The following is a 114,738-nucleotide window of genomic DNA, read 5'->3' as shown; positions in this document are numbered from 1 at the left end:
GGGTGGCTTCCACACTCTTCCCAAGTAGACGCTTCCTCTAACCCGATGTGATCGACTGATACTTCGTGGTGAGTATCAGGTGGTAGTGCAGGGAATACGTCGAGTGTGCTCCCGAGTCAAGGTCGTACTCCATTGGGTTCGGTTAATACTATGCTACCCTACTGCAAAAAAATTGCGACTGCGTGGGCCTGTGGGCCTGCCACCGAATCGTGTATGAGAACTGTGCGGCGCTGTATCCCCTCCCTGCTCGCGCCTCCCGTTCGGTCGGCGCTCGCTGAGGAAGGGGGCTTAGCGCCTACTTTCAGCTAACGCATCACAGACCGTTTTCTTGTTAATTCGCTTTCCAAACGAGATCGTGCTCTTTCCCGTCAGCGCATAGAAACCGAACGAGCGCCATGGGGCTGTCACCAGCGGTTTCTCGATTGTTACTGTTCGGTCGTACGACCACATCCGCTGAGAGTTATCAAACGGCTGTGGCCATGCCTCATCGAAAGAAGCCGAATACGATCGGCTCTTCCTCCTTTGTCTTTCCAGAAGTCTCCTCGCCAAGCGCTTGGTCGAGGCGCTCGGCGAGAATCTCGTCTGCCTCGTCAGGACTCCACGAATCCATCGGTCGTGGTTTGGCGTAATGCATCCCGCTCTCGCGCAACTTCCGGCTCAAGTGAGCTGGATCGTAGGTGACCCCGTAGCGGTTTTTGATGAGTGTGTGTATCTCCCGTGGCGTCCATGGTTGGCCCTCTTCGAGGATATCACACAACTCGGCGAACCGCGTATCTGAGAGTTTCGAGGGCCTGGCGCCAGCAGGGACGCAACCCATACGAGGAACTTACGCGGGTTGTCCACGACAACGAAATGATCTCACGAGAGCAGACTGTGCCGGTTGTTGAGACCTCGGGGTAAACACGTACCTTTTCGTTTAGAATCTGTTTAATACGGTACATCTTTCAGTAGTAGCTATATAACAATTCGGGGCAGGGACCACCCAACAGTCGATGAAGAAAGCACTCATCATCTCCGCTATTGGAGTTCTTGCCATAACGGCGGGATATAATGCTGCAGGTTTTGGAACAATCAATTCCGTGCCGACAACAACAGAGTCACCAACAGCAACTCCAGTATCCCAACCAACAGAGTCGCCAACAGCGGATTCGGCACCACCACCAACAGAGTCACCAACAGCTACCCCAACACCGGCGCCAACAGAAGCACCAACTGCGACCCCGACGCCGACTCCAACTCCAGATCCAGTAATCGTTGAAGTCGGCGAATGGGGGAAGATAGAGCAGAACGGTACAGTGGTTCGGTTTCGAGTGGTTAGCTATGACATCACGGAATCTGTTGAAGAAGCCGATGGAGAGACAGAAGAGCCATCTGAAGGGTATAAATTTGTAGTTGCAGACGTACATATCTCTACTGATCCCGGCAATGAAGTTACGATTCGAAGAGACCAGTGGTCGTTTACTGAACTTACCGATAAGAAGCGCGGCCCTGATGGCGTGACCAACGGAATTAGAGAGCCGTTCCCAAACAAGACTGCATTACAGGGTGATTCGGTTCGAGGAACTATTGTTTGGGAAGTAAAATATCCGTCTGATGGGCAGTTCGAGGTGGAGATACATAAAAACAAAACAGGCAGGGCTGGTAAAGTGTTAATATAACAGAGTAGCTTGATAAGAGTTTTACATATTATCGTGGATAATTTATGCTCGAGAGGGGTTCAAAAACAGTTCTGCTCGGAGATAATTTTTGAGGGCTGACTGTAGTTGTGGAAGTGGTCCATCGTGCCGGGTGATGCTCTGTATAATTATACCATGTAGCATCGCTAGGAGAAATTCAGCGGTTTCTTCGGGGTCAACTGTCTGGAACACCCCCTGTCTGATGCCGGCCTCGATGAGTGCTGCAACCTGCTCAACAAACTGTTGATCAGCTTCTGTGATTGGCTCTCTGTGTGTTGGATTGCGGATAGCCTGTGCTCGTAATTCGATATATGATGCCATAATCGCCGCTTCAGAGGATGGTTGTGGGGTTATATTCCCCTCAAGCACCTTGTCAACTATTTGTGATATTTTTCTTTTTGGATTATTAAAGTGGCTATACTGGCACTTTCCTTCCATCTTATTCAATAAGAACTGTAAAAACGAAAGAATGAGGTCATCTTTGTCGGTAAAATGGTGGTATAACGTGGACTTGCTGAGCTGGTGACGCGCTCGCCGTCGATACACCCATCTGGATGCTTGGAGACAGCGCATACGATATCCTCAATTGGCACGACCACCTGCTGGCCGCAGGGGTCGTGCCAATTGCCCCGTACAACCCGCGAAATACCGACGATCCGCTCGATATCGAGTATAGGGTCGAAGATCGTATCACCGAACACAGTGAGGAAGTTCTGCTCAAACAGTCCATCTTGGACGAGACATACAACCACCGGACAGGAGTCGAACGAACTAACGATGCCGTCAAGGACTGCGGCCTCGGGCACGTCCGCGCCCGAGGCCGCGTCCACGCTCGAACAGAAGTGTTCGTTGCGCTCTGCCTACGACTCGTCGTTGCAATCACCAACTACGAGCGAGGAAACGAGCCGGGCTGTGAGATGCTATGAGATGGATTCTATGACACGCTCCACGGAAGTACAATCACCGCCACACCGACCACGACGGCGAGAAAATCCGGTGGGCGCGCGGCTACTACGCCGGCACAGCCGGGCACGTCTCCAGCGAAACTGTCGAGAACTACATCGACCGACACAAGGAGGTCCAAGCGTGACCGAACTCACGAAAACGCTCGAACTGAAGCTTGTGGACCCGAACACCCACAAGCGACAGAAGCTTCGTGAGACACAGGACGCGTACCAGCAGGCACTTCAAGCCGCTTTCGCCGCTGGCTGTGACACACAGTCAGCGGCCAACGACGTGGTTGTTGAGTACGACCTGAGCGGCTACGCCAAAAACGCCCTCAAGCAGTACGTCCCACAACTCTGTGGGAACAGCTATGACGCCGACGAGCTTCACGACAACCACCCGGTGCGGTTCACCAACGAGGGATTGCAACTTGACCACCAGCCACAGAACGCCATCGAGTGGTACGTCAAAATCCCGCACCACGAAGATTACTACCTCTGGATTCCAGCACGCGCTAATCCCGAACAGCGGGAGTGGCTCGAAGCGTTAGACGCAGACGACGCCGAGATGGGTGAAAGTCGGCTGTTTGAGCGGGACGGAACGTGGTATCTCCACATCACCGTTACCCGCGACGTGGAGGACCAATCTGAGGCGTCCGCCGACGAGCGGAAGCCGATAGGTGTGGACATCGGAGAAGCGAGTCTTGTCACGGTGTGTTACCGCGACGAGAGCGGTTTTCCTACTCGCCCCGAACTGTGGGCCGACGACGGTAAGGCCGTTCGTCGGCTCCGCAAAACCTACTTCACCGCCAAGCGACGGCTTCAGCAGCGCGGCAGTGAGCGAATCGCAGACTCGTTCGGCGACTCGCTGTGGGACCAGATTGACGACGTGTTCCACCGTGTGACCCGCGAGGTCGTGGAGTACGCCGAGTCCGTCGAGAACCCAGTGCTGGTGCTGGAAGACCTGACGTACATCCGCGAGAACATGGACTACGGCGAGTACATGAACCGCCGGTTGCACGGGTGGGGCTTTGCGAAGCTCCACGCACAGATTCGCTACAAAGCCGCCGAGAAGGGGATTCCCGTCGAGACGGTGGATCCCCAGAACACGTCGAAGGCGTGCCACGCCTGTGGAGAACACGGCTCCCGGCCACGACAGGCGACGTTCAGCTGCTCGAACGGCAGCTGTTGGGTCGGTGAGTATCAAGCCGACGTAAACGGGGCGATAAACATTGCAGACCGCTACCGTAGTGGAGAGAGTCACCGCCGAAGCGACCGGAGTTCCCGGCAGAAGGCCGGTGACGATGACTCGGCTATGGATGGGGCCTCTTTGATCGGGTCACAAGACAGCCACGCTGATGCTGAACCCCAGCAGACGACGCGTGGAACGTATGCGTCTTGAAACCAACAGGCCGCTACACTCGGCCTGAAATCCCGTGGTGGGACTCCTCCACGTTCACGCGGAGGAGGAGGTCAATTTGCCGATCTTGTTTGCACGCATTCAGTGAGACAATGCGAGAAACCGCCCGGTTGCAGTCCAAACTACGAGAAGGTCGATACAATAGCGAGCGTATCCGGCGGTTGTACCGGAAACAGACTCGTCGTCACGACACACCCGAGGAGCACTGTGTCATGACCTGCTGGAACAACCTGTACGCCGAGGGTATCAACATCGTGTATATCGGTGACTTGACCGACGTGCTGGATACGCACTGGTCGGTCGAAAGCAACGCCAAGACCCAGAACTTTTGGGCGCTCAAGAAGTTTCAGTCGATCACATCGAAAGCTCACAAACCCTTCCAGTAGAAGTTGAATCTGTGTCTACGGTGCCTGGCCAGTTCTCGAAGTGAGACGGACAGTGAGTTTTGGCGGTGAGGAGTCGCTGTCGGCGGCGGATCGCCGCCGACGCGACAGTGTCGCCACTCACGCCCGCTGTCCTAGCTGGGACAACTACCTGAAGAACCGGTCGTCAAGTGGTTGGTTCGCTGGAACAGACCTGCGGACACCAAGTGCCGTCCAAGCTGCGCGAAGCGTCATTTCGCAGAACTCGGTGAACGACCACTGTAAGAGGCGGCGCCCCCCGCGGCGGGGCGCCGCCAGACTGCACATCCTCTCCAAGCAGACGCTTACTCTAACCCGATGTGATCGACTGAGTTTACAGCGGTAGCGAGGCGAAAGCCCATCGGCTTTAGCCGTGGGATGAAGCCGACAACTGGGAATCTATCCACGCTTGTAGCCACGACTGGGGTTAGATGTTTGCGTAACATCTTTAGCTGAGTGATATCTATATACTGACGATGCCTCGTGGGTTCGACAGGGAACGTACCAGCGTCCACAAACTCCAGTACCACTTCATCTGGTGTCCGAAATACCGTAAATCGGTGCTTGAGGGCGAGGTACGTACCCGCCTCGAGGAACTCATCGAAGAGAAAGCCGACGAGCTCGGGTTAGAGATACTGGAATTGGCGATTCGCCCCGACCACGTACACTTGTTCATCACAGGCGACCCGACGCTCGCCCCGAACAAGATAATGCAACAGGTCAAGGGCTACTCCTCACGCCGACTTCGGGACGAGTTCGACTTCGGTTTGCCGTCGCTGTGGACGCGCTCGTACTTCGTCTCAAGTGCGGGCGACGTATCCAGCGAAGTCATCGAGGAGTACATCGACGCCCAAGCAGGTGAGTAGCCATGAAACGGAACGTCTCAACCACGGTTCGGGCCAAACTCCACTCACTGACAAACAGAAAGACTGATCTGCTCGCCCGTGAGTATGAGGCGTTCCAGACTGAGGTACACGGTGGAGACGCTGACCTGTACTCTGCAACCGACCAGCAGGCGTCGAAAGTACAACGGCAGAAATACCCAAATCCCGGTACGGAACAACCTGTCGTCCTTCGCAACGACGTGTTCGACGTGGCCTACGACGAAGACACCGTTCTCTCGTCGTGGTGGGTGAAAGTCCCTGTCTACGACCCTGAGAAAGGACAAGGCAACTCCATCTGGTGTCCGGCCCACGTCCCACATAAGGACGAACAACTCGTCCGTGAGGGGAATCTTCGAGACAGCGAACTGGTGCGCAGTGACGGTGACTGGTACGTGCATCTCGTCGTCAAGCGGTCTGTGACCGTCCAAGACGAGTACGACGACGTGCTGGCTATCGACATGGGTGCACGGTGGGTCGCTACCTGCGCGTTCCTCTCTGACCGCAAAACCACGTTCTACGGCGAGGAAGTGCGCCGTATCCGCGAACACTACAAGCAACTGCGCAAGTCCATCGGGAAAGCCAAACCCCGACAGGGACAGCAGGTGGTTGAGCGTATTGGGGACGCCGAAGCACGGAAAGTAGACGACCGTCTCCACAAGATTGCTCGCTCGATTGTAGAGGATGCCGAGGAACGGAACGCGGTCATCGTCGTGGGCGACCTTGGCGGGATTCGCAAGGACAACGACAAGGGCCGATACGTCAACGACAAGACCCACAAGATGCCATTCGCTCGCTTGCTGAACTACATCGAGTACAAGGCCCACGGCGCGGGTATCGACGTGCAACTGGTCGAAGAATACGACACGTCGAAAACGTGCAACCGCTGTGCCTGCGAAGGTGTCCGAACAACGCAGGGGCGTTTCGAGTGTCCCGAATGTGGGCTTGATGACAACGCAGACAAGAACGGTGCGCTGAATATCGGCAAACGAGCCTTGGGCAAGTTCTTGAAACCGCTGTCCGAGGCGGGGGCTGTACTGGCACAGTCCGAAACGCAGGTCATCGTCCAACGCGACGACGAACCTGCGAACCTCTCTGTTTCCGTGGATTCAACCCCCAGCGGGGGAACCCCACGGCTTTAGCCGTGTGGAGGATGTCAGAAGCGGTCTAGGAGAATGCCCCGGGGCTTGACCCCGGGGTTGAATCCGATAAGCAGGAGTACAAATCATTAAGTGAACATATCCCGAATCAAGAGACAGCGATGGAGTACAGTCACCGCTACCCCGCGTACCCAACACAAGAGGTGGCGGCTGAACTGGAACGACACATCGACGCTCATCGCCAAGCGTACAACTACACCCTGTACAAGTACGAGAACGTGGACGCCGACAATATCGGTTCCGCGTACAAACACCACTACCGACTTCCCGACTGGAAAGATGAGTTCCCTATCTTCTCGGAAGTCAACTCGAAGGCTCTGCAACGAACCGTCACACGGTTCTACCAGAACCTCGACGGCCTCTCCGAGCAGAAACAGAACGGGAACAAGGTGGGGAAGCTCAAGCGGAAGTCACCGAGGGAGTTCCAGAGTATGACGTACTCGCAGTCCGGCTTCGAACTCAAAAACACGAGTGGCCGACACGCGATACTCTGGCTCTCCAAAATCGGGGACATCAAAATCCGCTACCACCGCGAAATCCCTGACGAAGCGGACATCAAAGAAGTCTCGGTCAAAAAAGAGACGACCGGTGACTGGTTCGTCTCGTTCGGTCTCGAAACCGACGACGCCGACTTACCCGAGAAACCCATGCTGGACGAGTTAGACTCAAGCAACAGTGTGGGTATCGACCTCGGAATCCTCAACTACGTCCACACCAGCGACGGCAAGACGGTGGATTGGCTCGACCTCGAAGACGAATACGACCGACTCCAACGCGAGCAACGCAAGCTCTCACGAAAGCAGAAAGGGTCGAACAACTACGAGAAACAGCGTCGGGAAGTGGCGAAGGTCAAGCGGCACATCAAGCGGAAGGTGCTGGACTATCAGCACAAGATTACGACGTGGCTAGTCCGTGAGTACGACGCGGTGTTTGTCGAGGATTTGGACGTGAAGGGAATGTTGGAACAGTCGCACAACGCTCGCAACAAGCAGGACGCGGCGTGGCGACAGTTCATCACCCTCCTCGAATACAAGGCCGACCTGTACGGTTGTCACGTAGTACAGGTCGAAGCGCGAGGCACTACCAAAGAATGTGCGTCGTGTGGTGTGGAGACAGCGAAGTCCATCTGGGTACGGGAACACTCCTGTCCGTCGTGCGGGTTTGAGACGAACAGGGACGCGAACGCGGCGATGAACGTCCTTCAACGCGGCTTTTCTGAACTAGGGCTGGGATGGCCCGAAGATACGCCCGTGGAGACTGCGCTCTCTACGGACACACCTGACTTTCAGCGTGTGTCTGCAAAGCGCGTCGTGGAAACGGGAAGCCTCGGGGCTTGACCCCGAGGCGATTCACGTGAACGGCAGGGAAGGTGGCAAAGCTGTTGCTGTAGCGTAGATCAGCACATAAAAAATTCGACGGTAGTGACTGGAGTGTATCCAGTTAGTTGTCGCGGCGGACAGCGAGGAGCGCAGCAGCAACGAGCGCGATGAGCGCGATAGCTGCCGTGAAGCCAGGACCACTTGCTTCGGTCGTGGCCTCTTCAGTTTCGGTGTCCGGCATTTCGGTTTCGGTGTCCGGAGCCTCAGTTTCCGTGTCAGGAGCGTCGGTCTCCGTCTCGGTTTCTGTGTCAGGAGCTTCGGTCTCCGTTTCTGGCGTCTCCGGCTGTTCTTCCTCTAGGGAACCGGCTTCAACAATCTGAATGCTTGCGCGATCAGTGTTGTCTCCATCATCGCTCTCGACAGTGTAATTGCCGGGTTCAACATCGGAATCAGATAGGTCGACACTAACGGACCACTGTCCATTGTTGCCCCATTCATCGGTGCTGTCAATAGTAACTGACTCGTCTTCCTGATCAAGCACCTCAACTGTAATGGTGTTATCGTCTGGGACACGGTTGGTCGTCCCTTCAACTTCAATTGTACCGTTGGTTTCCACCGGACTGGTGGCCGATTCGATCGTCGTCAGGCCATCAGAAAGGCGGAATTGCTCATTGACGATAAGATCGTCACTGGCAGTGTCGTCAACGGTATTTGCTAGGATCCGGTCACGGACTTGGTCGCCGGTACCGGCACCGCTTGCAAAGTCTTCACCGGAGCTGGCGGTGGAGCCAGTCCTGATTGCATCTGCTAGATCGTCGTCGTCAAGACTAGTATCACCGAAGACACCGTCTCGACCAGACGAAATGATGTGTGCTGTAACAGCTCCTTCGCTCAGGCTGGAGATGTCAATGTCCTCTTCGTCGAACGTGTCGTCATCATCAACAGAGAGGACGGTGGCAGCGGCATCACCACGGGAGTCGACGAAGGCAATGACAACGCTGTCCTTACCGGGCGCTTGCCCCTCAACATCGATTGTCGAGTCGTCACTGGCAACCTGGCCGTTATAAGTGACAAACGTTCCGTTTAGTGCAGTGTCAGTCACCCGAATCGAGCTGGTGCTGCTGACTCCACTATTGAACTCAGACGTAGTGAGAGTAGCGTCCGGATTTCCGTCGCCGGATAGGTCAGCATCCTGCTCATCAATGACGCCGAGTCGGTAAGTGCCTGGCAGCTGAAGCAGGCTGTTACCGTTGCTGAGCGTAATATCTTCCTCACTGAAGGTGTCGTCTCCATCGACGCTGATAGTGTCGTCGCCATCAATAGTGACAAGCTCGAAGTCATTGTTGTCACGAACGTAGATAGCGACCTCATCAACGCCTTCGTTAGCCGATCCGTTCACGTCAACCTGAGACCCAGTGACATACGTGCCATCCGGGCTATCCAAGGTGACGTCGCCTTCGGTGACCTCAAAGCTCTGGTCATCATCGGTGTCCAGCAGGTCCGGTAGGACAGGGCTGTTGCCACCGATATCTGCAGTCGTGTGCGCTTCATTGTCGAGGTAGCTGGGGACATCGCCGCTACTGCTTGCCGGGTATAGATCAACGTCGACTGAGCTGTCATCAAGATACTGAGTCTCAATGGAGCCGACGCCATTTCCACCATCTATCTCGACAATGGCGTACGCGTATTCAACGTTGTCCGCCACCGTTTCGTCGTCTGCAACATTCAGGTCTTCAGCGTCGACAGGACCGTCGCTGTTGACAAGGCCTCGATCCGAAACATCTCCAACACTACGGAAGATGTTTGCAGCCTGTGATGCAGTGATGCCGTCACGGAAGTCACTCGACTCAATCACTACAGCGTGGAAGTTGCCCTCAGGACTATTTTGGACCTCAAGTCCCAGGTTTTCGCCCTGCACAACTTCATCGCTGTCGAGGTCAAGTGATGCCTGCTGATCGCTCGTGATGTTGACCGTCACCGTTTCGGAGGCGTCTCCGAAGTCAAGGTCCTCGACACCTGCGACAGTAATGGTATACTCACCCTCGTCAACATCCTGCGTGTCAAGCACGTAGCCGACGTCAAAGTCACCTGGGCTACCAGCACCGGCATCACTCTCATCGTTGAGTTCAGTACTGCCAGTGACAATCTCTTCTGTCACATCTAGACCGTCTTCGTCCTCGACGGTAATTTCAAGATCCTCAGCATTCTGGTAGTTGTAGTCGACGCGAACGAACGCACTATCAGACGAAGCCTGTAGGACGCTACCAGTCACGTCGCCGCCGTCGTTATTCTGCACTTCGACGTCCGTGACACGTGGCGTCTGCAGGACCACGCCCGCAGACCCACTGTTGCCGTCAGCGGTATATGCACCAGTTGGCTGGTCCTGCGGAATCGGTTGCTCAAGGAGGATTCCCTCGTTGTCTCCAGAGGACTTCTGCAGTGCAGCAAGCTCAACATTGTCTGGTCCGAAAGTGCCGGTCAGGTCTTCCTCGCCCTGGAAGACCGTTGCACCGGGGCCAACCTCACCGACGCTGGTTGAGGTATCGTACTCGCCCGCACCTCGTGGGCCGTCTGGGTCAGGGGTTGGAGTCGGGGTCGGGGTCTGAGTGTCCTCCACGGTAATGGTGGTAGTACCGAGGTCAACCGTGCCATTACCCGTGAGGTCGCCTGTAATTGTGACATCCGAAGCACTGTCTGCTGCGGTCACTTCGTAGGTGACCTCAACATCAGCATTTGCTTCGGTGTCTCCAAGCGTGACGACCGCTCCGTTCGCGTCAGCGGCACTGACGGTCGGATTGGTACTTGCTCCGTTCACGCTCACGTCCGTGATTTGTGCACTGGCAACACCGCTGAATGATTCGCTCAGAGTCAGCGGGCCGCCGTTACTATCCATCGTAGCTGTAGCCGTTACCGTAGCCGTCTCGCCCGCTGCAACACTGTCCGGGGCAGTGCGGTCTCCAGTTGAGACCGCAGCTGCCGCCGGCCCAGCGGAGAGGGCGACGACGGAGCTAACCATGATCGCAGCTAGCAGCAAGCCGCGAATTTTGCCTTTGATTTCGTCTGTCATGTTCTGTATTTAAGTCTTGTTTGTTTAGCTAGAGTATGCCGTGGCAACGTCGCTGAGTTCAGTGATACTGATTTCATCGTTTGAGAAGTCGGTTGCGGCTGTGCCGAGTTCACCGATCGATATCTGACCATCCTGGTCGGCATCGTATTCAGCCGCAGCGCCGGACAGGCCGCTACCAGTGTCCGGTTCAACTCCGACAACGACGATATCGTTCGTCGTGGTTCCGGCCGGAACCTCTCCGTTCGTCGTTGCACTCCCGACGGTCTGATTGTCTGTCCCGACGTTGTCTGCCGTTGCAACCATCTGGTACTGTTCACCGGATCGGACGTTGGTGAACACGTACGAGCCTCCCGAGCCGATCTCAGAAGTGCGGTTGACCCCGTCAATTTGCACGGGTTCGAAGGTGCCGGAAGTATCGTTCTCAACGAACAGTTGAACCGTTGCCTGACCGGCAGCAAGCGGCTCATCATCTTCGTTCACAACGTCGCCGGTAATTTCAGCCGTGCCGAACACCGTCACTTTTGCTTCTTCAGAGCCAGATGCACTGAAGTTATCGCCATCACGATTCTCAGTCAGCGCCGTGATGTTCGTCGCACCGGTGTTCTCGGCACTGAACGTAACCTGCGCAGAGCCATTGTCATCAGTTGTGACGTTCGTCGTTTCCGGGCTCAGCGTACCGTTCTGCACGGTACTGACCGCAATTTCCTGATTTTCAGCAGCCACATAGCCCGTGGAACTGCCTTCTGGTCGCTGTTCCACAGAGACATCTGCGGTGACTTGGCCATCTTCAGGAACGTCAACCGCTTTGTTCCCATCATCAACGGTGACGTTAAGCCGGAACTCTTGTGCTGGCCCACCAGGGAAGATGGTGATGTCGTGGTTTTCCGTTTGTCCGCTGGTGACGGTTTCTGTTTCGTCGGCAGCGACGAAGTCAAGATCATCAGAGGTGCCTGTCAAGTTCACACCGTTAAATCCTGGTGCGTCCACGTAGATGTTAACAGGGTTTTGACTAGCGTCAATGCCTTCGATGGTGTACTTGCCCTCCGAATCAACGCCACTGACTAGGAATGGCGCAGACTCTTGTGCGTTAGCAAGCGTTTGATTCTCGCCATCATACGCAACCCACACGGTTGCATCTTGGACGATCTCACTTTCGTTAGTAGTCACTTCGCCGTTCAATCGCGCGTTACCACGCGCATTGCGGAAGTTTGGCTCAACGGACGTGTTGACGGAGGTATTGTCGTCAACACTGAATTCGATGCTCGGTTGTTCAGCCTCAGAGTCACTGATAGCAAACTCAACTGTACCGTTTGCTGTGCTCCCGTTAGGGAGGACTACCTCTTGAGTAGTGTCTGTGGTAGGAACAACATCAACACTACTCTCATTGGGGGCAGGGTCGGTTACAGCTGTGCTGACGTCAAAGCCATTCAGTGGCTGGTCAGTCTGCTGACCGAAGTCACCGGTAACCTGTGCATAGTAGGTTACGGTGTCAGTACCATTGGCGATAGCGGTCTCACTGTCAGGCTCTTCTGCAATGACAGTGATGTTCTTCGGAACTCCCTGAGGGGTGATCGTCACGTCCAGTTCAAGTGACTGACCCTCTGGGACTTGTGCAACACGCGAACTCGACTGCGTGAACCCGCCCTTCGTGGCCGTTGCAGTGAGGTCCACGTTCGGGGGGACGCGTACGGATGCCGTTGCACCACTGGTGTCAGTCGTATCCTCAGCAATGATCGTACCAGTTTCATCGTTTATGAACTGGACTGTTGCATCATTTACCGAGGACCCCTGCGCGCCAGTTCGTTTGACCTGCGCACTGGCGAATGTGTCTGTGACAACGACTGTCTGGCTACCGGCTGTATCGTATGGGCTGGTACCCTCGAAGGCAGTACCAGTCTGCGTGTCCCGAACGATAACGCCAGCATCAATGGCATCCCCGTCAGATGCACTGCCAGCGACCTCTGCGGTGACACGTAGGCCCTTGACATCGTCACCGTCTGTTGCGTTTCCGTCGAACGAGACGTTTACGTTGTCTGAGTCATATGTCACTTGATTGCTCTCTACCGCATTGTTGTTACTGTCCACCAGGGTGACATTCACCCTCCGAATGTCACTAGGGCTAATGCCCGTGGCATCAGTACCGTTACTGGCATTAACCTCGACATTGGTGACGTTTCCGGGGGATTGGAAGGTTATGTTAGCAATTTCTGTGTTCAATCCCTGTGTCGTGTCTGTCGTCTGTGTGTTGTCCCCAGGAGCGTTTCCTGCGTCAAACGCCTGATTATTACCAGGCGCATTTGCAGCGGCTGAGCCAGCAATTGCGATGGTTCCGCCGAAGACGGAGAGTACCATCATCATTGCTAGAATCAGGCTGCGGACCTTCTTTCCTGAACTTTTCGTTTTCATTAGCGTTTTTTGTTTATTATTTCGTCATGTTGGTTCCGAGTCTGTACACAGCAGTGATTAGCTGCTGGCGGGTAGGGGTATCACCGATTTCTGACCAGTGTTATAAATGCTTTGTGTATCGGGGCTACGGCATCGGTTCTAGTTTCGCTAGTTGTCCACTCTATCGATAGCGCCGATGACAAGAGTTCGGCTTAACACGGTGAGAAGGTCGAAACGAGACGAATCCTCCTCATGACACTGTACCGATTAGAGAGATATCAGATACTTGGCTGTTGTCTGCTGTGGTAGTTGTTTCGACGGCCGTCAAAAGATAGCTGTCGCTGTTCGCCAGCCTCGCTTCAGTAGTGGCTAAACTAACTTATTGAGATAGTTGTCAAGGTGATTCTCGATCCACGAGGAGGCGAAGCTAAGTTGATTAGTTAGATTCCCGAATAGTTCTGTGATTCGTCTTCGATACTCGTCGCCACCTTCGACAATGAACGGCGAAGACTCCCACTTGAGACTCTTCCAAACTGGTTCGATCGGATTGAGATCGGGCGACCCGACTGGGAGAAATATCAAATCTATCCCGAGCTCGTGTGCTCGCTTGCGCGTGTACTTACACACATGTGACGAGAAATTATCTAACACGAGCAGAATCCGCTTGGCGGGATTCTGCTCGCGGACCTTCTCGAAACACCCACAAATCTTCTCTTTCTCCTGATTCGGCGGAAACGACAGGACACTCTCACCATTGAGAGCGTAGAACCCGGCGGCTGGTGTGTCAATTTTCACCAGCTTCCGCTCAATGTGTGGCTCATCAACCGTATACATCCGCTGAAAATTGTCCCACGGTTGCGGGTGAGAGATATCGAAGAATCCGACGACAGTGCCTCCGTCTGTTCGGATATTCTCATCACGGTCCCAGTCTTCGTCGTCAGCGTCATCCTCACGTTTGTTGTGAGGTTGCTCAAGAGCCTCCTCGTCGAACGCGTACCTGACGCGTTCGTCGAGAATCTCTTCGGCGTTCTCTGGTCGCTTAGGGCGTTTTGTTCGAGGAATGGCGTAGTGGAGGCCGAGTTTATCCAGAAACGTTGGGAGGTAGTGTGGGTGATATTCAACATCGAACTCCTCGTTGAGAAGGTGCTGAATCTCTTGTTTCTTCCAGGGCTGTCCCTCACGGAGGCGTGCAATGAGTTGTTCTTGTTCTGCTTCGTCGAGCTTCGGGGGCCTGCCGCCCCCGAAGTTCGGTGTCAGTTTGCCAAGTCCACCTTCGTTCCACCGTGTCACCCAATTGCTTGCCGTGCCTTGCGAGACCCCTATGTCTTGGGCTGCTGCTGCCAGCGCTGCCCCGTCGTAGAGACGCTTGAGAAACGTGAGTCGTTTGTACTCTTTGATACTGTCTGTTTCAGACTGGAGTCGATCTAGTTCCTCCTCGCTTAGGTGCCTCACAATCTCTCTTTCACGTCCTACCACACGTACTATGACTAATGCCAGCCTCACAAAGGCTTCCCTGAGCCACTATGCGAAGCGAGGCGGCTCACCCGAGTCCGTGCTCGTATCCTGGTGGGAGTCCTTCACCGTTCGTCTGATGCTTCTCCTTCCAGCCGAGTTCATCGTCCAGTACCTCTTCGATTCCATGGAGAAACGCGTCGTTGAACGTGAAATCTGTCGGGAGTACTCGCCCGCCACGTCGTGGTCGGGCGAGTACTGCCCACTGAAATACGATCCACAGCCGTTACTTCCTGAACGAGCCGAGAGAGCGCTGTCTGAACGCCACGAAACAGTCACTTTCTGTATGATTTGACGGTCAGTCTCTGCTGCTACTGCGACCCAGACTGAAATAGCTCCAATTCACCGCTCTGAACAGGCGAGATCTACCGAACCACGAGACTATCTGCCGACAGCTGTCGCTTACCGCCGACCAGACAGGCCGTGGGCTGACCCCGGTCAGCCCGCGGCCGTTGCCTGTGACGTTGGCACACCGACCCCGTTTGCTTTGATCTTCCACTGGCGGCGTAATTGCTCTTCCAGTTCGTGTCGAATCCAGTCACGGAACATCTTGAACGTGAACTCATCGGGCAGGTCGCGCCCGCCCCGTCGCGGGCGGGCGACGACCGCCCACCTGAGAACGAGCCATAGGTTCTCCAGCAATGCTGCAACGAGCATGATCGCAAACCGCACGACGGGATCACGTGTCGTCGTGATCCCGCGTGCTTGCCGGAGCAAGCGATAGGTCGTTTCGATGCCTGAGCGTTTCCTGTAGAGCCGTTCGACTTGCTTGGCCGAGCGATCAGCAAGACCACACGCCACGTAGCCACGGACAACCTCACCGTGTTTGCCCCGATCACCGTTCTGGTAGGAGACAGCGACCGCGAGCGGGAAGCGCAGTTCCCGCTCGCTGTCCTTGTACATACGATAGGTCGTCATGTACGACTTGTGGACATCGAGTTTGTCCTTCATGCGTTCCCCTTTCTTGGGCACATGGACGACCGTTGCGCCGATATCACGAGCACGGCGGATGACGCGCTCATTGTAGAAGCCGCTATCGGCAAGTAGCAGGTCGATTTCGAAGGGGTAATTCTCGACGCGGGCGAGCACGCGCTCGACCGCGTCGGCCTCGTCTTCGTCGTTGCGGACATAGGTCATCGCCAGCGTCACCGGCTTCTCGTTGGAGACGACGTACGCCGTGCAATAGCGGTGGCAGGTAGTCGTCCCGTCCTTGGGAGCCATCGAACAGAGTTCGCCTTCGTCAGCGTAGTGCTCGCCGTGATAGGGGTTGTCGATGAAGTCGATGGAGACGATTCTCGACCGGTCAGGGTCGAGAATCGTCATAGCGAGGCGTCCGAGCAGAAGGTTGGCGACAACCTCAAGCCAGTGTCGATCAAGTGTATGGAGCCACGTGAAGACGGTGTCGTCACACGGCGTTCCGTTGGTGTCGTTGCAGGTTTCCCAAATCGATGTCTGGTTGACGCAGGCCAAAATGACGACGAGCCAGATGTCGCCGGGGTCGAGGGGACTCTCCTCGACACCCGGCAACGGGAGAGGGGCAATGACTTCTTCCGCTACGTCTTTGACGTCCGATGCCGAAAGATAACCGTCTGGATCGGGTAGGTTGAACATATCCAGATCCAGACACTTTCTCGTGGTTAATTCGGCGATTCAATTGCACCGATTACGTCGGTTGGGAAGTACCGACAGCTGCTCCAACAGGAAGCCAACGCCCACGTAAAAAAGCCGAATTGTCGTTGATGGTGTTGTTGTCAGGGCACGTGCCTCGCGAAATGTCTCGTAGCTCTTCTCAATCCGTGCTCTGTGGTTGTAGACCCGCGCTACTTGTCGCGGCGTGCGGTCCGTGACGGACGAGTTCGATTCCTCGTCCGCGATGATCTCAGAGACGTTGACGCAGACATTGCCGAGTACGGCGATGAGACCGTGATCCTTTGTACCGACCAGTACAGTATCTACGACGGAATCGACGAGTACGACGAGATTGATGGCCATTTAGCCATCAATCACGACGAACACTACGTCGTCGGTGATGCCCACACAAACAGCTGTGAGAATCGATACAGCTTCCTTCGCAACTGGTTGCGAAGGTTTCGAGGCGTCTCAAAACACCACTTACAGGGCTACTTGAACTTCTTAAGCTGGGTCCTCAACACCAATGACTGGTTCGAGCAACTCCTAAGTACTGACTTCTACAAATGAGCGGGATCGTTATTTCGGACTACACGCAACCACCGTCTAGATCCAGTTCCGTGAATGATCGCGAGACTGCAAGCGGATGGGAGTCAGAACAATCTACATTATGTACATTATGTATGAAACCTAGATAGTGAAGAAAATCGGACGAATCTGAGGTTAATCGTTCGCGGCCTGCTTGCTCAGCATCTCCACAACTTCCTGAACACGTTCCTCATCAGTTTCGATACCGCGCTCTCGGAGGATCTGGAGAGCGACCTCGTCACCGTGGTTCGCAATCACCCGGAGACACGCATCTTGAAACTCTCGTCCCTCGAACTTGGGGACGTCAAACATTGAGCATACGGCAGTCACCGAGGATCGCATTCGGGTGACACCATTCCACGTCTCCTCTCGGACATAGAAGCCGTGCATATCGGTCTCGTCAAAGGAGAAAGCCGGCCCACCGGTGGATTCGTCCAGATCCTCCTTATCTTGATCAGGTGCGGACTCAGTCTCCGACTCTGTGTCCTCAGTAGCTATCTCCTCATCCGGTTGCGGTTCATCCTCCGTGTCAGTACGTTCGTCGTCTGACGCCGTCTCTTCCTCCGTTTGTTTGAGCTGCTCGGCGACATCTCCGAAACGGTCGTCCTCATTAGGCATGACTGTGTTCCTCCACGAGGTCCGCCAAGTGATCGAAATTCGGGATCTGGTCGCAGTCTTCGTTGAACTCTGAGACGGGCATTCCTTGCTTGAACGCGCGGGAAATCGCAGTGCGTTCCCGGATTCCGGGCTTTGGAATACTCTCAACGGTCTGGTCAGAATCATCAAGAGTATCGAATATCTCTGGGTCGATACGAGCGTACTCAGGGACGAACGCACCGAACTCTCGATTGAGATTTTCAACGAGGGTCCGATGCTCGTTGTGTTGCCCCATCGTTTCGCGAATCATATTCGGAGTGACTGCGAGGATATCTAACCCGATATTCTCCCGGATTGGAGAAATTTGACGTTCAATCATCTTATTGAGGCCGTTAATCGAGCCAGCACGTGGGATCAGCGGGACTATGACACGTTGGACTGCGATGAGGGCGTTGTCAGAAAGTTTCCCTCGGCCACCTGCCGCATCAATTATCACGTAGTCGTATCCGTTTTGGATGAGCGGAGCAACGACATTCCGCCGAAGCTTCACGTCTGCGAACCGTTCGTCCTTCAGCCTCGTCTCAACGTTCTCAAGTTCGTTGCTCGACGGGAGGAGGTAAACGCCGAAGTCCGTCTCAATAAGCAGGTCTTCGGGGTCTTCACCATCGATAAGGGCGTCACCGAGGTCCGCATCCCGGTCGTACGCATCGTCGTACCCAAGCTGGGTCGTCATGTGCCCGTCCTTATCCAGATCCAGTAGTACCGTCTCATGGCCGCGGTAAGCGAGTCGATCAGCGATGTTGAGCGCGATCGTAGATTTTCCCACACCCCCCTTGAGCAACGAGACAGCTGCTCCAGGAAGTCCTTCAAACTTGTCAGCACTCATGGGTCAGCCCCCTCCGCGATAAATGAATTTTGTACATTTCATAGATAATCCACATTGTGTAGATTTTAGAGATTCTACACATTTCGTTGATAATGTGAGTTTTGCCTTGCTCATACGCGGCTAATGAAGTTCATCCATCTTAATTCTGCGTCAGACAAATTGGGCGCGCTATCTACGCAGTCTACATTTTAGACATTATTCAAATTTTGGACCCAATCCCAATTTCCCTGATCTCTACCATTTGAACATAATCCACGTAATCTACATTATCTACACTTAGCACACTTCCACCACAATTATCGCTACAAGCCTCGAGCGCCGAGGAGCGCAATGTGAGAAAACTACATTATTAACATTATCCACATTACTCTAATGATGTGCGATATCGACATTGTCCATCCATTCCGATATGAGAAACTAGAACGGTGGACTTCCTCGGATTCCCGCTAGACCGAGGCACGATGGTCGTTCGACTATCTACACGACCCTAGACAGGAACAGGAGGTGACCAGTGGGACAGTGACGACGACCGTCTGAGTAATCGATGGATCAGTACTCGTGGTAGTGAAGTTCCACGACAGCTACGAAACGGATTGCGGAGACATTCTGATGGTAGCAGAAGAGATCAATCCAATTCAGCAAACCGTGTTTGTTGGTTGGCGATATAAAGTGCTGAAACCCGGCAAAAGTTCCGGTGGGCATTGGGAACGACACGGACAGAGAACCCTACGACAGCTTACGAATAGGCGTCGTTGAACTCCCGTTCACGGCGCATCAACTCCTCGACACCGTGCTCGAGAATACCCCGCCCCATTGCTGTCGGCCGATAGTATGTGTAAAAACCCTGGCTGTCAGCGGTCCGTCGCTGGCGCTTGTCGACAAGCCCGACGTCGACCAGTTCGTCGAGATGATAGTGGAAATTGTGGGATTCGACATCGACCGCGGTCTTGAGATCGGCAGCACTCAGTTCGTCGTTGGCGACGAGCGTGCGGAGGATCCGGAACCGCGTCGGGTGGCCGATCGCCTGTTGCATAGCGAGGTACTCCTCGAGCGTCAGCCCGCTCTCTTCGGGAAGCGGTGGTTCCGGCTGACGAACCTCCTCTGTTGGCTGGCGACCGGTTTCAGACATTTGGGGTACCTCAGGTCCTACGTTGGGACGCCACATACTTAGTCGTTCTCGACTAGAATATTCTTGAGAATACCGGTGTTTATATACTACCGGTCCGAACCGACGAGTCGAATGCGGCAACGGATTATTGACAATCTCCCTCGTGCCACCGGTGATTCAGAGGCGCTCGCCCCAGTCCGGCGGGAACAGTTTCTCGTCTATCTGATGGGCCCATACAGGACGTTCGATGTAGATGCGCTGCTGCCGGCGGACGCTGATGTCGAAACCGATGCCCCGTCGTTTGCGACGTGGGACGAGACCAGCGGCGAGTACGCCGAAGACGAGGTCTTTCGGCTCCTGCAGGAGACGCGAGACTGCCTCCGTGACCGTGGCTTCAATGCCTTTCTCGCAATCGACGTCGGGATCCCGCTCAACGAGATGGATACCGCCACACAGAGTATCGACTTTGCGAAGGCGAGTAATGCAACGAACCATTCGTCTTTAGCTAAGACTCACACCTCGGTTGTGTAGCGGTAGCGAGCGTCTCTTGTAAGATCGGTCGTTGTTGGTGGATCTTCTGAGCATCCTCGATCAGCCGCTCCAGCAACGGCGGTGGCGAGTAGCCGAGGTACTCACCGAGTTCGTGGAGGATGAGCTGGGCGTGCGACCGGAAGGTCGCCGCCCAGCGTTCCGGCGGAAACACGATCTCATCGTCGGCCTGCTCGGTGACCAGATCCAACAACTCTCGGCTCACCAGCAGTGACAGCAACGCAGCGTATAGTAGAATTTTCACGACATCAGGGTTGTTCGTGTCGAATTCGTCCAGTTCGTACTGCGTTTTCAACTCACGGAACAACGTTTCTACCTCCCATCGACACCGATACAGCGTCGCTAGATCCGCCGGGAGAAACTCCTCTCTCGGCAGATTCGTGATGTACAGGTGGTAGTCGTCGGCGTCCTCGTTGCGGACGCCGACGACGCGAAACCGCTTCGTGTCCAGCGACCGAGTTCCCTCGTACTGGCCGCGCTTGAATTCTGCTTCCACCTCTACGTCGATGTACTTCCGCGAGAGATCATTGACCACGTCGTGGATCTGCTTGCCCTCCAAGGGAATGGCGCGGCCGCGCCATTCCCGTAATTCCGCCGTTATCACCGGATTTGCGTTCTGCTTCAGCCGACTCACAAAGTAGCCGTCGTTCTCGTCGATCAACGCAAAGCGGCGGTATTTGAAGTACGCCCGATCAAACAGAACCAGTCGTCCTTGCAGCCACGATCCCGTCTTGAACAGCGCGCTGTCGTGCGTTTTCTCATCAGTCACATCGATCCGTTCAATCGTCTGGTCGGTGGCGTTGTGGAGCAGGTGGAGCTTCGCTCCAGCCTGCTCCTCGTGGCGGGCTTGAAACTCATCAGAGAGGAACTCGTGCAACCGCAACACGGTTCCATCAGCGATCATCACGTCCCTGAATCGGTCGATATCAGCGTCAACAGCATCAGGGACAGCGACCTCGTCGAGCGCGGCCTCGACGAGGTCGCGGAGATACTCTGCAAGAGTAGGCGTCAACCGGTGATAGAAACCGCCAGAAGAGATCGGTTCGTCAGCTGTAGCGTTGTAGCAGCGTCTAAACCCAGCGAGTGTTCGGCTCTCGCCTGCGGCGAAGCCGAACACGAGCGCCCACACGAGGACAGGAATCTGAAGCTTGCCCTCTCGCTCGACCACGCCGAGTTCCTCGGCGTGCTCTTCGAGGAACTCGGAGGGAAACAGTGTAGTGAGCCGACGCATGATTCTCGACGAGGAGGTGTCAGTGTGCACAGCGGACTCCTCCTCATTCCTCTCGAAAAGTAGCCTCGATAAGCCGCTGCTGTCACGTGGTTCGTCTCTTGAGCGTGTCATAGAATCCTCCTCATAGTGTGAGCTTCTCACGACCCGGGTCGTCTCCTCGCTCGAAATTTGTGATTGCGACAACGATGCGGAGACACAGCGCAATGAACACCTCTGTTCGTGCGTGGACGCGGCCTCGGGCGCGAACGTGCCCGAGGCCGCAGTCCTTCACCGCATCGTTGGTGCGTTCGACTCCTGTACGGCGGTTGTACGTCTCATCCAAGACTGATTGCTTGAGCTGAACCTCCTCACTGTGTTCCTTGATACGGTCTTCGACCCTGTATTCGATATCGAGCGGGTCATCAGTGTTTCGTGGGTTGTACGGGGCGACTGGTACAATCCCTACTTCCAGCAGGAAGTCGTGCCACTCAAGAATGTCGTAGGCACTGTCTCCAAGCATCCAGATCGGTGTCCCGACGGCGAGCGCGTCTTTTGTGACGCGCATCGCCGTCTCAGCGTCTGCCTGCTTGCGTTGGGTGAATTCTGCTGCAATCGGGATCTTTGAACCGGTCGAAACGATCGTACAGCCGAACCCGTAGTAGTGCTCTTCGGCCGTTGAATCGTAGTTCCACGACGCATCGTCGTTGTACTGGATCGCTTCAACGTGCGTCGAATCGATAGAGTACGTTGAGTTGAGCAGGCCGCGGGCGGCGGCCTGCTCGACGAGCCTCTGGAAAACATCATCGATGACGTGTTCTAGGTCGGTGAGAAACCGGTCGATTGTGTCTCTGGATGGCGGTTTGTCGAGCCCGCAATAGTACCAGACGAGGCCGTGCTGAAGTTCTCGTGCAACCGGGCGTGTACCGTAGACATCCTCGTAGTAGCAGTGCAGAAAGCCGCGAAAGAGGTCTGGTGGCTGATGCACCCGTGTTCGCCCCCTCGAAGCGGGGGCGAACACGTCGTACTCTAGCAGAAACTCGAACTCAAGATGCTCAAACAGCGGTACTGTCTCGGTAGCCGCGACATTCAAGAAGGCGTCTACCGAATCCAAATCTTGCAGGGTTGCGGTTGTGCTGGACACACTTTCCGCACCCTGCTGCTTCGTATGTGACCCTTTCTATGACACGCTCCTCTTAGCTAAAGACAGATGGTACCACCCGTAATTAATTGGCTTGTTATCGGTGCGCAACCAATACCAGTTTGTCTACTGTACCTGAGATGCAAATTGATTCGTTGAAGGATGTCAAGTAGCGGTCCCAACAACATACCGGTCATCAGATGAGATGCTCGATGGACTCGCCGCCCCGGGCTAACTCAGACTGCTCGGACGAGGCATCTGTCTTACGCTCGGAGAGCGGCTCCAGTGAAACGGACTGTTGTATCGCCGTGAACTTCGACCGTAGTTGGCTGCTCGTCGAACGCACTAACTCTTCGTCTGGCCATGATTGACAGGAATGTGCTTAGTTCCACTTTATACTGATACTTATTTCAAATAAAAAGGTATCCAATGAATGCCCCGAGACCATGTATAAGAACGAGATCAGGCAGGAGAATGCCGCACACTCCGATCAGTTGGAGCACTAACGTAGGCCCAGACTGAACAGTCAGAGAGAGTACGCCATACTCAAGCAGGGACAAGACAAAAACCCCAGCTGTGACCGCTTTCAGACTCTGAATTCCGTCATACGCGATAGCCCGGGTACTATCCGCGCCACGGAGTGGAAGTCCATGATTTCGGATGTCGATGAAGGTGCGAATTAGTACCCATGCCGCCAGTACAATTACGCCAAGGGAGCCAGCAGCGACAATCATTATTCCGGCGCTGAGGATTGACGTATCGCCACCTAACGCGGTAAATGACCCAAAAATTACGACCGGCAGTGCGATCACCCAGACTGCAACCGATAGTGCTGTTAGTAGTATCTCAACTGGCAGGGTATTCGCCGACATCCATGCTTGAATCCGCTCCGTACGTGAGGGCGGGGCCGCTATTCCTGATTGTCGCGGTGCAGCTGTTGGACCGCTGGAGGGTTCGGAAGGCATATTCGGCGCCAATATCCCAACGCGAAAAATTCTTATCAAGTAGCCTGTAATAACCCCGTTCACACCGTAGTGGTTCTATTACTTCATCAAGAGAAAGAGACACGCCTGCAAGGGCTGAAAGACCAACTTGAGGCGACCGAGGGTGACGAAGCTGATGAGCTCCGTAACGAAACCGATAGGAGTTATGGAACCTGTCGAAAAACAATTTTGAGTCGAATCTTACGGTCTTAGCACCGGCTATAGCATTAATTGGCCCCATATACCGGCAAAAAAAAACATTTTTCGACAGGCTCTATGGTGACTTTATCTGAGTCTCTGTGGTAATTTCCTCGAAGTTCCCAATTGTTAATTGGCAGAATATCTGTGCGAAAGTGGTCCGCGCACTCCAAACGGCGGTTTCATCATCTGCTTTGCCGCCGCGAATACTAAGTAAAAACACGTCAAGGTCGACTATCAGAATCCGCTCAGCATACTCGTTACTTTGATTGACCTGGGAAGAATAAAATATGTCGATATTGTCATTATCGATCCACGAACTATCGATTGTCTGACCGCTCTTTGCAAGTAGTGTGACGCCGATACCACGCTCACACGCTGCTTCCAGTGCTGTTACCAAATCTGGGCTTGGGTCAACAAGGTCTGGGCTACCATATAGAATTGTTCGGTTCGCTTCGGAAGCTAGTTTCAGTCGATCACATCGACAGCCGCGTAACCCCGTTTGATGACGGTGAACCAAACCGAACTAGCTGTGGAGCATCTTCGAACCGCTAGTGAGCATGATTTTCGGGATGGACCGTCGCTGTCGGCGGCGGACTGCCGCCGACGCGACAGTGTCACCACTGACGACCGCTGTCCGGACAGATGGACAGCTACCGGAAGAACCGGTCGTCAAGTGGCTGGTTCGCTGGAACAGTCCTGCGGACACCAAGTGCTGTCCAAGCTGCGCGGAGCGTCATTTCGCAAAACTCCGTGAACGACCACTGCAAGAGGCGGCGGCCCCCACGGCGGGGCGCCGCCACGTACCTCCAGTGGAGATATCGCCAACTGTTCTGAAGCAGTAGGCTCACTACAAACATTACCAACCGCAGTCCAGCATCCTGAGAACTAGTGAAAGCGAGGCTCTGCTTGGCTAATCGGTAGCTTGATTCGATGCCGAAGCGCTTGCTGTAGTGCTCTCGTGCATCTCGTGGCGTGTCGATAAAGGGCGCGTCAGCGGCGTAGCCGTGACGCGCCACCCCGTGTTCGTCGTACCGTCCCTGCTGGTACACGCAGTCGATGAACACAGGGAACTCCACCTCGCCAGCGAGATCGTGTTCGATCTCGCGGCTCCAGCCTTCGCTGAGTTTGTTTTGAATCGTCTCACCCCACTTGACGATCGGCATCACATAGGCGTAATTGTGCGCGTACAGCAGCTTGAGACAGGTGCTGTTGTAGAAACCCCGATCAAGGTAGACGGCCTTGACGCCGAGGTCAAGGCCGTCAAGGAGTTCCAGGAACTCGGCGAGGACATCGCTGGTGGTTTCGCCAGCGACGAGCTGGCGAACCGCCAGCGTGTACCGCTTGTTGCGTACGCGCACGTAGAGCGTCGCATAGGCGTGAAACGTCGTTGTTCCACGCTTGGCCTGTGAGGAGTACAGAGCCTCAGTTTCGTCCTCATCACCGTAGTAGGGATCGAGGTGGAGGTCTGCGCAGACCTCCACCGGTCGATCTGGCAGTGTCGCAAGCGCATCTCGTTGTAACAGTGTGTCTCCAACCGCCTCAACCGAATCAAGCTCAAACTGATCGGTAAGATGTCCACGCACGGTATTGGCGTGCGGTGAGTCGTCAGTCGTTTCGCAGACGTGGTTGATTGAGGTCCCGCCGGCGCTGGCGCCGGCGAGGACCTCGCACAATGTCTCTGTCGTGACCTCTACGTTCTCGTCGAGGTCTACCGTGAGCTCCTCTTCGAGACTGTTGACGACAAAATTAAGCAGGTGCTCTTCCTCTATCTCGCTGTCTGCTTGGGTTGACTGCACATCCTCTCCAAGCAGACGCTTACTCTAACCCGATGTGATCGACTGAGTTTAGCAATCCTCTCGGTAATAGCTGTTTTTCCAGTAATTGACCAGACATCTTCGTTCTCTTCGGCTTCGTTTCCAGTAGCAGGTTCCAACGACTCAAGATAATCAAACACACTATCACGCTGAGTTTCAAACCGATTTTCAAGCTGTGCTTTTGCTTCATCCAGTGAAACAGGTTGGAATACCTGTGGATTCGACTGCTGGATGCTAATGAACCCGCGACTCTCTAAATCGTGTGCTGTCGTGTATACTTGCGGCCGGGGAACGTCGGTTACAGAAGCTATCTCACGGGCAGTCCCGCTCCCAATCTCAACGAGTGTAATGAACACGCGTGCCTCATACGTTGATAACCCTAGCTCTTTCAATGACTCAGTTGCTTCGTTATCGCTCATTCTATTGATTCTCCGAATGCTTTACTATCGTGTGTACTGTTATTATCCGATCTTTGAACATTGTGTATCCAATCATATTTGAATGGAGTTCGCTCATTGATTCACCCGAAAGTTGTTTCCAGACAGGAACCGAGTGATATCAGATTCAACGAATTGGGACCAGATCACAAGTGCAGAGGGGACAATAATTATCGATGCAAGATACGAGTAAAGAATTGTCAGCCCGGTCAATATGCCGAACTGTCCAAGCACTGGTGTGATTGCAATTACGAGCACCCCGATTCCTGATACTGTTGTTAACATCGAACCGGTAAGCGCTCCACCAGTACCGCGGACTGTAGTAGTGAGTGCGATAAAGACATCTGTACCTCGTTCATATTCTTCTGAGAACCGGTGGATCAGGTGCGCAGAATAGTCTGTTCCAAGCCCAAGCCCGATCGAGAGGATGGTTCCCGTTAGGACATTAAATGGAATCCCAAGGTAACGCATCGTTGCAGCGATGCCAGCAACAGTGATCGCAATAGGTAGGAGGTTAACTACCCCAAGAAGGGGCCGGCCTTCGAGCGCGGCATACGCGATAATAAGAAAGATACCAGACCCCACGAGAGCAAGAGCGAGACTAATCAACGCTGACTCACCAATCACGTCTGAAACTGCTTTGAGAACAATTACGCCGCCAGTTGCGGTTGCTTTAAACCGGAAGCGATCCGAAACAGTGCGAGTGTCAGAAGTCACTTCATCCTGTGTTGCGTCGGCTTCAACAGCGTACTCAATACGCGCTGACGTATAGTCGTCGGTGATATAATTCAGCGCCTGTCCTCGCGCTGGTGAATCAAGTAAGGCATCATAGATTGTTACCAAGTTATCATCTGGAATCCCGTTTGCATTCCGGTCATTTTGGGCGACAAGTGCAGCGAACTCGGGACTTCGATCAGCGTACGATCGTATAACGGTAATAATAGACGTTTCACGGGCATGACCGTCATCAACGATGAAGCTATCCGGTGGAGAGTCTCCTGCGCGGTACATAGATTCAAGCGCTCCATCATCTGTTAATGACCCTTCAACGTACACTGTTGTTGTATCTTCCTCGCCAGTTTGGAACCGATCCTCAAGGAAATTCGTTGTTTCTGTCACTGTGTACTCACTTGGCTGTACACTTGCTGGTAAGTATTCCAGATACTCTGGATTTTCTTCGGGTGGCAGAAAATCATCCTGCGAGAACCGCGACTCAACTCCAGAGCCATAGACACCAACCCACGCTGTGCTGAGTACCAGCACGATGACGAAGGTCTTTGGAGCTGCTCTACCGATGTGTACGCCAGCCAAAAGAACCCGTCCAAGTAGTGAGTCCTCCGAACCCATCGGTTGTGACCCAAACGTCGGAATCGGATATCGCTGGCATAATTGATCAGCATAGACCTTGCTTGCAGGAAGAAACACTCCAAAGATGAGGAATGTAAATACAATGCCGATGGCAGCGACGATGCCAAAGTCTTGAATCGATCCCAATGGGCTACTCATATTTGCAGCAAAGCCGACCACAGTAGTCCCAGTGACAATAGCAAATGCGACGAGCAACTGATCCGTAGTGGTCCGCATTGACTCTTGAATCCCGTATCCCTGGATCCGCTCTTCACGGTAGCGATTAATCGCATGAATGCCGAAATCAATCCCGACCGCAAGTAGCAGGGGAGGGACTGCAATTAACAGCTGTGAGAACGCGATGCCTGCCAGGCCCATAAAGCCGAACGTCCAGAGAATTGCCATCGCTAACGCTACCAGACCTAATAGAAGGTCGACAGGGTCGCGATAAGCGATGATAAGGAAAAACAGGATCAGTCCGACTGCAGCGGGTACTACTAGAGCTAGTGAATCGCTTATCACTGATGACAGCTCTTCAGATGTGAGGCCACTGCCGAAAACAGTGATGTCACCGCCGACGGAATCAACAATAAAGACTGCTTGTTGCTGTATACTAGTGAGTGGACTTGATCCGCTGCTACCTGGACCGCTGTCGGTTTCGGTTTGCAGTTGATGTGTAACAATCCCGATTGTTGCCGAAGCGCTGGCTGAACGAGCATTGAAGTCGTTACTGAGACTGGCCCGAAATTGTGGATTTCGCTCAGCGGCTGTTTGCACAGCTTGGTCAATCTCACTCGGTGCCGCGGTTTCAACGACACGGATCTGCTCTTCGAATGTTTCTGCAGACGGATCAAGGGTTCTGGCAACTGCCTGTGCGACGCTTGTGGTGGATTCGACCTGTATCTCAGGGTTCTTTGACAGCCGATGCTGCGCTCGAAGCATCCGCAGTAATTCTGGCTTCGACAAGACATTCTGGCCTGAGTGGATTAGCTGTGTCGTCCCTGTGTCACCCTCAAATGTGATTCGCTCAAAGTTGTTGTTTACTTCGTCCAACGCATCGGCTGCCGGAACATCGTCGACAAATTGACTGGTCCCAGACTCTGTGCCAGACTGCCCAAGGCCAGTCGCAAACACGCCTGACAGGATCAAAAAAACGAGGATAACCTGTTTTGGCCGATCCGCAATCCAGTGGTCTGCAATGTCGATATACCGCTGGTAGTTGAGCTCGAAATCCATGGATTAGCTTGACCACCGCCGCCAGCCACCGATTCCAGCGACCCCAATAATGACGAACACGCCCAAAATAAGAGGGAGTGGGAAGCCGCTGTCTTCAGGTTCTGTTACGACAATTGCGGTGGTATATGTTTTCGAGACTTCAGAGTCGCCATCTGGCATTTCGTACTGGAAGTCAAGTGAGACTGGGTATGTTTTCGGCAACGCACCACTTGCTGCAGAGAGTGCGATGGTAACTTCGGCTGTTTCATTTGCCGCCAGCGATGTGACAATCGCCTCATCGTTATCACTGGATAGGGGGCTTTCAACAAACGCCTTTGCTTCGACGTTTTGTAGTGGTTGCTCACCGTTATTCGTAATTTGTATCGTTACGGCTTGGTCACTCCCAGCCGCAATTTCATCTGTAGCAGTTTTAATAATGAATCTGTCGCGCTTGGGTTCAATTCTTGCTCTTGTCTCTAATCCATCACTTCTCTGCACATCGCCGCGGGTGTTCCGATAACGAGTTGTGAGATTGAATTGCTGAACGCTGGCACTTCCTGCGTCACTTACCGTTACGGTGTACTCAAAGTTAGCACGCTCACCTGGAGCAATGTCAGGAATCGCGTATTCTGAGGAGTCCACTACAATGTTTGGGTTGGATGGAGAGAACATCACGACTGGATTTGTAACCGCATCGGGCCCGTTGTTAACAACTGTTCCCGAAACTGTTCCTTCTTCACCGACGCGAAGATTTGTTGAGACGTTTGTAACTGAAAAAGACTGCTCAGCAGTCGGTCGCACTCCGGTAGTTAGCGGTCGAGAGGACCTGTCAATCCCGTCGATGTCGCGGTAGTTCACCGTGAGATCAACAGAGTATGCTCGAAGTGTAGCGTCGTCAACCATTTCAACGGTATATTCGATGACGCGTTGTTCGCCTGGCTCCCACGACCCGATATTTGCCGTTGAACTCTTCGATCCGGTCCCAAAGAGAAGTTCATCGCTGGAAGACGCTGCAGCAACGCTCGCGTCCCGTGCTGCTCGGTCACCAACATTCTCTATCGTTACAGTGAGATTTCCGCGGTCACCGACTTGTGAAGTAGTTGTTGAGTCGACAATATCGAATCGCGACTGACTGCGCACACGAATCGTCACATATTCTGTTCGACTCCGGTCGAAATCGTTGTATTCGGGTCCAAAGCTATCGTAATTGACACTCCGAGTAGATGCATAGCTGATTTTGACCGGAACTCGGTATGTCCCTGGTTCCGCACTATCTTTGATCGTGATGTTCACAGGTGGAGCTGATGCTGTCCCTGTTGGTACATTTCCGATGCTGACTGAGCCAGTATTTATTTCAATTGGTGCGGATCCAGATTTAACATCGGCTGTGACACCACGAGCGGTTGTGATGCGATTTTCATACTCTGCAGGGCCTCCTTTTCTAATTGAGCCTCTATTTACTATTTCAAGCCTAAGTTCTGCCTGAGTCCCTGGTTCAAACTCTTGGGTGGGGGCATTGAGATCAATATCTGGAGATCCAATTACTTGTCCAGAATTCCCCGCTGTTTGTGCAGTTACTGGAGCGATAGTTGAACCAAGAAGCACGGCAGAAAGAATAGCTGCAACCGCAATAGAACGTACGTGATTATAGATCACGGTTCACCTGAGTAACTTCATTCGGACACACTCGCGCTGAAAACATCTCCTGGGTTGGGGCCAAGTCGGCTTGTTTGTACATACCTACATACAGACTGTGTTAGGAACCTTAAGAATGTTTTCTCATTGTTTGATAGTGCTAGTGGCCCCACCATTCGTATTTATTTAATACGTATCCCCCCTGTTGCGTTGCAGTAGCGAGCCTCTCCTAGAGAATCGGTCGTTCTTGATGGATTTTCTGTGCGTCTTCAGCCATCCGTTCTATAGTAGTCATTAGAAATAATTGCTCACTTTTGGAAGCGACAGTTGGTCGAGAGCGGTATCGATCGCGGTGGTCAGTTGCTCAAGCGAGTCGAAGAACCAGTTGCTGAGAGCGTTTTGGAGTTGTCGCCAACACTCTTCGACAGGATTGAGTTCCGGCGAATACGCCGGCAACGTGACGAAGGCGAGGTCGTCACGGGCCGCCAGGTCCGTGACGTCCGACGCCTGAAAGTACGGCGCACCATCCAGCACGACGATCAAGTCTTCTTCGAATTCTTCGCATAACGCGAGAATGAAATGTTTCGCGTGATCGGCGGTGACGTATTCGGTAAATCGGGAGAAAAAGCAGTCGCCGTCTTCGGTGATCGCGCCGAGCAGACACGTCCAGTCGAGTTGACCGGACAGTTCGACGCTCGGCCGCGTGCCGCGCGGAAACCACGCGGCACGCGGCTCGACTTGCACGGATTTCTTGGTCTGGTCGATACAGACTCAGTCGATCACATCGACAGCCGCGTAACCCCGTTTGATGACGGTGAACTAAACCGAACTAGCTGTGGAGCATCTTCGAACCGTTGGTGAGCATGATTTTCGGGATGGACCGTCGCTGTCGGCGGCGGACTGCCGCCGACGCGACAGTGTCACCACTGACGACCGCTGTCCGGCCCGATGGACAGTTACCGGAAGAACCGGTCGTCAAGTGGTTGATTCGCTGGAACAGACCTGCGGACACCAAGTGCTGTCCAAACTGCGCGAAGCGTCATTTCGCAAAACTCCGTGAACGACCACTGCAAGAGGCGGCGCCCCCCACGGCGGGGCGCCGCCACGTACCTCCAGTGGAGATATCGCCAGCTGTTCTGAAGCAGTAGGCTCACTACAAACATTACCAACCGTAGTCCAGCATCCTGAGAACTAGTGAAAGCGAGGCTCTGCTTGGCTAATCGGTAGCTTGATTCGATGCCGAAGCGCTTGCTGTAGTGCTCTCGTGCATCTCGTGGCGTGTCGATAAAGGGCGCGTCAGCGGCGTAGCCGTGACGCGCCACCCCGTGTTCGTCGTACCGTCCCTGCTGGTACACGCAGTCGATGAACACAGGGAACTCCACCTCGCCAGCGAGATCGTGTTCGATCTCGCGGCTCCAGCCTTCGCTGAGTTTGTTTTGAATCGTCTCACCCCACTTGACGATCGCCATCACATAGGCGTAATTGTGCGCGTACAGCAGCTTGAGACAGGTGCTGTTGTAGAAACCTCGATCAAGGTAGACGGCCTTGACGCCGAGGTCAAGGCCGTCAAGGAGTTCAAGAAACTCACCGAGGACATCGCTGGTGGTTTCGCCAGCAACGAGCTGGCGAACCGCCAGCGTGTATCGCTTGTTGCGTACGCGCACGTAGAGCGTTGCATAGGCGTGAAACGTCGTTGTTCCACGCTTGGCCTGTGAGGAGTACAGAGCCTCGGTTTCGTCCTCATCACCGTAGTAGGGATCGAGGTGGAGGTCTGCGCAGACCTCCACCGGTCGATCTGGAAGTGTCTCAAGCGTATCTCGTTGAAGCAGCGTGTCTCCAACCGATTCAACCGAATCCAGTTCAAACTGATCGGTGAGATGCCCACGGACGGTATTAGCGTGTGGTGAGTCGTCAGTCGTTTCGCAGACGTGATTGATCGAGGTCCCGCCGGCGCTGGCGCCGGCGAGGACCTCATAGAGCGTCTCTGCTGTGACCTCGACGTTCTCGCCGAGATCTAACGAAAGTTCCTCGTCAAGACTATTGACGACAAAATTAAGGAGGTGCTCTCCTCTATCTCGCTGTCTGCTTGGGGAGGCTTCACACCGCATCCAAGCAGACGCTTCCTCTAACCCGATGTGATCGACTGATCTTCGTACTGCGATGGACCATGCTGGATAATCTGACCGTAATTAACAATCGAAACTGTGAGCTCATCGGCGGTGTCGGCTGATAACGGCTCAGGTGAAGTTGTAAAAGTGACATCTGGGTTTCCAACAACGTCCCCAGATTCTGATGCCTGAGCAGTTGCAATACTGGGGACCGCACTAACAACGAATCCCACGAGTAAAACGGCAGTCAGGACGGTGGTTAACGACGGCGGGTTAGGAAGTGTGTTCTGTGTCATTTTGCGTTTACTAAGTAATCAATCAAAAGGTGCGGGTGCATATTACCCTGTTGGTTTCGGTCACCGGACTGACCGACACATAAAACCGGATCAAGAGAGGCTCTATAAAAATCCACTGAACCCCCGGAGCCTGAAGTACGTCATGGAGTCGTGAAAGTCAGCCTACGACAGACACCTCCGAGTACGGGAGCGTCACAGGGTCAGATGAGAAGGAACAGTAAAATGCGAATCGCAACCCAACTGACCAACAACGGTGCCTCTCGCCGCACCGAATTACCTCAAAGGACAGGCTGTGGCCGTATCTCAGGGGCTCTAACTCCACAGGCGGACTCTTACAAATCTAGTCAAGACGCGTTCAAGAAAATCGTTCGATCTGTGCCTTGATTCACCAATAAGGTCTAGACGTAAGCGCCCCTATAATCTGGACAGGCGCAATGTCACGGCCACATAGAAGAGGATCCGACAGTCTCGTGCACTCCGATAGAACAGTGGTCAACAATATGCTTAAGTTAGCCGAATGAATAATCAATTATACAGCCATCTGCGGCTTGTACTCGCTATTCAGCACAATGATAAAAAACATAACTCAGTTTGACCCTGTGTCATACGCAGTGGGTAATAGAGCCGTGAGCAGTTTGAACCGTCCCAGACAACCAAAAAATAGTCGGGGTAAAGATGACTAACGAGATATCCTTCTTCCAGAATCCAGAGGGAACCCAAGAAGAGATTCTTGAAGCTACATTCTATGCATTACGTCAGCACGGGTACGCGGACCTAACTATTTCAAAAATAGGCGATGAATTCGAAAAAAGCCAGTCACTCATATATCACCACTACGATAATAAGGACGAATTGCTAGTAGATCTTCTGGACTATATGTTGGAGCAGGTCGAAAGCCAGGTCCCACTTCCCAACCAGTCGCCTGAAGAGTATATCGAAATAATCGTTGACGAGATGTTTGGCACCAACGGCAACAACAATCTCGAGTTTACCCAGGCTATAATTGAACTGCGAGCGCAAGCAGCACACGACGACAATTACGGCCGCCTCTTTCGTAGGAGTGATGATTTCATTCGGAAACAAATTGCACGTGCTATCCGGGCGGGCGTCGATGCAGGCGCATTCGATGTCGAGAATCCATCCCAAACAGCCGCGCTGTTCCACACCGTTTTAATCGGTATTCAGACAGAGCAGATTACAAGCGACGAGGAGCCCATCGACTACACCAGAGCCGAGTTCCAGCGCTACATCGAGAACTGTTTATTCCCTGAATGACCTCCTCCCCGCCGCGGGCTCCACCTGCTCCATAATGTCACTGGCCAGACGATTGATCGGTTCAGCATCACTGACGAGAAAGCGCACGACGGCACCGAGTTTTCTACGGGATCATGGCTAAAAGATCGGTTGGTACTGTTCGATCAAGCGTACTTCAAGTACCGCCGTTTTGCGCTGATTGACGAGAATAACGGATACTTCGTGAGTCGGCTGAAACCGAACGCAAACCCGAAAATAACAGCGGAATTACGGGAATGGCGTGGCGACGCCATTCCATTGGAAGGGGAGAAGATCCAGGATGTCGTGGACAACCTCTACCGAGAGCACATTGATGTAGAAGTGGAAGCGACGTTTCAGCGACGAGAGTACGCGGGCACACAATCATACGACAGCAAGACGTTTCGTGTCGTCGGCGTCCTCATCGCAGACGCCGACAACTACCATCTGTACATTACGAATCTCCCGAGAGAGGAGTTTCTGCCAGCAGATCTAGCAACGATCTATCGATGTCGGTGGGAGGTAGAACTGCTGTTTCGTGAGCTGAAGACGCAGTACAACTTGGATGAGTTCGATACGAGTAAGACGTATATCATGGAGATCCTGATATATGCGGCGTTGCTGTCGCTGTTAGTGAGCCGTGATCTGCTGGGTCTGGTCACCGAACAAGCCGACGACGAAATCGTGTTTCCGCCGGAACGCTGGGCGGCGACCTTTCGATCGCACGCCCAGCTCATCCTCTTTGAACTCGGTGAGTACCTCGGCTACTCGCCGCCATCGTTGTTAGAGCGGCTGATCGAGGATGCTCAGAAAATTCACCAGCAACGACCGATACTGCAAGAGACGCTCGCCACCGCTGCATAACCGAGGTGTGAGGCCTAACTAAAGACGAATAGCTTGCGGTGATCCGTCAACTGGGACAAGGATGGTTTCAATCATCGGTTTCTGATGGCACTATGTTTCGTGAAGCTGCTTTATCTGCGCGGACTGACTCAATCTTATCCGAGAGACGCCCAAGGGCTATAAGCGTCGGTGGTAGGGTTGCCAGAGAGGCAATGAGGGTGAGGAAGATGACACCCACAGTTAGCCACCCGAAGTCAGCTAGAATAGGGAATGGTGATAGCGTGAGTGCTGAGAACCCGAAAACAGTGGTCATCCCAGACACGGTAATCGCTTTGCCGACACGCGATCCGGCGGTTTCGACTGCATCAAGCCGGGAAATACCAGTCTGTTCGACCTCTTCGAAGTAACGTTCCATTACGATGATCGTGTATTCTGCGCCGATGCCGACACTCATTGCGCCAAGAGACGCACCAAGTGGCGACACCGATATTGACAGAGCTAACATATAGAGATTTTGCCAGCCGATGACAAATAGCATCGGGACAAGCGGGGCAACAGCCCGAAGCAGGTTTCGATAGTAGAGGAGTAATGCCCCAAAAACAAGGGCAAATCCAAGCCCAGTCGTTGCATTCCGATTTTCGATCTGCTCAACGATCGATGGTGTCGATACGGGTGATTGCCCTGTAAGCTTGGCATCGACTCCGGATGGAGGCTGACTTAATGCGATTGATGTCTCAATAGTGTCGAACAAGCCAAGTTCCTCGTCGGTGTTCATGTCTTGTTCAGCAGTTATCCGGATCTGTGCATGGCCGTTGCTGTAATACTGGGCTTTTTGATCGTCTGGGATGGCTGCTAAAGTCTGTCTAACCTCACGTTCTGTCTCTGGTAGTGTTCCGCCATTATGCTGTTTAATCAGCGTTGCTGGTGTCGAGACACTGGTAATTTGTTGCTTATCACTGGCGATGACGCGGAACCTCTCCATCCAGCGTAACACGTCTGGGTCGCGCAATTGTTCCCCACTAACAAGAATGCTGTACTGAACGGCATCACCACCCCCAGCGACAGATCGAAACTCCTGGAGATCGGTATAGGCCGGCAGGTCCTGTGGAATGAATTCCTCAGTATCCGCAGTCGTTTCTAGATCAGAACTGACCGCAAACCCACCAGCTGCGACAACAATCGCAATAGAGAGAACAATGAAAGGATTAGCTGCAAGAGTGCGTGATGTCCGCCCGAGTGCCTGTCCAAGACGGCCAATGTTACTGCTTCCGGTCTGTTCCTGTGGTGGGAACTCCGACTCATGGGAGGGACTGGCCTCCTCTTCAGATGTGCTACGGAAGCGGACCCAGAGTGTGAGGACTGGCAAGAGCACAAACAATCCAGTGATAAATGTTAGCACCACACCGAAAATAGACGTTTGTGCAAACCAGACAAACGCTGGTGATCCGATTGTGGAAACCCACGTTGCTCCGAATCCAAGTGCCGCTGAGAACATCGCAACTAGAACGGGTGGGCCAACACCACCCAATGCTAGTGGCAACGCTTCGCGTGGGCGGTGATTTTCAAGCTCTTCTTCGTACCGTTCATGAAACTGTATAGAATAGTCAATTCCCAATCCGATCAAAATTGGGAACACAGAACTGGTCAACGTTGAGTTTGGGATACCTGCGTACCCAATCGCTCCAAACGTCCAAATTACACCGACAAAGACCGCAACTATCGGGAGCAAGCGGAGTCGAACACCCCGGAACAAGAAGAATAGGGCGATAACCATTAGCCCTACAGCTAACCCGAGCAACTGCTGCGTGCTCTGCTGAATGAGTCCCGAAAGTTGCGACGAGAACGCTGCTGAACCAGTAATTGTAACGCTCACGCCGCTCGGAAATTCCCCCCATTCTTTGGCATTAATAGCATCTGTATAAATAGGCCGGGATTGTTGCTGTGTAAGCCCGGGTTCAAGAACGATGGTAACTACCGTTGAGTCTGGATTCCCAACAACCCGCTGTATTTTTTCTTGTGATCCAGGAATACGGCCATACTCTGCTCGCACTTGATCAGCAGGGCTGATTACTTGTTCAACGTCATCAACTTCGGACATTCGTCGATCATATCGATCGATAGCCCGCATTGTCGCGGGTTCTGTAACCTCTCCCCGCACAAGGGTAGCAATCGTCCCGCGGTCGAAATTATCATCATACGTATTTAATGTGGGATTTTCACCGACAAATGCGCGGTCCCCGGTGACACTTTCAATCTGTGCGGCACCGGAAAATGCGATCCCAGTGACAACAACTACGGCTGTGAGCATGATCAGTGGCCGACTCTGAATGAGTCGTCCAAGCCGTGCAAATATCGTTCGCAAGCTCATCATCGTATTATCTGAGATTAATTTTGCCGTCGGTATACAACGATAGCGCCACCGACAAGTGCAGCCATCCCAACCGCAACCGCCGGAATTAGTGGGAACCCACCGGAATCGGCTGCACGAACTGGGACGCCAATGGTAAGTGAGCCAGTAAAGCGTGTATCTCCGTCGGACTCATCGTACCGAATCTCAACTGATGAACTATACTCTTTTGTTAGGGCAGTATCGGAAGCACTCACTCGAAACGTTGCAGTTACAGTCTCACCGGGCTCAACAGTGCCGAGATAAGCACCATCGTCTGAAGACGATAGCGGGTCATTAGTGAATAATTTGATATTCGCGTTCGTTACTGTTTCATTTCCGGTGTACCTGATCGTAGTTGTCATCTCGCCGCTGCCACCCGGCGTTACTGTCGTATTTGTTCTGATAACTTGGAATCGGTCACGCTCCTCACCGATGACGACACGCTGCCGAAGTGGTGCCAACGGTCGAAGAACATCGCCAGCATCGTTTTCATATTCAAGATCTAATGGAACAGAAATTGAGCCCGGCTCTGCTTCCTCGGGGATATTAACTGTGAACGACACCTCAGCGGATTCACCAACAGCCAGATCACCGACTGCCGCTTCACCGCTAGTTACTGTGAGTGGAAGCTGCTCCTGTTGGCCGATGCGAACGACCATATTCTGTGCAGGTGCTGGCCCCTCGTTCGTAATGGTAGCTTGGAGTGTTGCTTCAGGTTCATCTACTCTGAAATCGGTTGCCTGAACCTCACTGATTTCAAATGATCGGTCTGCTTGGACAGTAAAATTCGCTCGCGCAGTATCAGCTGTCTCTGTTATGCCGTTTCCGTTTTCGAACTCAATTGTTGCTGTGACTGGATATGTGCCTAAGTCTACATTTTCATTGGCACCCATTCGAACACTCACCGTTGTGTCTTCCCCAGGTGCCAGTGAGCCAATCGAACGAGCGGTATTCTGTGAAGGGCTTGCTGCCTTTCCGAAGAACGTTCCTTCAGTGGTCGTAGTGAAAGTGACCTCAGCGTTCGTTGCGGCGCGTGTCCCGGTATTCTCAACGGTATAGCGAACCATACCGTTGTCACCTGCGATGATACTGTCTTTACCTACCCTTGTGACATTAAATCGGGGTTCATTTTCAACTTCAAGAGTTATGTCTTGGACAACCTCTCCTGAGCGCGTTTGCCGTTCCGTGTCGTCAAGTGGTCCGAAACTTACCGCTCGCGTGTGCGAATATTCGATTACGACTGGGACCTCATATATACCTGGTTTGGCGTTGCCGACCTCAATCCTGAAATCAAGCGGCACCCGCTGGCCGTCAGCAATGGTCCCAATTGTCTGTTTACCTGATTTTACTTCAATTGGTGCGTCGAGCTTATCATCCTGTATTTCAACCTGAACATTTTTTGCACGCTGTACTTCCTCTTCAAACGCTGCTTCGTTGCCCTTTCTGAGTTCACCATCATTGACAAGGACAACTTGCAATGATTGGGCTGATTCAGCGCTGACGACTGGTTCCGGTGTCGAAGCACTGATTCCCGGCTCGCCAATGACTACCGAATCCGCTGCTACCGGCGTCGCCATGCTGAGAAGTAAGCAAGCGCAAATAGCGATGCTTACCCATTTAGTCGAGTAGAACCGCGATAGACTCATGTATTATGCCCACTGCCTGCCAGATATAATCTTGGTGAAACTACATACCACGCAATAACTGTTTATGAGCTAGTTGCTATTCAACTCGTCAAAGAAGTCACATTTATTATACAGATGAACTTGAAATCAGTACCTAATGGACGATTTAGCAAGCCAGAGTTTTCCAGAACCTGAAAGGGCGATAATGAAGGCAACCTATCAGGTACTATGCGAGTATGGGTATGCAGATCTTACGATACAACAGATTGCAGACGAATATGGAAAGACTACGACTGCAGTACATTACCACTGCGATACAAAAAATAAACTCCTCACAGCGTTCCTTGATTACCTTCTGGAGGAACTTGCCGACTCAGTTCACAATATCAGGACAACTAATCCCGAAAACCGCCTCAAGTTTCTGCTTGATGAACTTCTTGTCAAATCAAAAAATTAGCCAGTTCTCTCGATTGCATTATTGGAAATGCAGAGCCAGACGCCATACAAGGAGCCCTTCCGTGAGCGTTTTAAACAGATGGCCGTGGTGAATCGCCAGACGGAGCTTGATTTCACTGTTTCAGAGCTGCTTGATATTGTGAACGACACACATCAAAACGAGTTCACGAAATTCACCGTACCAAGTTCGCGCACGCACGGCGTCGCCGAGCGTGCGCTTAACCGTGGAGAAGACGGTCTCACACATCGCTCGTTGGCGGTATCGAGGCCCATCGATCCGCGCGTTATGCGCGTGATCGATGGGCCGGAACTCACGATGTTTGATTAGCGGTCTTACCCCCTTTTCGCGGAGTTTTTCACGTAACTCCATCCAATCGTAGCCTTTGTCGGCAGCGAGGCTGGCGAGGTCGCCCGCGTTCGGCGGGCGACCTGCCAGCCGAGCTGTGTGTCGTGGCGTTTCTCAGTTGTACAGTGAACGTCCAGAATCGCTTGGCTTTCTGTGTCGACGAGAGCTGTCGCTTTGAGCGTCTGAACCCGGTAATTCGTCCGACGGCAGTAGTGTTTGCTAGCGTTTTCCCGGTCAAAAAACGTCGCGTCGATAGCGGTGTGACCGGATGGCTGTCTTGATTCTGTCAAACCACTTGACTAGCATGGAGTGGTCGGGGAGATCGGCCGCGTTGAGGCCGATCTCCCCGAGTATTTGTGGCATCTCGCTCAGCAAATCAAGTGCTTCTCGGTAGGATTTTTCCAGGTAAACCCGCAGACAGTGCAGCGACACTACCGCATACTCGGCGAAGCCGCCACCCCTTCGGGGGCGGCGACTTCGCTTCGCTCACCAACAGCATTTTTAGCTAACTGAACGACGTTGCTTGTGAAGCGGGAGATCTTAGACATGAATCATCGGCGGTTTCCCGCTTCATCTTCCTAGTTCTGACGGTCGAAGCCGACGCCGTCCAGTGATTCACCAGAGCCATGATCTCACAGGGACGGTGTTTGCCGAACATCAGCTCACCATTCCAGAGATGTTCCACATCATTCGAGGGATGGAAGAACATACGACGAACGAGATCTTTCAAGAACTCGACCGTACCTACAAGACGCGCTTGCCGAGGATCCTGAGTTTGACCTTTCTGGTGTCTGTGAGGCTGACGAAGTCTATGTCGTTGCTGGCGAGAAGGGACTCGAAGATAAGGATGGAAGTCCGCGCTGGCGGGCGTCGCCAGGTATTAGGCACACCTTCAGCAAGCAGACCTCTCAACTAACCGGCTTCGTGAAGTACTGATTTTTGCCTTCGGCGCAATTCAGGCAGGAACTTTATCAACTTGAAACGGGACAGCTCTGATCAAGATTGAGCATAGGACCACTCCTACACGTAGCCGGGTGGATTCACCGCGACCGTGTCGCTATAGTAGCCATTGCAAGTCATTACACACCCAATCGCAGGACGGCACTGCGATCGGTGTGTAAATCGTTCCAATTGTTACTATAGGACCACACACCCACCCCTATCGATTTGTTCTAACGAGAAAGGGTGGTGAGGGGAGTCAATCACGGGGGAGCCGAGGTGGATATGGTTCGTCAGAATAATATCCCTCAGCTAAATCCATCTTTATAAGCCCGATTCTTGTTATAATCGGTTTGCAGAAAGGGGATTGAACAAATCGATAGGAGTGGGTTCAGAGCAGTTAGCCGAAGAAACAAAAAGGACAACAAGACATCACTCACCACAGTGTACAAGAACCCCGATCCTGGTCTTCGTCCCTTGGTTTCTCGATTCCTTATTTAATACTCTATCAGGAAGAGAATAGAGCGACAAAGAGTGATTAGAACAAATCGATAGACGTGTGTTCTTCTAGCTAGCTAGTAGCTAAAACTAGAAAGAAGAAAAAGAAAAGGTGGAAGAGACTCTCAATTCCACCCTAATCGTGACGTAGATGAGACGTCAGTCCAATCGGGAATTCTGTCACCCCCCCTTCCTTGGAGGGTGGAACAAATCGATAGGGGTGAGAGGGTGTGTGGGTATTCTTTTGAATTGGTCGAGACGATAACCCCTAACAAATCGTCGGAGGTTACGGAGGGAAACAGTGTAAACCTCTAATACCGTGGATTTGCCTATCATACCGGTAGAAAAGAAATCGACAGGGGAATCTTTTAATATCCTCGTAGAGTGAGTCCCGGTATGCCCACGGATCCTGGTCCCGAGGAAACCTCCGAGTCCACGGGTTCTATCAAAGATATCATTCTTGAGCAGGAAGAAGCCGCGAGTCTCATCAAGAACCGGTCGCTCCTTGAGCCGAACGAGATCGTCGGCGAGGAACGTATCGTCGGTCGTGACACGCAGCTCACCGATATTACTCAGCACCTCCGCGTCGCAATAAGTAACGAACGACCGCCGAACCTTCACCTCTATGGTCCTTCTGGAACCGGGAAATCTCTTATCATCAACGCTGTCTGTCAGAACATCGTCGAACTCTGTGAAAGCCGCGATATCCGGTTCGGCGTCATCCAGATGAACTGCCAGAACGTGGGAACCCTCGGCGCAGCTGTCTACGAACTTTCGCGAAAGGTAGCGAACGACATCGGAACAACTGTCGATGTCCCGGAGCATGGAGTTCCAAACAAGAAAAAATGGCGCGAACTCTACCGTCTGATCAACGACCACTACGATACAGTTGTATTCATTCTTGATGAACTCGATATGCTCGTCGGTCGTCGAGATGAAGACGAGCCAGCCTTCTCCCGCCTTCTCTACCAGCTCTCTCGTGCTGGAAGCACCGACGAGATTACTGCCCAAGTCTCTGTCACTGCCATCACTAACGACACGAAGATGATGGAGAGTGTGGGAAGTCGCGCTCTCAGTTCCTTTACCCCCGAGGACGTTCACTTTAGTGACTACGACGCCAACCAGCTCCGGGAAATTCTCCGGGCTCGGGAGGACGCCTTCCACGAGGATACACTCAGCGGTGATGTCATCCCGCTTGCCGCTGCATTCGCTGCCCAAACCAATGGGGATGCACGGAAGGCGATCGACCTGATGCGAACAGCGGGGTCGATTGCAGAAAAAACAGGTGCAGACAAAGTCCGGGAGGAACATGTTCGACAAGCCCAGGATAAGGTTGAGAAGAACCGCGTGTTGGAGGTGACACGTGGGATTAGTACGCAGAAGAAGCTCTGTCTGTTCGCGACTGCAGCTGTGGCCCGTGAGGCCGGAACTGGTGCAGCAAAGAGCCCGATTGGATACCGGGTGTATCAGTACTTGACAGGAACCCTAGATTCTGATCAGTACCACCAGGAGACGTACGTGAATAAGATGAAAGAACTCACGACGTATTCGTTGGTCGAGACAGAGCGGAAGAGTCAGGGACCACACTCGGGTAGCTACCTCGAGTTCACGTTTGGTGAGAACCCGGAGACCATCATCGAGACGCTCCGAGAAGATTCGCGGCTAGACGACGTCCACAATGACGAACTCCGCACCGTCGTGAATGCACAGCTCAATCAGTAGGGTATTCATCGAACAAGTCGATAGGGGTGAGGGTGTTATCGATGACTCAGTTCCATCGGTGACAGGAACAAGTCGATAGAGGTGGGTCTACAGATTGTGGTGGTCGCTCACACAACAAATCGATAGGGGCGACTGTTTAGCACTTTGCGTCACCGATACTCTGAAGATCGTAGATGACGCTGGGATCTTTAGACAGGTCGACCTCCTCGAGGATGGCGACCGTTCGCGGGCCGTCGTGCTGCTGAAGACAATCGACGAGTTCATCGGGAGGTGTCGACTGGGTCCACACGTAGACGGCGTTGATCCGCGCAAACGCGAACGGCCAGTCACCGAACTGTGGGGCGACGTACCTCCTCGATAGAGGGTGCTGACGCTGGCGCTGGCAGCGACGAGCTCGCGGGCTGCGTCGCGTACGCGTTCTTCGACTACAGCGAGCCCGTCTCATAGGAAACGTAGCCTGCGTCTTCTAGCCGATTGAGGGCCTGTCTCACCGTCTCGTACGGTGTGTGGAGGTGTTGGGCGACACGGCGGATGGAGTTCACCACTCCGATGACGAGGACGATCTGCGTCGGCGAGACGGCGAATGCGGCGATAGCTGCCTCCAGCGCAATCTCGAATTCGCCCATGCTGCTAGCTCTATCACGGAGCCATTCGGCCAACTCCGCTTGCCCGCTGCTGTCGTCGAGGGTTAATCCGTGCTGGGCTATCTCCAGAGCGGCCTCCGACTGGTCGTGTTCCCGAAGGGCTTTGGCCAGCGTGAGTGCTTCTTTCGGGGAGTACAGGTTGCGTCGGCCGTACTCGATTGCCTCGTCGATCCGGTCCGCCTTGACGAGCATGGTGACGTAGTCGTCGATCAGGTCCGCAGTCTCCGCCAGGTTCAGGTACTCCTCGATGCGGTCCTGGCGTTTGAGAACGTTGAGTCGGGCCCTGACGAAGTCCTCAGCATACCACGGCGGATCGCCCTCCCAGAGGTCCGCGTAGCCGATGTCGCCCTGCATCGCCCGCTGGACTGGTTCGAAGTCCCAGTCCCGCTGTGCCGCTTCGAGGGCGACGCTGTACGGTGGCTGATGGGTATAGCTTCCCATCTCCTGTTCCCACGCCCAAAGGCGATCCTCCCAGTCGGCACGCTCGGCTTCCGAGAGGTCAGCCGTGAGCAATGCCTCGGCCAGTACTCGGTCGACCTCGTCGAAAAACTCGAAGATTGCGTTGGAATCGTCGTACGAGAGAGCGAGCCACTCCTCGTCCATGAGTTCGTCGGCCAGCGGTTCGAGGATATCCAGTGCCGTCTCGCCGTCGCCGGCCTCGACGGCTGTCCGTACCTGGTCGAGGAGGTTCCCCAACTTCTCGACGTCAGTTTCGACCGCCTCATACGGGTCGTACGCGTGGGCGCTCCGATCTTCGGTGGGACGGAGAATGTACTGCACCTGCTGGCGGATCGACTCCCGATTGATGTCGGGCCTACGGTCGCGAGCGTCGTCGCCCTCATCTCCCGAGTCTAGTGGTTCGAGCCGGGACTCAACCTGCTCTGCCAACTCCGGGCGACTCTCGACGAGGTCGACGAGAACGTCACGGAGACCCTCGGGGTCCGCGTCGGCGACCAGTTCGGAGACTGGCGGCCGCTCGTCGATTTCGTCGGAATCGCGGACGTATGTCAGGAGGACGGCGACACGGTGCTTGCAGATTCCACCGTGATTGTACGGGCAGGAACACGCCGTGTCGACGACCCCGGTTTCGTCGAGTTCAATTCGCACCTGGTAGGGCTCGTACTGGCTGCCTTCAACCGCCGCTCGGATCGTCTCACCGCGCCGGACGAGCTCGACGACGGCACCCTCGTCGTAGTAGTTTTCCCCTCGGTCGTATGACTGGGAACGTGCCAGATCCCGAACTGCTGCCTCCGTGAGTGTGGGGTCGAAATCCGCCATCCTTATAACGTATCTATGGCCTAAGTCCGTAGTGATACTGTAGGGGGTTGGGGGGTTGTAGGCCTACGAATATGGAACCCAGACGCCTTTCACCGGCCGGAAGACGACGTAGCGTCGATATCCGACGTGTCGGCCGGATGCGCGGTGTGGAGCGGAGTTGCCCCCTGCTCGTGTGTTCTCGGTTCTGTTCAGCCACCCACTCCTCTGCGTCCGCTTTCGAGCCGAACGCAATCTGACGATCTCCTTTGAAATCCGCCTCAGCGAGTAGTATCTCGCATATGACCGGGTTTTTCAGGTCCACGATATAGTCGGCTATGGCTGTTCGTTCACGAGAGCTCCCCTTCAGAATTCTCTAGGCCGGGAAGAAATTATCTCTCTCGTCCCGACACAACAGATATAGAACTGACGACCGAACATCTCCAGTCCGAGCACCTCGATCCGCTTCTCCTCTTTCAGTCCGAGGAAGCGACACTTTGGCATATTGACATCACACATCCGGACGTGGTCGCCGACGATTACGTCAGCGTCAGACTCGCCACAGCCACGATCTGGTCGCTAGACGATGATCGGACATACGCCCTGCTCGTGCTCCGGGAGAAGTATACGTGGAATGACAAAGCGCTCTCCGAACCACTGCGCTATCTCGCTACCCATCTTCACGGATCGGATACGGTCGTAACGGAGACGTTCTCCGTCGAAGTGTTCACGGCGACAGCGGTCAGGTCGCCTGCAGGCCGGACTGTCTGGTGGCGTGAAGACTATGTCGACGACCCGCGGGGTGAGGAATAGAGATTCTCTCGAAGCCCAATCCGAGGAATTACGCCGCCATCCGATCAAGAACGCGTATGGATCACACTCGTGAGGCGTTCGCCGACGCACTCTCCTCTGGCGATACCGAGCGCGTGAATCGGGCGATCGACGAAATCGAGAATACCGAACTCGAGGAACGAGCCGCCCTGTTCGACGAGTGTTTCGAGATGTGTCGCGACCTCTACGATGCCGACGGTGGATACCAGCGACAGTCCGTGATCCGCTTTGCGGCTGGTCTGTATCCGCGCCTAGCCTATCGAACGGTCGGTTCGGACCTCACCGACGGGCCGTTACCGGGTGAGTGGACGCTCGACGAGATTGCGACCCACCGCGAACGACTGCGGGACCTCTACGTGGACGCACTCCGCGACGACGACGGCCGTGTACGACGCGCAGCCGCCAAGGCGATCAAGGAACTAGCGCTGACCGCCGAGATGCTCGAAGCCGAGGACGAACTCCGATCGATGATGGACGAACTGGAAGCGCTCGCCGAGGAGTGTGTGGACTCGAAGCGAAAATACGTCGAGCAGGCCTACGAGAACGTTGCCTTTCACGCGGAGAAGCTGTTCCCCCTACTTCCGGACGGGCTTCGGGACGCGCTCGAAGGCGACGACCACAGCAGTGGACGGTAGCTCACGGAATATACTCGTCTGGAACGTGTATCGGGGGGAGAGCGTTAGTCGCGGAGTTTTGTGCTCCCGCGTCATGCATCCAGATATGCCATTCAGCGTGAGTTGGCGCACGCTTCTCGACGAGGCCGACGAACTCCCCTCGGACGCTACTCTCATCACACCACTCTCGCACAAGCGGTTTCGCATCACCGACACCTAGGAATACCGCGTGATCATCTAATTTAGAGAGTCGGGTGACTCTCGTAGCAGATCTGGCGAAGGGGCCTTCCCGGGCTGACCACGAGTCCGATCAGTCCAGACGATCAAGCGAGCCATAGAGTTCCTCGTTCTGAATGTGGGTACAGAACTGTGCGGAAAGCCGACAGCAGTCCGCGGCATCGGTGAACGTCCGGACACTAGCGTCCCAGCGCGCGTGGACGGCGCCAAGCATCGCACTACGAACCGATGGTTCGGTCGCAACCATGACTCGTCGCGTGCGCGTTGGTGGAGTCGCGTCAGTCGCCGGCCCTTGCATTTCCGCTGTTGACAGAAGATCTTCGAGGACGCTCCCAATCTCGATCCCAACACCGAGATTATCCCCGACCTGTGGAGCGATGAAGTTCGTTGCACATCTGTCTTTAGCTAAGAGACGAACCACGTGACAGCAGCGGCTTATCGAGGCTACTTTTCGAGAGGAATGAGGAGGAGTCCGCTGTGCACACTGACACCTCCTCGTCGAGAATCATGCGTCGGCTCACTACACTGTTTCCCTCCGAGTTCCTCGAAGAGCACGCCGAGGAACTCGGCGTGGTCGAGCGAGAGGGCAAGCTTCAGATTCCTGTCCTCGTGTGGGCGCTCGTGTTCGGCTTCGCCGCAGGCGAGAGCCGAACACTCGCTGGGTTTAGACGCTGCTACAACGCTACAGCTGACGAACCGATCTCTTCTGGCGGTTTCTATCACCGGTTGACGCCTACTCTTGCAGAGTATCTCCGCGACCTCGTCGAGGCCGCGCTCGACGAGGTCGCTGTCCCTGATGCTGTTGACGCTGATATCGACCGATTCAGGGACGTGATGATCGCTGATGGAACCGTGTTGCGGTTGCACGAGTTCCTCTCTGATGAGTTTCAAGCCCGCCACGAGGAGCAGGCTGGAGCGAAGCTCCACCTGCTCCACAACGCCACCGACCAGACGATTGAACGGATCGATGTGACTGATGAGAAAACGCACGACAGCGCGCTGTTCAAGACGGGATCGTGGCTGCAAGGACGACTGGTTCTGTTTGATCGGGCGTACTTCAAATACCGCCGCTTTGCGTTGATCGACGAGAACGACGGCTACTTTGTGAGTCGGCTGAAGCAGAACGCAAATCCGGTGATAACGGCGGAATTACGGGAATGGCGCGGCCGCGCCATTCCCTTGGAGGGCAAGCAGATCCACGACGTGGTCAATGATCTCTCGCGGAAGTACATCGACGTAGAGGTGGAAGCAGAATTCAAGCGCGGCCAGTACGAGGGAACTCGGTCGCTGGACACGAAGCGGTTTCGCGTCGTCGGCGTCCGCAACGAGGACGCCGACGACTACCACCTGTACATCACGAATCTGCCGAGAGAGGAGTTTCTCCCGGCGGATCTAGCGACGCTGTATCGGTGTCGATGGGAGGTAGAAACGTTGTTCCGTGAGTTGAAAACGCAGTACGAACTGGACGAATTCGACACGAACAACCCTGATGTCGTGAAAATTCTACTATACGCTGCGTTGCTGTCACTGCTGGTGAGCCGAGAGTTGTTGGATCTGGTCACCGAGCAGGCCGACGATGAGATCGTGTTTCCGCCGGAACGCTGGGCGGCGACCTTCCGGTCGCACGCCCAGCTCATCCTCCACGAACTCGGTGAGTACCTCGGCTACTCGCCACCGCCGTTGCTGGAGCGGCTGATCGAGGATGCTCAGAAGATCCACCAACAACGACCGATCTTACAAGAGACGCTCGCTACCGCTACACAACCGAGGTGTGAGTCTTAGCTAAAGACGAATGGTTCATATTGCATAGATATCGTGATGATAATCACAGCTCTTCTTAACGGCCGTGATAATAGTCATGACCCGCTCCTGTTGGGTGATTTTCGATGAAAACGAAAGAAGAACTTTTAGACGAGCACGATGGGGCGAATCAGGGGACTAAACGAGAAATTGTCAAATTTTTGTACGAGAATCCAGAGCAAGAGCACGACCCGGACTCGGTTTTCGAGGCGATCCGAAGCGACTGTCCAGCCGGCACGGAAGACACCGTCGCAAATTCACTCTCGGCTCTGTCAACAGGCCACGACCGTATTACATCGGAGCAACGCTCGTTCTATCAGTGGGAAGGAGAGGGGAGGCGACGGCCAAACCGGCGGCTTCAGCGGGTCAGACGAGCTGCTTTTCAGTGGCTTAATTCGCTAGATTTCTCTTTTGGAACGATACTTATCGCCTTCTCACTCTGGGCAGCTGGTGTTCTATGTGCCGCTGTGAGTCTGGTTCCGTTGTTTTTAGACGTGCAGCCGTTGGGGGCATCGTTCATTTCATGGTTCTTCGCAGCTGGATTATTGACTATCCTTGGATCAACGGCAGTGATGGCTTGGGTGCCGCTCTATCTGTTGGACATCTGGTTAGCGGAGTAGGGTCAGTACGGTAGTGGCATATACTCTGTCGATTCACACTGCCGAGAGCTATCGCTGTCGGTCGTCATCGCGCAGGTCCTGTTTGCCGTCATCGACCGTGCAAAATTGTACGAGCCCAGCGCTGAGGACCTGATCGGTTTCCACCTTGTCCTCGCGACGGCGCTGTCGACCGTCTCGACGGTGTCGTGGTGGTGCAGGGACTGATCAACAAGAATCGCGAACGGGCTACCCACGAATTATTAACCAACAAGAGCCGTCGATTGGCAGCAAGTGTTGGTTAACCACGCCGGGACTTCTTGCGTCCGGCGAGCGTACTCCAAAGCATGACCCACGACACTCCAGACGGCACCCACGAACGGCGTGTGTGGTGTGACACCTGCCAGCTCAGTGTGGTACCATCGGGTGGCGGTGAGAACCCAACCTGTCCGGGCTGTGGCAACGAATTGTAATCGCCTATAGGAATCTCTATATTCAAGTTTTGGCTCTTGTCTGACGCAGTTTTAAGCCTACAGAGTATCCTATAGGAACTACTATAGTCACATGACAGAGACACTACGCGCCGCCGCGTTCCTCGATAAGGGCGGCACCGGCAAGACAACCACAACGGCCCACCTCGGCGTCGCACTCAGCGAGCAGGGGCATGAAGTTCTCCTCATCGATCTCGCCGGGAAGCAAGGCGACCTCGCGAAGCACTTCGGGGTCTGGGGACAGTACCGAGACCAGATCGACGCTGATGAGGCATGGCCGAACATCAGCACAGTCTTCGACGATGCATGGGATACCATTGCTGGGAAGCTCGGTGACGACGCCGTCGCTGATTTGGTTATCGCAACCGATGAGGGACCGGACCTCATCCCCGCCCACCCGGGGCTGGATACGCTGGATGCCGAACTCGGGAATATCGACGACGCTCGCGAGCGGTACAGTCGGCTCGAACAGTTCCTCGACGAGTACGTCGATCCGCTCTCGTACGATGTCGTCCTCATCGACCTGCCGGGTATGACCAACAACGTCTCTTACAACGGTCTCTGGGCGGCACGGCACGTCATCACGCCGGTCGAAATGGGGCCGTTTGAAGCCGAGCAGGCAAACGCTCTTCGCGAGGATCTCGAAAAAATCGCGGAGAATTTTGAAGTCGATATTGACCTCTCGCTGGTACTTCCGAACAAGGTCGATACGCGGACCAATCTGGCCGAGGAGTATCTCGAATCGTTCCAATCGGCATATCCCGATGCGATTGCGCCCGCATACGTCCCGTACTCACAGGACATCCGCAATGCGGCCGAGAGCGGTGAGACTGCCTTCGCGATAGCTGAACCCTCGACCACGGCAGACCGAGCCCGTGAAGCCTATCTCGAAGCCGCAAGCGCCCTCGTCGAACAACTGGAGAGTGAGACCAATGAGTGACGATCCCGATCTTGAGGATCTCAAAGCACAGACCTCACAGGGTGACCGGCTGGACTCCGCAGCGAAAGAGATGGACCGACAGGACCTCGTCGACGATATCGTCGACGAACTCGAGGCGATCGACGCCGGCGACCAGCAGAAAACTGTCAGTGTGTGGGATGGCCAGCTCGCCGCGTTCATTCGTGCGCTCGAGGCCAACCCCGATCATCTGGATGCAGTCGGCAACGGCCTCCAGGAACAACTCGATATCGAGGAGACTGAAGCGGATCGAAGCTCCGTTCTTCGGCTGGCGCTGCGGGTGGGCTTCCAGGAGGCAGCCCCAGAGCAGTTCGAAGCCGTCCGCGAAGCGGTGCGAAAGCAAGCGACAAAAGGCCTATAGCTTTTCCTATAGGATTTGCTGTAGCATTCGCTGTATGATATCCTATAGGGATTGCTGTAGGCACTCGAGAGATTTCATATATCCAGATATGGTTTATCCGACGGAACGCCACAGCAGCAACCACGCCCCAGGGTCAGCGTTCGAGAGTGGCTTCCACCACACTCTCGAAGTCACAGTGTGGGCACGTGATCGACAGCCCGTCGACGGCACCCACAGCACTGCCTCGGAGAATTCCGTGACAGACCGACCGTGAACAGGACGGACAGGTGACATGGTCGAGTGGGACGGGTTCCTCGCGGCGCAGACAATCTTTGCAGCCAGCGTATGTAGGCCGAACAGTATTCGAGCGGACGATACGATATGTCGCGCTCTGATTGCTACCGCCACAAGCCGGTTGCGCTTCACCGAACGCGGCTGCCTGTGGGTCCGGGAAGTGGTACTTGTCTGCGCCACCGGTCACGACTACCCACGGGATGTCCTGCAAAAAGATGGTGACATCGTGGACCTCGAACACCTGGCCCTCCTCGGTCCAGTCCTCGGTCGCAAGCACATGCAGCGACGCCGTGTAGCGGTCCGGATACGTGACGAGTTCCAACCCGAACACCGACTCCCCACAAGACAGTCGGCACACGCGCTTGGACTCGCGAGCGTCACTCGGGTCTTCGATGGAGCGGTCGACGACATCAGTGACATCCCAGGTTCGGGAGTCGCCGCTGACGACAAGAAGGTCACCCTCCTCGATGGCCTGGATCGTGTCGACAAGCGCCGGATCGACACGAGCGTTGGCAGTCTCAGTTGTGTCGGTCACGCCCATCAGTCATCACCGGGCACCGTGTCCGGATGGGCATTCCAGAGCCGGCGGGCGGGGCCGTTCTTCAGCGGCGTTTCGTAGTCGATATTGTGGCGGTCCAGCACTCGGTAGATTGAGCGCTTCGAGACATCGTGTGCGGTGGCGAGGTCGACGACGGTGAAGCCAGCTTCAATGGCCGCTTCGAGATACGGTGCCGACGTGTAGGCGTCTGGCGAGAACTCATCCAGGTCGAGTGCGGCGACGAGGTCGGCTTGGCGTTCGTGCATCGTGGGCTGTAGGTCAGAGTTCGTCATTGACCTATATGTCAAGGTGACTAGCTACTGTTCCTAGAGTGTTTCGGGGGAGTGGTGTGAGTGGGCACCAGCGACAGGGCGAGAAGACAGGGATGTCTACCTCTTCTCACCCTGAATCTCAATTGACACCTGCGCGTGCAGGGGCACAATGGAGAGTTTGAATAGCGGTGATACCCCCTCTCGTTCTCAGACACCGGTTTTCCAAAACAGCTGAGGCGTGTAGAGGGTTTTATCACACCCAGAAGTGCTATACTATTTCAGTTACTCACTGTGTGTTTGGATGACATTGCAAATTCGGTCGGCTAAAAGTTCGTACTGTTCAGGAGACGCCTCCTTTTCCACATACTCCGTAATGAGCGTGTCATAGAATCCATCTCATAGCATCTCACAGCCCGGCTCGTTTCCTCGCTCGTAGTTGGTGATTGCAACGACGAGTCGTAGGCAGAGCGCAACGAACACTTCTGTTCGAGCGTGGACGCGGCCTCGGGCGCGGACGTGCCCGAGGCCGCAGTCCTTGACGGCATCGTTAGTTCGTTCGACTCCTATCCGGTGGTTGTACGTCTCGTCCAAGATGGACTGTTTGAGCAGAACTTCCTCACTGTGTTCGGTGATACGATCTTCGACCCTATACTCGATATCGAGCGGATCGTCGGTATTTCGCGGGTTGTACGGGGCAATTGGCACGACCCCTGCGGCCAGCAGGTGGTCGTGCCAATTGAGGATATCGTATGCGCTGTCTCCAAGCATCCAGATGGGTGTATCGACGGCGAGCGCGTCACACGTGACGCGCATCGCCGTCTCTTGATCCGCTTGTTTGCTCTGTGTGAACTCCGCTGCTATCGGAATCTTTGGACCGGTCGAGACGATCGTACAGCCGAAGCCGTAGTAGTGTTCCTCAGCTGTTGGGTCGTAGTTCCACGAGGCGGCGTCGTTGTACTGGACCGCTTCGATGTGGGTTGAGTCGATGGAGTACGTCGAGTCGAGCAGGCCCCGGCAGGCGGCTTGCTCGACGAGTCTCTTGAAGACATCATCGATGACGTGTTCGAGATCGGTAAGAAACCGGTCAACTGTGTCTCTGGATGGTGGTTTGTCGAGTCCGCAGTAGTACCAGACGAGGCTGTGCTGGAGTTCTCGTGTGACTGGACGTGTGCCGTATACATCCTTGTAGTAGCAGTGTAGAAAGCCGCGAAAGAGGTCTGGTGGCTCATGGACTCGTGTTCGCCCCCGCCCCGAGGGGGCGAACACGTCGTACTCCAGCAGAAACTCGAACTCAAGATGCTCGAACAGCGGTACTGTCTCGGTAGCCGCCGCATTCAAGAAGTCGTTAACCGAACCTACGTCCTGCAGGGTCGCGGTTGTGTTGGACACACTTTCCGCACCCTGCTGCTTTGCATGTGGCGCTTTCTATGACACGCTCTCCGTAATGTCAACTGCGACACCACTGGCGACGATCGCCCGGCTGTCACGTGAAGTAAAGAAAATAAATGGCAGCTCTGGGTACTCTATCCGAGTTATCTGCAAAAATTCAAGCCCGTTCATTCCGGGCATATCAAAGTCTGAAACCACACAGTCTGGCTTATTGTCGTGTATTATATCCAAGGCTTCACTCGCATCGGTAGCTATTACGACACTGAATTCCTCCTCTTCACGTTCAAGAAACTCGTCAGTTAGGTCTGGGAAACCCGGCTCATCGTCGACATGGAGGACCTGGATTCCATCTTGAACACTGCTCGACATATGTAACTGTTTGATGATATTTGCAAAAACAGCTTGGCTAGATTATCAGTATTGATATTCAGATGGGTTTCAGATGAAATAGCTTTGATGTCTGCACAGCGTCCATACCGTCGCATACTAGCTGAGCGATCAATAGAGCAGTCTATTCGATAAGCTATAGATTTCCACACCACCATATTTGCCCACCGCTTTGCGCTGAGTAGCAGTCGGCGAGTTAATCGACTGTATCGCCCTCATTACGTTTAGCTAGATCACAGCAGAGAACGTATAGATAAGTTTATTTCTGACTCGAAGTGAATTATACCCTACCCGAATGGTCCATCAGTGGCAGTGTCGGGAGTGTAAGTTCACAGTCTGGTCGTCGAAGCAGTCAGAACTCGTAGATGCAGTAAAATCCCACTTACTCTCCCATTACAAACACACCGTTGAATCGGACGAGTTCAGCCTCAGGTGGGACTGCCCGTACTGCAACCAGACCAGTCAGAGCTACGACGCCGACGAGGGGCTTGCCAAATTCAAAAATCACCTGTTCAAACACGTCTCCGCACTCATCGACTCTGGTGTTCATGTGGCCGACCGGATTGATCGGGTCGGTAATATCCTGATTCTCTCACCACTAGAAACTGCAGGCGCCGACAACGCCCGCGTGCATTTCACATCGCCGGCAGACGTCGCAGTTTTTGTCACTAATAACCCAGCAGAGCGCGTTCGATTTCTTGACAACGCACTTCAATCCTGGCCAGCCTGGACGACGATCCTCACGACTAAAGCACAGCCGTTTGCCGATGTTACGGATATTGATCTGGAGGCGGCTCCACTTGACATCGCTATCTTGGATAAGGGAGTAAGCATGACCGAACTTGGTGAGACGCTCGTTCGTGTCTTGGACGAACAACAAACAAGCAACTCGCGACTAACCGTTGGATTTGATATTCTCAGCGAACTACTTCGTTTATTCGACACTGAGACGGCATTCAAGTTCGTTCACGTCTTAAACTCTCGGCTGGCAAACATGGATGCGCTCACCCACTACTACCTGAATCCGAACGCACAGCCCGAATCAGAAATCAACGTACTCAAGGAACTGTTCGACCTGCAGATTCGGGTAAAGGGTTCACGATTTAGGACCGTATAAGAGGTGCAGTCAGTCACGCGAACTGTGCTGGTTCGTGTAGTCGGCCGGACTGTCGACATATGTATAGTCGACACCCGTTGTCACAAGTTCTCCCGAGGAGCCGTCGCATATCTCATCAAGAACTGCTTGAGCGCGGCCCCGTGCCTCTTCGGATCCACGTTCACGGCTAAGATACACCCGAAGGCGCTTCTCTAACTCGGGACTCCGTAGCTCTGGGAGCACTGCTTCGGCTAGCTGTGCGGTTTCCTCGTCGGGCTTGTCTAGAGCCGAGAGCAGGCAGTCAATCACTTCGGATCGATATCGGTCACCAGTAATGCGGCTCAACAACCAAATCGCTGTCTGCCGGTACCGCCGCCGGGTCCCGTCTGCAGCGATATCAAGTAGCGCCGGCACTGTTGCCTGGACATCTGCTCGAGCCAGTTCGTCGACAACGGTCCCGCGAATGAGTTCGAGTTCCTCTGTGGAGGCCGTCGTGAGTAACTCCAGCAGAGAGAGCATCGCTGCCCGCTGGACAGTCGATGAGTCATCATCGAGAGCATCAACAAGGACCACGATAGGTTTTACCGACCCAAACTGTCCGAGTTCATCGACCGCAATGAGCCGAAGCCCCTCCTCGTCTGCCTGGGTTACGGGAACCAACTCTACAAGCGCGCGGTCCGTGCCGATGGCCCCCAGTGCGTTAGCGGCAGCTTCCCGCACTTGCTGTCGATCATCTGAAAGGCGCTCACTTAGTGGTGGGACGACTCGCGGATCTGACAGTCGCCCACACGCCTGCGCAGCCCGGGTTCGAACGCGAGGGGCCGGGTCAGTTAACGCCCTAACCAGGTCCGGGACAGCCGCCGTCGCACCACGTTCGCCAAGTGCCGTCGCCGCGACCATCCGGAACTCAAGGTGGTCAGCTGAGAGCCACTCGGTTAGCAGTGTTGTCGCGGTTCGCTCAGTTGCCTCTGAGCCTCCCATCTCAGCGAGTTCTGCGACCAGATAGTCGAACGCGTCCTCGCCACGCTGATACAACGCGTCGATCGCAGCCGCGCGAACGTTGTCGTCCTCATCCGATTTAACAGCGCTGACCAGTGCTTTGACAGCCTGCCGTCGCTCGTTGGGGTTCGAGATTTCTGCAATGTTCCCCAGCATTGTGGCCGCTCGTCGTCGAACGTAGTTCTTCCTACTCCGTTTTAGGTGTGCGATAAGCTTCTGAACTTCTGATTCCCGTTCGAGTTTATATAGGAACGTCTCGTTATCACCCGGTTCGTCGTTGAACACCCATGCAGCCTCCGGTTGGTGTTAGTAACTTCGTCATGGTTCTGTTTAGTCTTAAACATATTGTCGCAATACTGGTCCGGCATGACCGCTGGTCGATCCAGCGTCACTATCCGACAACCTGCCGATGATTGACGCCGTCGAAACAGAGTCAAACGAGCAGATTTATCTCTGGAAGGAAGGTGATGAGTAAAGACAGTATGAGGTACGAAAAGATTGTTGTGAGGGAAGCTGGCAGCCTCGGTTCAACCACTGATTCGGAACCGCCGGACATCCGCGATGAGAGCGACCACGGTCAGAAAATGGACCTCAAGACACCAGCATGGGACGCAGTGCGAGCAAATATCAATCCAGGCGAATATGAGCCAAAGACCCACGTCGCAACGATTCACTATGATCTCGACGAGTGGGATTTTGTTATTGAATATTTGGTTGAGGTAGATAGAGAGCGCGCGTAACTTATTCACTTTTCGAGGCGTGTTACGGCGTCCAACGAACGTCGTGGTTAATTCCAAATCCCGACGTTAGCGTAATTACGACTTATTGCATAAGTCGTAACAGATTCGGTGTTTGACAGCGGAAATCCGGTGTGTATACCCCTTCATCTACCAACCGCTAGATACTTTACTAACGGAAATAAAAGTAATCGTAATGCGTATCGAATCGACTGCTGGAAACGAGCATAAGGTGTGGCTCACCGACGGTGAAATCGAAGAACTGCGCCGAGCTACCAACAGCCAACGCGACGACATAATCATTCAACTCGGGGCATTTGTCGGTCTTCGGGCCTTCGAGATTCCACAGGTGTGTCCTGCCAACGTGAAAGAAGCTGACAGCGGCCAGTACCGACTCAGAGTCACAGCTGGGAAAGACACCAGCGGTAACGGTGGGAAGCCTCGCGATGCCTACCTCCCCGACCGCGTTGAGCGCGATCTCAAACGGTATCAGAACGAACACAACATCGCTCCCAACGACCCATTCATCGATCTGACTCAACCCGGCGTTCGCGCGGTTGTCAGGCGTACCGCCAACCGTGCAGCACAAGCGACCGGCAAGGACGATTTCGAGAAAGTGAGTACACATGACCTCCGGCGCCGGTATGCCCAGCGACTCCTCGTCGACGAGCAAATGAATCCCCGCGTGGTGATGGCTGTCGGTGGTTGGGACAGTTTCGCTGCTATTGAACCATATCTGAACGCACCGAGTGAGGAGGTTATCGACCAAGCCTTTGCAGAGGCCAAACTCTGACTGAGGGCAATAGCGAGTTCAAGCGCGCAATTCTGACTGATCGATGAGAACCCTGCTGCAAGCGGTATGCAGTGGTCGGTACGGCCAATAGACGTGACGAAAATGAATCCGTCAGCTCTCGATTGAAGCGGCAGTAAGTAGTCTACTGCCACGGGAGAGCATCTTCGATCGGACCAGTAACTCTCTCACTGATTTGGCTTTCCCATCGGTCGATTGGTGCCACTTTTGAGATTTCATCTGAGAGTTCACTCGAGAGGACTCCATCCAAGAATCCCATTTGAATTGCTACTATTCCCACCAAGACCGGGAGCCCGAAAACAAACAACACACTGAATAGATTGACCAGCACCCCGTTGAGTAGTTCAATCCGCCGGAGAATCCAATGTATTATCCAGCCGACTACGCAAATTACTATTGTATAAGTCGTAAGCTGCAGAACCTGAATCATTACTGCTGTCGCTCGCGCTCCACCGATATCTGTGAATATGAATACTCCGGCAATAGAACCAATTATCAGCCACATCAGTAATCCAATAATTTTCACCCACCGTCTGGATCTTCTGACAGCAGCATCATCGGGTACTTGATCATGTCGCCATGGATTCTGCATGGTAATTTATCCTTGCTACCTCAACATAAGCCATTATTCCGTGATGACACTTGCGTCAGAAATTCTACTCCATTAGCTGTCGTTGTTCCTCTGAACAGGGTTCGATAGTGCTAGATATGCACACTTATCGAACAGCGTATTCAACCACTCAGCGCTGAAAAAAATAGCTACTGCGTGAACTACGATGCTGCCCCTGATACAAGCTGTCAGGAAGGGTGAGTGGTTATGTGCTGGTTCTCCCATTCACTCCGAGCAGTAAGCTCTCGTTCACCACGCTGTGTGGTTGCATAGACATTGGTCCGCCCGTCTTTCTCTCCTTTTTCGACGAGTCCTTTCTCAACAAGCGTGTCCAGATTTGGGTATAGCCTCCCGTGATAGATATCTTGCTGATAGTACTCATCTATCTCGTCTTTGATCGCTAGGCCATGGGGCTCGGCCAGCCCATGTACTATATAGAGTAGGTCACGTTGGAAACCGGTTAGATCGTGCATTTCACCGCTAACTACCAGCCTGGCATGGTTAATCCCAGTGAACCCACTGTACCACGCTCATCAGAGAGAGCACAAGGTCCACCCCCGGCAGGGAAGAATGTGTGTACATACGCGGAAACCAGACGGCTTACATCCGAAACCAGTCAGCCACTGTCCAGTGATTGACACGGGACAGTCGGAGTGGCGCAGCTTCACTTTCACCACGATTTGCATGGGTTTTAGACCACGCCAAGCGTACCGCCAGCCGTCTCCCATCGCAAACGAGACGGAGAACACTATGAGCAACTCTAATATACAGCAGGAAGCCCAAGATATCCACGACCAGTTACCAGAATCAGTTGATGCCTCCCCCGAGGACATTGAGGAACGGCTCACCACACTTGTCGACGACTACAGAGTCCCGCTCGACGAAGCTCAACGCAGTGTCGTAAGTACCTATCTTTCCGACAGCGATGTCGACCGTGACGATGTCAGCAGCGAGGACGGCAACGAACAGGTCGATCTCGAGGAAATTACCGAAGCCGAACAGTGGGTCGACATTACCGCGAAAGTCGCTGACCTCTGGGAGCCCCGCAGTGATTCAATAGCACAAGTCGGCCTCCTCGGTGATGAAACTGGGACGATCAAGTTCACCAAGTGGGCCAAGTCCGACCTCGAAGCACTCACCAAAGGCCAAGTCTATCGCCTTGGAAATGTTGTCACAGATGAGTATCAGGGCCAGTACTCGGTCAAACTCAATCGCACCACCACCATCGAAGCACTCGATCGGGATATCGAAGTCGGCGACGACACCACCGACGCTGAAGGGGCACTCGTTGATATCCAGTCAGGTAGCGGGCTGATCAAACGCTGCCCCGAAGACGACTGCACACGTGTCCTCCAAAACGGGCGATGCAGTGAACATGGCGAGGGCGAAGGCGAGTTCGACCTCCGCATCAAGGGCGTGATTGACAACGGCGATACAGTCCAGGAAGTCATCTTCGACAGAGATGCGACTGAGCAGGTCGCCGATATTACGCTGTCTCAAGCACAAGAGATGGCCATGGACGCTTTAGATACAAGCGTCGTCGCCGACGAGATACGTGAGGTGACGCTTGGGCGGTACTATCGCGTGCAAGGCCCTGAACTGGGCCGGTATTTGCTCGTCAACGAGTTCGAGCAACTCGCCGAGATGCATGATCCAGAACAACTCCTCATCACTGCGAGGTCGATCTAAATGAGCCAAGGACAAGCCCCGATGCGTGAACTCGCACAGCGAGCCTTCGCTGGGGAATTCAACGATGCAGGCTACACCTTCCGGGAGTCAGATGATGACCGCGCACCCGTCTATGCGCTGCTGCCGACAGGCGCGAAAGCAAACCGTGTGTTTGTCGTCGGCACCCTGACCGAAACCGACGATGTCGGCAGCGATGATGAGTACTGGCAGGGCCGAATTGTGGGTCCCACAGGGACGTTCTTTACCTATGCTGGGCAGTACCAGCCCGAAGCAGCCGCAATGCTACGAGAGGTTGACCCGCCTGTCTTCGTTGCGCTCGTTGGCAAGCCCCGAACCTATGAAACCGACGACGGCGACACCAACGTCTCGCTGCGACCAGAGCACCTGACCGTTGTTGATGCAGACACCCGCAATCGCTGGGTGACAGAAACAGCGAAGCGAACTCTTGAGCGAATCCAACGCTTCGACGACGATACCAACGAGTACGCTGCCATGGCTCGTGAAGAGTATGACGCCGATCCTGACCAGTACCGACAAACCGTGATCCAAGCGCTCGAAGAGCTCACCGACGACGCCGAAACTGCCCCGACCTCGCAGGATCAAGCCGGTGGCGTGACACCATCAACAGCAGAGGACGCATCCGGTAGTGCCACAGAGGTCTCAGCAGACGAAGACAGTACGTCACAGTCGGGTGACGACATCGGTGACTTCGATACTACTGACCTCGATTCGTAAGGTTACTGCTCGCTTTTTGAGTCTTGGGAGCCATCCCGGTGTTCGGTAATATACAGCTGTCCGTCAACCTTGTACAGGTAGCCACGGTCAACCAGTCGTTCAACTACGTGCTCAGCGGTACCGACTGAGCGCTCTGTCTCACGCACTTTGGTCACGGCGGCATCAACCCCGATGCTGTCTCCGGGCTCGATTTCCTCGTACAGCATATCATAGACAGCTCCTAACGATCCAGGTGGTCGATTACGCCTCATATGTGATTAATACAATTTCACTCGCCGGCTACCTATGCATTGACTTCGGAGATAGTAGCAGTCACCTCTGATTAGATGTACCGGTAGCAATCGTTGCGAAAGCGGTTTGTTACTCATAGAGAGAGAGAGATGAAACGACTGCTCAGTAGATGCGTGCGTAGTGAACGGATGGCTCAAAAGCTTTGGCGCGAAACAAACGGAGTTAGGAAGTGTTGACGATGTCGATATCCATGAGTTCGTGTAACGGCGTCTTGTCGAAATCGTTCCTGTCGGCAGTCACGAACGTCGCTTGGTGTTGACGCGCTGTCGCGGCTATGAGCAGATCAACATCGTCGAGTGAGACACCGGCGGCTTCAAGTGAGGTCTCCATGCTGGCCGCCTCGGCAGCAGTGTCGGCATCGAAGCTAACCACGTTGTCGACAGCCTGTGTCAGTTGGCTTCGCCGCGTGCGCTGTTTTGACTGCGTGTCGTAGTAGGAGAGAAATTCGAAGAGGACGAGTGCTGAGATACCCCACGGTTCAGTTCGGTGCTCTGATAGATAGTTGAGAACAGCTTCATCCGGGTCCGGGCGGGCGTACTTTCGGATGATATTATTGTCGAGGAGAATCATTCTGGGCCTGTTGTCCGGCCCTCAAACGAGTCGTTGAGGTCCTCACGTTTCTGTTTCATGTGTTCCTCGATGCCTTCCTCAGCGAATCCAGCCATTTCCCGGACGTCTTCCTCAGTCCGAGTGATTGCGAGTCGGTCCAGTAACTCGTCGAACGTTTCGTCTTCACGCTTTACCGCTTCCAGCTTCGCTTTCGTTTCGTCCGAGATTCGGATTGATGAGCTCATATCGAATACAACGTATTCGGTTGAGTTAGTGATTTCGCCCTAGAATCAGCAGGACCGACTTGTCGCAAATCCGTAATTCGCTCAGTACATTGTCTATACTGACCGGCTGGTTCACCCGGAGCAGTGCGAAACCAACGGTAGCCAGCTGGTGACTTCACGCCTACATCTTACACGACAATCAGTGGCAGTGCCGTCTGATCGAGAACTGTTTCACCGGATTGGGCGAGAGTTTCGAACCTAACCTGGAGCGATTGACGCGATTGGATGTTCTGATAACGAGAGGGCTGTATCGGGACCCCACTTACCGGCACCTGTCACGGCAATCATCGTTGTCTGACGTACCTTTATGAACTCGCAGCGATACCAATGTGATATCACATCGGTATCAGACTGATGGTAGAGTGATTCACATGGGACGGATACGAGACATCGCTGAATCGACCGATCAAGAACTCGCTGAGTACTTAGACCACCACGGATGGACAGTGAATCCATTCGCACACGCCGCCACACTTGACGAGTACGTACTGCCGGGCGACGAGGAGATTGCCGATATCGCCTCACACCTCAGCTCGTACACAGGTCCGATACTCATCCATTCACCTTACTCTGGCGTGGGGAAGACGACGCTTCTGAAGATGCTTCTTGAAGAGTATGGACAGGATTACGAGACGGTGTATATTGGTGAGCACAATGTCACGCCGTACGAGCTGACTGCAATCGTCGCCGACCAGATTGGCGTGGGGAAGTCTTCATCGACGAAACTCACTGAGCAGAAGATACGGGACCACGTCGAAGGCTATGTTCGTGAGCCATATTTGGTGGGCGTCGACGAATTCGGGCTGAACGATCCCGATACACTACACACGATCCAGTTCCTGAACGATCTTGACGATATCCACGTCATCCTCACAGGGATGAGCAGCCAGTGGGACGCTATCGGCGATCTTGGAAGCGACGGCCGGGCGTTCCAGCGCCGAGTGAGCTACCAACTGGAACTCGAACCGTTCGGACGTGAACAGACGCGTGAACTCGTTGAGCGGCGACTCGCTGCGGCGATGGGGCGGGACCCGACAGACCAAGATGTTCTAGATGATGTCGGCACTGGCCCGTTCACGACTGAGGCCTTGGATGTGATCCACGAGCGGTCACAGGCTGTCCCCGCAGTGATCACTACGGCCTGCGCGGAACTCGTTGGACTTGCCGCCTACCAGTATGCGAACGATGCCGGCGACGCGGTCACCGTGGAGCTGGCTAAGGCAATCGATTACGCCGAGCCTGAAGTCGAATCGAACTCAGAATGAATTCATTGTGATATCAGACTGGAACCAGAACGATGGCACGACGCAAGATCACCGAGGAAGCAGAAACGAATCAAGAACAGACCGAGGAAGATGATCAAGATACCGCCGACCAAGGTAGCGACCGGACGCAGCTGACACAGCGGATGCCCGATGATCTCCTTGACGATGTCGACGAACTCGCTGAGACGATGGGGGTGTCTCGCAACGCCGCCATCAATATGCTCGTCAAGCGAGGGCTTGATGGATTCTGAGCCTACGCCATTACGTTTCATCGCATAGGATTTAGGGCGGTCGGGGCTGCATCTGCTGCCTTGGAGACGCGGGTCACTTCATCGATTACAGCGCCTGATCAAGATCTGCTGCTGGCTAATTCCAGCACCGTCACCTGCTGATTTTTACCACGCCGGCCTGTCGGGTTCAAACGATGGGTCGTTTCGAGATCACTCGGCGTATCCCCGCTTGGGGTTGGCTAATTATAGGGGTCGCAGGCCTCGTTCTCACCGGAATCACCTTCTTCATTGAGGTACAGATAGTCCTTATAAAGCCCGATCTCGGGAATGTCTCCGGAACTGTCGCAGCTGTGGGCAGAGCACTAACAGCATTCGCAACGCTGGCTGCGTTCGTTGTTGGGATCTATAATAAAGCCACAGACGGTGATGATACAGAAAGTGGGCCAGAGAGTGCCGTTACCTTCGCTGGTGAAAACAATGATTTCACGATCAATCTCGGGTTTCCCCTGAACAGAGAAGCCCCCAAGCAACGGACGAAGAGCAGTCGGATTCAACCCCTCCTGACGAGAAAAATAGACACATCCCAGAAGAAGCGTCAGCTCAAGACGACGATCCAGAAAGCAGCTAAATACTGATCTGCCGCACGACCCACTCTTTCCCTGCTGCCGAGAGCATTGACTCCCAATCTTTGAACACTGTATGCTCAGCGACATACGCATCAAACTCATCTTCTGGAATAGCTTCGAAATCAGCTTCCGTCTCGACGGTCCACGGACTCGCGTCTATGAACCCCTCAAAACTTTCGAACTCTTCAGTGTGAGTCTGCATAAACTGCGGCCTAAAGAGTTCGTTAATGGGGATCTCGTTCTCACCATCTAGGCTCTCAATATCGCCGGCAAGAGAGTCTAGCTGGTCCGCAAGATCACCAAATCCGTCGATTTGTACACTCATACCATCATGTAGAAGGTCAGATCACTTGAACGTGTGGTAGCGCCACGGTCCGGGTTCTGGGTTGTAAACTCTGACAGTGACAGATATAATGAACCCCCGAGGGGTATTCGCACGGTCCGCTGATAAAATTCGCAGCCTCGAGTTGTGGGCTCCTTCACTCACACTTATTATCGGGAAAAACACACCGGGGGTGAAAACGCCCGGTGTGGGGCAAAGTTGGGTGTGGGATTGTGCAGACCTGCTTGGGGGTGGATTCAGGAGCAGTGCCTGCATAGAGCCATAATCAAATCCGCCACATCAACTTTCTTTTTTGAGACCATACTTCTGTCAGTCGTTGGAAATACTTTCTTTATTCGTTCAGTCTGTGAGACGGCCGTTCAGTAAGTCTGCGGAGTGGACAGTTCCAAAGTATGTGGTCGGTTATGGACTTCCAATCGACACGTGTGGCAAACGTGGCGGTTAAATTGCCAGCAGACATTCAAGCGACAATGGCTGAGACTGAGGTAGACGACACGACTGCACCGTCACTCCTTGGGCGCTTGCTGTTTGGCGGGGGCCTGATTGTCCTGGCTGTACGGAACCTCACGGACCTCAACGGGCGAATTGCATATGCCAATGCCAAAGGCGTCCCCAAAGCCGACACGCTCGTCCCGGCCGCCAGCGGCCTCCTGCTCGGTGGCGGACTGGGCATCACTGCGTGGAAACTCCCCAAACTCTCCGCAGGGAGTGTAGCGGCCTTCTTTATTGGTGTGACCCCGCTCATGCACGACTTCTGGGCCGTCGACGATGACCAACGCGATGACGAATTGACTGCCTTCCTCCAGAATCTCGCACTTCTCGGGGCAGCACTCGCGTTCCTCCAGCGCGCTCGGGACGAGTAACTTCACCGGCGCAGCCGCTGTGATTCAGTATCCACTCCCCGTGACCGTTAGTCAGTAGAGTGTTACAACTATAAGGCATAATGATATGCAATTTGTGCCTGTTCTCCCACGTTGAAAATCCACGGCAATACTGAATACACCCGTGAAGATTGCATAAGTGATGTCCACACAATCATCGACCGCAAGTGACTCGTTTCTGAGTAGCCCCTCACATCCGATAGGATATCTGGCCATTCTGGCAGCACTAGTTACTGGCGTTCTGCATCTCTTCCTCGGCCCACAAGTGATGGGATTCAGCCAGTTGCTTGGAATCCTGTTCATTCTGAATGGGCTTGGCTTTCTGGGCGGCATCGGCCTGTATCTCAGTCGGTACTGGCAGCGAGAGCTCTACCTATTTGCAGCTGTGTACGCCCTGATCACGATCGTCGCGCTATTCGTGTTCCAGGGCTTCAGTGTTGAGGCGTTCTACAGACAGGGCAGCCTCAATCCGATGGCGGTCGTCGCCAAGGCCGCGGAGTTAGCTCTCGCAGTGTGTGCTGGATATCTGTATACCGCAACCGGTCGGTAGCAAGCGGTTCAGTCAGTAGAGCTCCCCGTCTCCAGCAGCGAGATCACTGCCGTTGACGCCGTGGCCGATCCGACGGCTGACAATCACCGCGACTCTATTCAGCACCTCGCTCTTGACAGAGCCTGAGCAGATGACGCCCCGATGTGATACAGTGTTCGGCTGTATTGACCAGAGTCCCCCGCGAATAGAATCGCCGTATTCACAACAACTGCTACGCGGAATGGATTCTCAACGCTGTATCGGTGAAGATCGTGAGCAGTGCTTCATCCACTATTAGCTCAGGCTTGTAAGCATACGCCCTGCGTACAGCGCCGTCCCTGCGACGAGAATCCCGACCACCAGGAGCGCATAGTTCGCCACCGGGTTTGCGGCTTTGCCGACGTCGAGTGTATACCTAGTGTCGCGGACCGGTGCAAACGGGCGAATCCCCATCGGCGTCAGGACGTCAGCAAGAAGGTGAGCGAGGACCAGCAGTACTCCGGAAACACCCCCGACGACGGCAGGTATGACACCGCCGATGAGGGCGCCAGCACCGCCGAGAACGGCGCCGACAGCGAGAGCGAACCAGACGGTGTGTGTCGGCCCACGATGAGAGATTCCGGGCACTCGCTGGTCGTAATCGGGGAGCATCGCCCCACCGACGACGATCGCGCCGCCGGCGACTGCCATCTCGACAACTCCGAGCGCCATCACTATCACAGCGATCGGGGCGTAGCAGATTAGCGCGGTGCCGTAGTGCCCTGGTCGGTGCATCCCCAAATCACCACCCCGCCTCGTTGATGTAGATACACATTGCCGGCGAGCAGCAAGACACGTTCAGAAAGCAGCCTACTCGTCGTCGAGGCCCCCGTCGATATGGCCCCGACTGCGGGCGAGGTGATCTCCGGATACGTTCGTTCATCTCTTCGAACTCGTCGTCGCTCACAGGTCGCTTTGATCTCGGGTTTCGTGTCACTCTGCCCTCGGTAACTGTCGAGGGCTCGCTCCATGTAGCGGTATCAGTGAGAGGGATTGCTACTCGGAGACGACTTCCGCGTTGTCAGGTGGCTCGATATCGATGGCCTCGACTCCCTGTTTGATCTCTGCCAGCGTCGTGCCTGTCGCCTCGGCAAGCACTTCGCCCAGTTCGTCGAGAGACAGGGGTTCGTCCGTTTCAGAGTCGGTCGCCATGATAGCTCTGCGGGAGTGTATAGGCTCTGAACGCTTAACCGTTCAGACGAGGGTGACTCCATGGCATACTTCACGCTCCAGGGGGCTTTAGCGGGATTCTCATGGAGTCACTCTGGTCCAGACACCAACTGTCCCAATCCATTCCCGCTTGAGTGCTGTGCGGAGGAAAGAGTTGATTCCTCTGAGACATCCCCAGACTCCAACCCCAATCCCGCCAGCGGTGGCAATTGGGAAGGCTGTATATGCAATCCCACCAACTCCGAACACCGGAACTGTCACCGCTTGTGCCCTTGCCGTGAGATATACCAACAGCAAGAACCCTGACATCCCGAACAGCCCCAGCCACGTATAGAGCATATTGGTGGCATAGCCGTCAAGCGTCATGCTGAGGCGGAAATACTTCGCACCGGCTTCCTCGACGGGCTCATCTGGCTCCGATTCATCGAGCCACCAGAGCTTGCCTTGGCCGAACTCTTCTGATCTGACTCGACTCTCTCCCTCGGGTTGATTCAGTCGCTTCTGTGCTGTCCGCTGTGAGCACCCCAGCTCGTCAACGACTCTTCTGGTCTGAATGAATGGACGATCTGCTTTCCGAAGTACATTGAGAATCTGCTCATCGGTGTAGGAACCCGGGATGTTGTGTATGAGCTGGTAGCTGCGGTCGTCGACGACGGACCGATGCGAACGGCTGACCCGGACGACCCTCTCGGAGCGCCGTTCTTCGGAGTGGGGCTCGATATACAGCCGCTTGTAGGCCATCTTCCGTGGCTTGACCCCTGGATTCGAGTGGCGAGATTGCTGTGCGACGAGTCAACATCGACAGATGTGACGGTCAGTTTTGGCGCATCAATCGAGCAGACAGCAATTCAAAATCGGAGCGTGCAGCGTGCCGATTAGCTGTCTTGGTCAGAGTCGCCAGAGGTGTCTTGGACAGAGTCCTCAGCTTCGGGTTCGTTCGCGTCGTCGGAGGTGTTTTTGAGCTGGCTTCGATGCGCGACGGCGAACAATTCGGCGGCCTGCTCATCGGTCACATCGATGACTTCGACGGGATGGTGGTCGAGACCAGCGACATGAGCGGCCTTGATACGTTTGTGGCCGTTGATGATCGTTCCATCCTCTCGTACGACGGGGAAGCTCTTGGCGTACTGGTTGCGGTAGCAAGACCGGATCATGCTATCCTTCGGTTCGAACTCAAGATTGTGGTCGGGGAACGGCTGGAGTTCGTTGACATCCCACCATTCGACCCGCTTCTGTGGTTTAATGACCTCAACGACATCTGGCGTGCGAATAAAGACGCTGCCGAGTTCCTCTGTGTCGTCAACGGTCACAGTGTGCATTACGACACTGCCCCGACTGTGGTGGACACGTTCGACCCATCCTTCGTAGGTTCGCCCCTCGGTGACAACACGGGCGTACTTGCCCTGTAAGGCCCTGTCCATCGAGTCATGAAACGGATTGTTGGTCATTCTTGGAGTGGCTAGGCGTTCTTGCCGGAGTAGCTCAGAAATCGGTTCACATCACTGCACAGTCCGCTTAGAAGCATACTTTTTGTGGCCGTGACTGAATATATAAACCATCTATTTTCTCGCTGGACCGTCTAAACCACTACGCTTCTGCTGCCGAAACCGATTCATTCCCAATTATCAGTTGATGTGACTGACTGACAAAAAGTGCTTCCAGCAGCATACTAGTCATTGAATTCCCTTTTCACATAGTTGAGCAGATTATCCGCTGCAAATGTGGGAATGAAATCCTGTAGTAGTGTATCCCGCTCCACGTTTCTACCCTCAGAGACATCCCCTTCAGTCGTGTTGAGACGGATGGCTTCTTTCTCTATGACGGAAGAAATATCCACTTTCGGAGTTGCCTCTCTCGTCTCTCCTGTTTCTAAATCTTTCATCCAAAGCGTCCATCGCAAACCGTCGGTCCCGATACCGACTAAGTATCGTTGGTCGACGTCGCGTAGATACTTGCAAGAAGTATCCTCTTCAAGATACTCTCTGATATCATCGGTAGCCTTCTGCAGCGTGTCATATAATACGTCTCACGCTCTCTAACCGTCGTTTAGACAGCCCTGACCTCGCGCTTAACTCCGTGGTTTCGCCATTCACTAGTTCTATTCAACATAGAAGGTGTGAATTATATTTGTTGAGAACTATTGTATGACAGGCTCTCTACAGAGCTACGTACTCCATCCTACGCCTGAGAGAAAGTTCCACCGGCGTCGACAGGCCCTGTTATTTGTGCCTTCTTACCGAGAGACAGTTCCACCGGCGTCGACAGGCCCTTTTATTTTTGCATTCCTACCGAGAGAAACGTCTCCACCGGCGTTGACAGACCCTTTTATTTTTGCATTCCTACCGAGAGAAACGTCTCCACCGGCGTTGACAGACCCTTTTATTTTTGCATTCCTACCGAGAGAAACGTCTCCACCGGCGTTGACAGACCCTTTTATTTTTGCATTCCTACCGAGAGAAACGTCTCCACCGGCGTTGACAGACCCTTTTATTTTTGCATTCCTACCGAGTGAAACGTTTCCACCAGCCTCCACAGACTGCTTGACTTTCGCTTCTGAATTAAGAACCACGCAGCCGGCGGCATTAATATGGTTGTGAACTATTACGTTTGACAACAGCTCCACAGTCTTGCCTTCGTCAATGGTCTCTTCAGTATCTTCTTGAATTACCAGACGTGGGCCGGCACAAGGATTAGTTACCTCAACTGGTGTCGACCGTGACAGCGATACACTAAAATCTCCGGTCGCTGTGTCAACGGCCTCTAAAGTGAACTCAATCTGGTCGGGTTGTTTTGCTGGGTTCACATCGACAGTGAACTTGGCTTCTCTTTCGGAGGGAATCGGCTGCTGTTGGGTGTCGGTAGGAATCGTAACGCCGTCGATATCTTCGGTAAGACTAATATCAACACGCAACCGCTCTGTTGTGTTGTTCGTTACTGTGACGAGTGGGCTCCCAATAGTTGCCTCAACCGGCTTCTCGACATCAACTCCAACGAGCGCAGACGTATCATCAGCGGTGTCGATATTGGTCTCTCGTTTAGCAGCCACATTCGAGAAGGCCCCCGTAACATGGGTACTCGCTCCGCTGAGGCCACCGCCCACAAGCGACAGGAGTAATCTTCGTCGACTCAGGAGGCTACTTGACTCGCCTCGACTCCGGTTTCGGTGTTTAGACATGGAAGTGCGCTAGTGTCCGGTACAGCAATAATTTCAATCCGGAGGAATATAACATCTCTTGTCTTCTGGAAGGTGTATAATAGTTTTCTGACATAAACAGTATTCAAGAGAATACTGGTTGAGTAGTTCAGGTCGAGCAATGCTCTGCTGCAGTAACGTAGCAGTGCTATCTAATGGTTGGTACATCGAGATCCGGGACCAGTCGATACCCAGTCACTGTACCGACGGCGGTAGAAACCGTGAGCGCCGTGACTAACTGCGAAACCGGGCCGAGACCAGCGCTTGAAGCCGCTGATACGGCAAGCACTGTGAACACGAGCGCGGTAAGGCCGATTATCGCTTCCCGGACGGCGACACGGCGGAATCGGCGACGGCGGTCGCTTGGGTGCGTCTGGAGCACCGGGAGGACACTATGATATCGCGTTTGCACAAGGTAGTTCGTCACTACAGCGAGCAAGCCAGCGACGGTCGTCCATAGTCCCCAGCCAATACCAAATATCGGATCAAACTTGAGCGAAAATCCGCTCGGTTCTGCCGACTGCTGGTCTCCGGGTGACGGCGACACAGGTTCGGCCCCACCGCCAGCCACGGCTTCCGCCTCGTCCTGGGTGTCAACAGGCGTTACGGCCGGTTCATCGGTCGATATATCGACCTCAGTACCACCGCCACCGCCCCCGCTGGCAGGCGTTTCAGTCGGGTCATCCGCCGGCGTCACAGTCCCGGGGCTGACACCGCCCCCGCCGCCCACACTGCCGCCACCGCCTCCACCACCGCCGCCTCCGCCAGTACTTGGCTCGGCATCTGGAATTTCCATTGTGTAGGTCACTGTCTCCGAAAGAGACGCCGGGCTGTCAGCCGTTGTTGTCACAGCAAACCCGAGCGTTGCTTGTTCGTCTGGATCGAGGGTAAGTGTATTATTCGCTTCATCGACCGACTCGCGTGCGCCTGTGTCTGTGCTTCTGTAGATATCCAGCCACACACTATCGTGTTCAATCCGTATCGTCGCTGGTTCGTCACTACCGGTAACGCCCCCAAAACCGACAACAAACACATTGTCGAATACGGCCTTTGTACCGGAAATGACATCAACAGAGAGACGAAGCTCGCCGTTGCTGTCGAAGGATGCATAGCGATCACCATTGGGCGTGTCAGCCGGAGCCAGTGCAACCCCAGTGTCTTCCGCTGGAGCGAGATCATCAACTGGTCCTGAAAGTGGGACTGCGGCCGTAGAAATGACTGTTCCGCAGACGATGAGCGCGAACCCAAGAGCAACGTACCATTTCATATTATAGCTGAGAGAGACGACTTACGCAGACAATGCCAATGCCGGTCTCCACCTGCTACTCATCAGGTGGACTGCCGACTATGAACTATTGTAGTCCTCTTGGCGTGCTGCGAAAACGATTGAGTCTATATCACCGATTTCTGCGCCAGTGTGGTTCTGGAGATCGACGACAATTGTAAGCGTAACAGAAGCACCATCGGCTAAGTTAACAGCGTTGTTGCCTTCGCTACCGACGATTGAACTCCCGCTTTGGCCTGTTTTAATATCTAGTGCACTTCCGACAAGGTTATTTGTCGATGTGTTTGCATCGTACTCGGTCTTACTGGAATCTACTGAAAGACCGACATTCTTGTTGCTGTCATTAGTGACTTTAAGTGCATTCTTGAATGTGGTCGTCGCCTTTTCATTGAGATCGGTCTGTTTGAGTTTGATTACGGACGTGTCTGCTCCGTCTGGAGAGTCCGTAACAATAATGCCGTTCTTATCTTCAGGGGTACCACCATCAGCATCACTCAGCTTATTCGCTTCAAAACTCAACAGCGCTGTTGAATCATCAGAGGTCTGTACATTAACTGACCGGGTCGCCTCGACCGAGGAGAACGCACCGGAGCCAAACACGCCACCAACAGTCGCACTGAGCGACCCAAGTCCGAGCAGGACATTTCGTCGAGTTACTCGCATTTGTTATGCGATACAATGCTAGCCCACCAGTTACTATTGGCGTGCTTGAGCGGGGTTAAGGGTGCCCATTAATTCGTCAAGCACGGCTTTATCCCGGCTCAAGCAACCCAATAGTAAGTCCCCGGACCCTGTTGTAAGTGGTACGGCACGCACATAACGTGCTGACTAACGAACTATGAATCGCAGAAACGTACTTACGGGACTTGGTGGATTGGCAATTAGTGGTGGTGCACTCTTTGGCACAGGCGCATTCACGAGTGTCAGTGCAACACGCTCAGTTGAAGTGAACGTCTTCGGCGACAGTGGCGGGACAACGGGTCTCGTTGACGATGCAAACAGCGGTGAGGAAGCGAATATCGCAGAGACAATCACTGGAGGTAGTGGTGAGGATGAAACTGGTGGCGCTGTTGATGTACTTATCAATACAGCGAACAAGTCCATCTCTGTCGCAGGACCGGACGGAGGGGGTGTCAGCGCAACTACTCTGTTCCCGTCTGCCGGTAGTATTTACGGCAATGCTATCGGTACCGAGTACGTGAGCCTTGTTGCCAACGACGTGACAATCGTTTTCGGTGACGAGCAAGGGCTCCCACCGAGTAGCTCAGTTGGGTTCAGCAACCTGTTTGCGTTCGTGCCAAACACAAATGGTACTGAGTTCGACGTTCGCTTCGAGAGCGATGCGGCAGCTGATGCAAGCCTCCTCACAGAGATAGGAGGGACAGGTCTTAACAGTGATGATGACACGAGTAATGATCCAAGCTTCACCATTAGTGGTGTGTCCAAACCTAATGGTCAATCAGCCATAGAGTCGGGAAGTATCACAGAACAGCCTGCTAGCGTCGACACCACAACGTCAGATAACACTAGTCAGACGCTCGATATAACTATCGAATAACTGTCACCGTAAGGACAGTCTGTCAGTTTACTGCTCAATCAAAAGCATATGCAGTTCTTTGGTGAAAATAGGGACATCCAGAGCGTCAGATTCGCGTTTAGTTTGCAGAACTGACGAGCGAAGCCTGGGTCGTCGTTGGATCGGGATCAAGCCCCAGCACGACCGATTTGGGGGATTGGTAACGCACTGATTCGGTCCCAGTAGTCAGTTTTTCCAGCGTCATCCCCTGCAGGTGAGCGACCAGCGACAAGACCGGTCGACAACTGGGGTGCTGGTCCAGCCACTCGTCGAACCGATCACCGCGTCCTGTCACAGCCAGCGTCAGTTCACCGCCGTAGTCGATCTCCTGATGCCCCAATTCGTAGAGAACTTCCGCGATAACAGCCATTTCGTCGGAGAACGCCGGCCCGTAGGCCGTTGTGTCCACCTCAGGGGTAGGGGTTGCAGTCCGTAAATCGCCTTCCTCACCGTCGAATGGCAAGCAAATCCGCCATTCCGTCGCTCGACCCGGTCCAAGATCCTCGCGTTCGATGACGCCAGCGGCCTCGAGGTCGGCAAAGTACGTCTCGTTGTTCCGAAGCGTCTGTGTCGAGACGTCCAGAAGGTCGGCAAGGTCACCCGTCGCCAGGGGTTCATCGACATCCAGCAGTATCGCGACAGCCTCGGAGACCGACTGAGGTCCGAGATCGGGCAGGAGTTCGTCGACATCCAGCTCCGACAGCGCATACCGGAGATCGTCGGTCGTGAGGGTCCGTGGCTGGTCCGCCTCCCCGCCGAGGTGGAAGACAGCCCGCGCCGCAGCGAACGTTCCGCTCGTCAGGGCGTGCAAGATTGAGACCGTCTCTCGGGTCGGTTTCAACGATTTGAGGCTCAGTTGCCGGGACAGCGCAGTGGCGACGGCGTCGCGACGATCGCCATCGACGATATCGAGATTCAGCATGAACGCTGAGAACCCATCGGCGCCGTCCTGCAGATCCAGATGATCGTCAAGATCCTCGAGGTGGGGTCGCATCGAGTCGACCGTTGGGCCAGCAAGCACCCAGCTGCCGGTCGTGTCACCGGTTGGGTCCGCTGCGTCGACATCAGGCGTCGCGAGCAGTTGAGACCGTTTCTCTTCACGGTCCTCGTAGAGCACTCGGTACGCAGAATAGAGCCCGTAGCGGCTGGACACCGCAGTCTGGGTTGGGATCATTTTCGGGAGATTGTCTCGGCGAGTGCCATCTTCAACCGCCCAGTCAGGGACCTTGAGGACGCGAGTGATATCGATGCCGAGCATATCATAGATCCGGGAGACGGTTCCCAGCAGGCCGTGGGCGTTGCGCATCACCGTCGAGAGGCTTTCGTTCTCGTCGTCGTCGCCGTTGTCGTTACCCTAGACGTCGGTCGTCATCCGGAGTAGCTCATCGCGAGCGTCTCGAAGCCGGGACCGGAGGCCTTCGGCGGTAGCGTCTTGATTCCGGAGATAGCCCAGACACCCCCCCATCGCGGAGGAGATACAGGTCAGACACCGGGAGTCCGTCCAGTCCAGACCGGTCTGGCCCGCCAGCAAGCCGATTCTGCGTTAAGACCTGCTGAAACGCCGGTTCTGAGAGTAACGCCGCACAAAGACGGACCAATGTGTGGACCTGGTAGCCGGCTGCTTCAACTTCGACAACGATCTCATCGCGCTCCTCCAAGAATGAGTAGCCCACCCTACGGGAGTCGCCGGCCGAGTTGACTTCTTGAAATGAAAACTCGTTGAGTAGGGTTGCAGCCCACACACCAGATTTCCCGAGTCCACGCGAAACAGTATTGCACTTTGGCTCCCCCACCGTATTTCCGGAGAGTCCCGATTTTATTATGAATTCCAGAAATTCGCGAACCCATTTCGGAGAGCCCCGAGGTATTCGCTTTGTACGATCATGGGGATCAACAGTCCATAAGATGCTGCAGCAATCACGTATCTCCACTCCAAATATATCGTCGGGGAAGCGGGATGCACCTGGTTTCCACAGAATTTTATTTGTTATGGCTCTGTTGAATCACTAGACGGCGTCGGGATAGGTCGCTAAATCAAAGGAGTTGAAGCGGGATGATTCGGTTGCCTATGACACAAATCTCCCGCTTCACTGGTGAGATTGTGCCGATTGCTCAAGTTGTTACCGGTGATGGAGACGAATCCGCCGCCCCGGAAGGCGGCGGCGGATTCGCCGACTATGCCATCGTTTCCCTGCATTGTCTGCGGATCTATCTTGATACATCCTACCGGATGACGATTGACCTGCTCAAAGAGATGCCACAAATAATCGGGGAGATCGGCCTCAGCGCGGCCGATCTCCCCTCTCCATCTACGTTGTGTAAAGCGTTCGACCGAATCGAAATGAGCGTCTGCCGAGTGTTGCTGCGCCAGTCGGCGCAGCTGCACGACCCATCGAAACACGCTGCTATCGACGCTACATTCTACGAACGCTCAGCAGCGAGCCGTCACTACTGCCAGCGCATAAGCTACCGCGTCCAGAAGCTGAAAGTCACGAAACTCGTCGATACAGAGACCCAAGCAATCCTTGACGTACACTGCTCAACGACTCGGGAAGGAAGCGACGCAGACCTCGCTGAGCAGATCGTCCGCCGGAACGCGGGCGATCTGCGGTCTCTAGCGGCCGATAAAGGCTACGACAAGCAAGCGCTCCGTAAAGCACTGCGTGAACTCGGCATCAGACCGCTCATCAAGCACCGCATCTTCGCTCCCTACGACCACGCTCACAACGCCAGAATCGACAAACAACGCTACAATCAGCGCTCTATGACTGAGACCGTTAATTCGGCCGTGAAGCGCTCGCTCGGCTTCGCCGTGCGAGCGCGTTCCTGGTTTCGTGAGTTCCGAGAAATCGCCCTGATGTGTGTCGTCTATAACATCAAACGTGCCGTCAAACAGTGAATTCCACCGCCTTATGGCGATTCAACACAGCCGCCTCAACCGAATCAACCTCAAACTGATCGAGGAGGTGTCCACGGACGGTATTGGCGTGCGGTGAGTCGTCAGTCGTTTTGCAGACGTGATTGATCGAGGTCCCGCCAGCGCTAGCGCTGGCGAGGACCCCGTACAATGTCTCCGTAGAGACCTCAATGTCTTCTCCGAGATCTACCGAAAGCTCCTTTTCAAGACTGTTAGCGACAAAATTAACAAGATGCTCTCCCTCTAACTCGTTGTCTGCTTGGGGGTGCTCCACATCCTCTCCAAGCAGACGCTTACTCTAACCCAATGTGATCGACTGGTTATGTCTCTTTCAGAAACTGAAGTAGAACTAGTGCGTCTTCAGTCCTGAAATGCTAGCTTTATCCACTTAGAGCGGCTCTAGAGAGTATTCAGGAATATTCTGAAGTCCCTCATACCACGAACTCAGAGCAGAGAACCCATCAATCAAAAGCAATTTCTATGGCGTTTGACCATGACTCGAAATGCCGTTGGTATGTAGCTGATGCATATTTACCAATCTCATCCATCTGACGAGCAGATGGTGGGTCCCCCAGTTTATTTTTGAGCCTAGTTATTTCATCAAGTAGTTCCTTTTCGGTGATTTTGCTGCCTCGATTTTCGGGCTCAAATCCAGCTTCATCTAGAGCTTCATTCCATGATCCAAAGTGCTGGCTATACGTGGTTGGATCATAGTTCCCCAAATCTTCCATGTGCTTGAATCTCGGTGTTCCACCTATTTCCGTCGCAAGTCTATTTATTTCCTCAATAAGCTCGTCAGCAGTAATAGTAGCTCCAACATTTTCGGACTCAAAGCCAGCTGCTTCTAAGGCGTTATTCCATGATCCAAACTCGTTTTTATAGGTAGAACGCCAATATCTACCATGTTTATTCATATCTAAAGCAGTTGGTTTTTTATTAAGATCGTCAGCCAGTCGTTGCAACTCTTCCAATAGATCCGCTTCAGAAACTTTAGAGTCCGACTCATTTGGGTCGTATCCTGCTTGTTCAATAGCCTCATTCCAAGATCCAAATCGAGAATAGTATGTTGAAGCGGAGTGTCTACCCTGCTCGCGAAACTCTGCAAGCGACGGGGGATGTCCGAGTTCACTTGCTAGCTTGCGTATCTCATCTAAGAGCTCATCATCAGAGTATTGCATTCTCGGTACAGTATAATACAACTACATAAATAAGATATTCCGTTCGTCGTATGTTCTTCCATCCCTCGAATGATGTGGAACATCTCTGGAATGGTGAGCTGATGTTCGGCAAACACCGTCCCTGTGAGATCATTAAAAATGCTCTCACAGTCCTGACAACGATAGCGTTGAGCGTCCTTTCGCGTTGTTCCTTTCTTGATCGTGTCCGCACTGCGGCAGTGCGGGCACGTCACCTCGTCCGGCCATCGCTGTTCACGCAGATACTCTAAGCAGTCCTCTTTGTCCGGCAGAAAGACCTCGTTAACACTCTCTCTGCTGACCATATTGGATAGAACCACGAGCTCCAGTTATGAAAAAGTACTCACCACTACAGAAGAGCGATCCCGGCAAAGAAACTGCAAGAGCTGGGCAACGATTAGCGCTCGATTAATTCACCAGTCTTAATCAGTGCCAGTGGATCATACCCGTCCTGATAGACCGTATAGAGATAGTACGCAAATGTGAGGAAGACAAGTACCAGACCGAAAACAAGCCCCTCCATTGAAGAGTTCATATCTGATATTATGAACACTCTGAAAATATATGTTTGGGTCACTCAGCGGCTTCAGGGTGGTTGACGAGATATCCCGCAGGTGGCCCGTGAGTTCCATGTGTGCTCTAATACATTCGCTGAGGTACTCTTTGAGTGCTAACCGAGTCTTTTAGTTGACCGGGTTTCCGGCAACAGGTCTGCTGATTCTTGGAGTGATCGTAGTAGTCCCGGCAAAAACTGAAAGAACCAGACGACTAGCCTTCAATCACTGTACTGCTTGTCTTGATGTGTAAACTTTGCTTCACTGGCATGGATACCGACGATCGGCTCCCCACACCAGCTACGGCGTGAAGTCGATCTCTGATGCGTCGCGAGTCGCTATCGCCACATGGTCAGTTCCCTGTATAGTCCCGTAGATCAGCGTCTCGGTTGTATCGTCGTAGAGACGGACGTAGTTGTCAGCAGTTCCAGTAGCGTCTGGCGCTGCAAACTGCGTCACATCCGCAAACTCTTGAGTTACTGACTCATACCGGTCATTGTCATCGTCTGCAGTGACAGCACCTGAGGTGGCGGTCACACCAAGCGCTGCCGCTACAGCCGAGAGGTATGTTCGTCGATTCATCCGTCAGTAAACGCCGAGTCGTCGCGGACGTTCACTGAGATGCCCTCACTACTCTCCGTAACGTAGAGAAGCGTGTTTGCCTCCGCATCATGGAGTCGGAGCTGACTGTCGACACTACTTGATTCCGGCAGAAGAAGTTCAGACACGTCGTCGAACTCTTGCTGGGAAGCGTCGTACCGTTCGTCGTCATCATCGTGTGACATAGCTACACTTCTGGGTAGGGGGTTGAGAAGTTTAACTGGGCCAGTAACACCGGTGTTACATAGTGGTATGGATGTCGCCAAACACCTACAAATGCGTCCCGTTTAGCATTAGATATGGTATACTTGGCCATAATAGTTGAAACAATAAGGAAGAATAGAGCGAAGGTATCTCAGGAGGTGCGTCGATAATGGCTATTACAGGTGCCGAGGGAGTGGCACTTCTCATCGGCCGCATTCTGTTTGGGGGTGTGCTCGCGTTTACTGGTCTGAACCATTTTTTCGAAACAGAAGAAATGACTGGCTATGCAGAGTACAAGGGCCTCCCGGCACCCAAGGCTGGTGTGCTACTCTCTGGGGTCCTCCTCATTCTAGGCGGGCTCGGGATTATTGCCGGTGTGCTACCTGCGGTGAGCGCAGTGGTGATTGCTGGGTTCCTTATTGTTTCTGCGCTCATATTCCACGACTTCTGGGCAGTCTCCGAGGAAGAACAGCAGACCGAGATGACGCAGTTCCTGAAGAATATTGCACTAGCCGGCGGTGCACTCGTTATCGTTGCGATCGGGCCACAGTCTTGGGCATATAGTCTCGGTATCACTGTCCTCTAGACCTGCTTGAATCTGAAGTACCCGTTTTTGCGGTGGGTAGATGTCTCCTCCGTACCGATATCTGATTATTTTCGAGTTGACATATCAGCGGGCCCCGGAACGGTCGGTCGAGCACCCGCGGGCTTTCGAGGACTGGTCCATCTCGGTCACGGTCGTCGCGGTCGCGTTCCCGGTAGTCCCACCGATGGAGAACACCCCACCGTTTCCGCTGAAAGAGCGCCCCCTGTTTCGAGTGTTGTTGTGGGCCGTCGCGACGGCGATGACCCAGTCCGACAACGCGCGAAATTTCCTGTGTTGTGAACCTGATAGGATTGCGGTCGTCGCCATCGAGTGTCTACTGTCTCGCCCACTGTGTCTTCCTCTTCGCTCAGGGCCCACTACCCCGTGTGCAAGATGACTCTCCCCACTGATCCTCGAGTCAGTCCTCCGCCATTGTCGCCATGATGGCCGCCCACCCAGTCGTCGCGATCTCCCTTCCACTCTGGCTCTGGCCTGGCCCACTGTCCCACCGCCGCCGACGTCCACTGTCCGACCTCAGTCTGCACTGCCGGCGGCCCACTGCTGTGTCACCAGCCTGTCGGTCCCACTGTCGCACCTGTCTAGTCATCCTGATAGTTCGCCCCTCTTGGGGGTCGCCCCCTTGGCGCTCGCCTGAAGCCCTCTTTCGGTCGGCTCTGGCTTCACCTCACTTTACCCTTTTACCCCCCTTTCTCTTTGGACGATTACCCCCATCGTGTTCAAATAAGCTGATTCCATGCGAAGCTGAACGATCTGATCCAATCATCGGCTGTTTCCGCTTCGGCGTTGCTGAAACAGTTTGAGAAACAGACAGTTCGTCGTTTTATTTCTCTGAAGACACGTTCAACAGCATTCCGATTTCCATGTTTTTCGTATCTGAAATCGAAGCCATGTCGTTGACACACAGCTTGTAACGATCTGGAGCCATCGACGAGAAACACGGCGTCGTCGACGTCGTGTTTCTCAGAGAGTTCGGTGAGAAATGCATGGGCGAGAACCTTTGTTGTAGTTGGTCTAAGCTTCGTATGAAGCAATTTGTTCGTTTGTGGATCGACAGCGGCGTACAGCCAATATCTCTCACCGTTGAGTTGGATCACAGTTTCGTCAACCGCAACGTGATCCGGTGACTGTCCATCTTTGGGCTGTAAATCTGCTTTGTGAACCCAATTATAGACAGTTGATCGAGCGCGTTGGACACCGAATATTTCAAGAACCGAGACAGTATTCGAAAGTGATAGTCCAGCCAAATGCAGTTGAATACTCAGCTTCATCAGCAGTCGCGGTGTCGCTTCTCGCTCCACAAAATCTAAGTCGATTTGGTCGATATTACCGCCGAGGCCGGCGTTTTTGGGCATAGACACTTCAAAATCGCCGTGCCTCACTCTTCAATCCTTATCTGAACACTACGACTCACCCCGTAACCGCTGGTATTTCGGGTATGCCGATGGCACTCGCCAGTTTTCACGCTGAGATCTCTGAATTAGTTTCACAGTAAGAAATAAACTAAACTCTAACAGGTCTTGGCCAGCAGCTCCACTGAGATAGCGTCCTACTCAGGCACGATAGAGTGGTGACTGTGAGACTGTGACCAACTGATTGAGAAACCCCGAGCTCTATCTATGCGGATCTATGCTTGATACTGACCTGTGCCATCACTGTCATCGAGCTGGTCGTACATCGACTCGGGGAAGGGCAAGCTCTGATAAATGTTGTATGCACAGAACGATTTACCGATGCAGTGTCGCTGCATATCAGGGTTGTCACAGTTCATCGGGAGCGGGGCTTCCCCGTCGATTTCTCCGTGTCGCAATTCATAACGAGCTTGATAATCAGTAGTCTACTCGTCGTACCAGTCCCACTTATTTTCGAAGAGGTCGTGGATGTCATCAACTACTGTGTTTTCGCGCTGGGATTCTATCAACTCTCTCCCGGAAGTCCAAGCAGGGTTTACATACCAGTCACCCATCAGCTACAGGTACGTACCCGCGCCGTCGTGGGACCTGCCTCACCAGGTCCCGGCGCGGGGTCGCGGTCCGTCAGCGGGTGAGTTCGGAAACCATCGCAACCCATGCAAAACACGCACGCAGTTCAACAAAAAGGTAGAGGTATCGCTGTCGCGCTCAGGCCGTCGCGACCTGAGTCAGCTCCGGCAATTGTTGTCAGTAAGTTAGCCATTATATTTTATACACATATTCACCGAGTGTGCAAAAAACCAGAATCGCTCTGCTTTTACTGACTGTAGCTCTCGCAGGCTGCAGTGGCATTCTGCAAGAGGATTCAACGGCGCCGGCAGACGGTATCGAAGAGAGTGGAACCGAGGTGCCACCAACTCAAACTGAACAGACAGCAACACAGGCAACGGCGACACCGGACCCAGCTGATATCGATAGCGACAATGATGGGTTGTCTAATGCACGCGAACAAAAACTGTCTACAGACCCAAACAACTCAGATACCGATGAGAACGGTCTTTCTGATGGGGCGGAACTAAACACGCATGGAACGGACCCTACAATAGCCGACACTGACGGAGACGGTCTTTCCGATGGGGCGGAACTAAACACGCATGGAACGGACCCTACAATAGCCGACACTGACGGAGACGGTCTTTCCGATGGGGCGGAACTAAACACGCATGGAACGGATCCAACACTAGTTGACACGGATGGGGACGGCCTCGCTGATGATGCAGAACTCAATAAACACGGTACCAATCCGCGGGCAAACGACACAGATAGTGATGGATTGAATGATGACCGAGAGCTTGATCTTAGGACTGATGCATCAGATAGTGATACTGACGACGATGGGCTCCCAGACGGTGCGGAAGTCGATATGACCGATCGGTTCCCTGGCGCTGATCCACTGCAGAAGGATATTTTCGTTGAAGTAGATTATAAATCTAGACTATCGCGCAGTGTTATCCGGGATATGACCGACGAGTTCGAGCAAGCACCAATTGAGAATCCAGATGGCTCATCCGGCATTGACCTACACATCGACCATGACGATAATCTCCGTTGTGAAGATGCCTCAGGCTATATTAGAGACCAAATTCGATATGGCTGTAAGAGTGGCGGGAAGACGGTCACCTCCCCAGATAATGCTGGATATTATTATATCCAGATTGTAAGTACTGTCAAGAGACCTGGTAACGCTATGTCAAACGGTGGTCTTGCAGTCGACTCAGTCGCGTTTGTTGAGTTAGCTTCAGATGAAGCAACGGGGCACATATTTATGCATGAACTTGGGCATCTTTTAGATATCTATGATCCGGGTGTCGATAGCCGTGAGCGCGGCTATAGCGAGTATCCCAGTGTTATGAATTATCTCTCGCCAGACGATAGCCTCGGCTACGCTCGCTCAGACTGGAAAGACATCAATCGAAGTGTACAGCGTGTCCCTGGAACAACTGAAAGAGAAATCATTGATCAATCCAATGAACAAGAATAGATTGTTATAGTCCTCCGGACAAAAAAACGCTTCGGGCTTCAACTCTCCGAGTTCAAATAATCGCGACCGGCGTCGGTAATCCGGTAGGATGGACTGCCTGGTTGGTCTCCAGATTCAAGATATCCTTTATTCAATAGGTTGCGACATTCTTGGTGAATGTAATTTGTGCCGTAGCCAGTGCTCTTTGCGATATTGCTTGGAGTCAACCAGATTTTATTTTCATTCGCGAATCGCAAGATCGCTTTTTTTTTACATATTTCATTCTATCAGACTCTGAATATCCCGCAGTTCGTTAATCCGCCGACTCCAAGTGCTCGCGGCCGGCGTCGGTGAGAGTGTAATGTCTGAGATACGGCCGGCCACCACAGACGGAATTGGGGGTAAGACAACGGGAATCGGTCGCCGTGGTGTTGGGGAGTGATCATAACGACCGATCGCCCGCACGGCAGTCCGGATGCCCTGATAATAAAAACAGGTGGCTCTTACCGAACTGAGTGAAACAGTACCCCGAGAATTACAGCATCCCGCCGTAGGCTAGTTGCTATGTACAATCAAACAGCCTTCGGCGGGATGCTACAGGATATTGTTGAGCTCACGTCAATAGTGTTGCGCCCAGAGCCGCTCGATAAGGAAATCGAGCGGCGCTGTAAGCAGGCATGGGAACAAGCTCCTTGCCCGGAGTGTGGTGAAACCGCCATCCAGTCCGGGGACGGCAGTCCCCGGGTCTGGTGCACCAACTGCCGCTATGTCTTCTCCTACACCCGCAACACGCCCTTCGAAGGCCGCACTCTCTCTCCTGGCGAAATCGTCATTGCGTTCGTCCTCTATGCCGACACACTTCTCAGCATCCACCAAATCACCCAGCTCTTCGAAGCGGTCTACGACACGGTTCATTCCACGATTCGAGAGGTAGAAGCCGCCTTCCAGCGCGGCTTCTACCTCGTCTGGGAGCGCATCCAACACGCTATCGACGGCCCAACTCAGATCGACGAAACCGGCCACAAGTGCTCTGGTTACAAGGGACAGACGCCGCCGCGGGATGGGCTTTCCCGCGGCGGCTCTGGGGAAGGGGGGCGATCACGGTGGGAAGGAGCACCTGGCGATACCATGACGCTGATCGGTGCCTGTCGTGATGTACTTCGTGTAATTCGCGCCGAGCCAGGTGCTCAACCGGAAGAACTCAAACCAGCACTTGATGAGGTAGAGATTCTCTCAGGGAAACTGGATGAGGTCTGGCACGACGGGTGGCGCGGGTACGCGCCACTCGTCTACAAGAACGAGCAGACCGTTGTTCACTCCGAAGAATTTGTCACTGATGACGGCGTCCACATCAACCAAGTCGAATGCCTCTGGTCGCTAGTGAATCCATGGCTACAGAAGTTCCGCGGCCTCTCCAAGCCTGGATTGGAGCAGTCCGTCCGAACCTACGGGTTCGTACGGACGTTAAACCTCGCTGGAGCACCACTACACGGCCTTCTTGACTGCTTCGTCGTCAACGTGTTTCGCTGAGTTATGTAAGAGCCAAACAGGTTATTCAGTTCGCTCAGGCCGTCGCCACGAGATACTGATGCTCAGCCTGCGTGGGCGTCGGCTGGAGCGTCAGCCCAGTCAGCGCGAGTTCCCGAAGCACTTCCGGCGGAACGCCATCGGTCTCGCGAAGCACGGCATCGAGCGTCCAGGCGTCGTGTTCCGAGCTGACCGGCGGCATTGTCTCGACTACGGCGGTCGGGGCAGTCTCTTGTAGCGCACGGGCGGCACGCCGAACGCGCTGGCGGTTCTCGACCGTACAGCGAACGGTCTTACTCATGCGTTCAGCCCCCGAGCGAGATCGTCGACGATGTTGCCGCCGACGTGTGGGCCGACAGCCCAGCCGCGTTCGTCCTGCGTGTACTCGCACCATCCTGCGAGTGTTTCATACGGTGTGTCTGCGAGTGGGACTTTCTCGGCGCGGTTGTCGCGAGCGACGACGGCCACAGCGAATTCATACGAGTCCCAGTAGTGGGCTGCGCCTTCGCCATCGACGCCCAGGAAGAGTGGGCGGCCCTGTGTGAGCAGTTCGCGGGCAATACGTTCCTGTGGATGTGCGTCAGTCGTGCCGACAGATTTATTAGTCGGTATCGCAGATTTGCTCATGGGTTTTCGCACCACGGAAGCCCGGCCCGCGTGGTGGACTCACGCGGGCACTTCTACACTCCAAGTGCCCCGAGTGACCGGTCTTCCGTACCATATGTCACGGACAACAAGGTCATAAACCTATTGCTTTGCAGCATATGGTACGTGCAAAACACTTACTCGGGACGGTCAGATATAATAGAGTATGAGCGAACGAGTTCACAACGACGACGGAACGTTTGGCTCGAAATTGACCGAGCAGGATGTGCTGAAAGCGTTCGACTACAAAACCGGCCCGGAAGAGCCAATGTTGACCACGAAAGAGATTACCGACGCACTCGCCGAGCACTTCGATATCGAGGTCAGCAGCGAGACAGTTCGCCGTTGGCTCGGCGAAATGGAGTCGGACGGCAAGGTCGCAAGCAAGAAATTCGGTGCGTCTGCTGTGGGTTGGACCGCACTCGTCGGGCCGCGGCTCGCCGACGACGTGGCTGCGGAGGCCGACCGCCGGCTCGAAGAAGAGGAATTCGTCAGTCTCGACGAGGCCTGAGGTCAGATGGCAGATGTGTTGTTGGCCGAATCGGCCACCGACGAGTTAGCGTCGTTCCAACCAGATATCGAACAACGTATCCGGGACAAACTGAAGCAGGCCGGCGAGAACCCAGATCACTACCTCGAACGGCTACAAGGGCGAGAAACCTTCAAATTGAAAATCGGCCGCGAATACCGGGCCGAAATCGACTGGGACAAAAACGAATCCGTCCTTCGTGTTCTCCGGATCGGCCACCGCGACGGCTTCTACGATTCTTAGCTGTCGTCCGTCTCCAAGTACTCGCGACCGGCATCGGTGATCCACCAAGCGAGGCCCCGACCAACAGTTTTGGAGTGTACGTATCCCTGTTTTTCAAGCTCGGTAAGCCGCTTATTCGCTCCCGAATTGGTAGAAAATCCTGCCAAATCGGCCACCTCTGCTGTAGTGAGGAATGGGTCGTCAGAGTTGATAAAGAATTGAAGGATTTCGGAGTCAGATACAGTCGGCTTTCGGCCAGCCATCTTACGTACGAATCTGCCTATGCTCGTATATATCATTTGTTCGATGTTTCTACACATATAGAGATTAGTATTCAGAAGTTAATTAGTAGTGACATAAGTACTAATACCAGCGGCTATAATGATAGTCATAACGACTGCTCAAGGGTCAGTAAGGTCCGTCTACGAAAGCGGGCCGGTGCAGGCACACCGACCCAATGCGGTCGTTCCAGCGCCATGAAGCAACCCAACGACCGCGCCTCGGTATTTGCCGAGGCCCCCGAAAACTGTATCGACCCAGAAAGCAGCACCGTCGCTGCGGGGGTGGCCGGATGCTGAAACGCCTACTCTCTAACGACGACGAGCCGGAGCCACCGGCAGTGAGCGTCCCGTTCGACGCCCTGCTGGATATCGCCCAGTCTGAACGCCGACGCCAGTGCCTCCGGACGGTGAACGAACACGGCCGACTGGAACTCACCGATCTGGCGGAGATCGTCGCCGCTGCGGAAGTCGGCACTGACCGCGACCAGCTCCAGTCCCAACAGCGCAAGCGTGTGTACGTGTCTCTGTATCAGACGCACATTGCGAAACTGGACAACACCGGACTGGTTCGCTGGTCCCAAACCAACGGCACGGTCTGTGCGACCGCCGAGACGGGGCCGGCCGTTGACGCCCTGAACGACCTCGCCGACCGGACGACGGGAGGTGACTGCTGATGGACCAAGACGAGTTTCAGTACCTCACAAAGCTCGCAAGTTGAAGGAGTCCGCTTGCTGAGTTGTGTCCAAGCAAGCAAAGCAAGCGGACAGTGAAATCCACGAAGACCAACTTCTTAACTTCCTCGTCAACCGGCTTGACGAGGAAGTTTCTCTTACCCTGGCGAATAACGCTGAAATCGATCCCGAGGACATCTACGAGGTCCTCGTCGGCGCGACCGCCGACGGGACCTCGATCTCCACGCTGTGCAACTCCAGTGAAGAGTCGCCACCGGCGAACACGATCCTGTACCACCTCCGGACGAAGTTCGAGCCGGAACGACTCGAACAAGTCGCTAACACGCTCCTTCGGCGAGATGTCGTCGAACTCCTCCCCGAGCAGGTGGAGGTCTGCGCAGACCTCCACCTGCGGTCCTACTACGGTGATGAAGACGACACAGAGGGCCTCTATCATTCAGAAGCCAAGCGTGGAACCACTGCATTCCACGCGTACGCGACGCTCTACGCACGCGTGAAGAACAAGCGCTACACGCTGGCGGTGCGCCGTCTCGAAGACGGCGACACCGCTAGCAGCGTCCTCGCCGAGTTCCTCGGTGTTCTCGACGGCCTTGACACCGAGGTCAAGGCCGTCTACCTTGATCGGGGATTCTACGACAGCAAGTGTCTCACGCTGCTCCAGGCGCACAACTACCCCTACGTGATCCCAATCATCCGGTGGGGTGAGACGATCCAGCAGGAACTCTCGGAAGGGTGGAGCCGTGTCATCGAACACGACCTGACAGGGAAACTCGACAGTCACAGCTGGACCGTCGAGTTTCCCGTCTACATCGACTGTACGTACCTGAACGGACGGTACGACGAGAACGGTGTGGCGCGTCACGGCTACGCCGCTGACGCGCCGTTCATCGAGACACCACGCGATGCTCGCTACCATTACAGCAAACGCTTCGGTATCGAGTCGAGCTATCGCTTGTCTGAGCAAGCGATAGCGACGACGACAACGCGAGATGCGACGGTTCGGTTTCTGTACGTTGTGGTGAGTCTGCTGTTGCAGAACGTCTGGCGGTATCTCCACTACGAATACGTGGCGACGCCCCGCCGAGGCGGGCGTCGCCTCTGGTGGTGGCCATACAAGGAGTTCGTCAATATGGTTCGGCGGGCCGCGTGGACGGCCCTCGCAGTGCGTCGGGCCGTCCCCGCGAACCGACCACCTGATGACCGGTTCCACCGGTAATCACCGACCGAGTACGCCGCTTCGTGAGTGGCAACGCTGTCGCGTCGGCGGCTGATCGCCGCCGACAGCGACAGCTCCGGCCTCGATTAGTGTTCTTCGACCGCTATCGACGACTCATCCCAACAGAACAGGTGACTCAGGTCAGGTTAACTGGCGATGCTTTGTGAGGTACTGAGTTTTACATCATGCCGAAATCCCAGTGGAACGACGCCAAAGTCCATCACCCAGCACCGGAATCCACCCGTGATGACCCGGAGCCGCTGTGCAACCATACCACGAGTGGTTCCGAAGCGTTCCGGGTCGCCGACGAAAGCGACCGCGAACGCTACGGGCTCTGTCGTGTCTGTGCGGCGAAGATGAACGACGAACCTGACCCGCGAGGAAACCACGGCCAGTCCGGTCGGTCACCGGCCGATGTGCTTCAAGAACACGGCTTTACGAACTCCGAAGACTCCACGGGAGGGTCTGCATGACTGGCCACGGCAACTACTACGACGTCGACGGCCGGTCGCTCGACGAGCGCTGGCCCAACGCCGACGCAGTCGCGGCTGTTGGCGGCCCGGTCCGCGAACCCCTGACCGATGGCGGGTGCATCACCGAAGACGATATCGACCAGCGCCTGGCTCGCCTCGAACGCATCGTCTTCGATGATCAGGAGGGCGACGATGCAGAGTGAGTCCGATACCGCTGTCGACCGCGTCGTCGAGGTCGCCGATCTCGTCGCCGACGAAGAAGACGCCGACGCCGAGGCGGTGCTGCTCGATGCGCTCGGGAAAGTTCGCAAGCGGGGGTCGGCCGATGAGTAAAGCCAGCCAGGGCGCGCCGGCCAAACGTCAGGCGCGCGCTGACGACACCGCCGACGTCGGCACGCCCGTGAAGGTCGACCGGCTGGAGAGTGGCTCGTTGCTTGGGATCGTTCGCGAGCGCTACACCTACGAGGAGTACGACGCCCCGCCGCGGGTGCTTGTCGAGTCGTCCGAGAAGATGGTCAACGTCGCTACTGACCGTGTCAGTATCGCTCGCGGGTCAAACGCCGATGTCGTTCGCAGTCTTGTCGAGGAGGATACCAATGTCTGACGCTGCTGGCGGTTCTAACTCATCGCACGTGCAAGTCGCAGGACAGAGAAGACACTACGAGACCACAACGCACCTGAGAAGGGGCCACCGTTCCCAGCTCGAGCCGACTACCTACAATGCGATTGCTACCAATCGCGCCGTGCTGAGTGAAACGTCCGAGGGCATCGCCCACGGTACAGTCAGCGGTCCACGAACGGGAGGTGCCCAATGAGCATCGACAACTCTCCACCAACTGCCGACGAACTGCCCGAGAATCCGAACGGCCTCCGGGATGTTGTTGCCGACCTCGTCGAAGAGGTCTCACACCTACGAACGGAGAACGAACAGCTTCGCGAGCGCGTTGACGAACTCGAAACGGAGGTTGCCGAGCAAGAGTCCATCGAGTATCGCGGTGATGCAAAGGAGATAGAGAACCTGATTGTCGGCGGCGTGCCGGTCGGCAACAGCATCGCCTCGAACAAGACAGGCCGGAAGACTCTCAACCGCTTGGTGTTCGGGAATCCAGAGCCCGACGTGGAAAAAAGCGACATTGAGCCGTTCGTCGAGGAGCACGGGACGGTGAAAGAGTCGGTCACGAACACCCAGCCGGCTGCTGAGAATCAGGGCACCTCGGAGAAGAGCCGGGAGAATATGCTCCCGCTGCACCGGATGATGGTTGATCTGAACTCCGGCGTCGACGCATCGCTCAGCAAGTCACAGAAACGTGCCGCGGCGCTGTACGAGCGGTTCGTGAATAAGGCCAGCGGCGAGACGAACCAGAACGTCACGCCAGACGGCCAGAAGTTCACGATGAACACTGAACAGGCTGTGGAGGTGCTTGAAGACGAAGGCCTGCTGGATGGCGTCAAGCCACAGTCCTATTCCAAGACAGCCGGGCGTGTCATGCGCGATGTCCAGCGGTTCACGATCGTCGATGGTGACGCCCACAGGGACTGCGTTGACATCGATACGTGCTCCGACCATGGACTGATCAACTTCCGCTCCGGGAAACCACATACTCTGACCGTTCCAAAGCGGAAGATGAAAGCTAGCGTCCACAACGCAGACACTGCTGACGCCGATGTCAGAACCGGCAGTGAACACGAGAACAAACAGAATACAGCCGAAGAGCCGTCAAACACGACGGACTTCGATCAGCTGAACCAGGCAACAGCGGTGAACGCGGATGACTGAGACGCGTTCTGACAGTGTTGTCAGCACACTCGCGAGTAGCGTGTCAGATGGAGGTGGTCGACAAGAGCGGTAACGAATTCCCCACTAGACCCCTGCGATAAAATCCACACGAATGTGGTGCGTAAACTACGCTTGTTCTCGTTTCGTTAGAGTGACGTGAAACGACTTCCCTTTTCCTTCCCTCTATGAGGTGTAGGAAAAGAAGTCTGAGAGCGAACGATTCTATCTGACATCCTCCCTCTGTTCCTTCTGACAACACTGTCAGATAGTCCGTCAAGACAGTGGCGCCTGAAATTCCACAGTCGCGGCCATAACTAACCAACACTTTCCCCAACTGACGCTAGAGGTTGGTTAGCTTGAGAGCATCAACTTCGAGATGGGACAGCGAAACCCCGGGGGGAGAGACACACCACTCTTTCATGTGAAGCCGGGAAAGGGTGGAGGCCCTGTGGAACCCCAGCAATTAGTCACTGACCACAAAACAGCTAAAAACAAGAGTTTCAATACCGCTACTACCAGAATCGGGATTCTGGCCAATTAGACTAGTGTCAGCGCTTTAGATGAAACAGTGGACTGTTGTTCTAGTAACTACTCTAGTCTAGTTCTTCACTCGAAACAGTGGTGTGTGTGAGTGGCTTCACTTGAAACAGATGCAGAGGTGGTTTTATATATCCCTCTTGTGAAAGATTCCCTATGCGTCGGTTCGAGCGGAAGCAAAACATCTTCCGGAACAAAGACGCCCTGGGGGAGTCCTACCAACCGGAACGGATTGAGGAGCGGGATGAAGAAATTGAGGAGTATATGAACGCTCTCCAGCCGGTGATCGATGGGTGGGAACCAAACAACATCTTTCTCTACGGAAATACGGGTGTCGGGAAAACAGCCGTCACCGACTACCTTCTTGACCGGCTTCAGGACGACGTCGCTGCGTACGATGACATCGATCTCTCCATTATTTCGCTCAATTGCAAGACGCTCAACTCCTCGTATCAGGTCGCTGTGGAGCTCGTCAATGAACTCCGCCCATCCGGCGGCGAAATCAGTACGACCGGGTATCCACAGCAAACCGTATTTAAAAAGCTCTATCAGGAGCTTGAGGCCATCGGTGGGACCATTCTCATCGTGCTTGATGAAGTTGATTCAATCGGCGACCGAGATGAGCTGCTCTATGAGCTTCCTCGAGCCAGAGCCAATGGGAATCTCGACTCGGCAAAGGTCGGCGTTATTGGCATCAGCAACGATTTCAAATTTCGTGACCAGCTCGACCCTCGTGTCCAGGACACACTCTGTGAGCGGGAACTCCAGTTCCCGCCATACGATGCCACAGAACTGAAAAACATTCTCGAATCACGTGTCGAAGTGGCTGTCACGGATGGGTCAACCGATACCGGTGTGTTGCAGTTGTGTGCTGCTCTCGCCGCTAGAGACAGTGGCAGTGCCCGGCAGGCGCTTGATCTCCTTCGGTTGGGTGGTGAAATCGCGGAAAACCGGGAAGCTGAGATGATCAAAGAAGGGCACATCGAGGATGCTCGCTCACAACTCGAACAAGAGCGGGTCGAAGAAGGAATGCGCGAGTTGACGACGCATGGCCGCCTTGCACTATTGGCAGTGATTTCGAAAGCAGCTAAAGAGGAAACGCCGTGTCGGACCCGTGACCTCTACGAGGAGTATCGGTCACTCTGTGAGTCCTCTGAAACTGATGCGCTCGGTCAGCGGTCGCTCCATAACCACCTCTCAGACCTTCGGATGTTAGGCATCCTCTCGGCCCACGAAAATCGGAGCGGTTCTCGGGGGAACTACTACAACTACGAGCTTGATGTTCCGTTTACGAGCGCCATTGAGGCGATGTCTGATGTCCTTCATCTCACAACGGAGATCGATACAATCCGTGACATTGCCGCTATGAACAGCGTTGGATGACGGGGGACTCCACCTTTTCATGTGAAGGTTTGTAGCGGGCGGGGCAACCCGCTTCACTTGAAAGAGTGGTATGTCTGACGGACGCTGCTTCACTTGCAAGCGTGGTGTGGTTACCAGTGAGCCCTTCACTTGAAAGAGTGGTGTGTCCGGCGGTAGGCGTTTCACATGTCATGGTGGTGTGTCCGCTCCAGAATTGGCTCTTGGCACAATCAAGGAACTCGTCGTCTTCACCGCCGCGCAATGTCGACGTCCTCAAAGGACGTGACGCTCCCCGAGCGAGAACTTCGGGAGGCAGTGTTCGACGACGAGATATCGAGACCAGTGATGCATCAGATAATGCAAGAAGCCGCCGAGCACTTCGGAATCGGGACTGGCAAACCAGACAGACAGCAGGTGCTGCGCCTGAATCTGACCGAACTCGAAATCGACCACCCCGATATGGGTCAAACGATTCGACACTTCGCGAACGCCGATGGCGACTCGAAGCTTGCTGACAGCGGTGAGACGACGCTGGGCTCCTACGGTGGCGGCCAGCAGCCGTCGGCACTGACTGATGGAGGGACTGTCGCGGACTGACTACCCACACTGAACCGCTTGCCAGTACGACCGCGGGCATGCCACCGGCCTGCCTGTTAGCTCCAGCTATGCCGTTCGACGTGCATTGGGGGCCAGCGTCCACAACGCTGACACTGTTGACACTAGTGTCAGAAGGCTCTGTTGAATCACTAGACGGCGTCGGGATAAGTCGCTAAATCAAAGGAGTTGAAGCGGGATGATTCGGTTGCCTATGACACAAATCTCCCGCTTCACTGGTGAGATTGTGCCGATTGCTCAAGTTGTTACCGGTGATGGAGACGAATCCGCCGCCCCGGAAGGCGGCGGCGGATTCGCCGACTATGCCATCGTTTCCCTGCATTGTCTGCGGATCTATCTTGATACGTCCTACCGAATGACGATTGACCTGCTCAAAGAGATGCCACAAATAACCGGGGAGATCGGCCTCTACGCGGCTGATCTCCCCTCTCCATCCACGTTGTGTAAGGCATTCGACCGGATCGAAATGAGCGTTTGTCGAGTGCTGCTGCGCCAGTCGGCGCAGCTGCACGATCCCTCGAAACACGCTGCAATCGATGCCACGTTCTACGAACGCTCAGCAGCGAGCCGCCACTACTGCCAGCGAATCAGCTACCGCGTGCAGAAGCTGAAAGTCACGAAACTCGTCGATACAGACTCTCAAGCGATCCTTGACGTACACTGCTCAACGACTCGGGAAGGAAGCGACGCAGACCTCGCTGAGCAGATCGCCCGCCGAAATGCGGGCGATCTGCGGTCTCTGGCGGCCGACAAAGGCTACGACAAACAAGCGCTCCGCAAAGCACTGCGTGAACTCAGCATCAGACCGCTCATCAAGCACCGCATCTTCGCTCCCTACGACCACGCGCACAACGCCAGAATTGACCAACAGCGCTACAATCAGCGCTCTATGACTGAGACCGTCAATTCGGCTGTGAAGCGCTCGCTCGGCTTCGCCGTGCGAGCGCGTTCCTGGTTTCGTGAGTTCCGAGAAGTCGCCCTGATGGGCACTGTCTAGTTCTGAATCTCTTCAGCTGGCGTTTTTCCGTCAAGAGCCATTCGTCTTTAGCTAAGACTCACACCTCGGTTGTGTAGCGGTAGCGAGTGTCTCCTGTAAGATCGGCCGTTGCTGATGAATCTTCTGAGCGTCTTCGATTAGCCGCTCCAACAACGGCGGTGGCGAGTAACCGAGGTACTCGCCGAGTTTGTGGAGGATGAGCTGGGCGTGCGACCGGAAGGTCGCCGCCCAGCGTTCCGGCGGAAACACGATCTCATCGTCGGCCTGCTCGGTGACCAGATCCAACAACTCCCGGCTCACCAGCAGTGACAGCAACGCAGCGTATAGTAGAATTTTCACGACATCAGGGTTGTTCGTGTCGAATTCGTCCAGTTCATACTGCGTCTTCAACTCACGGAACAGAGTTTCTACTTCCCATCGACACCGGTACAGCGTCGCTAGATCTGACGGCAGGAACTCCTCTCTCGGCAGATTCGTTATGTAGAGATGGTAGTCGTCGGCGTCCTCGTTGCGGACGCCGACGACGCGGAACCGCTTCGTATCCAGTGACCGCGTTCCCTCGTACTGCCCTCGCTTGAATTCCGCTTCGACCTCTACGTCGATGTACTTCCGCGAGAGGTCATCGACCACATCGTGGATCTGCTTGCCCTCCAAGGGAATGGCGCGGCCGCGCCATTCCCGTAATTCCGCCGTTATCACCGGATTCGCGTTCTGCTTCAGCCGACTCACGAAGTAGCCATCGTTCTCGTCGATCAACGCGAAACGGCGGTACTTGAAGTACGCTCGATCGAACAGAACTAGCCGTCCTTGTAGCCACGAACCTGTGTTGAACAGCGTGCTGTCGTGCGTTTTCTCGTCCGTTACGTCGATCCGTTCAATTGTCTGGTCGGTGGCGTTGTGGAGCAGGTGGAGCTTCGCTCCAGCCTGCTCCTCGTGACGGGCTTGGAACTCATCAGAGAGGAATTCGTGCAACCGCAACACTGTTCCATCAGCGATCATCACGTCCCTGAATCGGTCGATATCAGCGTCAAAAGCGTCTGGAACAGCGACCTCGTCGAGGCCGCGCTCGACGAGGTCGCGGAGATACTCTGCCAGCGTCGGTGTCAACCGGTGATAGAAGCCGCCAGAAGAGATCGGTTCGTCAGCTGTGGCGTTGTAGCAGCGCCTGAACCCAGCGAGTGTTCGGCTCTCGCCTGCGGCGAAGCCGAACACGAGCGCCCACACGAGGACAGGAATCTGAAGCTTGCCTTCTCGCTCGACCACGCCGAGTTCCTCGGCGTGCTCTTCGAGGAACTCAGAGGGAAAAAGCGTGGTGAGCCGACGCATGATTCTCGTTGAGGAGCGAGGGTTGTGCACAGACTTCTCCTCCTCATTCCTCTCGAAAAATAGCCTCGATAAGCCGTCGCTGTCACGCGGTTCTCATCTTAGCTAAAGACGGATGCCGTCAAGAGCTTGGTTCGGCCGTTCGTGGTTGTAGTGGTGTCTGAATCGTCGTAACCACTGTTTCGCGCTTGATTGACTGCCCCTCCAGAAGGAGTGAAAGCGGTCGATGCGCATGGTCACAGTCTGGAACCACTTTTCAATGTGGTTCCGGATTCGGTAGTCGAGCCGACCGCTCAAATCGTGACGTGAGAGGGCAGTCAGATAGCCGCCAGCATCAACGAGAAACACTGAATCGGCGACATCGTGTTTCTGAGTGAGCCGATGCAGGAACGCCGCCGCGGGGTCAGTCCCGCGGCGGCTGAACACGTCAACTTCAAGCAGCAGCTTTGATTCGGTATCGACAGCGGCGTACAACCACTTCTTTTCGCCGTCAATCTCGATTTGTTTCTCATCGACCGCGACCCGCGACGGCGACGCCGTCGGCGGGTCGCTCTGTGCTTCAGACAGTGTATGCACCCAATTCCAGACCGCGCCGTGAGAACGATCGACACCCAGCAAGTCTAAGATCGCAACCGTCTCCCTGATCGACAGCCCCGCAGTATGGAGACGCACCCCAAATCGCCGGACGGGTGTCGGAGTGCGCTCATTCTCCCAAACGTCTTGGCTGTCCTCATCTAACGTTTCTCTGAGGAGGTCTGCGAGTTGCATAGGCACTTCTCGCTACGACCTCCTCGCTTCTCAAACTCGCTCAACTAGACAGTGCCTGCGAGTTGCATAGGCACTTCTCGCTACGACCTCCTCGCTTCTCAAACTCGCTCAACTAGACAGTGCCGGGCAGAATAGCGTTTGTGTTGGTTAGCTTGTCCACACCGTGTTTCGAATGTTCATACCCCCACTGTTTCATGTGTAACACGCAAAAAGAGCGTCTCAGCTATCGTAATCCGAGCGATTCCACAGCGTCGGTGAACTCCGAACCGGACATCTCTTGCACTGCCTCGACCCCGCGTGCCACGACCACCGGGTAGTAGTGGCGCTCTTTCTTCACGTCCCAGTCGCATTCGTATTTCATCCGGTCGAACTCGTTGTCGACCGGCTCCATGAGCCCGTCTGGCAGATGAATCAGTTTACTTCCCCAAACGTCCTTATAGTCTTTAGCAGATTTATCTGATTTAGCCTTCATAGTTTGTTTATCTTGTTTAACATTCTTATCTCCATTATCTGGTTTATCGGACTTATCGCTCTCATCGGATTTATCCGCCTCTTCGTCGCCGAACCGCTGGCCGAGTCGTTCGGACATCTCGTCTTTGGCCTGGTCTCTGTCTTTCATGATTGCTCCTCGATGAAGTAGTCCGCAATTCGTAGCAGTTCGTCAGCCTGGTCGCATTCCTCGTCGTGGCCGAAGATACTGTGGCCCGCGTTGAACGCCCGCTTGATGACAGCACGACTTCGGATTTCGAACACCGGTATTCGATCACTGAATGTATCGTCGAACCACTCCAGCATCCCCTGTTGTTCGCCATCCAGTGGGTAGTCGACGTTGCTGACGACCAGCGCCTCTTCCTGAATAGACGCGCCGAAGTTGTCTTCGAGTGAGTCGATTTGCTTGAACAGCAACTCGACGGCGCGGATGCTCGTATCCTCGGCCTCGGCTGGAATCAGGACGTTCTCACAGGCGAGTAGCGCGTTGTCGGTCAACAGCCCCAGCGATGGCGGGCAGTCCACGACAAGGAAGTCGTAGCCAGTCACATCCTCCAGCAGCATCGACAATCGCTCCCGGCCGCGCATCCCACTGACGAGCTCCTGCTCCAGGGAGAACATGTCGATGTTCGCCGGGAGGACGTCGAACTCCTCGTGGGCGACAACGAGATCGTCGACGGCGTGTTCGCCGGGCGCTTTCAGTGCGTCGTTGAGATTCGGCGATGGAGTAGTGTACTCGTCGTCGAGACCGACGCCGCTGGTCAGGTAGCCCTGCGGGTCCAGATCAACGAGCAATGCGTTCTGGCCGCGCTCGCCCAGCGCTCCGGCGATGTTCAATGCGACCGTGCTCTTTCCGACGCCGCCCTTCTGGTTCGACACTGCCAACCGATATGGTTTATTCGACATAGTTAACTAAACCCTCTAATCTTGTTTAACAAGTTATGCTGACTTAGTACTACCGTCAGACAACGCTGACACCCTTGGTACCGAGTGAAAGACTAAATCACGGAACGGACGATATCGACTGTCTGACTATCTCTAGAGCCTATTCCTGTCAGAAAGAATCTATGCGCTGAAGCTACGAATGACAGAATCCGTGCACGGGATCTCGACATCGATCGACTGACTGAAGGGGGACGAGATGTCCCCCGATGTGACAAAGAACCGGTCAGATCCGGTTGCGGCTGCTGGTGACAGTCGCGACCGGCGATCGATTGACGAGCGTCTACAAGCTATCGATCCGATCTCCATCGAGACATTGCCGCTGACAGAACAGGCCGCGGCGGTCGTCGACGAGACGACCGTCGCGGCCGACCTGGTCACGCAACTCGATTTCAGTCGCTACGAACGCCGCGATCCAGTTCCTGACTGGCACGATTCGAAGCCGTTCGAGGCGATGTTCGCCGCTCTGCTCTTACAGGAACTCGAAGACACGTCCGATGGCTGGCTCCATCGGACGCTCGACGCTGATCCCGACCTCGCGACCGAACTCGGTTTCGAGTCCGGCGATCCCCCGTCGAGAAGCACGATCTCCAGAGCAGATACTGGACGATTCGCCGAACTCACGTCGACGATCGAGACGACTGCTCGCCAGATCCAGCAGTTGGCTGCCGAACGCGGCAGTCCGATCGGCACTCCCTACGAAGAGCGCGCTTCCGGGGAGCCGACAGGCTCCTCGAAGCGCACTGTCAACCGCCTCCTTCGGCGGAAAACCAGGGATCTCCTCGACGAACTTCAGACGGTCGTGTTGCCGGCCTTCGAGTTCGATCGACCCGAGGATCCCATCTACGATGACGAAGAACTCCTCACCCTCGAAGCCTGTCTCGGGGTCACAGGCACCGCCGCCAACGGCGGTGCCGAGACCTATGGCGATTACGTCAATCCCGATCCCGACTTGGACGATCCATTCTACGAGGACGGCCCGAGCGGTGAAACGCTGCTGGAAGCGATCAAGGACCTCTCTCCGACGGACATCACCGAGATGGTCAACCAGGGCGCGGCCCGCGTCTTGACGCGGGCCAAGCCCCGGATGGAATTCGAGACACCAGTTATGCTGTCGATCGACGTGACCTACGTCGCTTTCTACGGGGATCGCGAGGAACTGATCCGGGTGCAAGGAGCCCCTGACGACAAATCCTACGACTGGTGTCATAAGTTCGCGACCGCGAACGTTGTCGGGGACAACGTTCACTTCGCGGCCGCGATGCTTCCGGTTGGGAACGCCGACTACCACGATCCCGACGCCTACTCTGGAGAGGACAAATCCTATCGAGTCGGCGACGTCGTTCGCCGACTCGTCGATCACGTCACCGAGGAGTGCCGGATCAATGTTCGCCGACTCTACGGCGATGCAGAATTCTACGCCACCGACGTCTTCACTTCTCTCGAATGGCGAGACATCCGGTACGTGATCCCGGCCCCGCGCGATGACCGCGTCAAGCGGTTCATCGCGCGCATGGACGAGGACGTAGATGGGAACAAGCAAGTGACGGTCAAAGACGACCATGCTGTTCACGGTCCAGTCAAACACGACGTCAGTAATACACGGGCTGAGACGACGCTCGTCGGCCTTCCTCCCGACGAGGATCACGACGAAGTCCAGACGTTTGCGACGAATCTCGTCCTCAACGACGAGATTCGTCTCGATCGGCGCTGGACTAAGAAACAGATCACTCGGTACAGACGCCGAGGTGGGATCGAAACGGCTTACAGTAAAATCAAGGAATTCGCGCCGTGGACGACGTCGACGGACTTCTCGGTTCGACTGTTTCACTTCGGCTTCGCGGTCCTGCTGTACGATCTGTGGTTGCTGGTGGACTTTCTGGTCCAGACATTGATCGATGTCGTGGAGTTTCGCACGAAACCGCGGGTGACGGCCCCGCGGTTTCGTGCATTCCTTCGCCGGGAGGTGAGCGCATTGCTGTAAATCCCGGTCCGTGGTAGCCCTTCGTGAGAGGCATCACTGTCAAAGTCGACTGATTTGCCCGGTCTCTCCTGTCCGACCGCTACTCACCACCGCTGAGTAGCGGTCGTAACTTCTTGGTCAGCTGGTACACTGGCCCGACTTCCACCGAGAGAGGTGGTTCTCGTGCACGGATTCGGCGGCATTCGCAGCGCCACCATGCGGATTTCGTATAGCGAAAAACAGTTTAAAGCAATATTTGCCAAGACACCGTAGAGCCATAAGTCCTATTTTAGTCTGCTGTAGCAACAGAATTATCAAGTTTCAATGTGTTTGCCTCAGTATGCCGAAATCGGCTGATTCAGATTCAGAACCCGGAAAGCACGAGGGTTCCCCCGGGATTAAGCGGACGAAGCCGTGGCACTCCGCAGACGACGTGCCCTGGACGCTGCTCACCGAGCGCCAGCTCGCCGACGCCTACGAAGCCGTGGTCGTCCCGGCGCTGCGCGCGGACGGCCATGACCCCAAGACTGACCGGCCCTCCTACCAGTGGCTCTCGGACAACGGCTTTCGCGGGCTGACGTACGCGCTGAAAGAGTACCACGACACCACCTTCGCCACGTTCTGGAACCAGACGCTGGGCTACGACACCGAATCCAGCGGGTACGACTGGGATATCGAACACGACGAAACACGCGAGTCCTTTCAGGAGTATCTCGACGCCAAGCAAGCGGCGGCGGACGACTGGACGGACAGCACCCGTGAAACCATGCGCTACCGGCTTGCTCGCTACGCTCGGTCCTACCGAGAACGACACGGCACCGACGACCTCCTCTCGCCTGTCGACGCCGACAGCGACATCACGGAGACCGAAGCCGTCGACCGCTGCCGGGAGACCTTCGCCTACATGTCCGGAGAGTTCGCTGAGTCGACCATCGCGCGCGTCCACGATGCAATCCGAACGTGGTACGGCTGGCTTGTTGAGCGCCGTGTGGCGACAGTCAATCCCACCAACGGTGCGGAGGACTGGTTCTCGTGGACGCGCTCGTCGGACACAGATCCAGTCGCTCTCGAGCCCGAGCACGTCCGGGCGATGTTCGACGCCGATATCACCAGCCGCGACCGGATGCTTGTCGTTGCACTCGCCGGCTGGGGACTTCGGGCCGGCGAGGTCGCGGCGCTGCACCAGGACCAGCTCCATCTCGACGCCGAGGACCCCTACATCCAGTTCGACGAGCGAAAGAACGGGCCGGGCACCGTCGCCATCGTCTTCGGCGAGAACGTGGCCCGTCGACATCTCTCCCGCGTCGATGGCTACCTGTTTCCGTCAGAGCGTTCGAAAACCGGCCACGTCGACGGGACGACGATTGCGGGTTGGTTCCACGATCTCGCCGACAGGGCCGGCGTGCCCGAGGAGATCGACGGCGTCGCCCGGAAGCCACACATGGGTCGGCGGTTCTGGTACGACGCCTACTCACGAACCACTGAGGACCTGCTGGGCCACGTCCAAGATATCGCGGACGAACAGGGGAGTGCAAGCGCGAAGGTGGTCTTCGAGGACTATCTGACCGACGAGCGAAAGCGAGAACTCCGCCGGGAGTTCATGCGGGACAAACTAAGTGCGGCCTTCGACACGAGTAATCAGAGGGTGTAGCGGAGCATTCCATAACTTTCCAGTAAACCCACTCAAAAATTCCCAGAACGCTCTTCGGAAGCAGGTCATTGGTCACGTAGAGCTGTTGTTCTAGAGTAGCGGGCAAAGTGACGCGAGAATCGTCCTCGCCAGGCCTCTCGAAACCGTGGTCGCAGAAGCTATGCCGAGGACAAGCTACCGGTGTTTACACTCGTGGTCGTAGTAGTGATGGACAATATGTTGCGCCGGCGAAATCTGCGCCGAATCGACTATGTGACTCTTTAGAGACATACACATGAAAACTTCCGAGGGCCACGCGTCACTAGTTCGAGGGTAGCTCTCGCCGAACCGAAGCGTCTCAACAGTCAAAATTGAAGCGTCGCGCCAAAACACGTAAGTCATTATCGTAGTAATCATTATTCAAAGTATGACTTTCTATGACCGGAGAGAGGAGCATGATGCGCTTTCAGCTGCGTTTGAGTCGCCTGGCTCGGACATATTCGTCGTCTACGGGCGTCGACGTGTCGGCAAGACGGAGTTGCTGAAGGAGTTCTGTACTGATCGGCCGCATATTTACTTTCTCGCGGCGCAGGAAGCCGAGCATCGGCAGCGCGAGAAGTTCATCGACCAAGTTGCAGCGTTCTTCGACGATCGGACTCCACGGATCGACGGGTGGGACGAGGCCTTCGACTACCTCGGGGAGAAACTCCGTTCTGAGGAGGTAGTGGTTGTGATCGACGAGTTCCCGTATCTTGTCTCGGGGAACGACTCAGTCCCATCCTACGTACAGGGATTTGTCGACGAACAACTACAAGAGACCGATTCGATGCTGGTTCTCTGTGGGTCTAGTGTGAGTACGATGGAATCTGAGGTACTCGGCCATGAGAGCCCATTGTATGGTCGTCGTACGGGGCAACTCGACGTGCAGCCGTTCTCATTTCAGCAGGCTCGTGAGGTCATCGACTACGAGATCGCGGACGCGATTCGATCGTACGCGATTACCGGTGGGACGCCGATGTATCTCACGCTGTTCGATTACGGACGGTCGCTCGCGGAAAACGTCCGGTCACAGGTGCTATCGCCGTCAGCAGTACTGTACAACGAGCCGGAGTTTTTGCTTCGGACGGAGCTCCGGAATCCCGCGCGGTACATGAGTATTCTCGAAGCGGTGGCGCTGGGGCACACGACGCCGAACGAGATCTCAGGAGCGACGGGAATCGATGCCGGTCCGTTATCGAAGTATCTACAGACGTTGCGGCAACTCCGACTGATCGATCGGGAAGTCCCTGTGACAGCGTCCGGAAAGAAGTCGAAGCGGTCGCGGTACCGCGTCGCTGACGAGTTCCTTCGGTTCTGGTTTCGGTACGTTGAGCCGAACCGCTCCAGTATCGAAGAAGCACCGGATATCGTCTACGACGGTACGATCGCCCCTGATCTTCCAATGCACGTCGCCACTGCATTCGAGGACGTGTGTCAGGAAGCCGTGTGGGAGGGGATTCGACGCGGTGAATTCGAACCGTACTCGGAGGTCGGGCGGTGGTGGTACGGGGAAGACGAAGTCGATATTGTGGGGCTCGCACCGAACGATAACCGAATCCTGTTCGCCGAGTGCAAGTGGACATCGGAGCCAGTCGGGACGGAGCTCGTCAATGACCTGCAGGCAAAAGCAGGGACCGTTAGATGGGGGCCAGATGATCGGGAGGAGTGCTTCGCACTGTTCTCAAAGAGTGGGTTCGTTGAAGGACTTGAAGACCAACTCGACGAGCACTGGTCGCTATGGAATCTCGCAAAGATGGATGATCTCCTCACACCGTCCTAAAGGGTAGTCTGCGTTGAACCAACGTATATACGACGGGAAAGAGACTGGTTGAGTATATCGTTGTCAGTCTTGGATAATCTCTCTGAACTCGACGACGTAATAGAGGATGTCACTGAGGTCTCATATACTGCTTTCCATTCGTATGAGAGTCTGATACCGACGAGCCCGGCCAGGACTAATCAAGCGGAGTGACTGGGTTTTGACAGTCCGTAATGACTATCATCATTTGTCCTTCCCAAACGGGCCCTCAGGCAGCCGTGGCCACAGGAATCCGCTTACCCAGGCCATATACGGTGAGCAGAGTGTCACAATGATGCCGGTGAGTACACACCCGATGGCAATACCCAGATAGGCCCTTTCCGGGAGCGCCGACTCTGAAAGGAGACCGACTGTGAACGCTCCATACACGGAGAATACGACGCTACCGGTGAGAAGCATTATGAACCCAAAAAGGGCGAACGCTCCTGGGCCAGTCCGAGAGTGTTTTTTCAGGAGACTCCAGAGGTCGGCATAGAACCGTTGGACAGCCATAGTGGTCTCCGTGTGGCCTGGATCGTGGACGTCGACGTCCCAGGCGTAGGTGGTCTGGCTGTCGCGACGGTCGAGCCACTCACTCATCTCACCGGTGTGATTACTGATCGTCGTCGTTGAGCAGTCGAATCGCTCGGCGAGTTCCTGCTGGGTGTATTGCCGGTCGGGGTTGGCGTACAACAGCTCGGCAATCGCGAAAAACCGGTCTCCTTTGGCGTCGAATTCATCAGCGAACGCCGACGGGACTCGCGCCATACGATTCGGTTAGACAACCTGGGTAATAAAGGCAAGAAGTATGGGTTGACGCTGATACAGGGCCCTCTTGATAGCCATAAACCCACGGTAGAAGACCTAAAACGGTTGTCCCGGTTTTTATCCCCTGCCATTGTCGGCAAAGGTGTCGATGGAAGCTACCGAAGATAGTGCAGACCGCTGCACACCGATTGCGAGGGTATCGTATACTGACCAGAACCGGCAGCGCGGGCAGATTGATAGGCAGTACGTACTTGGGGCGTTCATTGCAGTCATCCTTGCCAGCCCACTGGCGACAGCGGTAGTTGAGATGCAGTATCATCTATCCGCAGTAACCGGCTTCTCGTGGCTGTCAGCTACGTTTCTCGCAGGGCTGATTATCGCTGTGATGGTGGCCGCGGCACTGGAGGGAGTGTAGCCATGACTGGACACAATCCTTGGGACACACTCTGTGAGTGTCTCAAAGCGAAACCTCGCCGTCGGGTCTTGACGGGCTTAGCTGCCAAGGAACCGACGGAGACAGTCCACTTCACAGAAGTCCGAGCCGATGAGTCAAACACTGGGACGCCGATCCACGCCGAATATATCCATCTCCACCTCCCAAAATTGGCCGACGCTGGCTACATCGTGTTGGATGAGCAGACCTATGAGATTAGTCAAGGACCTCGGTTCGCTGAGATTGAACCGTTCCTCGAGTTAGGCCAGAGCCATGGAGAGCGACTGCCGGATGGCTGGGTGTAACGTCTCGATGAAGCATCTTGGGGCGCTACCGAAGCTGCCGCTCGCTGACGAGCTCTACCGCCGACTCACGTTCAGGAAGCGGCGTGCCACGCAGTCACTGATACTGACTATCCTGCTGTGGTGCGGCCTCCAGATCGGGACACTCTATCTCGGCTGGACAGTCGAGCAGTGGCAGTGGCTGTTCACGACGGCCTCGTTCCCAGCGCTATCGCCGGGGCTCGTTTTGGCAATTATATCACATGATCTCCCACCCAACGTGACGCATATTCTCGGAAACATTGCCTTTCTCTGGCTGTTCGCCGGCGAGAGTGAGCAGCATATGGAGGGCATCGAGGTGCTGTGGTTCTTCGTCGCGGCAGCGCTGGTGGCAGTGACGGTCAGTTCAGCCGTGACCGGACAGAGTGCGTTGGGTGCTAGTGGCGGTGTACTCGCGTTTGTGGGCTTCTACGGGGCACACCTGTCTCTCACACATCGAGAGGGACTGAAACTGGATACGAGCGACTATGGGCCTGTTCAGTACGAGGCACTGCGCGCGTATTGGCAGGGTGCGGCACTCCTGTTCCCGCTCGGCTTTGGTATGTACCTGCTCGGTCAGTCTGTTGGATTCTTTCCCACTGGAAACGCAGATGTCATCGGACACCTCGTTGGTCTCGCGTTGGGTGCTGGGTATGCGGTAGGCCGAAAGTGGGTACGGTAAGGACACTCACGAAACTCCAGTGTATTGCACTGGTCTGCACTCTGTCTGGCAGTAAGGGCGCGGACATTAGCTCTCAGCTTCGACAGCCGACAGGCTGGGTCCTCTCAGTCCCGAACCGCTCGCGCTCTGTGTCACTGAATGGGCTGGCTCTCGTGTTCGGGCACGTCTCGCAAAGCAAATTTCAACCGAAAGGGACCCCAGAGATTTTTGTGATCGATGGTTGATTGATAATGTGTGAAAGTGACAGACAGAGTGAAGGAAGCGATCAAACAGACCCGACTTGCCAAGCAGGAAGTGGACGACGCTGACGTTTCCGAGGAGTTGGAGGACGCGATAGAAGCGCTAGAGGACGCGTCGGAGACACTCGCAGACGACGATTGAGACACCCGTTGCAGGCGGTAGTTACGTTATCCACCGGCCGACGACTCGTGGAATGACAGACCCGATCGGAACTCGGTCAGTTCAGCGATCCGGTCTTCGAGCGCTTCGATTTCGTTACGGAGTTCGTCAGCTTCGTCGCCCTCGGTCGCCTCAAGTTGGTCTTTCAGTCCTTGCAGGCGCGTTTCTTTCTCTTGCTCGTCCACATCGGCCTTGCGAACGTACTCGCTCGGTTCGATATCGTAGACATCGGTCTCGGAAAGGTCGGTCACCGCAAGTGCGTCGTCGACTTTGCTGGAGTCGACCGTCGTCAACCGCTCGCGTTCGATGCCGGCGGCCTCGAACGCGTTCAACACCAGCTCGTCGTCTTTGAGCGACCGGTTCCGACGCGTAGTCCGCTGGACGGAGCCAAACTGTCCAGAAACCGGCTGGTCGTGATGTAGTCGGTCAAGCAAGACGCTCCGAACGTCTGTCCGGAGGTCGTTTGCATTGCGCTGGACGTCCGATAGCAGGGTGTAAATGTTCACGAGTGCAGGCGTGTCGACAGCTTCGAGCGTCGTCAGGTCGTGACGTTCGAGGGCGTCAATCAGCAGTAATGCGTCTGCATACACGTCCAGATCCGGCTCTTCGCGCTCGGTCTCATCGAGTTCCTCACTCCCACTTTGGGCTTCTACTAGCGGCGACCCCGTTGACTGATCGCTTTCAGTCAATGTCCCAGCCCGGTCGTCAACCTCGAAGCGTGGATGGAGAGACAAGACAGTCGCGTACGGTTCCGCGTCTGGCGGCAGGCGGTCAACATCGAATTCGCCACGAGCATCACTCACGCGCTCGTAGAGCGTCTCAAATTGGTCTTTCTGGAGTGGAATTGTCTCGTCGTCGTCCCGATACTGAATCAGGACGCGATGTTCCTGTACATCCTCAATGCCGAAGGCTTTGCGTGACAGCGGGGTAACGAGGGTTGCACCAGACTGGAGTGCGTCAACGTTGTCACGGAGATTGTTCCACGTAGGCCCGAAGGTCATGGCCAAGAGTATGTGGTGACCGGGGAAAACGATAGGGAACGTGGCTGACCCAGATACCGTCCGTTTGGCTACAGCGACTGGACAAATTCTAGCCGGCTAACGGCTCTCTGCGTTGGGTTGCGTCGAATTGTATTCGTGCATCCGAGCAAGACCGGGGAGAGTCAGCAGTGAGCACGCCGGCGTCGGTCCCGAGCACAATGCTTGCTGGTGCCAGCTCTTCTCACACACAGTATGACACGAACTAAATCACCACCAGTAGATCGCCCCGAACAGAACCTACACACCGTTCTGGTCCTTTCGTTTGAGCAGGACGCCACCGACCAGCCGCGGCGTATTCGATATCTCGCTTGTCGTGGCGAGGAGACAATGTGGCGGGTCGAAGAGCGTCGCTACGGCGCTGGCTGGCAGACCATCGACACTGAGCCTATCGAGGACCTGCAACTGAGCCAGCCAGATCAGACACCGAAGACAGAGCGACATGCAGATGTAGGCGTATGACCCAGACCACACCGACAGCTGCTCTGGACGACCTCGTCGACGGGACGACCCGTACGCGTTCGATTGAGCAACCGTATGGCGACCGTGCCCAAGTGTTGTCACAAGCCGACGAACAGTCCCCACTGCTGGATGTGCCCGTCGCAATCTGTTGTCCGAACTGTAGTGAGGCAGTCACGCTGTATGAACGAGGCCTCCCAGGTGTCGTCCCGTACTTCGATGCGGCATGCACACAGTGTGATGTCGACCTACGGACGTGGTGTGCTGTTGCCGTTGATGCAGCCTATCTCCAGATCGTCGAACCCGCGACACTCACAACGATGGTCCAGCAGTTCTGGGACGACTGGCTCTGGAGTGGGATCACCAACAGCAAGGGCGAACCACGTACCGACGAGTATACCGACCGGTTCGCGACAAAAACTGCAGCTTTCGGGTGGGACTGGGAGGTTACCTGTCCGCTGTGTCGGCGCACACGTACTGCTCTCGAACGTAACTCAGCACTCGTCGGCGGGAATCTGGACTATCATCACTGGTCGCACGACCCTGATCAGGGGGTCTGTCTCTGTCGGGAGTGTCACAATATCATCGGGTTCGACACATACGATACCGAACTCGAAGAGCGAGCGGCAGCGTGGGGCTTTGACTCGCGTCACGGTCTACAGGTCATTCGCCTCGCGCTTCGCGATGCTGCAGTCACTGGTCAACCAGTTGGCCCCCGATCTGCAACTGCCCTCGTCAATCGGTATAATCTCCTGCACTCTCCCGAGCGCGTTCAGCAACTTCTCGAAAGCATCAGTGAGGATGAAGCGCTCCGGGAACGGTTCCTCGATGAGCGGCTGGTGGCTGGTATCGAAGCGAACTGTTGAGAAGAACTGGCTTGGACTCTCCGTCTGTGACTACTCGCCATTTGTCGGCGCCGTCGTCCCCTCCACCGTGACTGTTCGCGGTGTTGGACAGTCACACTCTGTTCTGATGAGTGCTCTATGCCCAGGATCGGTCTGTAGGAGCGCTTCTAGGTCATCTGTATAGACGCCCCGCTCGGTTTCGACGGCCAACACAACTTGTTCACCACACCGCCGACATACGCGTCCAAGAGGGATCGCTTCTCCCATATCGTTTCTTTTGCCCAGCGGAACCTAGAATGTATCGCCACCGGAGTGAAACTGAAACAGACGGACTCTCTCCGACCACTGATTGGAGTCCCGGCAGTCATACCGGCTACCATCAGGCAAGGTGGACTTGCGTTTTCGACGACGCAAACGGTTATGTCCAAAGCGGTGTGATTTTCTCACACACAGTATCGCCGAGTTCCCTGGTATACAATTATGCCTGACAACACAGAGACCATCGGTCAGTGCCCGAACTGTGGTGACCCTCTCACAGCCGCATGGACGCTGGTCGAATACGAGAAGGCCGACGGGACAGCGGGTGTCTGGGCGGAGTGTCCGACATGTGCGGATGTCGTCGCACCGGAATAGGAGGCTACCACAGTACCGCAGCACTGCCGCTGCTGGAAGTCAGACAATTCAAGACCCGGTGTGGTGAAGCATTTCTATCGAACTCATGACCGCTCGCAATCTCGGTTGTGAACACAGACTACCATGACGCCAACACAAGACGATTCAGATCCCGACCGCACAGAATACACACAAGAAGACTTTGCGATCGGCGATACCGTCGTCGACCGTGAGCAAGACGACTCTGAACACGTTGCCGTCGTGGTGAACCGCCCGCCAATGGTTGCCGAGGACTGGGAAGCATATCGAGTCGACGGCGAAGCCGTCACCGTGGCTGATGATAATCCCGACTACGACCCGACGGCAAACGTCGTGGTTGTGATCTACCCCGAGGACTTGGAAGAGTGGGGCATTGAATGGGATGGCAACGATCCCATTGTACTGGCCGATGCGCCAACTGGAATCGCGTACGCGTTCCCACCTGGCCGTCTCGAGCCCGTCGGAACGTACTCGCCTAAAGCAAACAACACTCCCAATGAGGCAGAGGCTACGGGTACAGACGAGGACTTACCGGCTGACACTGAGACAACCGGGTCGGTGCCAGATGGTTCTGATACCACTGATGCGGGCACTGCCGATGGCGCTGATGGACGGTCCAATTCTCACGAGCGACTTGAAGCTATCGCCAACATTGTCGAAGAATTGAATGTTGATGATGTTACTGTCGACTCTTTGGAAGAGGTAGTTGTGGTTGAGAAACTGGGCGAAGCATATGCGATTGACACTGACGGCTCTGTTGATGCCGACGATCTGCTTGCTCAGCGCCTTGACGATGCCGTTAGTGAGCAATTAGACTGAAGACATCAACAGCGACCACAAACAGCGTGCTGGCATCTTCAACGTTCTGCCATTCCAGTCTCAGTCGATCACATCGACAGCCGCGTAACCCCGTTTGATTACGGTGAACTAAACCGAACTAGCTGTGGAGCATCTTCGAACCGCTGGTGAGCATGATTTTCGGGATGGACCGTCGCTGTCGGCGGCGGACTGCCGCCGACGCGACAGTGTCACCACTGACGACCGCCGTCCGGCCCGATGGACAGCTACCGGAAGAACCGGCCGTCAAGTGGTTGATTCGCTGGAACAGACCTGCGGACACCAAGTGCTGTCCAAGCTGCGCGAAGCGTCATTTCGCAAAACTCCGTGAACGACCACTGCAAGAGGCGGCGCCCCCCACGGCGGGGCGCCGCCACGTACCTCCAGTGGAGATATCGCCAGCTGTTCTGAAGCAGTAGGCTCACTACAAACATTACCAACCGTAGTCCAGCATCCTGAGAACTAGTGAAAGCGAGGCTCTGCTTGGCTAATCGGTAGCTTGATTCGATGCCGAAGCGCTTGCTGTAGTGATCTCGTGCATCTCGTGGCGTGTCGATAAAGGGCGCGTCAGCGGCGTAGCCGTGACGCGCCACCCCGTGTTCGTCGTACCGTCCCTGCTGGTACACGCAGTCGATGAACACAGGGAACTCCACCTCGCCAGCGAGATCGTGTTCGATCTCGCGGCTCCAGCCTTTGCTGAGTTTGTTTTGAATCGTCTCACCCCACTTGACGATCGGCATCACATAGGCGTAATTGTGCGCGTACAGCAGCTTGAGACAGGTGCTGTTGTAGAAACCTCGATCAAGGTAGACGGCCTTGACGCCGAGGTCAAGGCCGTCAAGGAGTTCAAGAAACTCACCGAGGACATCGCTGGTGGTTTCGCCAGCAACGAGCTGGCGAACCGCCAGCGTGTATCGCTTGTTGCGTACGCGCACGTAGAGCGTTGCATAGGCGTGAAACGTCGTTGTTCCACGCTTGGCCTGTGAGGAGTACAGAGCCTCGGTTTCGTCCTCATCACCGTAGTAGGGATCGAGGTGGAGGTCTGCGCAGACCTCCACCGGTCGATCTGGAAGTGTCTCAAGCGTATCTCGTTGAAGCAGCGTGTCTCCAACCGATTCAACCGAATCCAGTTCAAACTGATCGCTGAGATGTCCACGGACGGTATTAGCGTGTGGTGAGTCGTCAGTCGTTTCGCAGACGTGATTGATCGAGGTCCCGCCGGCGCTGGCGCCGGCGAGGACCTCATAGAGCGTCTCTGCCGTGACCTTGACATTCTCGCCGAGATCTAATGAAAGTTCCTCGTCAAGACTATTGACGACAAAATTAAGCAGGTGCTCTTCTTCTATCTCGCTGTCTGCTTGGGTGGCTTCCACACTCTTCCCAAGTAGACGCTTCCTCTAACCCGATGTGATCGACTGAGTCTGCCCTGAATTTAATTATCGCTCAGACGTTGTCCCAGCTGTCTGTGGGGACGCTACAGCAACCAAGTGGCCATGCAAGCTGATGCTGACCGAGACACTATCGAAGTAGCATCCTTTGCCGACCTCGGCCCTGATCAAGAGATAATTCGGTCGCTCAACAAAGATACGAAAAATAGTGCCAAACTAATAGATGAGAATAACTCGCTGATAGTTGCTTGGCGGCTGACTGACTTACAGCTCTTGATGAGTTGGTCTAATCAGTAGTTCGTTAACATCAACATGGGCGGGTTGGCCAACAGCATACGTGATCGAGCGCGCAATGTCCGTTGATGTGAGTGACTCCATCGTTTCGAGCGCTTCCTTGGTCTGTTGTTTTCGGTCTTCATCAGGAATGTGTTCTGCGAGCTCTGTATCAACATAGCCTGGTTCAATGAGGGTCACTCGGATGTCGTCCTCACCAGTGACTTCTTGCCGAAGTCCCTCAGAGAAGCCGTTAACGCCGAACTTTGTCGCACTGTATGCGCTTGATCCAGGGAAGGACTTTCGACCGGCTACTGAGGAGATATTGACAATATGACCGGCACCGTGGTCTTGCATAATCGGAAGAACAGCGTGAGTAAGCTTCATCAGTCCGCTTAGGTTCACATCAACCATTTGTTGGAAGTTGTCCGTATCAGCATCCTGAACTTCCTCAAGAAGCATCACGCCAGCATTGTTGACAAGAATGTCTACTTGTCCAAACTCCGCTACTGTCTGGTCAACTAACTCTTCAATATCTGCCTCACTGGTGACATCAGTTGGGATAACAAGTGTGTCCCCGCCGTTTGACTCAATCTGATCAGCCAAATCGTGAAGTTCGGCTTCGCGCCGAGCAGCCAGAACAACATGAGTTCCTTCATCTGCGAGTGACTTCGCTGTTGCTTCACCAATACCAGAAGACGCACCAGTAACAATCGCGACCTTACCGCCGATATCCTCAATCAGATCCATTACACCTCTTCCGAAATCGGGGGCGACATAAGACATACCAGATGGAAGAAACACTCTCCGGATTCCCACCTCAACCGACTTATTACTGTTGAGCGGACAGGATCCCTCTCAGAATAAACTCAGCTCTTCCGAAGCCATAGAAGCATAAGCATGAGTGTAGCGAGTACCGTGCTCATACCAAATCCAGCACCGGTCCCCTCAGTTGGGGTTTCCGAGGGTCCTACTATCGGTGTCTGTGTTGCTTGCTTTTCGGTCACAAGAGGGGTTGAAGTCGGCGTGGGAGTTGGGCTATCGATCTGGGATCTTTCAGTTGCAGTTTCAGCCGTGGTTCGTATCGGTGTTTCAGTTTTATCAACAGTCTGTTGTGGCAGTGGCTCACTGATTCGGAGTTCAATTCGGTCAGTTGTGCCAGCAGCTGTTGCTTCGACAGTGTATCTGCCCGGTTCTAACCCAGTCGTATTTAGTTCAACTGTCCAGACACCGTCCATTTCCCACCGATCAGCGGTTGCGGTTGCAACACGCTCAAAGTCATCGTTGAGAACATCAACAATGACTGCGTGGTCATCTGGCTGAAGATTCGTCAATCCACTCAGGAATACAGTCTCATTTACTGTCACAGTCTTATTTTCAACCCATCCCCCGCGTTGCAACTCGTCACGGCTCTCAGGCTCATCTGTAGTTATATTTATTATTTCAACGCTTGAACTTACGAGAGTAATCTGGCTTGCACTTACCGTGGACACCGCTGACGATGTTCCCTGTCCAGCAGTATTAGAGTCAGTAGCGGACCCAGTAGCGGCTGATACTGGACTGGCAACAAGCCCAACAATCGTAATCACAAGCAATGCAGAACGGCGCGATATAGAGAGCCGGTGAATGTCGTACATAGGACTGTGCGTGTATGCTGCGAGTGCAGTCTATACTAAACAGTAATCTGTGGAAACAGTTTCGCCGAAGCAACCATAACATCCTGTTCAATAGAGTGAAAATAAGATAGGTCGTTCCTGAAAAATGGAATTCGTCGCACGCCTCCTGTCCGGGCGCCTCCACCTCTCACCGGAAGAAGTGTGTGACGAACTTAACTGGCGCAACGAGATTGAGTCCGTCGAATTCCCCGAACTCCAAGAAGTTCCGTCTGAGCCGGCTGTCTCGTTCTTTCGGCGTGAGCCAATTGAGATCGACCCCGACGACTGGGACGAAATGCACCCCGGCAGGAAAGCAGTTATCTTGGGTCTCACAGACGACCTGCCGCCCGAAGCCTACAAAGACGACTTCGGGTCTGATGAGACAGAAGGATTCAACCCCTTCGACCCACGACGGATCGACCCTGAGTATCTCCCCGACGACATTGACGACCGGGACCCGCCAGAGACCTACCCACCCCGCCATGGAGATGCCGCAGATGCTGACGACGATTCCGGTGGCAAAGCCCTCTCCGTACCGTCAGACGACGACCAGGACGAGGACAAGCAAGCCGAAGACGACGACCAACAGGGCGAAGACGAACAGGTAGAGGATGAACAGGGCGAAGACGAGCAGAACGAAGACGACCAGCCTGAAGACGACGACACTGGAAGTCTGTTCACCGACGGCGAAGAGTTTGGAGCCGGGGGAGACACTGACGGGAGCGCCAGAATCGGGATGTCCAGTGTCAAAAACAACAACGACGAAGAGAAAATCCCCATCGAATTCGACTACGAAGAAGTCTCAGGTACCGCCCTCGTCGACCCAGCAACAGCACTGCTCCCCCACATCGGCGAAGACGACGACAGTGAGTACGGCGACGCCGACGACAAGCAGACGCTTCCTCCTGTCGCAGACCCGACGCTTGACCAACCCGCCGTCGGACCGAATGGTGAGTACATCTACGCCCGGCCAGACGCGAAGTACATGGTCCCGAAAGCTACCCGCTGGTACGGACAGGAAGAAACCATCGGCGACTGGATGACCACGCTCAAAACAGCGACCGAATCCAATCCAGAATACGAAGACGGCGGCAACGAAGATGCCGATATCGAATCCCCCGAAACCGTCGAAACCCTCTTTGAAACGCTCGAAAACGCCGCTGTTCCAACCGCCTACCAAGTCGTCTTCCAAGCCCGCGACGACTGGAGCGATGCCGCCCAACAACGCAAGCGAAACATTCGCAGCGGCGACTTCGACCAACCGTGGCTCGAAAAGTACGTCCTCAATGGCTACGAACCCGACGAAGATCGTGACCTCAAAGCCTACGAATACCGCCGCATCAAACTCATCGAAAACAAGCGCCCGAAGAAAACGTTCAACGCAAACGTGCGTGCGCTGTCACTGCTCCCCCACGACGAGTTTACTACGGACCCTGAGAGCCCAGTCCCTCTAGTCGACGGCGATAGCGCCGCCGCTGAAGAAGCCGTTGGCGAACTCAAACCACTGTTTGACCCCCTCGATGGCGTGTACTACCACGTCGTTGGCGAGAGAGCACCCAAAAGTGGCGCTAGCGGCACAGACCTCACCGCCCGCGAAGTCGCAGAGAACTTCCTTGCCCACGATCTTGTCACCCGCGAAGACCGGCGCGGGTGGCTCACCAAATTCAACCTCTGGAACGACCCGAAAAAGCGACCCGAACTCATCCTGAACGCTGATGAACTCAGCGACTTCATCACAATCCCGAGTGGCGAAGAACTCGGCGGCGATGCCTATCGGTCTGCCGGCACGACCGACGAAGACGCCACCCACCTCCGCCGGCCGCGTCCAGAAATCCACCACAAGCTCACTGGTGGGATGGATATCGGCTACGCCTTCGACGAAGATGGCGTCCCCGAAGATGAACCGACGAGTATCCCCGTGAACAAACTCACGAACCACTGGCTGAAAGTCGGCTCATCGGGCTCGGGGAAGACGATCAACACCATCGGAATGGGGCTGTCCCTGTATGAGAACGTCGACGGCCCGGTCATCGTCGTCGACCCCAAGAGCGGGGACATGATCGAAAATTACGCGAAGTGCCACGCCGCCAAGTTTGGCGACCTCCGCGACGTACAGATATTTGAGGTCCCGAAGGTACTCCCCGCAATCCCATTCTTCGACATTCGACCGCATCTGTATGAGGGGATGAACCGCGACAACGCGATTCAACAGAAAGTGGACGAGTTCCACCTCATCATGCAGATGATCGACGACAACTACGAAACTGCCTACGTCGCCAAGAGTGTGCTGGGAGCGCTCATCAAGTCCCAGTTCGACGCCCGTCACGGGGCAGACAGTTTCACGCTCGATGATCTGTACAACACGGCCGTCGAGATGTACTCCGACCAGACAGTGCCCCGTGTCTCACACCAGCCCCAGGTCAGAAACATCCTGACGAACCAGCTCAACAATGCCGAGCAGGACTTCAAGAACACGATGCAGGCCGTCATCAACCGGCTTGACGACCTCCAAGAAGACATCAACCTCTACCGGCTGTTCAACCAGAATCCAGCGTGGGACGACGACAAGGGGGAGTACAAGTTCAACAGAGTCACGCAAGCGGAATACGAAGAGGCGAAAGAAAGCGACAACAAAGAAAATCCAGAGCCGCCGTACACGGCACTGGACTTCCGAGAATTGCTGGATAGCAACAAGGTCGTCCTGTTCGACACCGGCGGATTCGTCGGTGATGAGTCCCAGCGTGCGTTCTCGATGTACATCCTGTCGGCGCTCTGGAGCGCGGTGAAATCCCGGTACAACGATCGGAAATCTCACGAGACTATCGACAACACAGCAAGTCTCATCATCGAAGAAGCCGCCCCTATCGTCTCAACAGAACTGGTCACGAACACGCTCATCCCCGAAGGCCGGGAGTTCGGGCTGTCGCTGGGGATGGTCATGCAGTTCCCCGAGCAAGTCCGCAAGCACTCAGACGCCGAGACCTACAACGAGATCATCACCAACGTCCAGTCGAAAATCATCGGCCAGATCGAACCCGGCCAACGCATCATCGAATCACTCGTTCACGGAGATCGGGACAAAGAAGCGATCAAGAACAAGGTGAGTCTCTTGAGTGGCGGAGAGTGGATTGCCGACCTGCCAGAACCGGAGTTCGGTGCGGATGTGCCACCGCCGTTCTCGGTCAAGTCCCTCGGTATCCCACCCGGGCACCCGGAAGGTGATAAGCCGTTCACCCACAGCGGACGGGAGAAATTCTACCGCCAATATGAACAGCGGAAAAACCGGGTGGCAAAGAAACACGGCTATATCCAGCCCTCCGCCGAGGAAATCGCCGAGGCAGACTCCCCCGGCGATGCACTTGGCTTCCAGGGCGGCGAGGAAGACGACGAAGACACAGCGACGCCCAGCGTGCCGGACGCAAACGGTGACAGTCACGAGGATGCTGACGGAGAACAGAGTTCTGGGGGTCTCATGACCCC

Annotated in this window: 109 protein-coding genes and 19 pseudogenes (1 of these 128 only partly in view); 59 read left to right on the top strand and 69 right to left on the bottom strand. The window is 54.8% G+C overall.

Annotated features, from left to right (window positions below; genetic code table 11):
• The 3 genes and pseudogenes from BDK61_RS21175 to BDK61_RS21165 form a co-directional block, all read right to left on the bottom strand.
• A protein-coding gene (locus tag BDK61_RS21175) for an ISH3 family transposase (RefSeq protein WP_121302812.1) crosses the window boundary here: on the bottom strand, positions 1-13 show its beginning. Its footprint begins 1,133 nt before the window's first position; the window shows 13 of its 1,146 coding nt (coding positions 1-13); the start codon lies at positions 11-13; the stop codon falls past the left edge of the window.
• Positions 14-55: 42 nt separating this feature from the next.
• A pseudogene (locus BDK61_RS21170) lies at positions 56-133 on the bottom strand (IS200/IS605 family transposase); the annotation flags it as partial.
• 351 nt (positions 134-484) lie between these two features.
• On the bottom strand, positions 485-817 hold the full coding sequence (locus BDK61_RS21165; RefSeq protein ID WP_121304581.1) for a helix-turn-helix domain-containing protein: 333 nt from the start codon (positions 815-817) through the stop codon (positions 485-487).
• Between the two features lie 175 nt (positions 818-992).
• Between BDK61_RS21165 and BDK61_RS23110 the strand changes: the two genes are divergently transcribed.
• A complete protein-coding gene (locus BDK61_RS23110) occupies positions 993-1,658 on the top strand; it encodes a collagenase (protein WP_148709166.1) in 666 nt (221 codons plus the stop codon).
• Positions 1,659-1,700: 42 nt separating this feature from the next.
• On the opposite strand, the gene BDK61_RS21160 is transcribed toward BDK61_RS23110, so the two are convergent.
• Positions 1,701-2,114, bottom strand: coding sequence for a TetR family transcriptional regulator C-terminal domain-containing protein (locus BDK61_RS21160; RefSeq protein ID WP_167467412.1), 414 nt, complete (start codon positions 2,112-2,114; stop codon positions 1,701-1,703).
• An 86-nt stretch (positions 2,115-2,200) separates the two neighbouring features.
• On the opposite strand from BDK61_RS21160, the pseudogene BDK61_RS21155 reads away from it, so the two are divergent.
• The 4 genes and pseudogenes from BDK61_RS21155 to BDK61_RS24010 all read left to right on the top strand — a co-directional run.
• A pseudogene (locus BDK61_RS21155) lies at positions 2,201-2,602 on the top strand (transposase); the annotation flags it as partial.
• Positions 2,603-2,625: 23 nt separating this feature from the next.
• Positions 2,626-2,766, top strand: a pseudogene (locus BDK61_RS21150) (transposase); the annotation flags it as partial.
• The gene (locus BDK61_RS21145; RefSeq protein WP_121304579.1) at positions 2,763-4,022 is read left to right on the top strand and encodes an RNA-guided endonuclease InsQ/TnpB family protein; all 1,260 of its coding nucleotides are present in this window, start codon (positions 2,763-2,765) and stop codon (positions 4,020-4,022) included. The pseudogene BDK61_RS21150 and the gene BDK61_RS21145, both read left to right, overlap by 4 nt.
• Before the next feature lie 80 nt (positions 4,023-4,102).
• Positions 4,103-4,387: pseudogene (locus BDK61_RS24010) on the top strand (RNA-guided endonuclease TnpB family protein); the annotation flags it as partial.
• Between the two features lie 183 nt (positions 4,388-4,570).
• Here BDK61_RS24010 and BDK61_RS21135 read toward each other — a convergent pair.
• Positions 4,571-4,720, bottom strand: a pseudogene (locus BDK61_RS21135) (ISH3 family transposase); the annotation flags it as partial.
• Positions 4,721-4,917: 197 nt separating this feature from the next.
• Here BDK61_RS21135 and tnpA point away from each other — a divergent pair.
• The 3 genes from tnpA (at position 4,918) to BDK61_RS21120 (ending at position 7,819) form a co-directional block, all read left to right on the top strand.
• Positions 4,918-5,307 carry an IS200/IS605 family transposase gene (gene tnpA / locus BDK61_RS21130; RefSeq protein ID WP_121304575.1) on the top strand — a complete coding sequence of 130 codons (390 nt, stop codon included), beginning with the start codon at positions 4,918-4,920 and terminating at the stop codon, positions 5,305-5,307.
• A 2-nt stretch (positions 5,308-5,309) separates the two neighbouring features.
• Entirely contained in the window at positions 5,310-6,464 is a 1,155-nt protein-coding gene (locus BDK61_RS21125) for an RNA-guided endonuclease InsQ/TnpB family protein (protein ID WP_121304574.1), read from the top strand.
• Between the two features lie 119 nt (positions 6,465-6,583).
• The gene (locus tag BDK61_RS21120; protein WP_121304572.1) at positions 6,584-7,819 is read left to right on the top strand and encodes an RNA-guided endonuclease InsQ/TnpB family protein; all 1,236 of its coding nucleotides are present in this window, start codon (positions 6,584-6,586) and stop codon (positions 7,817-7,819) included.
• A 103-nt stretch (positions 7,820-7,922) separates the two neighbouring features.
• Here the strand turns inward: BDK61_RS21120 and csg are convergent, their stop codons facing one another.
• From csg to BDK61_RS21090, 6 genes and pseudogenes are all read right to left on the bottom strand, one after another.
• Complete coding sequence (csg, locus tag BDK61_RS21115) at positions 7,923-10,868, bottom strand: HVO_2072 family ArtA-dependent S-layer glycoprotein (protein ID WP_244209968.1); 2,946 nt, start codon at positions 10,866-10,868, stop codon at positions 7,923-7,925.
• Positions 10,869-10,892: 24 nt separating this feature from the next.
• On the bottom strand, positions 10,893-13,274 hold the full coding sequence (locus BDK61_RS21110) for a surface glycoprotein (protein WP_121304570.1): 2,382 nt from the start codon (positions 13,272-13,274) through the stop codon (positions 10,893-10,895).
• Positions 13,275-13,622: 348 nt separating this feature from the next.
• A complete protein-coding gene (locus BDK61_RS21105) occupies positions 13,623-14,729 on the bottom strand; it encodes an IS630 family transposase (RefSeq protein ID WP_121304568.1) in 1,107 nt (368 codons plus the stop codon).
• Positions 14,730-14,793: 64 nt separating this feature from the next.
• Positions 14,794-14,991, bottom strand: a pseudogene (locus tag BDK61_RS24505) (ISH3 family transposase); the annotation flags it as partial.
• A gap of 212 nt (positions 14,992-15,203) precedes the next feature.
• Positions 15,204-16,376, bottom strand: a complete 1,173-nt coding sequence (locus tag BDK61_RS21095) for an ISH3 family transposase (protein ID WP_121302051.1) — start codon at positions 16,374-16,376, stop codon at positions 15,204-15,206.
• Between the two features lie 66 nt (positions 16,377-16,442).
• Positions 16,443-16,607 (bottom strand): annotated as a pseudogene (locus tag BDK61_RS21090) (ISH3 family transposase); the annotation flags it as partial.
• Between the two features lie 3 nt (positions 16,608-16,610).
• Between BDK61_RS21090 and BDK61_RS21085 the strand changes: the two are divergent.
• Positions 16,611-16,964: pseudogene (locus BDK61_RS21085) on the top strand (transposase); the annotation flags it as partial.
• Between the two features lie 153 nt (positions 16,965-17,117).
• Here BDK61_RS21085 and BDK61_RS21080 read toward each other — a convergent pair.
• From BDK61_RS21080 to BDK61_RS21070, 3 genes are all read right to left on the bottom strand, one after another.
• Entirely contained in the window at positions 17,118-17,600 is a 483-nt protein-coding gene (locus tag BDK61_RS21080; protein ID WP_007189957.1) for a hypothetical protein, read from the bottom strand.
• A complete protein-coding gene (locus BDK61_RS21075; protein ID WP_121304566.1) occupies positions 17,593-18,465 on the bottom strand; it encodes a ParA family protein in 873 nt (290 codons plus the stop codon). Before BDK61_RS21075 ends, BDK61_RS21080 begins: the two co-directional genes overlap by 8 nt.
• 736 nt (positions 18,466-19,201) lie before the next feature.
• Positions 19,202-19,594: a winged helix-turn-helix domain-containing protein gene (locus BDK61_RS21070; RefSeq protein ID WP_121304564.1), complete on the bottom strand. Its 393-nt coding sequence runs from the start codon at positions 19,592-19,594 to the stop codon at positions 19,202-19,204.
• A 111-nt stretch (positions 19,595-19,705) separates the two neighbouring features.
• On the opposite strand from BDK61_RS21070, the pseudogene BDK61_RS21065 reads away from it, so the two are divergent.
• Positions 19,706-20,062, top strand: a pseudogene (locus BDK61_RS21065) (DUF7509 family protein); the annotation flags it as partial.
• Positions 20,063-20,078: 16 nt separating this feature from the next.
• Here the strand turns inward: BDK61_RS21065 and BDK61_RS21060 are convergent.
• The 9 genes and pseudogenes from BDK61_RS21060 to BDK61_RS21000 form a co-directional block, all read right to left on the bottom strand.
• Positions 20,079-21,353, bottom strand: coding sequence for an IS4-like element ISHma1 family transposase (locus tag BDK61_RS21060; protein ID WP_011222252.1), 1,275 nt, complete (start codon positions 21,351-21,353; stop codon positions 20,079-20,081).
• Between the two features lie 121 nt (positions 21,354-21,474).
• Positions 21,475-22,473 (bottom strand): transposase, encoded by a 999-nt coding sequence (locus BDK61_RS21055; protein ID WP_121302241.1) that lies wholly within the window; start codon positions 22,471-22,473, stop codon positions 21,475-21,477.
• 407 nt (positions 22,474-22,880) lie between these two features.
• Entirely contained in the window at positions 22,881-23,435 is a 555-nt protein-coding gene (locus BDK61_RS21045; protein ID WP_229380513.1) for a hypothetical protein, read from the bottom strand.
• Positions 23,436-24,304: 869 nt separating this feature from the next.
• Complete coding sequence (locus tag BDK61_RS21030; protein WP_121302321.1) at positions 24,305-25,450, bottom strand: ISH3 family transposase; 1,146 nt, start codon at positions 25,448-25,450, stop codon at positions 24,305-24,307.
• Positions 25,420-25,887: a TrmB family transcriptional regulator gene (locus tag BDK61_RS21025; protein ID WP_244209964.1), complete on the bottom strand. Its 468-nt coding sequence runs from the start codon at positions 25,885-25,887 to the stop codon at positions 25,420-25,422. Before BDK61_RS21025 ends, BDK61_RS21030 begins: the two co-directional genes overlap by 31 nt.
• Before the next feature lie 93 nt (positions 25,888-25,980).
• Positions 25,981-28,488, bottom strand: coding sequence for an efflux RND transporter permease subunit (locus tag BDK61_RS21020; RefSeq protein WP_011222279.1), 2,508 nt, complete (start codon positions 28,486-28,488; stop codon positions 25,981-25,983).
• A 3-nt stretch (positions 28,489-28,491) separates the two neighbouring features.
• Positions 28,492-30,072: a COG1361 S-layer family protein gene (locus BDK61_RS24000; RefSeq protein WP_244209962.1), complete on the bottom strand. Its 1,581-nt coding sequence runs from the start codon at positions 30,070-30,072 to the stop codon at positions 28,492-28,494.
• Between the two features lie 324 nt (positions 30,073-30,396).
• Positions 30,397-30,873 (bottom strand): annotated as a pseudogene (locus tag BDK61_RS21010) (IS630 family transposase); the annotation flags it as partial.
• Between the two features lie 185 nt (positions 30,874-31,058).
• A pseudogene (locus BDK61_RS21000) lies at positions 31,059-32,203 on the bottom strand (ISH3 family transposase).
• A gap of 978 nt (positions 32,204-33,181) precedes the next feature.
• On the opposite strand from BDK61_RS21000, the gene BDK61_RS20990 reads away from it, so the two are divergent.
• Entirely contained in the window at positions 33,182-33,781 is a 600-nt protein-coding gene (locus tag BDK61_RS20990) for a TetR/AcrR family transcriptional regulator (protein ID WP_004967007.1), read from the top strand.
• An 18-nt stretch (positions 33,782-33,799) separates the two neighbouring features.
• Positions 33,800-34,642: pseudogene (locus tag BDK61_RS20985) on the top strand (IS4 family transposase); the annotation flags it as partial.
• Positions 34,643-34,709: 67 nt separating this feature from the next.
• Here the strand turns inward: BDK61_RS20985 and BDK61_RS20980 are convergent.
• Both BDK61_RS20980 and BDK61_RS20975 read right to left on the bottom strand, forming a co-directional pair.
• A complete protein-coding gene (locus BDK61_RS20980; RefSeq protein WP_011222327.1) occupies positions 34,710-36,992 on the bottom strand; it encodes an efflux RND transporter permease subunit in 2,283 nt (760 codons plus the stop codon).
• Positions 36,993-37,006: 14 nt separating this feature from the next.
• On the bottom strand, positions 37,007-38,656 hold the full coding sequence (locus BDK61_RS20975) for a COG1361 S-layer family protein (protein WP_208644708.1): 1,650 nt from the start codon (positions 38,654-38,656) through the stop codon (positions 37,007-37,009).
• A 136-nt stretch (positions 38,657-38,792) separates the two neighbouring features.
• Here BDK61_RS20975 and BDK61_RS20970 point away from each other — a divergent pair, with 136 nt between their 5' ends.
• On the top strand, positions 38,793-39,092 hold the full coding sequence (locus BDK61_RS20970; protein ID WP_244209960.1) for a TetR/AcrR family transcriptional regulator: 300 nt from the start codon (positions 38,793-38,795) through the stop codon (positions 39,090-39,092).
• Between the two features lie 120 nt (positions 39,093-39,212).
• Here BDK61_RS20970 and BDK61_RS20965 read toward each other — a convergent pair.
• Positions 39,213-39,985: pseudogene (locus BDK61_RS20965) on the bottom strand (IS5 family transposase).
• Positions 39,986-40,062: 77 nt separating this feature from the next.
• Between BDK61_RS20965 and BDK61_RS20960 the strand changes: the two are divergent.
• Together BDK61_RS20960 and BDK61_RS20955 are read left to right on the top strand one after the other, a co-directional pair.
• Positions 40,063-40,304 (top strand): annotated as a pseudogene (locus BDK61_RS20960) (IS1595-like element ISHti5 family transposase); the annotation flags it as partial.
• Between the two features lie 966 nt (positions 40,305-41,270).
• A complete protein-coding gene (locus BDK61_RS20955; RefSeq protein WP_121304558.1) occupies positions 41,271-42,596 on the top strand; it encodes an orc1/cdc6 family replication initiation protein in 1,326 nt (441 codons plus the stop codon).
• Positions 42,597-42,750: 154 nt separating this feature from the next.
• On the opposite strand, the pseudogene BDK61_RS23995 reads toward BDK61_RS20955, so the two are convergent.
• Both BDK61_RS23995 and BDK61_RS20945 read right to left on the bottom strand, forming a co-directional pair.
• A pseudogene (locus tag BDK61_RS23995) lies at positions 42,751-42,876 on the bottom strand (AAA family ATPase); the annotation flags it as partial.
• 145 nt (positions 42,877-43,021) lie between these two features.
• On the bottom strand, positions 43,022-44,518 hold the full coding sequence (locus BDK61_RS20945) for an SWIM zinc finger family protein (protein ID WP_244209958.1): 1,497 nt from the start codon (positions 44,516-44,518) through the stop codon (positions 43,022-43,024).
• Positions 44,519-45,019: 501 nt separating this feature from the next.
• Here BDK61_RS20945 and BDK61_RS20935 point away from each other — a divergent pair.
• Complete coding sequence (locus BDK61_RS20935) at positions 45,020-45,307, top strand: hypothetical protein (protein WP_208644707.1); 288 nt, start codon at positions 45,020-45,022, stop codon at positions 45,305-45,307.
• Positions 45,308-45,363: 56 nt separating this feature from the next.
• Positions 45,364-45,960 (top strand): hypothetical protein, encoded by a 597-nt coding sequence (locus BDK61_RS20930; protein WP_121304555.1) that lies wholly within the window; start codon positions 45,364-45,366, stop codon positions 45,958-45,960.
• A 289-nt stretch (positions 45,961-46,249) separates the two neighbouring features.
• Here the strand turns inward: BDK61_RS20930 and BDK61_RS24405 are convergent.
• A pseudogene (locus tag BDK61_RS24405) lies at positions 46,250-46,567 on the bottom strand (DUF7509 family protein); the annotation flags it as partial.
• 116 nt (positions 46,568-46,683) lie between these two features.
• Here BDK61_RS24405 and BDK61_RS20920 point away from each other — a divergent pair.
• From BDK61_RS20920 to BDK61_RS20900, 4 genes are all read left to right on the top strand, one after another.
• The gene (locus BDK61_RS20920) at positions 46,684-47,958 is read left to right on the top strand and encodes an IS4-like element ISHma1 family transposase (RefSeq protein ID WP_011222252.1); all 1,275 of its coding nucleotides are present in this window, start codon (positions 46,684-46,686) and stop codon (positions 47,956-47,958) included.
• Positions 47,959-48,062: 104 nt separating this feature from the next.
• The gene (locus BDK61_RS20915) at positions 48,063-48,596 is read left to right on the top strand and encodes a hypothetical protein (RefSeq protein ID WP_121304553.1); all 534 of its coding nucleotides are present in this window, start codon (positions 48,063-48,065) and stop codon (positions 48,594-48,596) included.
• Positions 48,597-49,136: 540 nt separating this feature from the next.
• Complete coding sequence (locus BDK61_RS20905; RefSeq protein ID WP_121304549.1) at positions 49,137-50,003, top strand: ParA family protein; 867 nt, start codon at positions 49,137-49,139, stop codon at positions 50,001-50,003.
• Positions 49,996-50,382, top strand: a complete 387-nt coding sequence (locus BDK61_RS20900) for a hypothetical protein (protein WP_121304547.1) — start codon at positions 49,996-49,998, stop codon at positions 50,380-50,382. Before BDK61_RS20905 ends, BDK61_RS20900 begins: the two co-directional genes overlap by 8 nt.
• 133 nt (positions 50,383-50,515) lie before the next feature.
• On the opposite strand, the gene BDK61_RS20895 is transcribed toward BDK61_RS20900, so the two are convergent.
• The 4 genes from BDK61_RS20895 to BDK61_RS20880 form a co-directional block, all read right to left on the bottom strand.
• On the bottom strand, positions 50,516-51,196 hold the full coding sequence (locus BDK61_RS20895) for a hypothetical protein (RefSeq protein WP_121304545.1): 681 nt from the start codon (positions 51,194-51,196) through the stop codon (positions 50,516-50,518).
• The gene (locus BDK61_RS20890) at positions 51,196-51,459 is read right to left on the bottom strand and encodes a hypothetical protein (RefSeq protein ID WP_244209954.1); all 264 of its coding nucleotides are present in this window, start codon (positions 51,457-51,459) and stop codon (positions 51,196-51,198) included. The genes BDK61_RS20895 and BDK61_RS20890 overlap by 1 nt, the downstream gene beginning before the upstream one ends.
• Before the next feature lie 402 nt (positions 51,460-51,861).
• Complete coding sequence (locus tag BDK61_RS20885; RefSeq protein ID WP_121304541.1) at positions 51,862-52,854, bottom strand: transposase; 993 nt, start codon at positions 52,852-52,854, stop codon at positions 51,862-51,864.
• Between the two features lie 36 nt (positions 52,855-52,890).
• Complete coding sequence (locus BDK61_RS20880) at positions 52,891-53,223, bottom strand: response regulator (protein ID WP_121304539.1); 333 nt, start codon at positions 53,221-53,223, stop codon at positions 52,891-52,893.
• 313 nt (positions 53,224-53,536) lie between these two features.
• On the opposite strand from BDK61_RS20880, the gene BDK61_RS20875 reads away from it, so the two are divergent.
• The gene (locus BDK61_RS20875) at positions 53,537-54,358 is read left to right on the top strand and encodes a DUF7504 family protein (protein WP_121304537.1); all 822 of its coding nucleotides are present in this window, start codon (positions 53,537-53,539) and stop codon (positions 54,356-54,358) included.
• Between the two features lie 9 nt (positions 54,359-54,367).
• Here BDK61_RS20875 and BDK61_RS20870 read toward each other — a convergent pair whose 3' ends face one another.
• Complete coding sequence (locus BDK61_RS20870; RefSeq protein ID WP_121304535.1) at positions 54,368-55,621, bottom strand: HEAT repeat domain-containing protein; 1,254 nt, start codon at positions 55,619-55,621, stop codon at positions 54,368-54,370.
• Between the two features lie 197 nt (positions 55,622-55,818).
• Between BDK61_RS20870 and BDK61_RS20865 the strand changes: the two genes are divergently transcribed.
• Complete coding sequence (locus BDK61_RS20865) at positions 55,819-56,076, top strand: hypothetical protein (protein ID WP_004966323.1); 258 nt, start codon at positions 55,819-55,821, stop codon at positions 56,074-56,076.
• Between the two features lie 193 nt (positions 56,077-56,269).
• The gene (locus tag BDK61_RS20860) at positions 56,270-56,866 is read left to right on the top strand and encodes a site-specific integrase (RefSeq protein WP_121304533.1); all 597 of its coding nucleotides are present in this window, start codon (positions 56,270-56,272) and stop codon (positions 56,864-56,866) included.
• A gap of 142 nt (positions 56,867-57,008) precedes the next feature.
• Here BDK61_RS20860 and BDK61_RS20855 read toward each other — a convergent pair whose 3' ends face one another.
• Positions 57,009-57,476: a hypothetical protein gene (locus BDK61_RS20855; RefSeq protein WP_148709165.1), complete on the bottom strand. Its 468-nt coding sequence runs from the start codon at positions 57,474-57,476 to the stop codon at positions 57,009-57,011.
• Between the two features lie 206 nt (positions 57,477-57,682).
• Complete coding sequence (locus tag BDK61_RS20850; RefSeq protein ID WP_121304529.1) at positions 57,683-57,967, bottom strand: helix-turn-helix transcriptional regulator; 285 nt, start codon at positions 57,965-57,967, stop codon at positions 57,683-57,685.
• A gap of 277 nt (positions 57,968-58,244) precedes the next feature.
• On the opposite strand from BDK61_RS20850, the gene BDK61_RS20845 reads away from it, so the two are divergent.
• Entirely contained in the window at positions 58,245-59,183 is a 939-nt protein-coding gene (locus BDK61_RS20845; RefSeq protein ID WP_121304527.1) for a replication factor A, read from the top strand.
• Between the two features lie 21 nt (positions 59,184-59,204).
• Positions 59,205-59,918 (top strand): RPA family protein, encoded by a 714-nt coding sequence (locus tag BDK61_RS20840; RefSeq protein WP_121304525.1) that lies wholly within the window; start codon positions 59,205-59,207, stop codon positions 59,916-59,918.
• A 2-nt stretch (positions 59,919-59,920) separates the two neighbouring features.
• Here BDK61_RS20840 and BDK61_RS20835 read toward each other — a convergent pair whose 3' ends face one another.
• The 3 genes from BDK61_RS20835 to BDK61_RS20825 form a co-directional block, all read right to left on the bottom strand.
• A complete protein-coding gene (locus BDK61_RS20835) occupies positions 59,921-60,124 on the bottom strand; it encodes a hypothetical protein (protein ID WP_121304523.1) in 204 nt (67 codons plus the stop codon).
• Positions 60,125-60,371: 247 nt separating this feature from the next.
• Entirely contained in the window at positions 60,372-60,779 is a 408-nt protein-coding gene (locus BDK61_RS20830) for a type II toxin-antitoxin system VapC family toxin (RefSeq protein ID WP_121304521.1), read from the bottom strand.
• Positions 60,776-61,003, bottom strand: a complete 228-nt coding sequence (locus BDK61_RS20825) for a DUF7557 family protein (protein ID WP_007188098.1) — start codon at positions 61,001-61,003, stop codon at positions 60,776-60,778. The genes BDK61_RS20830 and BDK61_RS20825 overlap by 4 nt, the downstream gene beginning before the upstream one ends.
• 410 nt (positions 61,004-61,413) lie before the next feature.
• Here BDK61_RS20825 and BDK61_RS20820 point away from each other — a divergent pair, with 410 nt between their 5' ends.
• From BDK61_RS20820 to BDK61_RS20810, 3 genes are all read left to right on the top strand, one after another.
• On the top strand, positions 61,414-62,307 hold the full coding sequence (locus tag BDK61_RS20820; RefSeq protein ID WP_121304519.1) for an AAA family ATPase: 894 nt from the start codon (positions 61,414-61,416) through the stop codon (positions 62,305-62,307).
• Between the two features lie 32 nt (positions 62,308-62,339).
• On the top strand, positions 62,340-62,558 hold the full coding sequence (locus BDK61_RS20815) for a ribbon-helix-helix protein, CopG family (RefSeq protein WP_121304517.1): 219 nt from the start codon (positions 62,340-62,342) through the stop codon (positions 62,556-62,558).
• A gap of 173 nt (positions 62,559-62,731) precedes the next feature.
• The gene (locus tag BDK61_RS20810) at positions 62,732-63,172 is read left to right on the top strand and encodes a hypothetical protein (protein WP_121304515.1); all 441 of its coding nucleotides are present in this window, start codon (positions 62,732-62,734) and stop codon (positions 63,170-63,172) included.
• Here the strand turns inward: BDK61_RS20810 and BDK61_RS20805 are convergent.
• Positions 63,162-63,488 (bottom strand): hypothetical protein, encoded by a 327-nt coding sequence (locus tag BDK61_RS20805; protein WP_007189989.1) that lies wholly within the window; start codon positions 63,486-63,488, stop codon positions 63,162-63,164. The genes BDK61_RS20810 and BDK61_RS20805 overlap by 11 nt on opposite strands.
• A 488-nt stretch (positions 63,489-63,976) precedes the next feature.
• Between BDK61_RS20805 and BDK61_RS20800 the strand changes: the two genes are divergently transcribed.
• Together BDK61_RS20800 and BDK61_RS20795 are read left to right on the top strand one after the other, a co-directional pair.
• Entirely contained in the window at positions 63,977-64,369 is a 393-nt protein-coding gene (locus BDK61_RS20800; protein WP_121304513.1) for a DoxX family membrane protein, read from the top strand.
• A gap of 160 nt (positions 64,370-64,529) precedes the next feature.
• Positions 64,530-64,937, top strand: a complete 408-nt coding sequence (locus BDK61_RS20795) for a DUF7475 family protein (RefSeq protein WP_049944724.1) — start codon at positions 64,530-64,532, stop codon at positions 64,935-64,937.
• A gap of 273 nt (positions 64,938-65,210) precedes the next feature.
• On the opposite strand, the gene BDK61_RS20790 is transcribed toward BDK61_RS20795, so the two are convergent.
• The 8 genes from BDK61_RS20790 to BDK61_RS20760 form a co-directional block, all read right to left on the bottom strand.
• Entirely contained in the window at positions 65,211-65,690 is a 480-nt protein-coding gene (locus BDK61_RS20790; RefSeq protein WP_121304511.1) for a metal-dependent hydrolase, read from the bottom strand.
• A gap of 261 nt (positions 65,691-65,951) precedes the next feature.
• Positions 65,952-66,107, bottom strand: coding sequence for a hypothetical protein (locus tag BDK61_RS23660; protein WP_161618952.1), 156 nt, complete (start codon positions 66,105-66,107; stop codon positions 65,952-65,954).
• Positions 66,108-66,206: 99 nt separating this feature from the next.
• Positions 66,207-66,866 carry a hypothetical protein gene (locus BDK61_RS20785; protein WP_121304509.1) on the bottom strand — a complete coding sequence of 220 codons (660 nt, stop codon included), beginning with the start codon at positions 66,864-66,866 and terminating at the stop codon, positions 66,207-66,209.
• Between the two features lie 134 nt (positions 66,867-67,000).
• On the bottom strand, positions 67,001-67,573 hold the full coding sequence (locus BDK61_RS20780) for a ParB N-terminal domain-containing protein (protein WP_241432658.1): 573 nt from the start codon (positions 67,571-67,573) through the stop codon (positions 67,001-67,003).
• Positions 67,574-67,794: 221 nt separating this feature from the next.
• On the bottom strand, positions 67,795-68,007 hold the full coding sequence (locus tag BDK61_RS20775; protein ID WP_007189983.1) for a hypothetical protein: 213 nt from the start codon (positions 68,005-68,007) through the stop codon (positions 67,795-67,797).
• 351 nt (positions 68,008-68,358) lie between these two features.
• Entirely contained in the window at positions 68,359-69,171 is an 813-nt protein-coding gene (locus BDK61_RS20770; protein WP_244209952.1) for a polymer-forming cytoskeletal protein, read from the bottom strand.
• A 295-nt stretch (positions 69,172-69,466) separates the two neighbouring features.
• Positions 69,467-70,585 carry a hypothetical protein gene (locus BDK61_RS20765; RefSeq protein WP_011222163.1) on the bottom strand — a complete coding sequence of 373 codons (1,119 nt, stop codon included), beginning with the start codon at positions 70,583-70,585 and terminating at the stop codon, positions 69,467-69,469.
• Between the two features lie 78 nt (positions 70,586-70,663).
• Entirely contained in the window at positions 70,664-71,203 is a 540-nt protein-coding gene (locus BDK61_RS20760) for a hypothetical protein (protein WP_244209950.1), read from the bottom strand.
• 238 nt (positions 71,204-71,441) lie between these two features.
• Between BDK61_RS20760 and BDK61_RS20755 the strand changes: the two genes are divergently transcribed.
• Entirely contained in the window at positions 71,442-72,161 is a 720-nt protein-coding gene (locus BDK61_RS20755; RefSeq protein ID WP_244209949.1) for a hypothetical protein, read from the top strand.
• 97 nt (positions 72,162-72,258) lie between these two features.
• On the opposite strand, the gene BDK61_RS20750 is transcribed toward BDK61_RS20755, so the two are convergent.
• Both BDK61_RS20750 and BDK61_RS23985 read right to left on the bottom strand, forming a co-directional pair.
• On the bottom strand, positions 72,259-73,485 hold the full coding sequence (locus tag BDK61_RS20750; RefSeq protein WP_244209946.1) for a helix-turn-helix domain-containing protein: 1,227 nt from the start codon (positions 73,483-73,485) through the stop codon (positions 72,259-72,261).
• Between the two features lie 48 nt (positions 73,486-73,533).
• Entirely contained in the window at positions 73,534-73,710 is a 177-nt protein-coding gene (locus BDK61_RS23985; protein WP_244209945.1) for a hypothetical protein, read from the bottom strand.
• Positions 73,711-74,247: 537 nt separating this feature from the next.
• Here BDK61_RS23985 and BDK61_RS20745 point away from each other — a divergent pair.
• Positions 74,248-75,078, top strand: coding sequence for an IS5 family transposase (locus BDK61_RS20745; RefSeq protein ID WP_121303441.1), 831 nt, complete (start codon positions 74,248-74,250; stop codon positions 75,076-75,078).
• 31 nt (positions 75,079-75,109) lie between these two features.
• Here the strand turns inward: BDK61_RS20745 and BDK61_RS20740 are convergent.
• From BDK61_RS20740 to BDK61_RS20720, 5 genes and pseudogenes are all read right to left on the bottom strand, one after another.
• Positions 75,110-75,370 (bottom strand): annotated as a pseudogene (locus BDK61_RS20740) (ISH3 family transposase); the annotation flags it as partial.
• Between the two features lie 187 nt (positions 75,371-75,557).
• On the bottom strand, positions 75,558-76,274 hold the full coding sequence (locus tag BDK61_RS20735; RefSeq protein WP_121304782.1) for a homing endonuclease associated repeat-containing protein: 717 nt from the start codon (positions 76,272-76,274) through the stop codon (positions 75,558-75,560).
• Positions 76,275-76,306: 32 nt separating this feature from the next.
• Positions 76,307-76,597 (bottom strand): annotated as a pseudogene (locus tag BDK61_RS20730) (transposase); the annotation flags it as partial.
• 549 nt (positions 76,598-77,146) lie between these two features.
• Positions 77,147-77,428, bottom strand: coding sequence for a hypothetical protein (locus BDK61_RS20725; protein ID WP_011222310.1), 282 nt, complete (start codon positions 77,426-77,428; stop codon positions 77,147-77,149).
• Complete coding sequence (locus BDK61_RS20720; protein WP_011222309.1) at positions 77,425-77,631, bottom strand: hypothetical protein; 207 nt, start codon at positions 77,629-77,631, stop codon at positions 77,425-77,427. The genes BDK61_RS20725 and BDK61_RS20720 overlap by 4 nt, the downstream gene beginning before the upstream one ends.
• 188 nt (positions 77,632-77,819) lie before the next feature.
• Here BDK61_RS20720 and BDK61_RS20715 point away from each other — a divergent pair, with 188 nt between their 5' ends.
• Complete coding sequence (locus tag BDK61_RS20715) at positions 77,820-78,236, top strand: DoxX family protein (protein ID WP_007189963.1); 417 nt, start codon at positions 77,820-77,822, stop codon at positions 78,234-78,236.
• An 84-nt stretch (positions 78,237-78,320) separates the two neighbouring features.
• On the opposite strand, the gene BDK61_RS23655 is transcribed toward BDK61_RS20715, so the two are convergent.
• From BDK61_RS23655 to BDK61_RS23980, 3 genes and pseudogenes are all read right to left on the bottom strand, one after another.
• Positions 78,321-78,563, bottom strand: a complete 243-nt coding sequence (locus BDK61_RS23655) for a hypothetical protein (RefSeq protein ID WP_167467409.1) — start codon at positions 78,561-78,563, stop codon at positions 78,321-78,323.
• Between the two features lie 410 nt (positions 78,564-78,973).
• Positions 78,974-79,609 (bottom strand): IS6-like element ISH15 family transposase, encoded by a 636-nt coding sequence (locus BDK61_RS20705; protein WP_121304497.1) that lies wholly within the window; start codon positions 79,607-79,609, stop codon positions 78,974-78,976.
• 272 nt (positions 79,610-79,881) lie between these two features.
• Positions 79,882-80,079, bottom strand: a pseudogene (locus BDK61_RS23980) (primase-associated protein); the annotation flags it as partial.
• 377 nt (positions 80,080-80,456) lie between these two features.
• On the opposite strand from BDK61_RS23980, the gene BDK61_RS23105 reads away from it, so the two are divergent.
• Both BDK61_RS23105 and BDK61_RS20690 read left to right on the top strand, forming a co-directional pair.
• A complete protein-coding gene (locus BDK61_RS23105; RefSeq protein WP_148709164.1) occupies positions 80,457-81,707 on the top strand; it encodes a hypothetical protein in 1,251 nt (416 codons plus the stop codon).
• Between the two features lie 543 nt (positions 81,708-82,250).
• Entirely contained in the window at positions 82,251-83,216 is a 966-nt protein-coding gene (locus BDK61_RS20690; protein ID WP_121303712.1) for an IS1595 family transposase, read from the top strand.
• 34 nt (positions 83,217-83,250) lie between these two features.
• Here BDK61_RS20690 and BDK61_RS20685 read toward each other — a convergent pair whose 3' ends face one another.
• Both BDK61_RS20685 and BDK61_RS20680 read right to left on the bottom strand, forming a co-directional pair.
• Entirely contained in the window at positions 83,251-83,514 is a 264-nt protein-coding gene (locus BDK61_RS20685) for a hypothetical protein (protein WP_121304493.1), read from the bottom strand.
• Positions 83,511-83,840 carry a hypothetical protein gene (locus tag BDK61_RS20680; RefSeq protein WP_121304491.1) on the bottom strand — a complete coding sequence of 110 codons (330 nt, stop codon included), beginning with the start codon at positions 83,838-83,840 and terminating at the stop codon, positions 83,511-83,513. Before BDK61_RS20680 ends, BDK61_RS20685 begins: the two co-directional genes overlap by 4 nt.
• Positions 83,841-84,024: 184 nt before the next feature.
• Between BDK61_RS20680 and BDK61_RS20675 the strand changes: the two genes are divergently transcribed.
• The 12 genes from BDK61_RS20675 (at position 84,025) to BDK61_RS20620 (ending at position 92,559) form a co-directional block, all read left to right on the top strand.
• On the top strand, positions 84,025-84,369 hold the full coding sequence (locus BDK61_RS20675; RefSeq protein ID WP_011222301.1) for a hypothetical protein: 345 nt from the start codon (positions 84,025-84,027) through the stop codon (positions 84,367-84,369).
• Between the two features lie 6 nt (positions 84,370-84,375).
• The gene (locus BDK61_RS20670; RefSeq protein WP_121304489.1) at positions 84,376-84,630 is read left to right on the top strand and encodes a type II toxin-antitoxin system RelE family toxin; all 255 of its coding nucleotides are present in this window, start codon (positions 84,376-84,378) and stop codon (positions 84,628-84,630) included.
• A gap of 550 nt (positions 84,631-85,180) precedes the next feature.
• Complete coding sequence (locus BDK61_RS20660) at positions 85,181-85,564, top strand: DUF7344 domain-containing protein (protein WP_121304487.1); 384 nt, start codon at positions 85,181-85,183, stop codon at positions 85,562-85,564.
• Between the two features lie 64 nt (positions 85,565-85,628).
• Positions 85,629-86,798: an ISH3 family transposase gene (locus tag BDK61_RS20655; protein WP_121304485.1), complete on the top strand. Its 1,170-nt coding sequence runs from the start codon at positions 85,629-85,631 to the stop codon at positions 86,796-86,798.
• A gap of 185 nt (positions 86,799-86,983) precedes the next feature.
• Positions 86,984-87,271, top strand: coding sequence for a hypothetical protein (locus BDK61_RS20650; RefSeq protein ID WP_121304483.1), 288 nt, complete (start codon positions 86,984-86,986; stop codon positions 87,269-87,271).
• Positions 87,268-87,474 carry a hypothetical protein gene (locus BDK61_RS20645; protein ID WP_011222298.1) on the top strand — a complete coding sequence of 69 codons (207 nt, stop codon included), beginning with the start codon at positions 87,268-87,270 and terminating at the stop codon, positions 87,472-87,474. Before BDK61_RS20650 ends, BDK61_RS20645 begins: the two co-directional genes overlap by 4 nt.
• Positions 87,464-87,604, top strand: coding sequence for a hypothetical protein (locus tag BDK61_RS23650; RefSeq protein ID WP_167467408.1), 141 nt, complete (start codon positions 87,464-87,466; stop codon positions 87,602-87,604). Before BDK61_RS20645 ends, BDK61_RS23650 begins: the two co-directional genes overlap by 11 nt.
• The gene (locus BDK61_RS20640) at positions 87,597-87,875 is read left to right on the top strand and encodes a hypothetical protein (protein ID WP_049938448.1); all 279 of its coding nucleotides are present in this window, start codon (positions 87,597-87,599) and stop codon (positions 87,873-87,875) included. The genes BDK61_RS23650 and BDK61_RS20640 overlap by 8 nt, the downstream gene beginning before the upstream one ends.
• 207 nt (positions 87,876-88,082) lie before the next feature.
• Positions 88,083-89,048, top strand: a complete 966-nt coding sequence (locus BDK61_RS20635) for a hypothetical protein (RefSeq protein WP_121304481.1) — start codon at positions 88,083-88,085, stop codon at positions 89,046-89,048.
• 693 nt (positions 89,049-89,741) lie between these two features.
• A complete protein-coding gene (locus tag BDK61_RS20630; protein WP_121304478.1) occupies positions 89,742-90,968 on the top strand; it encodes an orc1/cdc6 family replication initiation protein in 1,227 nt (408 codons plus the stop codon).
• A 240-nt stretch (positions 90,969-91,208) separates the two neighbouring features.
• Positions 91,209-91,544, top strand: a complete 336-nt coding sequence (locus tag BDK61_RS20625) for a hypothetical protein (protein ID WP_232508507.1) — start codon at positions 91,209-91,211, stop codon at positions 91,542-91,544.
• A gap of 211 nt (positions 91,545-91,755) precedes the next feature.
• Complete coding sequence (locus BDK61_RS20620) at positions 91,756-92,559, top strand: IS5 family transposase (protein ID WP_121304476.1); 804 nt, start codon at positions 91,756-91,758, stop codon at positions 92,557-92,559.
• 51 nt (positions 92,560-92,610) lie between these two features.
• Here the strand turns inward: BDK61_RS20620 and BDK61_RS20615 are convergent, their stop codons facing one another.
• The 4 genes from BDK61_RS20615 to BDK61_RS20600 form a co-directional block, all read right to left on the bottom strand.
• Entirely contained in the window at positions 92,611-93,885 is a 1,275-nt protein-coding gene (locus BDK61_RS20615) for an IS4-like element ISHma1 family transposase (protein WP_121302325.1), read from the bottom strand.
• 102 nt (positions 93,886-93,987) lie between these two features.
• The gene (locus BDK61_RS20610; protein ID WP_121304474.1) at positions 93,988-94,650 is read right to left on the bottom strand and encodes an IS6-like element ISH17 family transposase; all 663 of its coding nucleotides are present in this window, start codon (positions 94,648-94,650) and stop codon (positions 93,988-93,990) included.
• A gap of 223 nt (positions 94,651-94,873) precedes the next feature.
• On the bottom strand, positions 94,874-95,269 hold the full coding sequence (locus tag BDK61_RS20605; RefSeq protein WP_121304472.1) for a hypothetical protein: 396 nt from the start codon (positions 95,267-95,269) through the stop codon (positions 94,874-94,876).
• Positions 95,266-96,045 carry a ParA family protein gene (locus BDK61_RS20600; protein ID WP_121304470.1) on the bottom strand — a complete coding sequence of 260 codons (780 nt, stop codon included), beginning with the start codon at positions 96,043-96,045 and terminating at the stop codon, positions 95,266-95,268. The genes BDK61_RS20605 and BDK61_RS20600 overlap by 4 nt, the downstream gene beginning before the upstream one ends.
• 247 nt (positions 96,046-96,292) lie before the next feature.
• Between BDK61_RS20600 and BDK61_RS20595 the strand changes: the two genes are divergently transcribed.
• The 3 genes from BDK61_RS20595 (at position 96,293) to BDK61_RS20585 (ending at position 101,493) form a co-directional block, all read left to right on the top strand.
• Positions 96,293-98,065 (top strand): transposase, encoded by a 1,773-nt coding sequence (locus BDK61_RS20595; protein ID WP_244209698.1) that lies wholly within the window; start codon positions 96,293-96,295, stop codon positions 98,063-98,065.
• Between the two features lie 319 nt (positions 98,066-98,384).
• On the top strand, positions 98,385-99,695 hold the full coding sequence (locus BDK61_RS20590; RefSeq protein WP_121304468.1) for a tyrosine-type recombinase/integrase: 1,311 nt from the start codon (positions 98,385-98,387) through the stop codon (positions 99,693-99,695).
• Between the two features lie 406 nt (positions 99,696-100,101).
• A complete protein-coding gene (locus tag BDK61_RS20585; protein WP_121304466.1) occupies positions 100,102-101,493 on the top strand; it encodes an ATP-binding protein in 1,392 nt (463 codons plus the stop codon).
• A gap of 222 nt (positions 101,494-101,715) precedes the next feature.
• Here the strand turns inward: BDK61_RS20585 and BDK61_RS20580 are convergent, their stop codons facing one another.
• Positions 101,716-102,279 carry a helix-turn-helix domain-containing protein gene (locus BDK61_RS20580; protein WP_121304464.1) on the bottom strand — a complete coding sequence of 188 codons (564 nt, stop codon included), beginning with the start codon at positions 102,277-102,279 and terminating at the stop codon, positions 101,716-101,718.
• Between the two features lie 148 nt (positions 102,280-102,427).
• Between BDK61_RS20580 and BDK61_RS20575 the strand changes: the two genes are divergently transcribed.
• The 3 genes from BDK61_RS20575 (at position 102,428) to BDK61_RS23645 (ending at position 104,095) form a co-directional block, all read left to right on the top strand.
• On the top strand, positions 102,428-102,694 hold the full coding sequence (locus BDK61_RS20575; protein ID WP_121304462.1) for a hypothetical protein: 267 nt from the start codon (positions 102,428-102,430) through the stop codon (positions 102,692-102,694).
• Positions 102,695-102,985: 291 nt separating this feature from the next.
• Positions 102,986-103,714, top strand: coding sequence for a rhomboid family intramembrane serine protease (locus tag BDK61_RS20565; RefSeq protein ID WP_121304458.1), 729 nt, complete (start codon positions 102,986-102,988; stop codon positions 103,712-103,714).
• A 234-nt stretch (positions 103,715-103,948) separates the two neighbouring features.
• A complete protein-coding gene (locus BDK61_RS23645; protein ID WP_167467407.1) occupies positions 103,949-104,095 on the top strand; it encodes a hypothetical protein in 147 nt (48 codons plus the stop codon).
• Between the two features lie 26 nt (positions 104,096-104,121).
• On the opposite strand, the gene BDK61_RS20560 is transcribed toward BDK61_RS23645, so the two are convergent.
• On the bottom strand, positions 104,122-105,114 hold the full coding sequence (locus BDK61_RS20560) for a hypothetical protein (RefSeq protein ID WP_121304456.1): 993 nt from the start codon (positions 105,112-105,114) through the stop codon (positions 104,122-104,124).
• Positions 105,115-105,345: 231 nt separating this feature from the next.
• Here BDK61_RS20560 and BDK61_RS23100 point away from each other — a divergent pair, with 231 nt between their 5' ends.
• The 4 genes from BDK61_RS23100 to BDK61_RS20540 all read left to right on the top strand — a co-directional run bounded on the left by BDK61_RS23100 (position 105,346) and on the right by BDK61_RS20540 (position 107,924).
• Positions 105,346-105,612, top strand: a complete 267-nt coding sequence (locus BDK61_RS23100; RefSeq protein WP_007190009.1) for a hypothetical protein — start codon at positions 105,346-105,348, stop codon at positions 105,610-105,612.
• Entirely contained in the window at positions 105,609-106,475 is an 867-nt protein-coding gene (locus tag BDK61_RS20550; RefSeq protein WP_121304452.1) for a hypothetical protein, read from the top strand. Before BDK61_RS23100 ends, BDK61_RS20550 begins: the two co-directional genes overlap by 4 nt.
• Positions 106,476-106,934: 459 nt before the next feature.
• Positions 106,935-107,087, top strand: coding sequence for a DUF7837 family putative zinc-binding protein (locus tag BDK61_RS23640; RefSeq protein ID WP_167467406.1), 153 nt, complete (start codon positions 106,935-106,937; stop codon positions 107,085-107,087).
• A gap of 123 nt (positions 107,088-107,210) precedes the next feature.
• Positions 107,211-107,924, top strand: a complete 714-nt coding sequence (locus BDK61_RS20540; RefSeq protein WP_121304449.1) for a hypothetical protein — start codon at positions 107,211-107,213, stop codon at positions 107,922-107,924.
• Between the two features lie 245 nt (positions 107,925-108,169).
• Here BDK61_RS20540 and BDK61_RS20530 read toward each other — a convergent pair whose 3' ends face one another.
• The 3 genes from BDK61_RS20530 to BDK61_RS23095 form a co-directional block, all read right to left on the bottom strand.
• Positions 108,170-109,315: an ISH3 family transposase gene (locus BDK61_RS20530; protein ID WP_121302948.1), complete on the bottom strand. Its 1,146-nt coding sequence runs from the start codon at positions 109,313-109,315 to the stop codon at positions 108,170-108,172.
• Positions 109,316-109,594: 279 nt separating this feature from the next.
• Positions 109,595-110,353, bottom strand: a complete 759-nt coding sequence (locus tag BDK61_RS20525) for an SDR family oxidoreductase (RefSeq protein ID WP_121304447.1) — start codon at positions 110,351-110,353, stop codon at positions 109,595-109,597.
• Positions 110,354-110,472: 119 nt separating this feature from the next.
• The gene (locus BDK61_RS23095; RefSeq protein WP_148709163.1) at positions 110,473-111,096 is read right to left on the bottom strand and encodes a hypothetical protein; all 624 of its coding nucleotides are present in this window, start codon (positions 111,094-111,096) and stop codon (positions 110,473-110,475) included.
• 268 nt (positions 111,097-111,364) lie between these two features.
• Here BDK61_RS23095 and BDK61_RS20510 point away from each other — a divergent pair.
• Positions 111,365-114,738, top strand: a 3,374-nt coding sequence (locus BDK61_RS20510) for an ATP-binding protein (protein ID WP_148709162.1), incomplete at its 3' end; no start/stop codon positions are given.

Source organism: Haloarcula quadrata (assembly GCF_003634715.1).
GTDB classification, from domain to species: Archaea; Halobacteriota; Halobacteria; order Halobacteriales; family Haloarculaceae; genus Haloarcula; species Haloarcula marismortui.
The sequence above is the reverse complement of the archived record's forward strand: the minus strand, read 5'-3'. Positions and strand labels throughout refer to the sequence as shown.

Coding starts and splice junctions, on each gene's coding strand:
- BDK61_RS21075 (WP_121304566.1), bottom strand. CDS start 18,465: ATGAGTGCTGACAAGTTTGAAGGACTTCCTGGAGCAGCTGTCTCGTTG.
- BDK61_RS20990 (WP_004967007.1), top strand. CDS start 33,182: ATGACTAACGAGATATCCTTCTTCCAGAATCCAGAGGGAACCCAAGAA.
- BDK61_RS20780 (WP_241432658.1), bottom strand. CDS start 67,573: ATGACCAACAATCCGTTTCATGACTCGATGGACAGGGCCTTACAGGGC.
- BDK61_RS21160 (WP_167467412.1), bottom strand. CDS start 2,114: ATGGAAGGAAAGTGCCAGTATAGCCACTTTAATAATCCAAAAAGAAAA.
- BDK61_RS21025 (WP_244209964.1), bottom strand. CDS start 25,887: ATGAGCGATAACGAAGCAACTGAGTCATTGAAAGAGCTAGGGTTATCA.
- BDK61_RS20860 (WP_121304533.1), top strand. CDS start 56,270: ATGCGTATCGAATCGACTGCTGGAAACGAGCATAAGGTGTGGCTCACC.
- BDK61_RS20945 (WP_244209958.1), bottom strand. CDS start 44,518: ATGGCGGATTTCGACCCCACACTCACGGAGGCAGCAGTTCGGGATCTG.
- BDK61_RS20725 (WP_011222310.1), bottom strand. CDS start 77,428: ATGAATCGACGAACATACCTCTCGGCTGTAGCGGCAGCGCTTGGTGTG.
- BDK61_RS20890 (WP_244209954.1), bottom strand. CDS start 51,459: ATGCACGAACGCCAAGCCGACCTCGTCGCCGCACTCGACCTGGATGAG.
- BDK61_RS20590 (WP_121304468.1), top strand. CDS start 98,385: ATGCCGAAATCGGCTGATTCAGATTCAGAACCCGGAAAGCACGAGGGT.
- BDK61_RS20625 (WP_232508507.1), top strand. CDS start 91,209: ATGTCGACGTCCTCAAAGGACGTGACGCTCCCCGAGCGAGAACTTCGG.
- BDK61_RS20565 (WP_121304458.1), top strand. CDS start 102,986: ATGGAGAGCGACTGCCGGATGGCTGGGTGTAACGTCTCGATGAAGCAT.
- BDK61_RS20920 (WP_011222252.1), top strand. CDS start 46,684: ATGCGTCGGCTCACTACACTGTTTCCCTCCGAGTTCCTCGAAGAGCAC.
- BDK61_RS20880 (WP_121304539.1), bottom strand. CDS start 53,223: ATGTCGAGCAGTGTTCAAGATGGAATCCAGGTCCTCCATGTCGACGAT.
- BDK61_RS20540 (WP_121304449.1), top strand. CDS start 107,211: ATGACGCCAACACAAGACGATTCAGATCCCGACCGCACAGAATACACA.
- BDK61_RS20585 (WP_121304466.1), top strand. CDS start 100,102: ATGACTTTCTATGACCGGAGAGAGGAGCATGATGCGCTTTCAGCTGCG.
- BDK61_RS20980 (WP_011222327.1), bottom strand. CDS start 36,992: ATGATGAGCTTGCGAACGATATTTGCACGGCTTGGACGACTCATTCAG.
- BDK61_RS20690 (WP_121303712.1), top strand. CDS start 82,251: ATGTACAATCAAACAGCCTTCGGCGGGATGCTACAGGATATTGTTGAG.
- BDK61_RS20685 (WP_121304493.1), bottom strand. CDS start 83,514: ATGAGTAAGACCGTTCGCTGTACGGTCGAGAACCGCCAGCGCGTTCGG.
- BDK61_RS20855 (WP_148709165.1), bottom strand. CDS start 57,476: ATGCAGAATCCATGGCGACATGATCAAGTACCCGATGATGCTGCTGTC.
- BDK61_RS20905 (WP_121304549.1), top strand. CDS start 49,137: ATGACAGAGACACTACGCGCCGCCGCGTTCCTCGATAAGGGCGGCACC.
- BDK61_RS20790 (WP_121304511.1), bottom strand. CDS start 65,690: ATGCACCGACCAGGGCACTACGGCACCGCGCTAATCTGCTACGCCCCG.
- BDK61_RS20575 (WP_121304462.1), top strand. CDS start 102,428: ATGGAAGCTACCGAAGATAGTGCAGACCGCTGCACACCGATTGCGAGG.
- BDK61_RS20720 (WP_011222309.1), bottom strand. CDS start 77,631: ATGTCACACGATGATGACGACGAACGGTACGACGCTTCCCAGCAAGAG.
- BDK61_RS20635 (WP_121304481.1), top strand. CDS start 88,083: ATGAGCATCGACAACTCTCCACCAACTGCCGACGAACTGCCCGAGAAT.
- BDK61_RS20775 (WP_007189983.1), bottom strand. CDS start 68,007: ATGAAAGATTTAGAAACAGGAGAGACGAGAGAGGCAACTCCGAAAGTG.
- BDK61_RS21080 (WP_007189957.1), bottom strand. CDS start 17,600: ATGCCTAATGAGGACGACCGTTTCGGAGATGTCGCCGAGCAGCTCAAA.
- BDK61_RS20610 (WP_121304474.1), bottom strand. CDS start 94,650: ATGCAACTCGCAGACCTCCTCAGAGAAACGTTAGATGAGGACAGCCAA.
- BDK61_RS20580 (WP_121304464.1), bottom strand. CDS start 102,279: ATGGCGCGAGTCCCGTCGGCGTTCGCTGATGAATTCGACGCCAAAGGA.
- BDK61_RS20850 (WP_121304529.1), bottom strand. CDS start 57,967: ATGCACGATCTAACCGGTTTCCAACGTGACCTACTCTATATAGTACAT.
- BDK61_RS20670 (WP_121304489.1), top strand. CDS start 84,376: ATGGCAGATGTGTTGTTGGCCGAATCGGCCACCGACGAGTTAGCGTCG.
- BDK61_RS20715 (WP_007189963.1), top strand. CDS start 77,820: ATGGCTATTACAGGTGCCGAGGGAGTGGCACTTCTCATCGGCCGCATT.
- BDK61_RS20915 (WP_121304553.1), top strand. CDS start 48,063: ATGAAAACGAAAGAAGAACTTTTAGACGAGCACGATGGGGCGAATCAG.
- BDK61_RS20865 (WP_004966323.1), top strand. CDS start 55,819: ATGAGGTACGAAAAGATTGTTGTGAGGGAAGCTGGCAGCCTCGGTTCA.
- tnpA (WP_121304575.1), top strand. CDS start 4,918: ATGCCTCGTGGGTTCGACAGGGAACGTACCAGCGTCCACAAACTCCAG.
- BDK61_RS20825 (WP_007188098.1), bottom strand. CDS start 61,003: ATGAGCTCATCAATCCGAATCTCGGACGAAACGAAAGCGAAGCTGGAA.
- BDK61_RS21020 (WP_011222279.1), bottom strand. CDS start 28,488: ATGGATTTCGAGCTCAACTACCAGCGGTATATCGACATTGCAGACCAC.
- BDK61_RS20930 (WP_121304555.1), top strand. CDS start 45,364: ATGGATCACACTCGTGAGGCGTTCGCCGACGCACTCTCCTCTGGCGAT.
- BDK61_RS20645 (WP_011222298.1), top strand. CDS start 87,268: ATGACTGGCCACGGCAACTACTACGACGTCGACGGCCGGTCGCTCGAC.
- BDK61_RS23100 (WP_007190009.1), top strand. CDS start 105,346: ATGACACGAACTAAATCACCACCAGTAGATCGCCCCGAACAGAACCTA.
- BDK61_RS23110 (WP_148709166.1), top strand. CDS start 993: ATGAAGAAAGCACTCATCATCTCCGCTATTGGAGTTCTTGCCATAACG.
- BDK61_RS21165 (WP_121304581.1), bottom strand. CDS start 817: ATGGGTTGCGTCCCTGCTGGCGCCAGGCCCTCGAAACTCTCAGATACG.
- BDK61_RS20525 (WP_121304447.1), bottom strand. CDS start 110,353: ATGGATCTGATTGAGGATATCGGCGGTAAGGTCGCGATTGTTACTGGT.
- BDK61_RS20680 (WP_121304491.1), bottom strand. CDS start 83,840: ATGAGCAAATCTGCGATACCGACTAATAAATCTGTCGGCACGACTGAC.
- BDK61_RS20835 (WP_121304523.1), bottom strand. CDS start 60,124: ATGCTGTACGAGGAAATCGAGCCCGGAGACAGCATCGGGGTTGATGCC.
- BDK61_RS20765 (WP_011222163.1), bottom strand. CDS start 70,585: ATGAAATGGTACGTTGCTCTTGGGTTCGCGCTCATCGTCTGCGGAACA.
- csg (WP_244209968.1), bottom strand. CDS start 10,868: ATGACAGACGAAATCAAAGGCAAAATTCGCGGCTTGCTGCTAGCTGCG.
- BDK61_RS23655 (WP_167467409.1), bottom strand. CDS start 78,563: ATGGCGACGACCGCAATCCTATCAGGTTCACAACACAGGAAATTTCGC.
- BDK61_RS20815 (WP_121304517.1), top strand. CDS start 62,340: ATGGCACGACGCAAGATCACCGAGGAAGCAGAAACGAATCAAGAACAG.
- BDK61_RS20735 (WP_121304782.1), bottom strand. CDS start 76,274: ATGCAATACTCTGATGATGAGCTCTTAGATGAGATACGCAAGCTAGCA.
- BDK61_RS21095 (WP_121302051.1), bottom strand. CDS start 16,376: ATGTTCAACCTACCCGATCCAGACGGTTATCTTTCGGCATCGGACGTC.
- BDK61_RS20820 (WP_121304519.1), top strand. CDS start 61,414: ATGGGACGGATACGAGACATCGCTGAATCGACCGATCAAGAACTCGCT.
- BDK61_RS20650 (WP_121304483.1), top strand. CDS start 86,984: ATGCCGAAATCCCAGTGGAACGACGCCAAAGTCCATCACCCAGCACCG.
- BDK61_RS20675 (WP_011222301.1), top strand. CDS start 84,025: ATGAGCGAACGAGTTCACAACGACGACGGAACGTTTGGCTCGAAATTG.
- BDK61_RS20955 (WP_121304558.1), top strand. CDS start 41,271: ATGCCCACGGATCCTGGTCCCGAGGAAACCTCCGAGTCCACGGGTTCT.
- BDK61_RS20605 (WP_121304472.1), bottom strand. CDS start 95,269: ATGAAAGACAGAGACCAGGCCAAAGACGAGATGTCCGAACGACTCGGC.
- BDK61_RS20785 (WP_121304509.1), bottom strand. CDS start 66,866: ATGGCCTACAAGCGGCTGTATATCGAGCCCCACTCCGAAGAACGGCGC.
- BDK61_RS23640 (WP_167467406.1), top strand. CDS start 106,935: ATGCCTGACAACACAGAGACCATCGGTCAGTGCCCGAACTGTGGTGAC.
- BDK61_RS20560 (WP_121304456.1), bottom strand. CDS start 105,114: ATGACCTTCGGGCCTACGTGGAACAATCTCCGTGACAACGTTGACGCA.
- BDK61_RS20840 (WP_121304525.1), top strand. CDS start 59,205: ATGCGTGAACTCGCACAGCGAGCCTTCGCTGGGGAATTCAACGATGCA.
- BDK61_RS20975 (WP_208644708.1), bottom strand. CDS start 38,656: ATGAGTCTATCGCGGTTCTACTCGACTAAATGGGTAAGCATCGCTATT.
- BDK61_RS20755 (WP_244209949.1), top strand. CDS start 71,442: ATGAATCGCAGAAACGTACTTACGGGACTTGGTGGATTGGCAATTAGT.
- BDK61_RS20845 (WP_121304527.1), top strand. CDS start 58,245: ATGAGCAACTCTAATATACAGCAGGAAGCCCAAGATATCCACGACCAG.
- BDK61_RS20640 (WP_049938448.1), top strand. CDS start 87,597: ATGAGTAAAGCCAGCCAGGGCGCGCCGGCCAAACGTCAGGCGCGCGCT.
- BDK61_RS20745 (WP_121303441.1), top strand. CDS start 74,248: ATGACACAAATCTCCCGCTTCACTGGTGAGATTGTGCCGATTGCTCAA.
- BDK61_RS20620 (WP_121304476.1), top strand. CDS start 91,756: ATGACACAAATCTCCCGCTTCACTGGTGAGATTGTGCCGATTGCTCAA.
- BDK61_RS20550 (WP_121304452.1), top strand. CDS start 105,609: ATGACCCAGACCACACCGACAGCTGCTCTGGACGACCTCGTCGACGGG.
- BDK61_RS20750 (WP_244209946.1), bottom strand. CDS start 73,485: ATGCGCAACGCCCACGGCCTGCTGGGAACCGTCTCCCGGATCTATGAT.
- BDK61_RS20895 (WP_121304545.1), bottom strand. CDS start 51,196: ATGGGCGTGACCGACACAACTGAGACTGCCAACGCTCGTGTCGATCCG.
- BDK61_RS20600 (WP_121304470.1), bottom strand. CDS start 96,045: ATGTCGAATAAACCATATCGGTTGGCAGTGTCGAACCAGAAGGGCGGC.
- BDK61_RS20615 (WP_121302325.1), bottom strand. CDS start 93,885: ATGCGTCGGCTCACCACGCTTTTTCCCTCTGAGTTCCTCGAAGAGCAC.
- BDK61_RS23660 (WP_161618952.1), bottom strand. CDS start 66,107: ATGGCGACCGACTCTGAAACGGACGAACCCCTGTCTCTCGACGAACTG.
- BDK61_RS23650 (WP_167467408.1), top strand. CDS start 87,464: ATGCAGAGTGAGTCCGATACCGCTGTCGACCGCGTCGTCGAGGTCGCC.
- BDK61_RS21045 (WP_229380513.1), bottom strand. CDS start 23,435: ATGCCTTCCGAACCCTCCAGCGGTCCAACAGCTGCACCGCGACAATCA.
- BDK61_RS20830 (WP_121304521.1), bottom strand. CDS start 60,779: ATGATTCTCCTCGACAATAATATCATCCGAAAGTACGCCCGCCCGGAC.
- BDK61_RS20795 (WP_049944724.1), top strand. CDS start 64,530: ATGTCCACACAATCATCGACCGCAAGTGACTCGTTTCTGAGTAGCCCC.
- BDK61_RS20660 (WP_121304487.1), top strand. CDS start 85,181: ATGCTGAAACGCCTACTCTCTAACGACGACGAGCCGGAGCCACCGGCA.
- BDK61_RS20630 (WP_121304478.1), top strand. CDS start 89,742: ATGCGTCGGTTCGAGCGGAAGCAAAACATCTTCCGGAACAAAGACGCC.
- BDK61_RS20900 (WP_121304547.1), top strand. CDS start 49,996: ATGAGTGACGATCCCGATCTTGAGGATCTCAAAGCACAGACCTCACAG.
- BDK61_RS20970 (WP_244209960.1), top strand. CDS start 38,793: ATGGACGATTTAGCAAGCCAGAGTTTTCCAGAACCTGAAAGGGCGATA.
- BDK61_RS20705 (WP_121304497.1), bottom strand. CDS start 79,609: ATGCCCAAAAACGCCGGCCTCGGCGGTAATATCGACCAAATCGACTTA.
- BDK61_RS20810 (WP_121304515.1), top strand. CDS start 62,732: ATGGGTCGTTTCGAGATCACTCGGCGTATCCCCGCTTGGGGTTGGCTA.
- BDK61_RS20875 (WP_121304537.1), top strand. CDS start 53,537: ATGGTCCATCAGTGGCAGTGTCGGGAGTGTAAGTTCACAGTCTGGTCG.
- BDK61_RS21125 (WP_121304574.1), top strand. CDS start 5,310: ATGAAACGGAACGTCTCAACCACGGTTCGGGCCAAACTCCACTCACTG.
- BDK61_RS21120 (WP_121304572.1), top strand. CDS start 6,584: ATGGAGTACAGTCACCGCTACCCCGCGTACCCAACACAAGAGGTGGCG.
- BDK61_RS21110 (WP_121304570.1), bottom strand. CDS start 13,274: ATGAAAACGAAAAGTTCAGGAAAGAAGGTCCGCAGCCTGATTCTAGCA.
- BDK61_RS21060 (WP_011222252.1), bottom strand. CDS start 21,353: ATGCGTCGGCTCACTACACTGTTTCCCTCCGAGTTCCTCGAAGAGCAC.
- BDK61_RS21070 (WP_121304564.1), bottom strand. CDS start 19,594: ATGTCTGAAACCGGTCGCCAGCCAACAGAGGAGGTTCGTCAGCCGGAA.
- BDK61_RS20800 (WP_121304513.1), top strand. CDS start 63,977: ATGGCTGAGACTGAGGTAGACGACACGACTGCACCGTCACTCCTTGGG.
- BDK61_RS20805 (WP_007189989.1), bottom strand. CDS start 63,488: ATGAGTGTACAAATCGACGGATTTGGTGATCTTGCGGACCAGCTAGAC.